This is a genomic window from Streptomyces sp. cg36 (assembly GCF_041080675.1).
In the GTDB taxonomy this organism is placed as follows: Bacteria; Actinomycetota; Actinomycetes; order Streptomycetales; family Streptomycetaceae; genus Streptomyces.
Genome location: NZ_CP163520.1, coordinates 2,213,026 through 2,326,944, shown reverse-complemented (window position 1 = coordinate 2,326,944; position 113,919 = coordinate 2,213,026). Strand labels below are relative to the sequence as shown.

The following is a 113,919-nucleotide window of genomic DNA, read 5'->3' as shown; positions in this document are numbered from 1 at the left end:
GCCGCGCCCGCGGGGCGAAGGGGGCGGTGGGCATCTGGCACGAGACGTACGTGGTCCCGGCGGGTTCGTACGAGTCGGTGTACGTGGGAATGCCGGGGTTCGGGCTGGGCCGGGCGACGGGGGTGGTGCCGGTGGGGCGGCGGGGGGAGAGGGCGGCGGAGAGGCTTGGGGGGTAGGGGGGCTTGTCCGTACCCGGGCTTCGACTGCGGCCCGGGTGGGGGCTGGCCGCGCGGTTCCCCGCGCCCCTTTCGGGCCCGGACTTTGTCTGCGGCCCGGTGGCGGCCGGTCGCGCGGTTCCCCGCGCCCCTTCTGAGCCGGGACTGTGCGTGCGGGGCGGTGGGGGCTGGCCCGTGGGGCCCGCTTTCGCCTGCGGACCGTGCTGGGCCGGTCGCGCAGTTCCCCGCGCCCCTAAAGGCTGGTGGCCGAGCTGAGTCCTCCGACTGCCCGTACCCCCTAGGGGCGCGGGGAACTGCGCGAGCAGCGGGCACGGCCTGCGGACGGCAGCGGGTTGAGGGGCGCGGGGAACTGCGCGAGGAGCGGGCACGGCCTGCGGACGGCAGCGGGTTGAGGGGCGCGGGGAACGGCGCGAGCAAGCCAGCACGGCCCGCGGGCGAGAGACGGCCCTTTGAGGGGCGCGGGGAACGGCGCGAGCAAGCCGCCACGGCCCGCAGGTGAGAAGACGGCCCTTTGAGGGGCGCGGGGAACTGCGCGACCAGCCACCGCCGGCCCGCAGGCGAAGAGCGGGCAAAACGAAGACCCACCGCTGCGGCGTTGAAGCGGTGGGCCGAAGGGGGACGCGGCGGCTAGCCGTTGCGGCGGAGGGCCTCGGAGAGCCGCGCGGCGGCATCGATGACGGCCTGGGCGTGCATCCGCCCGGGATGCCGGGTGAGCCGCTCGATCGGTCCGGAGACCGAGACGGCGGCCACCACCCGGTTGGACGGCCCCCGCACCGGCGCCGACACCGAGGCCACCCCCGGCTCGCGCTCGCCGATCGACTGGGCCCAGCCCCTCCGCCGTACACCCGACAGGGCCGTCGCCGTGAAGCGCGCACCCTGGAGCCCCCGGTGCAGCCGCTCCGGCTCCTCCCACGCCATCAGGATCTGGGCCGAGGAGCCCGCCTTCATCGTCAGGGTGGAGCCGACCGGCACGGTGTCCCGCAGTCCGGACAGCCGCTCGGCCGCCGCCACGCAGATGCGCATGTCGCCCTGGCGGCGGTAGAGCTGCGCGCTCTCGCCCGTCACGTCGCGCAGATGCGTCAGCACCGGCCCGGCGGTGGCCAGCAGGCGGTCCTCGCCGGCCGCGGCGGCGAGCTCCGCGAGCCGGGGGCCGAGGATGAACCTGCCCTGCATGTCCCTCGCCACCATCCGGTGGTGTTCCAGTGCCACGGCGAGACGGTGTGCCGTGGGTCGTGCGAGCCCGGTGGCCGCGACCAACCCCGCGAGGGTGGCCGGACCGGACTCCAGGGCGCTCAAGACGAGAGCCGCCTTGTCGAGAACGCCGACGCCGCTAGAGTTGTCCATGAAACGATACTCGCGTCTCACTCTGTGAAACGCAAGTTCAATTTTCTCCGGAACTTGCGAACCTGTACTGGCGGTCCGCACAACGGCCGCAGCCACCGTCCGGTCCCGGGGGCCCGGGCGAGCACCCGGTCTCTAGTTGGGCCGGCGACGACGCCGGCCGGAGGGAAAGCGATGGGTAGGACACTCGCGGAGAAGGTCTGGGACGACCATGTCGTCAGGCGCGCCGAGGGCGAGCCCGACCTCCTCTTCATCGATCTGCACCTGCTGCACGAGGTGACCAGCCCGCAGGCGTTCGACGGCCTGCGCCAGAACGGCCGCCAGGTGCGGCGCCTCGACCTCACCATCGCCACCGAGGACCACAACACCCCGACCCTCGACATCGACAAGCCGATCGCGGACCCGGTCTCCCGGGCCCAGCTGGAGACGCTGCGCAAGAACTGCGCCGAGTTCGGGGTGCGGCTGCACCCGCTGGGCGACGTCGAGCAGGGCGTCGTCCACGTGGTGGGACCGCAGCTGGGACTGACCCAGCCCGGCACCACCGTGGTCTGCGGCGACTCGCACACCTCCACGCACGGCGCGTTCGGCGCCCTCGCGTTCGGGATCGGCACCTCACAGGTAGAGCATGTGCTCGCCACCCAGACCCTGCCACTGGCGCCGTTCAAGACCATGGCCATCACGGTCGACGGCGAACTGCCCGAGGGCGTCACCGCCAAGGACCTGATCCTGGCCATCATCGCCAGGATCGGCACCGGCGGCGGCCAGGGCTATGTGCTGGAGTACCGGGGCGCGGCCATCGAGAAGCTCTCGATGGAGGCCCGGATGACGATCTGCAACATGTCGATCGAGGCCGGTGCCCGCGCGGGCATGATCGCCCCGGACCGCACCACCTTCGACTACCTGGAAGGCCGGGCGCACGCGCCCGAGGGCGCCGACTGGGACGCGGCGGTGGCCTACTGGGAGACCCTGAAGACGGACGAGGACGCGGTCTTCGACGCCGAGGTGGTCATCGACGCCGCCGAGCTGTCCCCGTTCGTCACCTGGGGCACCAACCCCGGTCAGGGCGCCCCGCTTTCGGCCGCCGTCCCCGACCCGGCTTCGTACGAAGACGCTTCGGAGCGCCTGGCCGCCGAAAAGGCCCTGGAGTACATGGGGTTGACCGCCGGGCAGCCGCTGCGGGACATCGCCGTCGACACCGTCTTCGTAGGTTCCTGCACCAACGGCCGCATCGAGGACCTGCGCGCGGCGGCGGCCGTCCTCGGGGGCCGCAAAGTCGCCGACGGGGTACGGATGCTGGTCGTCCCGGGCTCGGTCCGGGTCGCCCTGCAGGCCGTGGAGGAGGGCCTGGACAAGGTCTTCACCGCCGCCGGCGCCGAATGGCGCCACGCGGGCTGCTCGATGTGCCTGGGCATGAACCCGGACCAGCTGGCCCCGGGCGAGCGCTCCGCCTCCACCTCCAACCGCAACTTCGAGGGCAGGCAGGGCAAGGGCGGCCGGACCCATCTGGTGTCGCCGCAGGTCGCCGCCGCCACGGCGGTTCTCGGCCACCTGGCGTCCCCCGCCGACCTGTCCGACGCCCGTACGCCCGCTGGAGTCTGATCAGCCATGGAAGCTTTCACCACGCACACCGGCCGGGCCGTCCCGCTGCGCCGTTCCAACGTCGACACCGACCAGATCATCCCGGCCCACTGGCTGAAGAAGGTCACCCGGGACGGCTTCGAGGACGGGCTGTTCGAGGCCTGGCGCAAGGACCCCGCCTTCGTGCTGAACGAGCCCGTGCGCCAGGGGGCGTCCGTGCTGGTCGCGGGCCCCGATTTCGGTACGGGATCGTCGCGCGAACACGCGGTCTGGGCGCTGCAGAACTACGGCTTCAAAACCGTGATCTCCTCCCGGTTCGCCGATATCTTCCGGGGCAACTCGCTCAAGAACGGCCTGCTCACCGTGGTTCTCGACCAGAAAGTCGTGGACGCCCTCTGGGAGCTGACGGAACGCGACCCGAACGCCGAGATCACCGTCGACCTGCGGGACCGCCAAGTGCGCGCGGAAGGCGTCACGGCGGCCTTCGAACTCGACGAGAACGCCCGCTGGCGGCTGCTGAACGGCCTGGACGACATCAGCATCACGCTCCAGAACGAGGCCGACATCGCCGCTTACGAGACGGGCCGGCCCTCTCACAAGCCGAGCACTTCATTGGCCTGACGGCCGATAGCGCCCCGTCCGGCGGCCCTTCGGCAGTCTTTCGGCCCAACACGCCCCCTGTCTTTCGGGACAGGGGGCGTGTTGCGTTTTGAGGTGTCAGGGTGGCGTCAACTAGCCTAGTGTGCACTCCAGATGGCCGGATAGGGACTTGCGCACCCGGTGGTCATTGGGGGAGCCGGAAGCCGCCCGGATTCCCTCAGTTGCCCCCGCCGGAGGCGACAACTCGCCCCAGATGGCACAATCGGCGCATGGAACGCGACAGCCAACTCAAGCTCTACCGGGTCGTCGCGGACCAACTGAAAGAAGCGCACACAGCGGTGCGCGAACTGCAAGTCCCGGAGGGCGTACGGATGGCGCTGTCCCGGAAGCTGCTGGTGATCACAGCAGCTTCCAAACACGATCTCGCCGATGCGGCAAGGCGTCTGGAGCGGTTGATGAAGGACCTCGAAGAGGGCCGATTCCCCGAAGACGACTGAGTCGCAAGGAGTTCGGCGAAGGCCGACTTCATTGCGGCACTAGGGTGATTAGCCCGTTTCGTGTTTGATTTGCGGTATATATCTGCCTAACGTGCGAAAAGGCCAGAACAGATTCGTTCCGGCAATGTCTCCGAAGGGGAAGACGTGAACAAGGCGCAGCTCGTAGAAGCGATTGCCGACAAGGTCGGCGGCCGTCAGCAGGCCGCGGACGCCGTGGACGCGGTCCTGGACGCGATCGTCCGGGCCGTCGTCGGCGGCGACCGGGTCTCGGTCACCGGTTTCGGTTCGTTCGAGAAGGTCGACCGTCCGGCGCGTTACGCCCGCAACCCGCAGACGGGCGAGCGGGTCCGGGTCAAGAAGACCTCGGTTCCGCGCTTCCGTGCGGGTCAGGGCTTCAAGGACCTGGTCAGCGGCTCGAAGAAGCTCCCCAAGGGTGGCGAGGTCTCCGTCAAGAAGGCGCCCAAGGGCAGCCTCTCGGGTGGTACTTCCACCCGTTCGACGGTCAAGAAGGCCGCGGCCAAGAAGGCCACCGCCGCCAAGAAGGCGACGGCCAAGAAGACCACGGCCGTGAAGAAGACCACCGCGGCGAAGACCACGGCGGCCAAGAAGACCACGGCGACCGCCAAGAAGGCGGCCCCGGCCAAGAAGGCCACGGCGACCGCGAAGAAGGCGGCCCCGGCCAAGAAGGCGACCACCGCCAAGAAGGCCACGGCGAAGAAGACCGCTCCCGCGAAGAAGGCCGTCGCGAAGAAGGCTCCCGCCAAGAAGGTCACCGCGCGCAAGACCACTGCCAAGAAGACGACTGCCCGCAAGAAGTAGGCACCGCCGGACGGCACACGCGCCGGGCCGGGCTCCCCTCGGGGAGCCCGGCCCGCGGCGTGCCCGGGGTCCGGGCGGGCGTCGCGGCCCGGCCCCGGCCCCGGAAGACCGGCCTCAGAACCTCGGAGCCCCGGAGCCTGAGAGCCCCGGAGCGTCAGAACGTCTGCAGGGTCACCAGGGTGACGCGCAGGGATCCGCCCGCGCCCTCGGTCTCGATCCGGACCCGCTGGCCCACGCGCAGCAGCCGCAGCCCGCCCGCGTCGAACGCCTCGGTCCCGAAGTCCACCGGGGTCCCGTCGTCGAGCAGCACACTGCCGCTGCGGGTCTGCGGGTCGTATGTGTACGCGGTCGCCTGCATGGCGCACAGACTAAGCGCTCCACCATCGCCGCGGGGACCCGGCCGAGGGCCGCCCGCGGCCGTTCGCGCGCCCGCCCGCGCACTTCGGGGCGCCCGGCGGGGCCCCCGGGCGGCTCAGTGCCCGGGGACGGCGTCCAGATCCGCGCGGAGCGCCGCCGTGGCCGGGCCGGTCCCCAGGGTCAGCGCGGCCAGCAGATCGGCGCCGGTGTCCACGTCCCGGCGGACCGAGTCCACCCCCGCCAGCAGGATTTCGGCCGCCCCCGACGCCGAATGCGCCCTCCGCGAGGGGCCGCCGAAAGCCGGGGCCAAATCCGTACCCGGTCCGGCCGAAAGGAAAGTCGTGCCGATTCCGGCCGCATCGGCCAGAAAAGCACGGGGAAATGCGGATGCCGCCTCCAGTACGCGGCCCAATTCGGCCGGGCGCAGGGCGGGCAGATCCGCGTTGAGGGCCGCGACCGGCGCCCGGGGGCGCGTCGCGCGGACCGCGCACGCCCCGTGCGCGAGGGCGGCGTTGAGGCCCGCCCCGGGGCGGTCGGCGACGATCCGGGCACCCAGCGCGGCCAGCTCCGCGCCCGCCAGCGGATCGTCCGTGACGACCGCCACATCCCGCACGGCCGCGCAGGCCAGCGCCGCGGCCACGGTGTCCAGCGCGAACGCCAGCGCGAGGCGCGGGCGCAGCGCGGCGCCGACGGCCGCGCCGAGCCTGCTCTTGCCCCGCGCCAACGGCTTCAGCGGTACGACCAGGGACCAGTGGCCGGGTCCTGCGGTGTTCGTGGCGTCCCCCTCCGTCTCATCCGTCCCCGTCCCGGCCGGGCACCGGCTCTGGACAGGACGGGCCATATTGTCACCCGGCCGGGAGCGGTGGCGGCCGGGACCGGGGCGTACGGTGTTCTCGACAGACCGGAGGGCCGGGGCGACACTTGCTCCCTGCGTAAGGCGCGCAGAGGTCTGGCCGTGGTCTGTTCTAGAGGAAGGTGCTCCGAGTGTCCCGCCGCAGAATCGGCTTCTGGTACCGCCTTGCGGCGGTCATCGCCAAACCTCCACTGGTGGTGCTTTTCAAGCGGGACTGGCACGGAATGGAGAACATTCCGGCGGACGGCGGCTTTATCACCGCCATCAATCACAACTCGTATCTCGACATGTTCTCCTACGGGCACTTCCAGTACAACACCGGACGGGTGCCCCGATTCCTCGCCAAGGCCGCCCTCTTCAAGGCGCCCGGCGTGGGCGTACTCCTGCGCGGCACCGGCCAGATTCCCGTCTACCGCGAGTCCTCCAACGCCTTCGGCGCCTTCCGGGCCGCCGTGGAGGCGGTCGAGCGCGGTGAATGCGTGGCGTTCTACCCCGAGGGCACCCTCACCCGCGACCCCGGAATGTGGCCGATGACGGCCAAGACCGGTGTCGCGCGCGCCGCCCTCCAGACGAAGGCGCCGGTCATCCCGATCGCCCAGTGGGGCGCCAACTTGGCGATGCCGCCGTACGCCAAAGAGAAGAAGGTCCGCCTCTTCCCGCGCAAGGCCCTCCAGGTGAAGGCCGGTCCGCCGGTCGACCTGGAGCGCTTCTACGACAAGGAGCCCACCCCCGAGGTGCTGCGCGAGGCCACCGAGGCCATCATGCTGGCCATCACCCGCCAGCTGGAGGAGATCCGCGGCGAGAGCGCGCCCGCGAAGCCGTACGATCTGCGCGAGGTCCGCGCACAGGAGCGCCGCAAGGCCGCCGGGGAGGGCACCAAGTGACGCACGCCGCCACCAAGGCAGCAGTATTCGGCACCGGCTCCTGGGGTACGGCGTTCGCCATGGTCCTCGCCGACGCGGGCTGCGAGGTGACCCTGTGGGGCCGCCGCGCCGAGCTCGCCGAGGCGGTCAACACCACCCGGACCAACCCCGACTACCTGCCGGGCATCGAACTCCCGGCGGCGGTACGGGCCACCACCGACCCGGCCGAGGCCGCCGAGGGCGCCGACTTCACCGTCCTCGCGGTCCCCTCCCAGACCCTGCGCGAGAACCTCGCCGCCTGGACGCCGCTGCTGGCCCCCGACACCGTCCTCGTCTCCCTGATGAAGGGCGTCGAACTCGGCACCGCCAAGCGGATGAGCGAGGTGATCGAGGAGGTCGCCAAGGTCTGTGCCGACCGCGTCGCCGTGGTCACCGGACCCAACCTGGCCAAGGAGATCGCCCAGCGCCGGCCCGCCGCCGCCGTGGTCGCCTGCCGCGAGGAGGCCGTGGCCCAGCGCCTCCAGGCCGCCTGCCACACCCCGTACTTCCGCCCGTACACCAACACCGACGTCGTCGGCTGCGAACTGGGCGGCGCCGTCAAGAACGTCATCGGGCTGGCCGTCGGCATCGCCGACGGCATGGGCCTGGGCGACAACGCCAAGGGCTCGCTCATCACCCGGGGCCTCGCCGAGACCACCCGGCTCGGCCTCGCCATGGGCGCCGACCCGCTGACCTTCTCCGGTCTCGCGGGCCTCGGCGACCTGGTCGCCACCTGCTCCTCGCCGCTCTCGCGCAACCACACCTTCGGCACCAACCTCGGCAAGGGCATGACGCTCCAGGAGACCATCGCGGTCACCCGGCAGACCGCCGAGGGCGTCAAGTCCTGCGAGTCCGTGCTGGATCTGGCCCGCCGGCACGGTGTCGACATGCCGATCACCGAGACCGTGGTCGGCATCGTCCACGAGGGCAAGCCCCCCGTGGTCGCGCTCAAGGAGCTGATGTCGCGCAGCGCCAAGCCCGAGCGGCGCTGAATCCGCCGGATCGAACGGGTACGCTCATCGCGATATGAGCAGCGAGAACCTCCCCCAGAGCCCTGAATCGAGCACCCAGCAGCCGCGCAAGCCGCGGGTGGCCGTCGTGTTCGGCGGCCGCAGCTCCGAGCACGGCATCTCGGTCGTCACCGCCGGTGCCGTGCTGCGCGCCATCGACCGGACCAAGTACGACGTGCTGCCCATCGGCATCACGACGGACGGCCGCTGGGCGCTCACCGCCGACGAGCCCGACCGGATGGCCATCGCCGACCGCAAGGTGCCGACGGTGACCGAGCTCGCCGAGTCCGCCGAGGGCGGCGTCGTGCTCCCCGTCGACCCGGGCAGCCGCGAGGTGGTCTACACCGAGCCCGGCGCGGTCCCCAAGGCGCTGGGCGAGGTCGACGTCGTCTTCCCGGTGCTGCACGGCCCGTACGGCGAGGACGGCACCCTCCAGGGCCTGCTGGAGCTCTCCGGCATCCCCTACGTCGGCTCGGGCGTGCTCGCCTCGGCCGTCGGCCAGGACAAGGACTACATGAAGCGGGTGTTCACCTCGTTCGGGCTGCCCGTCGGCCCGTACCTGGTGGTCCGGCCGCGCGAGTGGGAGCAGGACGAGCAGGGCGCCCGCAAGCGGATCGCCGCGTTCGCGGGCGAGCACGGCTGGCCGCTGTTCATCAAGCCGGCCCGCGCGGGCTCCTCCTTCGGCATCACCAAGGTCGACTCCTTCGAGGGCCTGGACGAGGCCATCGAGGAGGCGCGGCGCCACGACCCCAAGTTCCTGGTCGAGTCGCTGCTGCGCGGCCGGGAGATCGAGTGCGGGGTCCTGGAGTTCGAGGACGGGCCGCGCGCGAGCGTGCCCGCCGAGATCCCGCCGGTGAGCGACCACGCGTTCTACGACTTCGAGGCGAAGTACATCGACTCGGCGGACGGGATCGTGCCCGCGCCGATCGGCGCCGAGGCGACCGCCGAGGTGCGCCGGCTGGCGGTGGAGGCGTTCGAGGCCGCGTCCTGCGAGGGGCTGGTCCGGGCGGACTTCTTCCTCCAGGAGAACGGCGAGTTCGTGATCAACGAGATCAACACGATGCCGGGGTTCACCCCCATCTCGATGTACCCGCGCATGTGGGAGGCGACCGGCGTCGACTACGCCGAGCTCGTCGAGTGCCTGATCGAGGCGGCCCTGCGCCGCTCCACGGGCCTGCGCTAACCCCCGGCCGTACCGCGCCCGCGGTCGGCCGCGCCCGCCCGCGGCGCCTAAAGGCTCTCCGGAACCGTCTTCTTGACGGGTCCGGAGAGCCCGGTCAGCCAGCCGATGTCCCCGGCGGGCTTGCCGCCGCCGGTGGGCATCGTCACCTCCACGTACGCCTTGCGATAGGTGGTGGTGAAGCGGAAGCCGCCCTTCAACTGCTCCAGGAGCCAGTTGACGCCGTCCACGGTCACCCCGTCCGCGTCGGGATCGCTCATCTTCTCCGGCCGGTCGATCCCGCAGCGCAGTACGATCCCGTCGTCGCCCCACCCGGCGGTCAGCTCCGACGCCGGGCTGGGATCATTCCGCTTGAGCCCGTCCAGCTTCGCCGGCAGTGCCTCGTGCAGCGCGGCGCAGTAGGCGGCGGTCTCCTTCGGGGGGCTGGGAACCGTGACCGTCGCCTTCGCGTCCGTGGAGGAGCAGCCCGCGGCGGCCAGCGTCACGAGGACGGCTGCGGGCACGAGCGGGGACCGGCGGCGCAAGGAAGTCACCGGTCAAGGGTAAGCGGGGGCTACAGATGAACCACCGGGCAGGTCAGGGTGCGGGTGATCCCGTCCACCTGCTGCACCTTGGCGACCACCATGCGGCCCAGTTCGTCGACCGTGTCCGCCTGGGCGCGCACGATCACGTCGTACGGCCCGGTGACGTCCTCGGCCTGGATCACCCCCGGGATCTTGGCGATGGTCTCGGCGACGGTCGACGCCTTGCCCACCTCGGTCTGGATGAGGATGTACGCCTGTACCACGGAACCTCCAGGGCGGCCACGAGGATCATGTCCCCTCCCTACGGCGGGGAGGCCCAAGGGGGGAAGAAAGAGACGCCACGGTATCGCGTCGCCGTGCGCCCGCGGGAGTCCCGCGCAGGCGCGGACGTCCGCATATCCGGGTGCGCGGAGCAGAAGTTGACGTATGTGTTGACGGTACCCACCGAGGTGACGGCTCGCGACCGCGAGCGCGCCGGGTCCCAAGGGGTACGAGGATGAGAGGTGGCACGGTGAGAGGCACTGTGGGCGAGTTGGGGGAGTTCGGGCTCATCAGGGAGCTGACCTCCCGGCTCACCTCGACCCCCGCGGTACGGATCGGCCCCGGCGACGACGCCGCGGTCGTGACCGCACCCGACCGCAGGGTGGTGGCGAGCACGGACGTCCTCCTGGAGGGCCGCCACTTCCGGCGCGACTGGTCGACCGCGTACGACGTGGGGCGCAAGGCCGCCGCGCAGAACTTGGCCGATATCGCCGCCATGGGCGCGGTGCCGACGGCGCTGCTGCTCGGCCTGGTCGTCCCGGCCGAGCTCCCGGCCACCTGGCCGGTCGAGCTCATGGACGGCATCCGCGACGAGTGCCAGGTCGCGGGGGCCGCCGTGGTCGGCGGCGACGTCGTGCGCGGCGACACCATCACCGTGGCGATCACCGCGCTCGGCGACCTGCGCAACCACGAGCCGGTCACCCGGGGCGGCGCCCAGCCCGGCGACGTGGTCGCGGTCACCGGCTGGCTGGGCTGGTCGGCGGCGGGCTACGCGGTGCTCTCGCGCGGCTTCCGCTCGCCGCGCGCCTTCGTGGAGGCCCACCGCCGCCCGGAGCCGCCGTACCACGCGGGCCCCGCGGCGGCCGGGCTCGGCGCCACCGCGATGACCGACGTCAGCGACGGCCTGGTCGCCGACCTCGGGCACATCGCCGAGGCCAGCAAGGTCCGCATCGACCTGCGCTCCGGCCTGATCGACATCCCCACCCAGATGAACGACATCGGCCAGGCGGTCGGCGTCGACCCGCTCCAGTGGGTGCTGACCGGGGGAGAGGACCACGCGATCGTGGCGACCTTCCCGCCGGACGTGAAGCTCCCCGCCCGCTGGAAGGTCATCGGCGAGGTGCTCAACCCCTCGGCGCTGCCCCAGGTGACCGTCGACGGCGCCCCCTGGACCGCCAAGGGCGGCTGGGACCACTTCGGGGACGCCGAGTGACGCCGCCCCGGGTCCTCACCGTCGCCGGATCCGACTCCGGCGGCGGCGCGGGCGTCCAGGCCGACCTCAAGACGATGCTGGCCCTGGGCGTCCACGGGATGAGCGTGATCACCGCGGTGACCGCGCAGAACTCGCTGGGCGTCCAGGGCGCCTGGGAGCTGCCCCCCGAGGCGGTGCGGGCCCAGTACCGCTCGGTCGTCGACGACATCGGCGTCCAGGCCGTGAAGACGGGGATGCTCTCCTCCTCCGTCTTGGTGGAGACCGTGGCGGAGCTGCTGGCGGCCACCGCCGCACCGGTCGTCGTGGACCCGGTCGGGGTCTCCAAGCACGGCGACCCGCTGCTGGCCGCCGAGGCCCTGGACGCGGTGCGCACCCGGCTGCTGCCCACCGCCACCGTGGCCACGCCCAACCTGGACGAAGTGGCGCAGCTCACGGGCGTACGGGTCGAGGACGAGGACGGGATGCGGCGGGCGGCGGCCGAAGTGCTGGCCTTCGGGCCGCGCTGGGCGCTGATCAAGGGCGGCCATCTGGCGGGCTCGGCCTCGCCGGAGGCGGTCGACCTGCTCACCGACGGCGCCGAGGAGCACTGGCTGCGGGCCCCGCGCCTGGACAACCGGCACACCCACGGCACCGGCTGCACCCTGGCCTCGGCGCTCGCCTCGGGCCTGGCCGGGGGGCTCTCCGTGCCGGCGGCGGCCCGGGCGGCCAAGGAGTACGTGACGGGGGCGATCGCGGCGGGCTTCGCCCTGGGCGCGGGCATCGGCCCGGTCGACCACGGGTGGCGCCTGAAACGGTGAGCGGGTACGGCAAAAAGCCGGTCCACCGAGGTGGACCGGCTTTTCAAGGCAACCGCAGGGGCTGCGCTACGACATGTCGGCGTTAGCGCGAGACCTTGCCGGCCTTGATGCACGAGGTGCAGACGTTGAGCCGCTTCGGCGTCCGACCGACCACGGCACGCACACGCTGGATGTTCGGGTTCCAGCGACGAGACGTACGGCGGTGCGAGTGCGAAATGTTGTTGCCGAAGCCCGGCCCCTTGCCGCAGACGTCGCAGTTGGCAGCCACGGGTCACTCCAAAGACTTCAGATGCACTTACAGTGAAATCCGGCGCACCGGATTCAGAGATCTGAAGTGGCTTGCCGGGGGAATGGCCCGACTTTCGCCGGGCAACCGAAGCAGCATACAACGGCTGCTCCTGAGATACGAAACTACCATGACCGCCGCCGCCCCCCGCCCCGGGGTCCCGCCCCGCTCCGGGTCTACCCTGCTGCTGGCCCGCAGGTCACCGGCCGCTCAAGGAGGACACCAGGTGCCGCAGAAGGACGAGTGGCCCGCAGGAACTCCGGCGGGGGCGGCGGTGGAGGAGCCCCGGCGCCTGGACGCCGTCGCCGTGCGCGCCTGGTGCTCGCTCGCCCTGGACGGCCTCGGCCTGGCCCGCGAGGAGATCGACGCGGTCAACGTCTACCCGGTCGCCGACGGGGACACCGGCACCAACCTCTATCTGACCGTCGAGTCCGCCCACCGCGCGGTGGAGGCGGTCTTCGCCGCCTACGCCGAGGTGCCGCGCACCGCCGACGTCGTGCGGGCCATGGCCCACGGCGCCCTGCTCGGCGCCCGGGGCAACTCCGGCACCATCCTGTCCCAGCTGCTGCGCGGCATGGCCGAGGTCCTCGCCGAGCGCGACGACCTCGCCGGGGCGCTGCGCCGGGCCGCCGAGTCCGCGTACGAGGCGGTCGCGCACCCCGTCGAGGGCACGGTCCTGACCGTGGCGACCGCCGCCGCCGAGGCCGCCGGGCGCAGCCGCGGCGACGCGGGCGCCGTGGCCGTCGCGGCCCACGCGGGCGCCCGGCGGGCCCTGGAGGCCACCCCCGGGCAGCTGGAGGTCCTCGGCCGGGCCGGGGTCGTGGACGCCGGCGGCTGGGGCCTGGTGACCGTCCTCGCGGCGCTGGCCCAGACGCTCTCCGGCGAGGCCCCGCCCGTACGGCACGGGGCCGCGCCCGCCCCCCGGGAGGCCGCGGGCTGCCCCGCGGACCCGGCGGAGACCGCCGGGCCCGCCTTCGAGGTGATCTACCTGCTGGAGGCCGGGGACGAGGCGGTGGCCCGGCTGCGGGCCCGGCTGGACGCCCTGGGGGACTCCCTGGTCGTCGTCGGCGGCGACGGGCTGTGGAACGTGCACGTCCACGTCGACGACGCGGGCGCGGCCGTCGAGGCGGGCGTGGAGGCCGGGCGCCCGCACCGGATCCGCATCACCCACTTCGGCGAGCCCGCCGGGCCGCGCGAGCGGGTCCAGCGGGCCGTCGTCGCCGTCGTCCCCGGCGAGGGCCTGGCCGGGCTGTGCGCGGGCGCCGGGGCCACCACCGTGCTCGCCCGCGACGGGGAGCTCCCGTCCGGCGGCGAGCTGGTCGGCGCGATCCGCCGCGCCCACGCGCGCGAGGTCGTGCTGCTGCCCAACGACCCGGAGCTGCGCCACAGCGCCGCCGCGGCCGTCGAGCAGGCGCGCGCCGAGGGCATCCGGGTCGCCCTCATCCCCACCCGGTCCGCCGTCCAGGGCCTGGCCGCGCTCGCGGTGCACGCGCCCGAGCGGCGCTTCGACGAGGACGTGGTCGCCATGACCGCGGCGGCCGGCGCCACCCGCTACGCCGAACTCGCCCTCGCCGAGCGGCAGTCCTGGACCACCGCCGGAATCTGCCAGGCCGGGGACGTGCTCGGGCTGGTCGACGGCGATGTGGCGGTGATCGGCCAGGACGTGGCCGAGACCGCCGAGGCGGTCCTGGACCGGATGCTGCGGGCGGGCGGCGAACTGGTCACCCTGGTCCTCGCCACCGGCACCCCGCCGGACCTGGCGCCGCGCCTGGAGGCGTACGTGCGCGAGACGCACCTGGCGGTCGACACGGTCGTCTACGAGGGCGGACACCAGGACGCCCTGCTGCTCATCGGGGTGGAGTAGGCGCCACGTCCGCCCGCCCGTCCCCGGGGCCTCCTGCGCGATGTCAGTGCCGTGGTGTGCAATGGACCGCGTGCCTGCGCTCGACGAACCCCTCAAGAAGCTGCTCGGCGGACCCACCGCGAAGGTGCTGGCCGACCACCTCGGCCTGCACACGGTCGGCGACCTCCTCCACCACTACCCCCGGCGGTACGAGGAGCGCGGCCAGCTGACCAGGCTGGCCGACCTGCCGCTGGACGAGGACGTGACGGTGGTCGCCCAGGTCGCCGACGCGCGCGTGCACACCTTCAACGGCGGCCGGGGCCAGCGCCTGGAGATCACCATCACCGACGGCAGCGGCCGTCTCCAGCTGGTGTTCTTCGGGCGCGGCATCCACAAGCCCCACAAGGAGCTGCTGCCCGGCAGCCGCGCCATGTTCGCGGGCAAGGTGTCGATGTTCAACCGCCGCCTCCAGCTCGCCCACCCCACGTACGCGAAGCTGGCCGCCGACGGCGCGGAGGACGGCGGGAGCGACGACGTCGTCGACTCCTGGGCGGGCGCGCTCATCCCGATCTACCCCGCCTGCAAGGGCCTGGAGTCCTGGAAGATCGCCAAGGCGGTGGACGCGGTGCTGCCCAGCGCCCGGGAGGCGCTCGACCCGCTGCCGCCCGCCCTGCGGGAGGGCCGGGGCTTCGTCCCGCTGCCCGAGGCGCTCCTGAAGGTTCACCGCCCGCACAGCAAGGACGATGTGGAGCAGGCCCGGCAGCGGCTGAAGTGGGACGAGGCGTTCGTCCTCCAAGTGGCGCTGGCCCGGCGCCGGTTCGCGGACGCGCAGCTGCCCGCGGTGGCCCGCAGGCCGGTTCCCGGCGGACTGCTCGACGCCTTCGACGCCAAGCTCCCGTTCACCCTCACCGACGGCCAGACCAAGGTCTCCGGGGAGATCTTCGCCGACCTGGCCACCGAGCACCCCATGCACCGGCTGCTCCAGGGCGAGGTCGGCTCGGGCAAGACGATGGTCGCCCTGCGCGCGATGCTCGCCGTGGTCGACTCCGGCGGCCAGGCCGCGATGCTCGCCCCCACCGAGGTCCTCGCCCAGCAGCACCACCGCTCGATCACCGAGATGATGGGCGAGCTCGCCGAGGCGGGCCTGCTCGGCGGCTCCGACCTGGGCACCAAGGTCGTGCTGCTGACCGGCTCGATGGGCGCGCCGGCCCGCCGCCAGGCACTGCTCGACCTGGTCACCGGCGAGGCCGGGATCGTGATCGGCACGCACGCGCTGATCGAGGACAAGGTGCGGTTCCACGACCTGGGCCTGGTGGTGGTCGACGAGCAGCACCGGTTCGGCGTGGAGCAGCGCGACGCCCTGCGCGGCAAGGGCAAGCAGCCCCCGCACCTGCTGGTGATGACCGCGACCCCGATTCCGCGCACGGTCGCGATGACCGTCTTCGGCGACCTGGAGACCTCGGTCCTGGACCAGCTGCCGGCCGGCCGTTCGCCGATCGCCAGCCATGTGGTCCCCGCCCAGGACAAGCCGCACTTCCTGGCCCGCGCCTGGGAGCGGGTGCGCGAGGAGGTCGCCAAGGGGCACCAAGGCTATGTGGTGTGCCCCCGGATCGGGGACGACGAGGACCAGAAGAAGGCGGCCCGGAAGAAGTCCGCCGAGGACGACGCCGAGAAGCGCCCCCCGCTCGCCGTGCTGGACCTCGCGGACGAGCTCGCCCGGGGTCCGCTCCAGGGCCTGCGCGTGGAGGTGCTGCACGGGCGGATGCAGCCCGACGACAAGGACGGCGTGATGCGCCGGTTCGCGGCCGGCGAGGCCGACGTGCTGGTGGCGACGACGGTCATCGAGGTCGGGGTGAACGTGCCGAACGCCACGGCCATGGTGATCATGGACGCGGACCGGTTCGGCGTCTCCCAGCTGCACCAGCTGCGCGGCCGGGTCGGCCGCGGCGCCGCCCCGGGCCTGTGCCTGCTGGTCACCGAGATGCCGGAGGCGAGCGCCGCCAGGGCCCGGCTGAACGCGGTGGCCGCCACCCTGGACGGCTTCGAGCTCTCCCGGATCGACCTGGAGCAGCGCCGCGAGGGCGACGTGCTGGGCCAGGCCCAGTCGGGGGTGCGCTCCTCGCTGCGGATGCTCGCGGTCATCGACGACGAGGAGGTCATCGCGGCGGCCCGCGAGGAGGCGGTGCAGGTGGTGGCCGAGGACCCGGACCTGGAGCACCTGCCCGCGCTGCGCACGGCGCTGGACGCCCTGCTGGACGAGGACCGCGAGCAGTACCTGGAAAAGGGCTGACCCGGGGCGCCGCGCACCGCCCCGGGCGGCGCGCGCGCCGGGTTCTGAGAAACTGGGGGACACCAGTGACGTACGTAGAGCGACAAGGACTCAGATGACCCGCGTGATCGCCGGCCGGGCCGGCGGACGCCGCCTGGCCGTACCGCCGGGCAACGGCACCCGCCCCACCTCCGACCGGGCGCGCGAGGGCCTCTTCTCCACCTGGGAGGCCCTGCTCGGCACCCTGGAGGGCATCCGGGTCGCGGATCTGTACGCGGGCTCGGGCGCGGTCGGCCTGGAGGCGCTCTCGCGCGGCGCCGCGCACGCGCTGCTGGTCGAGGCGGACGCCAGGGCCGTGAAGACCGTCCGCGACAATGTGCGCGTACTGGGCCTTCCGGGCGCCGAGGTGCGTAACGGGAAAGCGGAGCAGATCGCTGCGGGCCCCGCTCCGGAAACCCCCTTTGACGTGGTCTTTCTCGACCCGCCGTATGCGGTCACGGATGACGATCTTCGGGAGATCCTCCTCACACTCCGCACGGGGGGCTGGCTCGCCGACGAGTGCCTGGTCACCGTGGAGCGCAGCACCAGAGGCGGGGAATTCGGCTGGCCGCGGGGGTTCGACCCGCTGCGGGCCCGTCGCTACGGCGAGGGCACGCTTTGGTACGGTCGCGCCGCCTCTACGTGCGAAGACGCACCATGACCGGGAGCGAGGGACTTCAGTTGCGCCGCGCCGTCTGTCCGGGGTCTTTCGACCCCATCACCAATGGACACCTCGACATCATCGCCCGCGCCTCCAAGCTGTACGACGTCGTACACGTCGCGGTGATGATCAATCAGTCCAAGAAGGGCCTCTTCTCCATCGACGAGCGGATCGAGCTGATCCGCGAGGTGACGGCCGGTCTCGGCAACGTCGAGGTGGAGTCCTTCCACGGCCTGCTGGTCGACTTCTGCAAGCAGCGCGACATCCCCGCCATCGTGAAGGGGCTCCGCGCGGTCAGCGACTTCGACTACGAGCTCCAGATGGCCCAGATGAACAACGGGCTCTCGGGTGTCGAGACCCTGTTCGTGCCGACCAACCCGACCTACAGCTTCCTGTCGTCGTCGCTGGTCAAGGAGGTCGCGGCGTGGGGCGGGGACGTCTCCCACCTGCTGCCCGCCACCGTCCACGACGCGCTGGTGGCGCGGATCGCCGAGCGGCGCTGAGCTGACGGTCCGTCACCTGGTGTCGGGAGGGGCGCGACTGGCCTTACAGTCGTCCCGTCCGTCTCCCAACCAGTCGTAGAGAGTGGCGAGCCCACGGTGGACGTGCAGAAGAAGCTGGACGAGATCGTCGACGTCGTCGCCGGTGCCCGCTCCATGCCCATGTCGGCCTCGTGCGTGGTCAACCGCGCCGAGCTGCTCGCGCTCCTGGAGGAGGTGCGCGAGGCCCTGCCCGGCTCGCTCGCCCAGGCCCAGGAGCTGATCGGCGGCCGTGAGCAGCTGGTCGAGCAGGCCCGCCAGGAGGCCGAGCGGATCATCGAGTCCGCGCACGCCCAGCGCGGCACGCTGATCTCCGACACGGCCGTGGCCCGGCAGTCCCAGGACGAGGCGGACCGCATCCTCGCCGACGCCAAGCGCGAGGCCGACGAGATCCGCGCCGAGGCCGACGACTACGTCGACTCCAAGCTCGCCAACTTCGAGGTCGTCCTCACCAAGACGATCGGCTCGGTCGACCGGGGCCGCGAGAAGCTGCTCGGCCGGGGCCCCGGCCTCGACGAGCAGGGCCGCGCCGACGAGGACGCCCCCGAGTACAGCGCCGACCCGGGCACCCTGATCGCCCGCGCCGACGAGTACGTGGACGCCAAGCTCGGCGCCTTCGAGGCCGTGCTGGCCAAGACCCTGGAGGCCGTCGGCCGGGGCCGGGAGACCCTGCACGGCCGGATCGCCACCGACGAGCTGGGCGCCCACATGGCGGCCCAGGACGCGGCGGGGGCGCTCGGCGGCGGCCACACCAGCGACGCCGACTACCTGGCGGGCCTGGCCGAGCTGGCCGACCCCCAGCCGGCTCCCGCCGCCCCGGCCCCGCAGGTCCAGGTGCCCGCCCAGCAGGTCTACGACCCGTACGGCTACGGCCAGCAGGCGCCCGTCCAGCAGGACCCGTACGGCTACCAGCAGCCCCAGCAGCAGTACGCCCCGTACGGCTACGACCAGCAGCCCCAGCACGACCCCTACGGCTACGACCAGCAGGCGTACGCCCAGCACGCCCAGCAGCCCGTCCCGCCGCAGCCCGCGCACCCGCCGCAGGGCGCCCTGGACGAGACCAGCCTGTTCGACACGAGCATGATCGACCTCGAACAGCTGCGGCAGTACGAGCAGGGCCGCTAGCCGGCCGGGGCCCGGATTGGGCCAATCGCGGCCCGTCCAGTATCCTGGCTCTTCGGTCGCGCGTACGTCCGCGATCAACGCTGCCCGCGCAGCGCCGCACCCACGGCGCCGCATGGCGGCCACCCTCCACGATCCGAAAGCGGTAAGAACCCTGAGCACGCACCTCGACCACCGCAACCCCCTCGTGTTCGACACGCACGAGCTGGGCCGGCGTCCCGGTGCCCTCCAGCGGATCTCCCGCACGGTCGAGGCGCCCGCCGATCTCGGGATCGACGGCGTCGTGGGAGTGCCCCTGGGCGCGCCCGTGGAGATCGAGCTCCGCCTGGAGTCGGTCATGGAAGGGGTGCTTGTCACAGGCACCGCCCGTGCATCGGCCGAGGGTGAGTGCGTAAGGTGTCTGGAGCCGCTCGAGCTCGCGCTCGACGCGGACTTCCAGGAGCTGTTCTCGTACCCTGACGCCGACGACCGGGGCCGCAGCAAGCAGGCGGAGCCGGCCGACGACGCCGAGGACGAGGACGTCATCCCGCTCGAGGACGGACTTTTCGACCTCGAGCCCGTGCTGCGCGATGCGGTGGTGCTCGCACTGCCGATGCAGCCGGTGTGCCGGGAGACCTGCCTCGGCCTGTGTTCCACCTGTGGATTCAGGCTAGAGGACGACCCCGACCACCACCACGATGCCGTCGACATCCGTTGGGCGGCACTGCAAGGACTCGCCGGGACCATCCAGGACGGCGAGAAGGACAACATGAGCGGCACTGCCTCTGACGTGCAGCAAGCCGCCGAGAAGCAGGAGAAGTAGCCGTGGCTGTTCCGAAGCGGAAGATGTCGCGCAGCAACACGCGCCACCGCCGGTCGCAGTGGAAGGCTGCGGTCCCCACCCTGGTTACGTGTGAGCGTTGCCAGGAGCCGAAGCAGCAGCACATCGCGTGCCCGAGCTGCGGCACCTACAACAAGCGCCAGGTCCTCGAAGTCTGAGCGGCCGGTGAGAGGCTCGATGTCTGATTCGTCGAATGCCAACGCCAAGAAGGCGGGCAACAGCGACAACAACTCGGCCTCGTCCCACACGCTTCTGGAAGGGCGGCTCGGGTATCACCTTGAGTCCGCCCTTCTGGTGCGTGCGCTGACCCACCGTTCGTACGCGTACGAGAACGGCGGTCTGCCGACCAACGAGCGGCTGGAGTTCCTCGGGGACTCCGTGCTCGGCCTGGTCGTCACCGACACGCTGTACCGCACCCACCCCGACCTCCCGGAAGGCCAGCTGGCCAAGCTCCGGGCCGCGGTGGTCAACTCTCGTGCGCTGGCTCAGGTGGGCCGTGGGCTCGAACTCGGCTCCTTCATCCGGCTCGGCCGGGGCGAAGAGGGCACGGGCGGCCGGGACAAGGCGTCCATCCTCGCCGACACCCTCGAAGCGGTGATCGGCGCGGTCTATCTGGACCAGGGTCTGGAGGCGGCTTCCGAGCTCGTCCACCGGCTCTTCGACCCCCTGATCGAGAAGTCCTCGAACCTCGGGGCCGGCCTGGACTGGAAGACCAGTCTCCAGGAGCTCACCGCGGCCGAAGGTCTCGGTGTTCCCGAGTACCTGGTCTCGGAGACGGGTCCCGACCACGAGAAGACCTTCACTGCTGCCGCCCGCGTCGGTGGTGTCTCGTACGGCACCGGCACCGGCCGCAGCAAGAAGGAAGCGGAGCAGCAGGCCGCGGAGTCGGCATGGCGCGCGATCAGCGCGTCCGCCGAGGAGCGGCTGGCGAAGGCCAAGGCGGAAGCCGAGGCCGGCGTCACCGAACCCGAAGGCGGGACGCCGACCCCCGCCGCCGGGCCGGTCGCCTGAGCCTCTTCCTCGATCCCCGTCGCGCTTCGGTGCGGCGGGGATTTTTTCCCGCGCCGGGCCCCGCGCGGGATACGCTTCGGGCACCCCGTCCCGTGCCCTCCCAAGGAGTCCCGTGCCCGAACTGCCCGAGGTCGAAGTGGTGCGGCGGGGGCTTGAGCGGTGGGTTGCCGGGCGGGTCGTCGATGGTGTCGAGGTGCTGCATCCGCGTGCCGTGCGGCGGCATCCGGCGGGCGGTGACGACTTCGCCGCCCGGCTCAAGGGCCAGCGCGTCGGGGTCGCGCGCCGACGCGGCAAATATCTGTGGCTGCCGCTGGGGGACACCGGCCAGGCGGTGCTCGGGCACCTCGGGATGAGCGGGCAGCTGCTGGTGCAGCCCGGGGGCGCCCCCGACGAGAAGCACCTGCGGATCCGGGTGCGGTTCCAGGACACCGCGGCGACGGCGGGTGTCGTGGCGGGCGGGACCGAGCTGCGCTTCGTCGACCAGCGGACCTTCGGCGGCCTCTCGCTGCACGACACCACCCCCGACGGGCTGCCCGACGTCATCGCCCACATCGCGCGCGACCCGCTGGACGAACTCTTCGACGACGAGGCGTTCTTCGCCGCGCTGCGGCTGCGGCGCACCACCGTCAAGCGCGCCCTCCTCGACCAGTCGCTGATCAGCGGCGTCGGCAACATCTACGCCGACGAGGCGCTGTGGCGCGCCAAGCTGCACTACGAGCGCCCCACTTCGACCCTGACCCGCGCCAAGTCCGCCGAACTGCTCGGCCACGCCCGGGACGTGATGAACGCGGCCCTGGCGGTCGGCGGCACCAGCTTCGACAGCCTCTACGTCAATGTGAACGGGGAGTCGGGGTACTTCGACCGCTCGCTCGACGCGTACGGGCGCGAGGGCGAGCCGTGCCACCGGTGCGGGACGCCGATGCGCCGGCGCCCGTGGATGAACCGGTCGAGCTACTTCTGCCCGCGCTGTCAGCGGGCGCCGCGCGCCGCGTCGTAGCGTTCGCGCGCTTCGAGGACCGAGGGCATCCGGTCCTCCATGAGGTGGATCAGGTCCAGCAGCCGCCCGGCGATCTCATGGCCCAGCGGGGTGAGGGTGTAGTCGACGCGCGGCGGGTTGGTGGGCTGGGCCTCGCGGTGCACCAGACCGTCGCGCTCCAGCGCCTGGAGCGTCTGGGAGAGCATCTTCTCGCTCACGCCGTCGACCCGCCGCCGCAGTTCGTTGAAGCGGTGGCTCCCCTCGTGGAGCGCGCCCAGGGCGAGACCGCCCCAGCGGCCGGTGACGTGCTCCAGGGTGGCGCGCGAGGGGCATGCCTTGCTGAAGACGTCGAACGGCAGGTCCACGGGGTCCAGGGGTTCCGCGGGGTCGGCGGTGGCGGTCTCTTCCATGTTCCTCACCATACGACGAGACAGCGCTCACCAGAAGTTAGCGCTGTCTCGTGTGGGGTGGGGCCGGTCGGAACCGGGGATCCGTCAGACCTGTCAGGTCCTTCAGGCCCGCCGGGCCCGTCAGATCCGCCGGACCCGTCCGCTCAGAAGCCGAAGTCCTGCGTCCACCAGGGGCCGCCCTCGCCGAAGTGCACTCCGACGCCCAGCGTCTTGTAGTCGCAGTTCAGGATGTTCGCGCGATGGCCGGGGCTGTTCATCCACGCCTCCATCACGGCCTTGGCGTCGGCCTGGCCGCGCGCGATGTTCTCGCCGCCCAGATTGCCGATGCCCGCCTTCGCGGCCCGGTCCCAGGGGCTCTTGCCGTCCGGGTCGGTGTGGTCGAAGAAGCCGCGGGCCGCCATGTCGTCGCTGAACGCCGTGGCCAGCGCGGCCAGCGAGGCGTCCGCCTTCAGCGGTGAGCAGCCGGCCTGTGCGCGCTGCTGGTTGACCAGCGAGACGACGGTCGCCGCGGCGGCGGCCTCGGCGGTGGGCGCCTTGACCTGCTGCGGCGCGGGCACCACCGACCGCTTGGCGGGGGGCGCGGCCGGGGCCTGCGTCTTGGGCTCGGCCGGTGCGGCGGGCCCGGACTTCTCCTGGCTGGGGGTCGGCGCGGCCGACGGGGCCTTGGAGGGAGCGGCCGGGGAGGAGGGGGCGACCGAGGGGGAGTGCGGAGTGGAGGGGACGGCGCTGGGCGTCGAGGGGGCCGCGCTGGTCGGCTTCACCGCCTCGCCGCCCTGCTGGCGCAGGTCGGAGGCGCCGTCCGCCTGTACGTGCTCCTTGGCGCTGCCGCCGTTGAGCTCGAAGGTGGAGCCGCCCGGCAGCAGGCCGGAGGCTATGGCGACGGCGCCCACCGCGACCGCGGCGGAGGCGCCGAGCAGTCCGGTGCGCACGGGCACGACGGGCCGCTTGCCGCGGGGCTCGGCGGCGCGACGATGACGTCCCATCTGCGGGCCTCCCTCATGTGCAGGTGCTGTGGTTCATGTGCGTGTGCTGTGGTTCGCGGCCCCACGCGCCCGCTCGGGGCGCCGGACGCTGGTCCGAACGGGTGAGGCTCATTGCGTCGGGACTGTACGCCATGACGGGAGAGGGCGAAGTGCTCCGTGAGCTATTGGCCGGTTAGCGTGCAGCCATGAACGAAGATGTACGGATCACCGCCTGGGTGCGCGGCCGAGTACAGGGAGTGGGCTTCCGCTGGTTCACCAGGGCAAACGCTTTGGAGATCGGCGGCCTGGTCGGCTTCGCCCTCAACCTCGACGACGGCCGGGTGCAGGTCGTGGCCGAGGGTCCACGTGAGAATTGCCACCGTCTGCTGGTGTGGCTGCGCGAGGGCGACACACCCGGCCGGGTCGACGGGGTCACCGAGATCTGGGACGTGGCCCGCGGCGGCTACGACGGCTTCGCGATCCGCTAGGGGGGCGGTCGAGGGGGCGCGGGGGCGCGAGGGGTCCGTACTGGTGAGTCGGTTCGGACCCGATGCCCCTGACCTCGTAGGACTTCGTTGTTGCCAATCGCGGCCGGGCGTGCAAGGCTGCCGCTAGAAGGATGATCTCCACGCCCCCAGGGCTCCGCGGAGAGGCCCCCGCCGGACGCGTTCCGGCCGAACGGCCCCCGGATTGCCCGCCGATACGGGGCGTGATCGTGTTGACCGTCAAACTTTTTGGTGAGACGCTGGAAGCCCCGCGCACCTTAGCTGTTTGGCATGAAGAACCGCAGTCGAAGTCCAAGCACCGCGGGTGCGAATCCCTCACGACCCACACCGCTTCGGTCGGTCACTCATTGTGGAGGACCATCCATCATGGCAAAGGCGCTTCTCGGTTACGTCGGCGGTTCCGACCCGCGACTCCTCGCCGAGATGCGACGGCTCCAGCAGCGTGTCCAGGACCTTGAGTCCGAGCTCGTACGGATCCAGTCCGAGAAGGACGCGCTGTCCGCTGCCGTTGCTTCGCACCACGGCGACTCGCTGCTCGAAGGCATCGACATCGACGTACCCCAGGCGGAGCCTGCGCTCACCTGATTCTGTGCCGGACCCCCGGTGGGCGCAGAGGTGAGATCCACTCTCCCGAGATAGATATGCAAGGGACGCTTTTGGCGTCCCTTCTTTCTTGGCACTCCTGTCGGCCACCTCTTCTTCTTGTCTGATGTGCCCTGCGTGTCCAGTGGTGAAACCGCCGCGACGGCGCCTTCCCGGGGCTGGGCGGGGCCCGCAGAGTAGAGTCCGACGGCGTGCACCTCAAGGCCCTCACCCTGCGCGGTTTCAAATCATTCGCTTCCGCGACGACTCTGAAGTTCGAGCCCGGCATCACCTGTGTGGTGGGCCCCAACGGCTCGGGCAAGTCCAACGTGGTGGACGCGCTGTCCTGGGTCATGGGCGAGCAGGGCGCCAAGTCGCTGCGCGGCGGCAAGATGGAGGACGTCATCTTCGCCGGGACGACCGGCCGCCCGCCGCTGGGCCGCGCCGAGGTCTCCCTCACCATCGACAACTCCGACGGCGCCCTGCCCATCGACTACGCCGAAGTCACCATCACCCGGATCATGTTCCGGGGCGGCAGCAGCGAGTACCAGATCAACGGCGAGACCTGCCGGCTGCTCGACATCCAGGAGCTGCTCTCCGACTCCGGCATCGGGCGCGAGATGCACGTCATCGTCGGGCAGGGCCAGCTCGACTCGGTGCTGCACGCCGACCCGATGGGGCGCCGCGCCTTCATCGAGGAGGCCGCGGGCGTCCTCAAGCACCGCAAGCGCAAGGAGAAGGCGCTGCGCAAGCTCGACGCGATGAAGGCCAACCTCGCGCGCGTGCAGGACCTCACCGACGAACTGCGCCGCCAGCTCAAGCCGCTGGGACGGCAGGCCGCCGTCGCCCGCCGGGCCGCCGTCATCCAGGCCGATCTGCGCGACGCCCGGCTGCGCCTGCTCGCCGACGACCTGGTCCGGCTGCGCGAGGCGCTGAACGCCGAGATCGCGGACGAGGCGGAGCTCAAGCGCCGCAAGGACGGCGCCGAGAGCGAGCTGCGGGCCGCCCTCGCGCGCGAGGCCGCACTGGAGGAGGAGGTGCGCGCCCTGGCGCCGCGCCTGGGGAGCGCCCAGCAGACCTGGTACGAGCTGTCGCAGCTGGCCGAGCGGGTGCGCGGCACCGTCTCGCTCGCCGACGCCCGGGTCACGAGCGCCACCGCCCAGCCCCCGGAGGAGCGGCGCGGGCGCGACCCCGAGGACATGGAGCGCGAGGCCGCCCGCATCCGCGAGCAGGAGGCGGAGCTGGAGGCGGCCCGCGAGGCGGCCGAGCGGGCCCTGGAGGACACCGCCTCCCACCGCGCCGAGCTGGAGCGGGAACTCGCGCTCGAAGAGCGTCGTTTGAAGGATGTGGCCCGGGCCATCGCGGACCGGCGCGAGGGTCTGGCGCGACTGCACGGACAGGTCAACGCGGCGCGGAGCAGGGCGGGTTCGGCGCAGGCGGAGATCGACCGGCTGGCGTCGGCGCGCGACGAGGCGGGCGAGCGGGCGGCGCTGGCCCAGGAGGAGTACGAGCAGCTGAAGGCCGAGGTCGACGGCCTGGACGCGGACGACCACGAGCTCGGCGAGGCCCATGAGCGGGCCAGGCGCGAGCTCGCCGAGGCCGAGTCGGCGCTGGGCGCGGCCCGGGAGGCGGCGACGGCCGCCGAGAGGAAACGTGCCGCCGTGGCCGCCCGCCACGACGCGCTGGCGCTCGGGCTGCGCCGCAAGGACGGCACGGGCGCGCTGCTCGCCGCCCGGGACACGCTGACCGGGCTGCTCGGGCCCGCCGCCGCCCTGCTCACCGTGGTGCCCGGCCACGAGGTCGCGGTGGCGGCGGCCCTGGGAGCCGCGGCCGACGCCGTCGCGGTCTCGGGTCCCGCCACCGCCGCCGAGGCGATCCGGCTGCTGCGCAAGCAGGACGGGGGCCGGGCCGCACTGCTGGTGGGCGGGTTGCCGGGGCCGGAGGAGGAGCCGCAGCCGGTGCGGCCGGGCGGGCCCCCCGCCGCCGCAGACCTGGTGCGCGGTCCCGGTGAACTGCTGCCCGCCGTACGGCGGTTGCTGCGCGGTGTGGTGGTCGTGGGCACCCTGGAGGAGGCCGAGGAGCTGGTCTACGCGCACCCCGCGCTGACCGCCGTCACCGCCGAGGGCGATCTGCTGGGCGCGCACTTCGCGCAGGGCGGCTCCGCCGGGGCGCCGAGCCTGCTGGAGGTGCAGGCGTCCGTGGACGAGGCGGCGGCCGAGCTCGCCGACCTCGCCGTGCGCTGCGAGGAACTGGCCGCGGCCGAGCGGGCCGCGGGCGAGCTGCGCGCCGAGTGCGCCGCGCGCGGGGAGGAGCTGGGGGAGCGGCGCCGGGCGGCCGAGCGCGAGAAGTCGGCCGTCGCCCAGCAGCTGGGACGGCTCGCCGGACAGGCCCGGGGGGCCGCCGGGGAGGCCGAGCGCACGGCCGCCGCGGCGGCCCGCGCCCAGGAGGCGCTGGAGAGGGCGCTGGAGGAGGCCGAGGAGCTCACCGAGCGGCTGCTGGTGGCCGAGGAGATGCCGGTGGAGGAGGAGCCGGACACCGCGGTGCGCGACCGGCTCGCCGCCGACGGCGCCAACGCCCGCCAGACCGAGATGGAGGCCCGCCTCCAGCTGCGTACGCACGAGGAGCGGGTCAAGGGCCTGGCCGGGCGGGCCGACGCGCTCGACCGGGGCGCCCGCGCCGAGCGCGAGGCCCGCGCCCGCGCGCAGGAGCGCCGCAGCAGGCTGCGCCACGAGGCCGAGGTGGCGGCGGCCGTGGCGGCGGGCGCGCGGACCCTGCTGGCCCACGTCGAGGTGTCGGTCGTGCGGGCCGAGCGGGAGCGGGCCGCCGCCGAGGCCGCGAAGGCCGCGCGCGAGGTGGAGCTGGCGGCGGCCCGGACGGCCGGGCGCGACCTCAAGGGCGAGCTCGACAAGCTGACGGATTCGGTGCACCGGGGCGAGGTGCTCGGTGCCGAGAAGCGGATGCGGATCGAGCAGCTGGAGACGAGGGCGCTGGAGGAGCTGGGGGTGGAGCCGGCCGCTCTGGTGGCCGAGTACGGCCCGGACCAGCCGGTGCCGCCGTCCCCGGCCGCCGAGGGGGAGGAGCTGCCCGAGGACCCGGACCACCCGCGCAACCGGCCGAGGGGTTTCGACCGCGCGGATCAGGAGAAACGACTGAGGTCAGCCGAACGGGCGTACCAGCAGCTGGGAAAGGTCAACCCGCTCGCGCTGGAGGAGTTCGCGGCGCTGGAGGAGCGGCACCAGTTCCTCTCGGAGCAGCTGGAGGACCTGAAGAAGACGCGTGCCGACCTTCTTCAGGTGGTGAAGGAGGTGGACGAGCGGGTCGAGCAGGTCTTCACCGAGGCGTACCGGGACACGGCCCGGGAGTTCGAGGGCGTCTTCGCCCGGCTCTTCCCGGGCGGCGAGGGGCGGCTGATCCTGACCGACCCCTCCGACATGCTCGCCACCGGTGTGGACGTGGAGGCACGGCCGCCGGGCAAGAAGGTCAAGCGGCTCTCGCTGCTCTCGGGCGGTGAGCGGTCGCTGACGGCGGTGGCGCTGCTCGTGTCGATCTTCAAGGCGCGGCCCAGCCCCTTCTACGTGATGGACGAGGTGGAGGCGGCGCTCGACGACACCAACCTCCAGCGCCTCATCCGGATCATGCAGGAGCTCCAGGAGTCCTCGCAGCTGATCGTGATCACGCACCAGAAGCGGACGATGGAGGTCGCGGACGCGCTGTACGGCGTGTCCATGCAGGGCGACGGCGTCTCCAAGGTCATCAGCCAGCGCCTTCGCTAGTCGCCGCTAATTCATCTTCAAGACTTGAACAAGCGCGACACATACGGGTCGCTCAACTCACATCTCTCCCCCTATTGACTTCGAAACTTGAAGGCATAGTCTCTGCAACGTTGCTTTTACCTTCAAGTGGTGGGTGACCCGAAGTTGTGCGCCACTTGAAGTGCCCCCAACGCCCGGCGACGCTGCCGGGCGGCCCCAGGAGTTCACGTGACCAGCACTACGCAGCCACCGGCCTCGGGAGCCCGCGCGGCACATCCCGAGCACCTCGCCCATGTCGTGTTCATCGCGGCGGCGGCAGCGATGGGCGGCTTCCTCTTCGGTTACGACAGCGCCGTCATCAACGGTGCCGTCGAGGCCATCAGGAGCCGCTACGACATCGGCTCCGCGGCGCTCGCCCAGGTCATCGCGATCGCACTGATCGGCTGCGCCATCGGCGCCGCCACCGCGGGCCGCATCGCCGACCGCATCGGCCGCATCCGCTGCATGCAGATCGCCTCCGTGCTCTTCACCATCAGCGCCGTCGGCTCCGCGCTCCCGTTCGCCCTGTGGGACCTGGCGTTCTGGCGCATCATCGGCGGCTTCGCCATCGGCATGGCCTCGGTCATCGGCCCCGCCTACATCGCCGAGGTCGCCCCGCCCGCCTACCGCGGCCGGCTCGGCTCCTTCCAGCAGGCCGCCATCGTCATCGGCATCGCCATCTCGCAGCTCGTCAACTGGGGCATCCTCAACGCCGCCGACGGCGACCAGCGCGGAAAGCTGATGGGCCTGGAGGCGTGGCAGGTCATGCTCGGCGTGATGATCATCCCCGCCCTGCTGTACGGTCTGCTCTCCTTCGCCATCCCGGAGTCGCCCCGCTTCCTGATCTCGGCCGGCCGCGACGAGCGCGCCCGCGAGGTGCTGCGCGAGGTCGAGGGCGACCACATCGACCTGGACGCGCGCGTCGCCGAGATCGAGCACGCCATGAAGAGCGAGCACAAGTCGTCCTTCAAGGACCTGCTCGGGGGCTCGTTCTTCTTCAAGCCGATCGTCTGGATCGGCATCGGCCTCTCGGTCTTCCAGCAGTTCGTCGGCATCAACGTGGCGTTCTACTACTCCTCCACGCTGTGGCAGTCGGTCGGCGTCGACCCGACGGAGTCGTTCTTCTACTCGTTCACCACGTCGATCATCAACATCATCGGCACCGTGATCGCGATGATCTTCGTCGACCGGATCGGCCGCAAGCCGCTGGCGCTCATCGGCTCCGTCGGCATGGTCGTCGGTCTCGCGCTGGAGGCGTGGGCCTTCTCGTACGACCTGGTCGACGGCAAGCTCCCGGCCACCCAGGGCTGGGTCGCCCTGGTCGCCGCCCATGTCTTCGTGCTCTTCTTCGCCCTCTCCTGGGGCGTGGTGGTCTGGGTCTTCCTCGGTGAGATGTTCCCGAACCGGATCCGCGCGGCGGCCCTGGGCGTCGCCGCCTCCGCCCAGTGGATCGCCAACTGGGCCATCACCGCGAGCTTCCCGTCGCTGGCCGACTGGAACCTCTCCGTCACCTATGTGATCTACACGGTCTTCGCCGCCCTCTCGATCCCCTTCGTACTGAAGTACGTGAAGGAGACCAAGGGCAAGGCGTTGGAGGAGATGGGCTAAACCCCGCTGCCCCCTCTCCTCGGCACCCGTACTGCCCCGGCTCACCCATGGAGCCGGGGCAGTACGTCGTCCGTGAACAGGCGCAGGCTGCGCCAGCCCTCCTCCACCGGCATCCCGCCGCACAGCGGATGCAGCACCAGGCTCTCGGCGCCCAGCGCCGCGCACTCCTCGGGCGTCACGATCCGGTAGACGCCCTCGGCCCGCAGCTCCCCGACCGTGGTGGCCGCCGACCGCACCGCCGAGCGGATGTCCTTGGACTGCCAGGACGCGTAGGTGCGCGCCTCGTGCAGGAAGTGCTCCCCGTACAGCGCCCAGGCCCGGTCCGGGTCCTCGCTCAGATGCAGCAGGGGCGTCCGCTCGCCGGGCATCATCGTCCAGCCCTCGGTGCCGTGGGCGGCCAGCTGCTCGCGGTAGTACGCCTCCAGCTCCGGCAGGTGCGCGCTGGGGAAGAACGGCAGCCCCAGCCGCGCCGCCCGCCGCGCCGCCGCCCGGGACGAGCCGCCGACCAGCAGCAGGGGATGCGGCTGGGTGAAGGGCCGCGGGGTGACCCGCACCGTGCGGCCCTCGTACGCGAACGGCTCGCCCGTCCACGCCTTCAGCAGCGTCTCCAGGAGCCGGTCCTGGATCCGGCCGCGCCGGCCCCACTCCACGCCCGCCCGCTCGTACTCCGCGGGCCGGTAGCCGATCCCCGCGACCGTGACCAGCCGGCCGCCGCCGACGAGGTCGAGCACCGCGATGTCCTCGGCGAGCCGCAGTGGGTCGTGCAGCGGCCCGATGACCGCCGAGACGGTGACCGCGATCCGGCTCGTCGCGCCGAACACCGCGCCCGCGAAGGTGAAGGGCGAGGGCAGCCAGCCGTTCTCGGCGCCGTGGTGCTCCTCGGTCTGGATGGTGTCGACGCCGTGCGCGTCGGCGTACGCGGCCATCTCCACGGCGGCGCGGTAGCGGGCCGACAGGGCCTCGGGCGGCTCCTGCGGGGCCACCAGGTTCATGCGGACGACCGTGAACGGCATGCGAAAGTCCCCCTCCGCCGGGCTGGATCCGGTGGGATCCGGGTGGAGGGGGACGTTAGCTGACGATGCGTCAGACAGCCAGGGGCGCGGGCTCCTCGGCGGCCTCGGCCGCCCCGGCCGGGACCACGACGGCGGGCTTGGGCAGCACCGCGTACAGCAGTCCGGAGACCACGATGGTGGCGACCCAGCCCAGGCCGTACTCGCCGACCGGGTTGTTGGCGGCGAGCGGGCCGGTGAACCAGTCCGAGGTGGTGAACATCAGGCCCGCGAGCAGACCGGCCGCCCAGGCGGCGACGGCGGCGGGGGAGAAGCCGCCCTTGTACCAGTAGGCGCTGGTGGGCGTGGTGTCGAGCAGCGCCTTCGCGTCGTACTCGGTGCGTCGCAGCATGTCCGCGCCGAAGACGCCGACCCAGGCGGAGAAGGCGACGGCGAGCAGCGAGAGGAAGGCGATGAAGGAGCCCATGAAGCTCTTGGCGACCAGCATCAGCACCCCGCCGAAGGCCAGCGAGATCACCGCGTTCACCGAGACGGCCCAGTGGCGCGGGATCTTGAAGCCGAGGGTCTGCGCGGTGAAGCCCGCCGAGTACATCGACATCGAGTTGATCAGCACCATGCCGACCAGGGCGATCAGCAGGTACGGCACCGCGATCCACAGCGGCAGGATCTCGCCGAGGAAGGAGACCGGGTCGGCCGCCGAGGCCAGGTCCGGGGTGGAGACCGCCATGACCGCGCCCATCAGGACCATCGGCAGCACCACGATGCCCGCGCCGCCGACGGAGCTGGCGACCATCGCCCGGGAGGAGGCGGTGCGCGGCAGGTAGCGGGTGAAGTCCGGGGCGGACGGGATCCAGCTGACGCCGCCCGCCGCGATCAGACCGGTGCCCGCGACCATCAGCGACATCTTTCCGGCCGGGCGGTCGAAGACCTCGCTCCAGTCGGTGTTCAGCGCCAGATAGACGAGCACGAGCACGGAGAACGCGCCGAAGAGGTAGGTCGCGTACTTGTTGCACTTCTGCACGACGTTGATGCCGAGGCCCGAGATCGCGAACGTCGTCACCACGAAGAGCAGCAGCGTCACGATGATCAGGAAGGTGTTGCTCTTCACGCCGAAGACGATGTCCAGGACGGTCAGCATGGCGTAGGCGCCGGTGACCGCGTTGATCGTCTCCCAGCCCCAGCGGGCGACCCAGATCAGCGAGCCGGGCAGCAGATTGCCGCGCTGGCCGAAGACCGCGCGCGAGAGCGCCATGCCGGGCGCGCCACCGCGCTTGCCCGCGATGGATATGAGCCCGACCAGCCCGTAGCTGACGACCGGGGCGGCGATCGCGACGACGATCGCCTGCCAGAAGTTCAGCTTGTACGTCACGACCAGGCTGGCGCCCATCGTGAGCAGCAGCACACTGATGTTGGCGGCCACCCAGGTGGGGAAGAGCTCCCTGGTTCTGGCGGTGCGCTCGCTGTCGGGGACGGGCTCGAGGCCACGGGTTTCCAGTGCGCCTTCGGACTGGGAAGTGGTGCTCATGAGGTGCTTGTTGCCTCTCGCTCGACTCTGGCGGGAGTCGGTGGGGGTCATCTTCGGGGACTCTACGCGCGTTGACGCCTCCCCCTCCATCGTAACTTAATACGACGATTGCCCCATAATTCCCTTTGATCTTCATGGGAAGACACGACCGGGGCCCGCCGACGGCCCATGACTGATACTGGGGTGGTTATGGAATTCGTGATCCTTGCTGTAGTCATCGCCCTGGTCGCGGTCGGCGCGATCAGCGGGCTCGTGGTCAGCAGCCGCAAGAAGAAGCAGCTGCCGCCCCCCACCCCGTCGTCCACGCCGACCATCACTGCCCCGCCCGCCGAGCCTCAGATCGGCGAAGACGCCGCGGAGACGGCCGAGGAGCAACGCCGCACGATCGAGGAGGTCGCCCTCCCCGAGGCCCCGGCCGGCCCGGTCGTCATCGAGGAGGCGCTTCCCGAGGCTCCGCCCGCGCCGGAGATCGAGACGCCCGAGCCCACCGCGGGCCGCCTCGTACGGCTGCGCGCCCGGCTCGCCCGCTCGCAGAACTCACTGGGCAAGGGCCTGCTCACCCTGCTCTCCCGCGACAACCTCGACGAGGACACCTGGGAGGAGATCGAGGACACCCTGCTCACCGCGGACGTCGGCGTCGCCCCCACCCAGGAGCTGGTCGAGCGGCTGCGCGAGCGCGTCCGGGTGCTCGGCACCCGCACCCCCGCCGAGCTGCGCGCCCTGCTGCGCGAGGAGCTCGTCGCGATCCTCGGCCCCGAATTCGACCGCACGGTCAACACCGAGGGCGGCGAGCAGACCCCCGGCGTCGTGATGGTCGTCGGTGTGAACGGCACCGGCAAGACCACCACCACCGGCAAGCTCGCGCGCGTGCTCGTCGCCGACGGCAAGTCGGTCGTGCTCGGCGCCGCCGACACCTTCCGCGCCGCCGCCGCCGACCAGCTGCAGACCTGGGGCGAGCGCGTCGGCGCCCGCACCGTGCGCGGCCCCGAGGGCGGCGACCCGGCGTCGATCGCCTTCGACGCGGTCAAGGAAGGCATCGCCGAGGGCGCGGACGTCGTCCTCATCGACACCGCGGGCCGCCTGCACACCAAGACCGGGCTCATGGACGAGCTCGGCAAGGTCAAGCGCGTCGTGGAGAAGCACGGCCCGCTCGACGAGGTCCTGCTCGTCCTGGACGCGACCACCGGGCAGAACGGGCTGGTCCAGGCCCGGGTCTTCGCCGAGGTCGTCGACATCACCGGCATCGTGCTGACCAAGCTCGACGGCACCGCCAAGGGCGGCATCGTCATCGCCGTCCAGCGCGAGCTGGGCGTTCCCGTCAAGCTCATCGGGCTCGGCGAGGGCGCGGACGACTTGGCGCCGTTCGAGCCCGGCGCCTTCGTGGACGCGCTCATCGGCGACTGACCCGCCGCCGCCCGGCGCCGCGTGCGCACGCCGGGCGCCCGTGCGGCCGTGTACGGCGGCCCCGTACGGCAAGGAAAGTGCCCGCCTCCCCGGTGCAGTGGGAGGCGGGCACTTCCGCGTCACGGCGCCGGAGGGGCGCCGCCCGGGCGGGGCGCGCCACCCGGCGCGGGCCGCCTCACGAAGGCGCGCGGTGGCAGATGTACGCCAGCGTGCCCAGCAGCAGCCGGGCCTCCGGCGGGCGGATCGCGGTGTCCAGGGACGGCGGGCGCAGCCAGTGCACGTCCGCCGACGGGGGAGCGGGCACATGGCCGCCGGGCCCCGGGCACACCAGGTCCAGGTCCGCGTCGTCCCAGCCCATCCGGTAGAGCAGCCGGGGCAGTTCGGCCGCGGCGCCCGGCGCGACGAAGAAGTGCGTACGCCCCGCCGGGGTGCTGGAGACCGGGCCGAGCGGCAGCCCCATCCGCTCCAGCCGGACCAGCGCCCGGCGCCCGGCGGGGGCCGCCACGTCCAGTACGTCGAAGGTGCGCCCGACGGGCAGCAGCACCGCCGCCCCCGGGTACTCCGACCACGTCTTGCCGACCTCGTCCAGCGTCGCCCCGGCGGGCACCTCCGGGGCGAACTCCAGCGGATGCGCCCCCGGCCGCGGGCAGGCCGCGTCGCCGCAGGAGCACTGGCCCGACAGCTCCCGGGCGCCCGGGGCCACGTCCCAGCCCCACAGGCCGGTGTACTCGGCCACCGCGGTGACCTCCGTCGCCCGGCCGCCCGTGGCGCGGCCGCGGCGCCGCGAGCCGGGCCGGGTGTCCCGCGTACCCCGGCTGCTGCCGATCGTGAAGCCCATGCCCCCTCCAACGGATCTGACTCGACGGTGGTTACGACCGGGAGTTCCCTCTTCGCGCCCCGCCCACCCGGCGGTCGGGGTGGACACGGGGGTGGTGCGCACCGGTCCGCGCGCCCCGGCGTGCACCGTTCCATCAACTCCTGATCGACCTGTGTCAAGTGAATCGCGAGCAGCGCCAAGGGAGTTCATTCGAAGGGGTGGCGAATGGTGGCGTTTCTGGAATCGCCCTCGCGAGAGGGGTGATCGTAGGATTACTTTCGGTACACGGACCCTGGGGATCCACGCACTCGTGGGTATGCCAAAGGCAAGACGCTTTCCCGTCCGGTGGGCCAGGTCCTGGGGACAGGAGGCCCCGACTCGCGGCATTCTGATAGGGGTTCGCGTGGACAACGCACAAGGCTTGGACAGAATGGGGGCGTTCCAGTGGGCGGCAGTGGGGCTAGCGGATCGAGCGCCGGCAAGCGCCCCAACGAACAGCTGAGTTCGTGGTTCGTACGGAGCGGCTGGTCGAAGGGAGAGCTCGCGCGCCAGGTCAACCGGCGGGCGCGCCAGCTCGGCGCGCACCACATCAGCACGGACACCTCCCGGGTGCGCCGCTGGCTCGACGGCGAGATGCCGCGCGAGCCGATCCCGCGCATCCTCTCCGAGCTGTTCTCCGAGCGGTTCGGCAGCGTCGTGGCCGTGGAGGACCTCGGGCTGCGCACCGCACACCAGTCCCCGTCCGTCTCCGGGGTCGACCTGCCCTGGGCCGGACCCCAGACCGTCAGCCTGCTCAGCGAGTACTCGCGCAGCGACCTGATGCTGGCCCGGCGCGGCTTCCTGGGCACCTCCCTGATGCTGTCGGCGGGGCCCGCCCTGATCGAGCCCATGCAGCGCTGGCTGGTGCCCGCCCCGCCCAGTGAACGGATCAACGCCGAGACCGCCGCCAACGCCCGGCGCCCCTCCCGGCTCTCCAAACCCGAGCTCGACCTGCTGGAGACCACCACCGAGATGTTCCGGCAGTGGGACGCCCAGTGCGGCGGCGGACTGCGCCGCAAGGCCGTGGTCGGCCAGCTCCACGAGGTCACCGACCTCCTCCAGGAGCCGCAGCCCGAGGCCACCGCCCGCCGCCTCTTCCGGGTCGCCGCCGAACTCGCGGAACTCGCCGGCTGGATGAGCTACGACGTGGGCCTCCAGCCCACCGCGCAGAAGTACTTCGTGCTCGCCCTGCACGCCGCCAAGGAGTGCGGCGACAAACCGCTCGGCTCGTACATCCTGTCCTCGATGAGCCGCCAGATGATCCACCTCGGCCGCCCCGAGGACGCCCTGGAACTCATCCACCTCGCGCAGTACGGCAGCCGCGACTGCGCCACCCCCCGCACCCAGGCGATGCTGTATGCGATGGAGGCGCGGGCGTACGCCAACATGGGCCAGCCCAGCAAGTGCAAGCGGGCCGTGCGGATGTCGGAGGACACCTTCGGCGACGCGGGCCTGGACGGCGAGCCGGAGCCCGACTGGATCCGCTTCTTCTCCGAGGCCGAGCTCAACGGGGAGAACGCGCACTCCTTCCGCGACCTCGCCTATGTCGCCGGACGCAGCCCCACCTACGCCTCCCTGGCCGAGCCGGTCATGGAGCGGGCCGTGGAGCTCTTCGGCAAGGACGACATCCACCAGCGGTCGTACGCGCTGAACCTCATCGGCATGGCCACCGTCCACCTCCTCAAGCGCGAGCCAGAACAGTCCACGCTGCTGGCGGGGGAGGCGCTGAAGGTCGCCAAGCAGGTCCGCTCGGAGCGGGTGAACACCCGGCTGCGCAAGACCCTGGACACCGCCGTGCGGGACTTCGGGGACGTCGCCGAAGTCATCCAGTTCACCGATCTCCTCGGCCGGGAACTGCCCGAGACCGCCGAGGCCGTCTGACCCCCGAGGGCGCCGCCGCGGCGGCACACAGGACGCCGGCCGTGACGCCCACCCCGTGAACCCAGACTCGGCTCCCCCACGCCAGGTCAACCGGGGGGCGTCGCGGCCGGTCACCCGTTGGGGGCGCGGTAGCAGCCGCCCCCGGCACTGATCCGGCAGTTCATCCCGGCGTAACACGTCCGACCCACTCGTCACGACGGCGAAACATCGAGCGGCATCGGCGGAAACCGCGCTGCGTCAACCTCATGGCGCATAACGGCCCACCCCTTCGCAGCCACTCGTTCGCCCCCGCACGGGCCGCCGTACCGACGACGAGGAGACGCCGATGCCCCCAGGCATCACGCTCGCAGCTGACACGCCGCAGCTGTCCAGCGCCAACACCGGTTTCATGCTGATCTGCTCGGCGCTGGTCATGCTGATGACGCCCGGCCTCGCCTTCTTCTACGGAGGCATGGTCCGCGTCAAGAGCACCCTCAACATGCTGATGATGAGCTTCATCAGCCTCGGCATCGTCACGATCCTGTGGGTGCTGTACGGCTTCAGCCTCGCCTTCGGCGAGTCCAACGGCTTCGTCGGCTGGAGCAAGGACTACCTCGGTCTCAGCGGCATCGGCATCGTCCAGCTCTGGCCCGGCTACAGCATCCCCGTCTACGTCTTCGCCGTCTTCCAGCTGATGTTCGCGGTCATCACCCCGGCGCTGATAAGCGGCGCCCTCGCCGACCGCGTGAAGTTCAGCGCCTGGGCCCTGTTCATCACCCTCTGGGTCTCCCTCGTGTACTTCCCCGTCGCCCACTGGGTCTGGGCCTCCGACGGCTGGCTGTTCAAGAAGGGCGTCATCGACTTCGCGGGCGGCACCGCCGTCCACATCAACGCCGGAGCCGCCGCCCTCGGCGTGATCCTCGTCATCGGCAGGCGCGTCGGCTTCAAGAAGGACCCGATGCGCCCGCACAGCCTGCCGCTGGTGATGCTCGGCGCCGGGCTGCTGTGGTTCGGCTGGTTCGGCTTCAACGCCGGGTCCTGGCTCGGCAACGACGACGGCGTCGGCGCCGTCATGTTCGTCAACACCCAGGTCGCCACCGCCGCCGCCATGCTCGCCTGGCTGGGCTACGAGAAGCTGCGGCACGGCTCCTTCACCACCCTCGGCGCCGCCTCCGGCGCGGTCGCGGGCCTGGTCGCCATCACCCCCTCCGGCGGCTGCGTCAGCCCGCTCGGCGCGATCGCGGTCGGCGCGATCGCGGGCGTCCTGTGCGCCATGGCGGTCGGCCTGAAGTACCGCTTCGGCTTCGACGACTCCCTCGACGTCGTCGGCGTCCACATGGTCGGCGGCATCGCGGGCTCCCTCCTCGTCGGCCTCTTCGCCACCGGCGGCGTACAGTCCGACGCCAAGGGCCTCTTCTACGGCGGCGGCCTCGACCAGCTGGGCAAGCAGGCCATCGGCGTCGGCGCGGTCCTCGGCTACTCGCTCGTCGTCTCCGCCGTCCTCGCCCTCCTGCTCGACAAGACGATGGGGATGCGGGTCGCCGAGGACGACGAGATCTCGGGCATCGACCAGGTCGAGCACGCCGAGACGGCGTACGACTTCAGCGGCGCGGGCGGCGGCACCGTCCCGCGCACCCCGGCCCCCGCGCCGGGCCAGGCGGCGGCGCGCAACAAGAAGGTGGACGCATGAAGCTCATCACCGCGGTCGTCAAGCCGCACCGGCTCGACGAGATCAAGGAGGCCCTCCACGCCTTCGGCGTCCAGGGCCTGACCGTCACCGAGGCCAGCGGATACGGCCGCCAGCGCGGCCACACCGAGGTCTACCGGGGCGCCGAGTACACCGTCGACCTGGTCCCCAAGATCCGCATCGAGGTGCTGGTCGAGGACGAGGACGCCGAGCAGCTGATCGACGTCGTGGTCAAGGCCGCCCGCACCGGAAAGATCGGCGACGGCAAGGTGTGGAGCGTGCCGGTCGACAGCGTCGTGCGGGTGCGCACCGGCGAGGTCGGCCCCGACGCCCTCTGACCCGCCCCCGCACGACCCCCTTCCCGGTCCGCCCGACCGGGCACGGACCACTGGTACGGACAGGAGCTGCCGGGTGACGAGCACGGACGTCGGTACGCGGACGGAGGACCCGGGCCCCGGCGGCTACGCGGCGGCCCGGCTGCGCCTCCTGCACCAGGGGGCGCGGTCCGGGCCGCCGCGCCGCGCCGCCCTGGCGGCCCTCACCGACGAGTGGCTGGCCGCTCTGTTCACCGGGGCCGCCCGCACCGCCGGGGTGCGCGGCGCCGCCCTGGTCGCCGTCGGCGGCTACGGCCGCGGCGAACTCTCCCCGCGCAGCGACCTCGACCTGGTGCTGCTGCACGACGGCAGCGCGGGCACGAGCGCCGTCGCCGCCCTCGCCGACCGCCTCTGGTACCCGGTGTGGGACCTGGGCCTCGCCCTCGACCACTCCGTCCGCACCCCCGCCGAGGCCCGCCGGACCGCGGGCACCGACCTCAAGGCGCACCTCGGCCTCCTGGACGCCCGCCACCTCGCCGGCGAGCAGACGCTGACCGCCGGGCTGCGCACCGCAGTCCTCGCCGACTGGCGCGACCGGGCCCCCGCCCGCCTGCCCGAACTCGGCGAGCTGTGCCGCGAACGCGCCGAGCGGCAGGGCGAGTTGCGCTACCTCCTGGAGCCCGACCTGAAGGAGGCGCGCGGTGGACTGCGGGACGCCACCGCTCTGCGCGCGGTCGCCGCCTCCTGGCTCGCCGACGCCCCCCGCGAGGGCCTCGGCGAGGCCCGCCGCCACCTCCTGGACGTCCGGGACGCCCTGCACCTGGCCACCGGCCGCGCCACCGACCGCCTCGCCCTCCAGGAACAGGACGCCGTCGCCGCGGCCCTCGCCCTGCCGGACGCCGACGCCCTGCTGCGCCAGGTGTACGAGGCCGCGCGGACCATCGCGTACGCCGCCGACGTCACCTGGCGCGAGGTCGGCCGCGTCCTGCGGGCCCGCTCGGCCCGGCCCCGGCTGCGCGGACTGCTCGGCGGCCGGACCGCCCAGCCCGTCCGCACCCCGCTCGCCGAGGGCGTCGTCGAGCAGGACGGCGAAGTGGTGCTCGCGCTCGCCGCCCGGCCCGAACGGGACCCGGTGCTGCCGCTGCGGGCCGCCGCCGCCGCGCCCGCAGCGGACTGCCGCTCTCCCCGCACGCGGTGCGCAGACTGGCCGCGACCGCCAAGGCGCTGCCCGTGCCGTGGCCCGCCGAGGCCCGCGACGAACTGGTGACGCTGCTGGGGGCGGGCGAGTCCACCGTGCCCGTCTGGGAGGCCCTGGAGGCCGAGGGGCTCATCACCCGGCTGCTGCCCGACTGGGAGCGGGTGCGCTGCCGCCCCCAGCGCAACGCCGTCCACACCTGGACCGTCGACCGCCACCTGGTGGAGACCGCCGTCCGCGCCTCCGCCCTGACCCGCCGGGTGGGCCGCCCCGACCTGCTGCTCGTCGCCGCCCTGCTGCACGACATCGGCAAGGGCCTGCCCGGCGACCACAGCGTGGCGGGCGAGGCCGTCGCACGCGACGCGGCCACCCGCATCGGCTTCGACAAGGACGACGCCGCCGTCCTCGCCACCCTCGTCCGCCACCACCTGCTGCTGGTGGAGACGGCCACCCGGCGCGACCTCGACGACCCCGCCACCGTCCGGGCCGTCGCCGACGCCGTCGGGGCGCCCGCCACCCTGGAGCTGCTGCACGCCCTCACCGAGGCGGACGCCCTGGCCACCGGACCCGCCGCCTGGTCGTCCTGGCGCGGCTCCCTGGTGGCCGGCCTGGTCCAGCGGGCGGACGCGGTCCTCGCGGGCGCGCCCGCCGACCGCGAACCCCCGGCCGCCACCGCCGAACAGGAACGCCTCGCCATGGAGGCCCACCGCACCGCCGGACCCGTCCTCGCCCTGCGCGCCCAGAGCGACGCCCCGCCCGGCGGCGCGGGGTGCGAACCGCTCGGCGTCGAGCTCCTGATCGCCGTCCCCGACCAGCCCGGGGTGCTCCCGGCCGTCGCCGGTGTCCTGGCCGTGCACCGCCTGGCCGTGCGCACCGCCGAGCTGCGGGCCGTGGAGCTGCCCGACCGGGTCGGCGCGGACGTCCTGGTGCTCGACTGGCGGGTGGCCGCCGAGTACGGCTCGCTGCCGCAGGCGGCCCGGCTGCGCGCCGACCTGGTGCGCGCCCTCGACGGCAGCCTCGACATCCGCGCCCGGCTCGCCGAGCGCGAGGCGGCCCGCCGCCGGGGTCCCGCCGCCCCGCCGCCGCGCGTCACGGTCGCCCCGGCCGCCTCCCGGCTGGCCACCGTCATCGAGGTCCGCGCCCAGGACGCCCCGGGCCTGCTGCACCGCATCGGCCACGCCCTGGAGAGCGCCCGGGTACGGGTGCGCAGCGCCCACGTCAGCACGCTCGGGGCCAACGCGGTGGACGCGTTCTATGTGACGGACGCGTCCGGAGTGCCGCTCGCCCCGAAGGCGGCGGCCGAGGTCGCGCGGGGTGTGGAGCGGGCCCTGGCCCCCGCTTCCGCCTGATTCGTGCCGGGGGCGGGGTGGGGAATTGCCTCGCCGGGATAGTCTGGGGGGCGTTCACCCGACCGCCCTACGAGCCGAGGATCCGCGACCACCGTGTTCGACACCCTCTCCGACCGCCTCAGTGCGACATTCAAGAACCTCCGGGGCAAGGGCCGCCTGTCCGAGGCGGACATCGACGCCACGGCGCGCGAGATCCGTATCGCGCTGCTGGAGGCGGACGTCGCCCTGCCGGTGGTGCGCGCCTTCATCAAGAACGTCAAGGAGCGCGCGCTCGGTGCCGACGTCTCCAAGGCGCTGAACCCCGCCCAGCAGGTCCTCAAGATCGTCAACGAGGAGCTGGTGGCGATCCTCGGCGGCGAGACCCGCCGGCTGCGGTTCGCCAAGACCGCCCCGACCGTCATCATGCTGGCGGGTCTCCAGGGCGCCGGTAAGACCACCCTCGCCGGAAAGCTCGGCAAGTGGCTGGGGGAGCAGGGCCACTCCCCGCTCCTGGTCGCCTGTGACCTCCAGCGCCCCAACGCCGTCAACCAGCTCTCGGTCGTCGCCGAGCGCGCCGGTGTCGCGGTGTACGCGCCGGAGCCGGGCAACGGGGTGGGCGACCCGGTCAAGGTCGCGCAGGACTCCATCGAGTACGCCCGGTCGAAGCAGTACGACGTGGTCGTCGTCGACACCGCGGGCCGCCTCGGCATCGACCACGAGATGATGCAGCAGGCCGCGGACATCCGCGACGCGGTCAAGCCCGACGAGATCCTCTTCGTCGTCGACGCCATGATCGGCCAGGACGCGGTCAACACCGCCGAGGCGTTCCGCGACGGCGTCGGCTTCGACGGCGTGGTCCTCTCCAAGCTCGACGGCGACGCCCGCGGCGGTGCCGCGCTCTCCATCGCGCACGTCACCGGCAAGCAGATCATGTTCGCCTCCAACGGCGAGAAGCTGGAAGACTTCGACGCGTTCCACCCGGACCGCATGGCGTCGCGCATCCTCGACATGGGTGACCTGCTCACCCTGATCGAGCAGGCGGAGAAGACGTTCAGCCAAGAAGAGGCCGAGAAGATGGCCTCCAAGCTGGCGTCCAAGAAGGGCCAGGACTTCACGCTCGACGACTTCCTGGCGCAGATGGAGCAGGTCCGCAAGATGGGCTCCATCTCCAAGCTCCTCGGGATGCTCCCCGGCATGGGGCAGATCAAGGACCAGATCAACAACATCGACGAGCGCGACGTGGACCGCACCGCCGCGATCATCAAGTCGATGACCCCGGCCGAGCGCCAGGACCCCACCGTCATCAACGGCTCGCGCCGCGCCCGTATCGCCAAGGGCTCCGGCGTCGAGGTCAGCGCGGTCAAGAACCTCGTCGAGCGGTTCTTCGAGGCCCGCAAGATGATGTCGCGGATGGCCCAGGGCGGCGGCATGCCCGGGATGCCGGGCATGCCGGGCATGGGTGGCGGCCCGGGCCGGCAGAAGAAGCAGCAGAAGCAGGCCAAGGGCAAGCGCAAGAGCGGCAACCCGATGAAGCGCAAGGCCGAGGAGGAGGCCGCCGCCGCGCGCCGCGAGCAGGGCCCCGCGGGCCTGCCCGCCGCCGCGCAGGCCCCCGAGGACTTCGAACTGCCGGACGCGTTCAAGAAGTTCATGGGCTGACCCGCGGACGGTCTCCGTACGCCGTGTGCGCGGCGTACGGGAGGCGCTCCAGGTGTGTCGCGAAGGACCCGCGAGCCGTACCGGCCGCGGGTCCTTCCGCGTCCGCGCACCCGCCGGCATCCGCCCCCGGCCGCATCCGCCCGCGCCCAGCCGCCCCCGGCCCTGCCAGGCCGTACCCGTCCACCCCCGAACGGCCCCATCGGCCCACCCGGAATGCCCCGCTCTGTCCGCTCTCCGATAATCGCCGTACCGGCCAGAGGAGAGCAGCGTGCCCAGTCCCGTACCCCCGCGAGACCGCCCCGACCAGCCGTGGCGCTCCGAGGGCGCGCCTCCGCCGCCCCCGCCCAAGCGGAAGATGCCCGGGGGCTGGGGCGGCCTGATCCTCACCGCGCTGGTGGTCTACCTGATCACCAACCTGATCCTGTCGTTCTTCAACGAGGGCAACGAGCCCACGCTGTCGTACACCGAGTTCAGCAAGCAGGTCGCGGCCGGGAACGTGGAGAAGATCTACGCCAAGGGCGACGCGATCCAGGGCCAGCTCAAGACCTCCCAGGAGGTGCCGGGCGGCGGCGAGAAGTACACCAAGTTCACCACCCAGCGCCCCACCTTCGCCGACGACGACCTGTGGGCGCAGCTGACCAAGCAGAACGTCACGGTCACCGCCCAGCCCGTCGTCGAGCACCGCAGCTTCCTGGCCAACCTGCTGATCTCGCTCGCCCCGATGCTGCTGCTCGTCGTGCTGTGGCTGTTCATCGCCCGCCGGATGAGCGCCGGGATGGGCGGCGGCATGCTGGGCCGCAAGGCGCCGCCCAAACCCGTCGAGCTCACCGAGGACAAACGCACCACGTTCGAGGACGTCGCCGGGATCGACGAGGTCGAGGGCGAACTCAACGACGTCGTCGACTTCCTCAAGAACCCCGCCGCCTACCGCGAGATGGGCGCCCGGATGCCCGGCGGCGTGCTGCTCGCGGGCCCGCCCGGCACCGGCAAGACGCTCCTCGCGCGGGCCGTCGCGGGCGAGGCGGGCGTGCCGTTCTTCTCCGCCTCGGCGTCCGAGTTCATCGAGATGATCGTGGGCGTCGGCGCCTCCCGGGTCCGCGAACTGTTCGCCGAGGCCCGCAAGGTCGCCCCCGCCATCATCTTCATCGACGAGATCGACACCATCGGCCGGGCCCGCGGCGGCGGCGCCGGCATGGGCGGACACGACGAGCGCGAGCAGACCCTCAACCAGATCCTCACCGAGATGGACGGCTTCTCCGGCTCCGAGGGCGTCGTCGTCATCGCCGCCACCAACCGGGCCGACGTCCTGGACCCGGCGCTCACCCGGCCCGGCAGATTCGACCGGATCGTGCAGGTCAGCCCGCCCGACCGGGGTGGCCGCGAAGCCATCTTGAAGATCCACACCCGGGAGATCCCGATGGCGGGCGACGTCGACCTCGCCCAGCTGGCCCGCACCACCCCCGGCATGACCGGCGCCGAGCTCGCCAACCTCGCCAACGAGGCCGCGCTGCTCGCCGTCAAGCGCCGCCGGCGCGAGGTCACCCGCACCGACCTCTCCGACGCCCTGGAGAAGGTGCAGCTCGGCGCCGAGCGCCCGCTGGTCATGCCCGAGGAGGAGCGGCGCCGCACCGCCTACCACGAGAGCGGCCACGCCCTGCTCGGCATGCTCCAGCCGGGGGCCGACCCCGTACGCAAGATCACCATCGTGCCCCGGGGCAGGGCGCTAGGCGTGACGCTGTCCACCCCGGACGCCGACAAGTACGCGTACACCGAGGACTATCTGCGCGGGCGCATCATCGGCGCCCTCGGCGGCATGGCGGCCGAGCACGTCGTCTTCGACGTCATCACCACCGGCGCCGAGAACGACCTGGAGCAGGTCACCAACCTCGCGCGCGGGATGGTCGCCCGCTGGGGCATGAGCGAGAAGGTCGGCCCGCTGGCCGCGCTGCCCGGCGACATCCAGCAGGCGTACGGGCTGGCGGCGGCGCCCGAGACCCTGGACACCATCGCCCTGGAGATGCGCCGCATCGTGGACGAGTGCTACGCGCGCGCCTGCCAGCTGCTGCGCGACAACCGCCCCAAGCTCGACGCGCTGGCCGAGGCGCTCCTGAAGAACGAGACGCTGGAGGAGGAGGCCGCCTACGAGGCGGCGGGCATCCCCCGCCTGCGCAAGCACGAGGAGTGAACCGGCCGGGCACCGCCCGCGCCGCGGCCGTTCACGGCGTGCGCGCGATCAGATACCGGAACACGTTCGCCATCCACACCGTGCCGTCCTCGCGCAGATACGGGTGCAGGGCCTCCGTCAGCTCCTTCTCCACCTGCACCTGGTCGGTGGCCCGGGCCGCCGCGTCGAACAGGCCCGTCGACAGCAGCCCGCGCACCGCGCTCTCCAGGTCCGCGTAGCCGAACGGGCACGCCACCCGCCCCGACCCGTCGGGCCTCAGTCCCGCCCGCGCCGCCACGTCCTCCAGGTCGTCGCGACCGCTCGGCCGCCAGCGCGGCGCCTCGCTCAGCCGGCTCGCCACCCGCAGCACCGCCGAGGTGGCGCAGCGTTCCGGCGGACCCCAGCCCGCCAGCACCACCGCGCCGCCGTGCCCGGCCAGCCCCACCACCGGGCCGAGGGCCGCCGCCAGGTCCTCGTCGTCCCCCGCGGCGCAGCCGACCGGCTCCAGGGCGTACACCACGTCGTACGGCCGCGCGGACCGGCCCGCGAGCGCCTCGGGCCCGCCCTCGACGAGCAGCGCGCCACCGTCGCGGCCACCGCCCCACAGCCCCGGCGGCAGCAGCCGCTCCCGGGCCAGCGCCAGCTGCTCGGGCCGCCCGTCCAGGCCCGTCACCCGGGCGCCGCGGGCCGCCGCGAGCACCAGGGCGAGCCCGGAGCCGCAGTCCAGGCCGAGCAGCCGGGTGGCGGGTCCCACCTCCAGCCGCTCGTACACCGCTTCATGGAGCGGTACCAGCATGCGTTCCTGGATCTCCGCCCAGTCACGCGCGCGTGCACACGCACGCGCGGGCGTGGCGGAGGCCGCCAGGAACGGTTGCCGGACGAGCGTAGGTGTCATGGAAAGCGCCCCAATCCGCAGAAGAGGTCAGCCGTGCGCTGAATGACAGCCCCCGTGCACGTGCGGTCGCACTCCCCCCGTATGCCAGGGAACTCCGCATCCGCGGTCGCGTCCAGAGGGAGGGCGATTCACGTTCGGGGCCCCTGGGCCCGTACCATTCGCGCCATGGCAAAGGCACCCGTTCTCACGCCCCAGGCGGAAGACTTCCCCCGCTGGTACCAGGATCTGATCAACAAGGCCGAGCTCGCGGACAACGGTCCGGTGCGCGGCACCATGGTGATCCGGCCGTACGGCTACGGCCTGTGGGAGCGGATGCAGCAGGAGATGGACGCGCGCATCAAGGACGCGGGCGCCCAGAACGCGTACTTCCCGCTGTTCATCCCGCAGTCCTACCTGACCCGTGAGGCCGAGCACGTCGAGGGCTTCGCCCCCGAGCTCGCGGTCGTCACGCACGGCGGCGGCAAGGAGCTCGAAGAGCCCGTCGTGGTGCGCCCCACCTCCGAGACGATCATCAACGACTACTTCTCGAAGTGGGTGCAGAGCTACCGGGACCTGCCGCTGCTCATCAACCAGTGGGCCAACGTGGTCCGTTGGGAGATGCGCCCGCGCGTCTTCCTCCGTACGAGTGAGTTCCTCTGGCAGGAGGGCCACACCGCGCACGCCACCTACGAGGACGCCCGCGACTACGCGGCGCGCATCCACAAGGACGTCTACGCGGACTTCATGATCAACGTCCTGGGCATCGACGTGGTCCTCGGCCGCAAGACGCCCAAGGAGCGGTTCGCCGGCGCCATCAACACCCTCACGCTCGAAGGCATGATGGGCGACGGCAAGGCCCTCCAGATGGGCACCAGCCACGAGCTCGGCACCAACTTCGCCAAGGCGTTCAACACCCAGTACCTGTCCAAGGACAGCAAGCAGGAGCTCGTCTGGCAGACCTCCTGGGGCGTCTCCACCCGCATGGTCGGCGGTCTGATCATGTCGCACGGCGACGACAACGGCCTGCGGGTGCCGCCGCGCCTGGCCCACGTCCAGGTCGTCGTCATGGCGATCAAGGGCGACGAGGCCGTGGCCAAGGTCCGCGAGCTCGGCGACCGCCTCAAGGCGCTGGGCATCCGCGTCCAGGTCGACGACCGGGTGGACACCCCGTTCGGCCGCCGCGCGGTGGACTGGGAGCTCAAGGGCGTACCGGTGCGCATCGAGATCGGCCCGCGCGACCTGGAGGCCGGCACCGCGATGCTGGCCCGCCGCATCCCCGGCGGCAAGGAGTCCGTCTCCATCGACGCGCTCGGCGAACTGCTGCCCAAGGTCCTCGAAGAGGACCAGGCGCAGCTGCTGCGCGAGTCCCGTGAGCGCCGCGAGTCCCGCACCAGCGACGTCACCACCCTGGAGGAGGCAGCCGAGGCCGCCACCGCCGGCGGCTGGGCGCGCATCCCGTGGGCGACGCTGGGCGCCGAGGGCGAGGCCAAGCTGGCCGAGCAGGCCGTGACCGTACGGTGCCTGGTCGCCGAGGACGGGTCGGTCCCCGACGCCGACGACGCCCCCGGTACCGTCGCGATCGTCGCCCGCTCCTACTGAGCGGACGCCTGGCCAGTCCTCGTCGGCCGAAAACGCCCCTTGCGCGACGGCCGATCCCAGGAACCCCGGCGCGTGGACATCATCTACGCGCCGGGGCGTACACGCCGCTACGTACTACCTTGGTGCGAGCTGTGCGGCTTCTCCGCAGATCAGCGCACCCGCCCTCGTCCGGACGCATCAACGGCAACTGACGGGTACGTGCAAATTATTTGGGATGCCCCGGAATAGGAACACCGGGGCACTCCGGCTCGTTGTCACGACGTGAGCACGACACCACCTGTTCTCGCCGCAGAGCTGGCACAGGCGTGGGCCGACATTCAGCGGTACCACCCCGAGCTGCCCGACCTTGCCGCGCCCGAGTCCCTGATCGGAGAGTCCTCGTCCGCCTGCGGCGCCGAGCTCTCCTTCGAGCGACTGCTCCACGAAGCAGTCCACGGCATTGCCGCCGCCCGGGGTGTCCGCGACACATCCCGGGCCGGCCGCTACCACAACCGCAGATTCCTGGCCATCGCCGAGGAGCTAGGACTCGACCATCCGGAGGAGCCGCACCCCAGCAGCGGTTTCTCCCTGGTCGCCCTGAACCCGGAGGCGAGGCGCCGCTACCGGCCCACCATGGAACGGCTCCAGCGCGCGCTCAAGGCACACACCGTGGCCACCGCCGCCGACACCAAGCGCTCCTTCCGGGGCCCCGCCGCCCGGCACGGCTCCTCCGGCGGGGGAGTCCGCGTCAAGGCGGTCTGCGACTGCGGCCGCAATGTGCGCGTCGTCCCGTCCGTGCTCGCCCAGGCGCCCATCGTCTGCGGCGGCTGCGGCAAACCCTTCCGGATCCCCGAGGTCGTGGCCGCGGCGAGCTGACCCCCGGGCCGGTCGCCGCACGGGGGCGGCGCGGGCCCGGGCACGGCGCGGACACGCGGGTGCGCCGTACCGGGGGTGCCCCACGGACCCCCGGCATGCCCGGCCCCGGCATGTGGCACAATGGACAGCTGTACTCGACAGCCGCAAAGGACCCCTCTCTCCTCCGGCTGACGCGTCCATCGGGCACTCCGAGTACCGCAACCCCACGTGGCATCCCGTTGTGCCCCACCACGTCAAGACCAGGAGACACCACTCCAGTGGCAGTCAAGATCAAGCTCAAGCGCCTCGGCAAGATTCGCCAGCCGCACTACCGCATCGTCGTCGCCGACGCCCGCACCCGCCGTGACGGTCGCGCGATCGAAGAGATCGGTATCTACCACCCGACGTACAACCCGTCGCGCATCGAGGTCAACGCCGAGCGTGCGCAGTACTGGCTGTCGGTCGGCGCCCAGCCCACCGAGGCCGTGCTCGCCATCCTCAAGCTGACCGGCGACTGGCAGGCGCACAAGGGCCTCCCGGCCCCCGCGCCGCTGCTGCAGCCGGAGACGAAGGAGAGCAAGCGCCGCTCCTTCGACGAGTTCGCCAAGGCCCTCGAGGGCGACGACGCCAAGGGTGAGGCCATCACCCCCAAGGCCAAGAAGGCTGACAAGAAGGCGGACGAGGCTCCGGCCGACGCCGCCGAGTCGACCGAGGCCTGAGCATGCTCGAGGAGGCTCTTGAGCACCTCGTGAAGGGCATCGTCGACAACCCCGACGACGTGCAGGTCGCCTCGCGCAACCTGCGCCGTGGGCGCGTGCTGGAGGTCCGGGTCCACCCCGACGACCTCGGCAAGGTGATCGGCCGCAACGGCCGCACCGCCCGCGCCCTGCGGACCGTCGTGGGCGCCATCGGTGGCCGTGGCATCCGCGTCGACCTCGTCGACGTGGACCAGGTCCACTGACAAAGTTGGTCGTTTTACCGTAGATGCGCCGGCTCGGGCCGGGGAGGGCCATGCGCCCTCCCCGGCCCGCAGTCGTCTGCGGAGCCGTTTCCCCGGCCCGCGCAGCCCCGTAGGTCCCGACAGGAGAGTTGAACGACGTGCAGCTGGTAGTCGCGCGGATCGGCCGCGCCCACGGCATCAAGGGCGAGGTCACCGTCGAGGTGCGCACTGACGAGCCCGAGCTGCGGCTCTCGCCCGGCGCCGTCCTGGCCACCGACCCGGCCGCCACCGGGCCCCTCACCATCGAGACCGGCCGCGTCCACAGCGGCCGGCTGCTGCTGCGCTTCGAGGGCGTGCGCGACCGCACCTCCGCCGAGGCGCTGCGCAACACCCTCCTCATCGCCGACGTCGACCCCGACGAGCTGCCCGAGGAGGAGGACGAGTACTACGACCACCAGCTCATCGACCTCGACGTGGTCCTCGCCGACGGCACCGGGATCGGCCGGATCACCGAGATCTCGCACCTGCCGTCCCAGGACCTGTTCATCGTCGAGCGGCCCGACGGCACCGAGGTCATGATCCCCTTCGTCGAGGAGATCGTCACCGAGATCGACCTGGAGGAGCAGCGGGCCGTCATCGACCCGCCCCCCGGCCTGATCGACGACCGGGCGGTCATCGCCTCCGCCCGGGACGCGGCCGAGGACGACGCGAGCGGGACCGCCGGGGCCGACGGGTCCGAGACCGACGGGGCCCGGAACTGATGCGGCTCGACGTCGTCACGATCTTCCCCGAGTACCTGGAACCGCTGAACGTCTCCCTCGTCGGCAAGGCACGCGCGCGCGGACAGCTCGACGTCCACGTCCACGACCTGCGCGAGTGGACCCACGACCGGCACAACACGGTCGACGACACCCCCTACGGCGGCGGCCCCGGCATGGTCATGAAGACCGAGCCCTGGGGCGCCTGCCTGGACGACGCGCTGGCCGACGGCTACGAGGCCGGGGCGCACGGCCCCGTCCTGGTCGTCCCCACCCCCAGCGGACGCCCCTTCACCCAGGAACTCGCCGTCGAGCTCTCCGCCAAGCCGTGGCTGATCTTCACACCCGCGCGCTACGAGGGCATCGACCGCCGCGTCACGGACGAGTACGCCACCCGCATGCCCGTGTACGAGGTGTCCATCGGCGACTACGTCCTGGCGGGCGGGGAAGCCGCCGTCCTCGTCGTCACCGAGGCCGTCGCCCGGCTGCTGCCCGGCGTCCTCGGCAACGCCGAGTCCCACCGCGACGACTCCTTCGCCCCCGGCGCCATGGCCAACCTGCTGGAGGGCCCCGTCTACACCAAGCCCCCCGAGTGGCGCGGGCGCGGCATCCCGGACGTCCTCCTCTCCGGCCACCACGGCAAGATCGCCCGCTGGCGGCGGGACGAGGCGTTCCGGCGCACCGCCCTCAACCGGCCCGACCTGATCGAGCGCTGCGAGGCGTCCGCCTTCGACAAGAAGGACCGCGAACTGCTCTCGATCATGGGCTGGTCCCCGGAGCCGGGCGGCCGATTTTGGCGCAGGCCCCAGGACGTGGAAGAATAAGCAGCTGCTGTACGCCCGGACCAGGCCCCTGCCACAGGGGGAAGGGCACGCGTTCCCCGCACTCGCGGGAGTCGCCCCGAGGCGGTCCGGCGCGAACGGCACCCATCACATCATTTCGAACTGCCGATGACCTGTGGCATCGGCGAGGAAGCAGACACACATGTCGCACCTGCTCGACTCCGTCAACGCGGCCACGCTGCGCTCCGACGTCCCGGCCTTCCGCCCGGGTGACACCGTCAACGTGCACGTCCGCGTCATCGAGGGCAACCGCTCCCGTATCCAGCAGTTCAAGGGCGTCGTCATCCGCCGTCAGGGCTCGGGCGTCTCCGAGACCTTCACGGTCCGCAAGGTCTCCTTCTCCGTCGGCGTCGAGCGCACCTTCCCGGTGAACTCCCCGATCTTCGAGAAGATCGAGCTCGTCACCCGCGGTGACGTCCGCCGCGCCAAGCTGTACTACCTCCGTGAGCTCCGCGGCAAGGCCGCGAAGATCAAGGAGAAGCGCGACAACTGAGCCCCGGCTCACCGGCGGGCCCCGGCCCACCACCTTCGCGTACGGGTCCACAGGACGGGCGGATAGGCTCTGCCCCCGATGGACACCGAAGCACAGCACACGGAGCGCGACCTTCCCTCCACCCCTCAGCCGGGGCCGGAGCGGGGGTCGCGCTCCGCGCGTTTTCCCGCCCTCGCCACCGCCCTCGAAGGGCCCTGGCGCAAGACGGCGGCACTGTTCGCCCTCTGCCTCGTCTTCGTGCTGCTGCTCAGCCACTTCGTGCTCCAGCCCTTCCTCATCCCCAGCGGCTCCATGGAACCCACCCTCAAGGTGGGCGACCGGGTCCTCGTCAACAAGCTGGCCTACCGCTTCGGCGGCCACCCCGCCCGCGGTGACGTCGTCGTCTTCGACGGCCGGGGCTCCTTCACCGACGAACCCCCGGAGGGGAACCCGGTGGGCAGGGCCGTTCGTTCAGCGGTCGCGGCCCTGGGCCTGACGGAGCCGGCGGGGAACGTGTACGTGAAACGGATCGTCGGCGTCGGCGGCGACCGCGTCGTGTGCTGCGACAAGGGCGGGAGGGTCCAGGTGAACGGGACACCGGTGACCGAGGAGTACCTGCACCCGGGCGACGCGCCCTCGCAGGTGCCCTTCGACATCGTCGTGCCCGACGGCACCCTGTTCGTCCTGGGCGACCACCGCTCCCGCTCCAGCGACTCCCGCGACCACCTCGGCTCCCCGGGCGGCGGCATGGTCCCCGTCGACCACGTGGTGGGCCGGGTCGACTGGATCGGCTGGCCGTTCGGCCGCTGGTCCGGCGTCGACGGCTCGGGCGCCTTCGCACGCGTACCGGCACCCGGCGGCGCCCATGGGTAACCGGGGGCGCCCGCGCTCGGCCCCCCGCCCCGCCGACGAGCCCCTCCCCACCGGCACCAGACCGACGACACCGCGCCGGGTACCGGGACCACGACCGGATCCGGCCGATTCCGACGTCCGGGAGCCGGGCGGGCCGGGCTTCGGGGCCCCGGGCGGCCCCGGCCTTGGGGACCCGTCCGATTCCGGCCTCGGGGCCCCGGGCGGCCCCGGGTTCGCCGGCCCGGCCGACCCCGGCCTCCCGGCGCCGGAAGGCACCGACCTGCCGGAGCCGCCCGCCTCCGGCATCCCCGGTCCGCGCCCGGCGTCCGACTCCGCCCGGCCGCCCGGCCGCCGCGCCCAGCAGGGCCGCGCCGAGCGGCGCAAGCTCGCCCGCAAGGTCAAACGGCGCCGACGCAGGTCCGCCGTCAGGGAGATACCCCTGCTCATAGGGGTGGCGGTGCTGATCGCCCTCGTACTGAAGACCTTCCTCGTCCAGGCGTTCGTCATCCCGTCCGGCTCCATGCAGGACACCATCACCATCGGCGACCGGGTCCTGGTCGACAAGCTCACGCCCTGGTTCGGAGCCCGGCCGCACCGCGGTGACGTGGTGGTCTTCAAGGACCCCGGCGGCTGGCTCAAGGACGAGAAGAAGTCGGCAGGCGGCAGCGACCCCGTCGGCGTCAGACAGGTCAAACAGGGCCTCACCTTCATCGGACTGCTGCCGTCCGACAACGAACAGGACCTCATCAAACGCGTCATCGCCGTCGGTGGGGACACCGTCAAGTGCTGTGACGCCAACGGAAAGATCACCGTCAACGGCGTCCCCCTGGACGAGCCCTACGTCCAGCCCGGCAACCCGCCCTCGCAGATCAAGTTCGAGGTCAAGGTGCCCGAGGGCCGCCTCTTCGTGATGGGCGACCACCGCTCGAACTCGGCCGATTCCCGCTTCCACCTCGACGAGCCGTACCACGGCACGGTCTCCGAGGACGGGGTGATCGGGCGCGCCGTCGCCATCGTCTGGCCGCTGTCCCACTGGCGGCGCCTGGAGGAACCGGGCACCTTCGCCCCGGTGCCGGACGCGCCCGGCGGGTCGGCCGCCGCGCCCGGCGCTTCGCATAGGGTGTCCTCCCGGGATCCGGCAGCGGATCCCGCTGCATCGCGTGAAAAGACAGCAAACGAATCGATATCGGATGAACTGATATCGAACGAAGCGATCCGGCTCCCGAGCCCTGCGGAACTCCCGCTCGTTATGGGAGTGGTGGGCCTGCGTCTCGCACGGCGCGGGCGGTGGCACGGAGTGAGGAGTGGATGTGGGGGATTTGGCGGTCGGCGCACGATCCGGACACGACGAGCCCGAGGAGCGGCCGGAGCGGCCCGCCGAGCCGCCCGCGGCGGCCCGGGAGGCCCAGCAGGACGGCGGCGCGGGCGGGACCGCTGACGGCGGCGCCGGGGACGAGGGCGAGCCGGGCGGCGGCGCGGACCGCGACCCCGGCCCCAAGAAGCAGCGCTCCTTCTGGAAGGAGCTGCCGCTGCTCATCGGCATCGCCCTGGTCCTCGCCCTGCTGATCAAGACGTTCCTGGTGCAGGCGTTCTCGATCCCCTCGGACTCCATGCAGGACACCCTGCAGCGCGGCGACCGGGTGCTGGTCGACAAGCTGACCCCGTGGTTCGGCTCCACGCCCGAGCGCGGCGAGGTCGTCGTCTTCCACGACCCGGGCGGCTGGCTGGAGGACCAGAAGCCGGCCGAGCCCAACGCCGTGCAGAAGTTCCTCAGCTTCATCGGCCTGATGCCGTCCGCCGAGGAGAAGGACCTGATCAAGCGGGTCATCGCGACCGGCGGCGACACGGTGGAGTGCAAGAAGGGCGGCCCGGTCAAGGTCAACGGCCACGCCCTGAACGAGCCGTACATCTACCCCGGCGACAGCGCCTGCGACGACATGCCGTTCGGCCCGATCAAGGTCCCCAAGGGCCGGATCTGGGTGATGGGCGACCACCGCCAGAACTCGCTGGACTCCCGCTACCACCAGGAGCTGCCCGGCGGCGGCACCGTCTCCAACGACGAGGTGGTGGGCCGCGCGTTCACCATCGCCTGGCCGCTGAACCGCATCGACTGGCTCGGCATCCCCGGCACCTTCGACCAGAAGGGCCTCAACGCGATGGCGAACACGGGCCCGGTCGCGGCCGGACTGGCGGGCGCGGTGCCGATCGTGCTGTGGCGCCGCCGCAGGTTCGCCCGGTCCGGTGACGCGATCAACCGCACCGACCTGACCCGAGAGGGCTGACCCGGCGGGATACCGCCGGGTAGGGTGCCGTCCCAGATCGTCGACGTCTCCGGGCCGCGTGACACGCGGGGACCGGGGGAGGAGCACTGGGATGAGCGCAACAGGACAGGACGACGACGGCCACGGCCGCGGTCTCGGCAATCTGCTGTCGGGACTGGCCGTGGCCGTCGGCTGTCTCCTCTTCCTGGGCGGCTTCGCCTGGGGAGCCGTCGAGTACAAGCCGTACACGGTGCCGACCGAGTCCATGAACCCGACGGTGAAGGCGGGCGACCGGGTCCTGGCCCAGCGCATCGACGGCGCCGACGTGAAGCGCGGCGACGTGGTGATCTTCAAGGACAAGGTCTGGGGCAACGCCACGATGGTCAAGCGCGTGGTCGGCATAGGCGGCGACACCGTCAAGTGCTGCGACCAGGGCGGCAAACTCACCGTCAACGGCAAGACCGTCGAAGAACCGTATCTGCACGATGTGGCCCCCTCCACGAGCAAGTTCAGCGCCACGGTCCCCAAGGACCAGCTCTTCCTCCTCGGCGACCAGCGCAACGTCTCGCTGGACTCCCGGGTCCACCTGGAGGACGCCGCCAACGGCTCGGTGCCGCGCTCGGCCGTCAGCGCCCGCGTGGACGCCATCGCCTGGCCCCTGGACGGCATGCTGAAGCGCCCCGACGGCTTCAAGGAGTTCCCCGGCGGCATCTCGCAGCCGGGCCCGCTGAGGCTGATGGTGGGCGCGGTGATCGCCGGTGCCGTCCTGATCTTCGGCGGCGGGGTGTACGGGCCCGTGGCCGGATTCCTGGGACGCCGCCGTCGCGGCCGGGCCGACCGGGCGGGTGGGGGCGGTACGGGGACGGGTACGGGAGCGGGCGGTCGGGAGGTGTCCGTTGGCGGGCAGTGAGGGGGAGGGGCTCCTCGGCGGCCAGGGCACCGGTGCCCGGGGCGGTCAGGACATCGGCGACCAGGGTGGCCGGGGCGGCCGGGGCGGCCGGGGCGGCCGAGGCGCGGGCGGTCAGGACAGTCGGGGCGCCGGCGACCAGGACGGCCAGGACACGGGCGGCGGGCCCGGTGGGCCGCGCAGGGTCGCGCGGGTGGTGCTGCTCGACCCGCAGGACCGCATCCTGCTGATGCACGGCTTCGAACCGGACGACCCGTCCGACACCTGGTGGTTCACCCCGGGCGGCGGCCTGGAGGGCGACGAGACCCGCGCCGAGGCGGCCCTGCGCGAACTGGCCGAGGAGACCGGCATCACCGAGGTCGAACTCGGGCCGGTGCTGTGGCAGCGGATGTGCTCGTTCCCCTTCGACGGCCGCCGGTGGGATCAGGACGAGTGGTACTTCCTGGCCCGTACCACCCGCACCGATGCCGCGCCCACCGGCCTCACCGAGCTGGAACGACGCAGTACGGCCGGTCTGAGGTGGTGGACCTCCGCCGAACTGTCGGCGGCGCGTGAGACGGTGTACCCGACCAGACTCGCCGAGCTGCTGCGCACGCTGCTCGAAGAGGGTCCTCCGCGTGCGCCGGTGGTCCTGGCTCCGGAAATCGTCTAGGGGCGCCGGGGGCTGACGCACAATGGGGGGACGCACGGCTGAAGGGGAACATGCCATGAGCGCCGAGGACCTCGAAAAGTACGAGACCGAGATGGAGCTGAAGCTCTACCGGGAGTACCGCGACGTCGTCGGTCTGTTCAAATACGTGATCGAGACCGAGCGGCGTTTCTACCTCACCAATGACTACGAGATGCAGGTGCACTCGGTCCAGGGCGAGGTGTTCTTCGAGGTGTCGATGGCCGACGCCTGGGTCTGGGACATGTACAGGCCGGCCAGGTTCGTCAAGCAGGTGCGGGTCCTCACCTTCAAGGACGTGAACATCGAGGAGCTCAACAAGAGCGACCTCGAACTGCCGGGCGGCTGATCCGGCCCGGGACACCGTCCCGCGCCGCGCGCTCGCCGCGGGGCTCCCGTACGCCACGCGTTCCTTCGGGGGCGCGTGGCCTTCTCTGTATGCCCGCATCTGTGCGCCTGTGTCAGCGCCGCGTGCGGCATCACCCTCGCGAGTGACGGAGTTTTCCCCAGCCCGGGGGTTGTCCACCAAGATCCACTTCTTGGGCGGGGGTGCGTGACAGTCGGTACCGGAGGTGGTGCCGAATGTACGCACGAGGAGCACTCGGACGGTACGGCGAAGACCTGGCGGCCCGACTGCTGACAGGCGCAGGAATGACAGTGATCGCCCGCAACTGGCGGTGCGGCAGGACCGGAGAGATCGACATCGTCGCCCGCGACGGCGACGTCCTGGTGGTCTGCGAGGTGAAAACACGCCGAGCGGGCAGCTTCCAGCACCCCATGGCCGCCGTCACCCCGGACAAGGCCGCCCGGCTCAGACACCTCGCCGAACGGTGGCTCGCCGACCACGGCGGACCGCCCCCGGGCGGCGTCCGCATCGACCTGGTCGGCATCGTCCTGCCCCGCAAGGGCGCAGCCCGCACCGAGCACGCGCGGGGGGTGGCGTGAATGGGATTCGCCCGCACCTGCTCCGTCGCCCTCGTCGGCGTCGAAGGAGTCGTCGTCGAAGTCCAGGCCGACCTCGAACCCGGAGTCGCCGCCTTCACCCTCGTCGGCCTCCCCGACAAGAGCCTCAGCGAAAGCCGCGACCGCGTCAGGGCCGCCGTCGTCAACTCCGGAGCCGACTGGCCCCAGAAGAAACTCACCGTGGGCCTCAGCCCCGCCTCCGTCCCCAAAGGCGGCAGCGGCTTCGACCTCGCCGTAGCCTGCGCGGTCCTCGGCGCGGCCGAACGGATCGACCCACGAGAACTAGCCGACCTCGTCATGATCGGAGAACTGGGCCTCGACGGCCGGGTGCGGCCCGTCCGCGGCATCCTGCCCGCCGTCCTCGCCGCCGCCGAAGCCGGATACCAACAAGTCGTCGTCCCCGAACAGACCGCCGCGGAAGCCTCCCTGGTCCCCGGCGTCTCCGTCCTCGGCGTCCGCAGCCTGCGCCAGCTCATCGCCGTCCTCACCGACGCACCCGTCCCCGAGGAGGAGCCCGCCGAAGAGGGCAGGCCCGATCCCATGCTCGCCGGACTGGTCGTCCCCGGCGCCGGAGTCGGCACCGGCCTCTCCGCCGACGCCGACACCACCCCGCCCGACCTCGCCGACGTCGCCGGACAGCGCGGCGCCCGCACCGCCCTCGAAGTCGCCGCCGCCGGAGGCCACCACCTGATGCTCCACGGCCCGCCCGGCGCGGGCAAAACCATGCTGGCCGAGCGGCTCCCCGGCATCCTGCCGCCCCTCACCCGCCAGGAATCCCTCGAAGTCACCGCGATCCACTCCGTCGCCGGAATCCTGCCCCCGGGCAAACCGCTCGTCCGCAAAGCCCCCTACTGCGCCCCGCACCACTCGGCGACGATGCAGTCCCTGGTCGGCGGAGGCAACGGACTGCCGCGCCCCGGCGCCGTCTCCCTCGCCCACCGGGGCGTCCTCTTCCTCGACGAAGCCCCCGAGTTCACCGGAAAAGCCCTCGACTCCCTGCGCCAGCCCCTGGAAGCCGGCCACGTCGTCATCGCCCGCAGCGCCGGAGTCGTCCGCCTGCCCGCCCGCTTCCTCATGGTCCTCGCCGCCAACCCGTGCCCCTGCGGACGCCACACCCTCCACGGAGCGGGCTGCGAATGCGCCCCCTCCGCGATCCGCCGCTACCAGGCCCGGCTCTCCGGCCCGCTCCTCGACCGCGTCGACCTGCGCGTCGAAGCCGAACCGGTCCGCCGCGAAGACCTGCTCGCGCAAGGCGGCCGAGGGGAATCCACCGCCGTCGTCGCCGCCCGCGTCCTCGCCGCCCGCGAACGGGCCACCGCCCGGCTCCAAGGCACCCCCTGGACCACCAACAGCGAAATCCCCGGCCACGAACTGCGCACCCGCTGGCTCGCCGCCCCCGGAGCCCTCGCCGCGGCCGAACGCGACATGGAACGCGGCCTGCTCACCGCCCGAGGTCTCGACCGCGTCCTCCGCGTCGCCTGGACCGTCGCCGACCTCTGCGGCCACGACCGCCCCGACGAAAACCACATCGGCCTCGCCCTGGAACTCAGAACGGGCATCTCACGGGGCACGCCGGTACCAGTGGGAGGTGCGGGGTGAACACGGGCTTCCCGGACGGGGGGTTCTCGGCGGGCGGAGGGCTCCCGGCGGCGGAGGAGGGCTCGGCGGGCGCGGAGTTCCCGTTGAGCCCGGGGTTCCCAGAGGGTGTGGGGAGGCAGCCGGGCCCGGGGGGCGCGGAGAGGCGGCCGGGCGTGGGGGAGCCGGTGGACGAGCGGCCGGGCGGAGACTCCGGCGACCGCTCCGGCGCCGGGCATGACCCCGGTGCCGGCCCAGGAGCAGGATCCGGAGCTGGAGCTGGTCCCGGTTCAGAAACCGGATCCGGACCTGAATCCGGCTCAAGAACAGGACCCGGCTCGGAAGCAGGACTTGGCCCCGGCCCCGGCGCGAGCGTCCGCCCCCTCGACCCCGAGCGCGTGGCCCGGGCCGCCCTCACCCGGGTCATCGAGCCGGGCGACGAGCGCGCCGGCCGATGGCTGCGCATCCACGGCGCCGCGGAACTGATGCGGCTCCTCACCACCCCCGAGGACCCCGACGCACCCCTCACCGGCGTCAGCGCCGCCCGGCTCGCCGGCTACCGCAGACGCGCCGCGGCGGCAGACCCCGAACGCGACCTGGCCGCACTGGACGACCTCGGCGGACGGTTCGTCTGCCCCGGCGATCCCGAATGGCCCGGACAACTCGACGACCTCGGCGACGCCCGCCCCGTCGGACTATGGCTACGAGGCGCGGCCGACCTGCGGATATGGGCACTGCGATCCGTCGCCGTGGTCGGCGCCCGCGCCTGCACCCCCTACGGCGCCCACATGGGCGCCACCCTCGGCGCCGGGCTCGCCGAGAAAGGCTGGGTCGTGGTCTCCGGCGCAGCCGCGGGAGTCGACGGCGCCGCCCACCGCGGCACCCTCGCGGCAAGCGGCGCCACCATCGCCGTCCTCGCCAGCGGAGTCGACGTCGTCTATCCGCGCGGCCACGCCGAGTTGATCGGCCGCATCGCGCAACAGGGCCTCATCGTCAGCGAGTTGGCGCCGGGCGATCACCCCACGCCCGGCCGATTCGTCCTGCGCAACCGCGTCATCGCCGCCCTCACCCGCGGCACCGTCGTCGTCGAAGCCGAATACCGCAGCGGCTCCCTCGCCACCGCCCGCAACGCCCAACGGCTCGGCCGCCACACCATAGGCGTACCCGGCCCCGCCACCAGCGGACTCTCCGCCGGAGTGCACGAACTGCTGCGCGGTGAGGCCACCCTCGTCACCGACGCCGCGGAAATCGTCGAACTCGTTGGAGAAATGGGCGAACTCGCCCCGGTCCGACGGGGCCCCGTCCTGCCCCGCGACCTCCTCGCCCCCGCCACCACCCACGTACTCGACGCACTCCCCGGCCACGGCACCGCCCCCACCAGCGACATCGCCCGCCACGCCGGAACCAGCACCGAGCAGGCGCTGGGAAGACTGTACGAACTGCACTCCCTCGGCTTCGTCGAACGCGACGGCGACGGATGGCGGTTGGCCCCCGCCGCACGCCGACCGCGCGGCACCCGGCGAGGCGGTGCTTGACCTGGAGCATTCGGGTGAAAAGGTAAGGCCGATGACCACCGAGGGCCGCACCACAGCGCTTTCGGGGCCGACGCCCGCCGCGACGGCCCCCCACCGCACACGTGACCGGCAACCCGAACAGGGCAGCGCCGAGACGCCCACGTTCGCGCACCGCAATACGCCGGTCACGCTACGCTCACGAGAACCCCGCAGCACCAGCAGCTCCCCGCTCACGTCACAGCAGAACGGCTCAAGGCAACGCATGCCCCAGCACACCTCCGGGTCTGACCGCGCCGCAGCTCCCCCCGCTGCCCGCGCCGGTGGCACCGTGCGACCACCGGCACCCTCCTCCGTGGACGAACTGTGGCGCTCGTACAAGAACAGCGGCGACGAGCGCCTGCGCGAGCAGCTGATCCTGCACTACTCACCGCTGGTCAAATACGTCGCGGGCCGAGTGAGCGTCGGCCTGCCCCCCAACGTCGAACAGGCCGACTTCGTCTCCTCCGGAGTCTTCGGGCTCATCGACGCCATCGAGAAGTTCGACATCGAACGGGCCATCAAGTTCGAGACGTACGCCATCACCCGCATCCGCGGCGCGATGATCGACGAACTCCGCGCACTCGACTGGATCCCCCGCTCCGTACGGCAGAAGGCACGCGCCGTCGAGCGCGCCTACGCCACCCTCGAAGCCCAACTGCGCCGCACCCCCTCGGAGAACGAGGTCGCCGCCGAAATGGGCATCGCCGTCGAAGAACTGCACGCGGTATTCAGCCAGTTGTCCCTCGCCAACGTGGTCGCCCTGGAAGAGCTGCTCCACGTCGGCGGCGAGGGCGGCGACCGCCTCAGCCTCATGGACACCCTGGAGGACACCGCCGCCGACGACCCCGTCGAAGTCGCCGAAGACCGCGAACTGCGAAGACTCCTCGCCCGCGCCATCAACACCCTCCCCGAACGCGAGAAGACCGTCGTCACGCTCTACTACTACGAGGGCCTCACCCTCGCCGAGATCGGCAACGTCCTCGGGGTCACCGAGAGCCGCGTCAGCCAGATCCACACCAAGTCCGTCCTCCAGCTCCGGGCCAAACTCGCCGACGTCGGCCGCTGAGCGCACGCTCCCCGCCGAATAGCCGCCTGCCCCGCCGCGGACCCGCACCCCCGCCTTACAGTGGACCGGTGCCAAGGATTCGAGCGGCCTCAGTGGCCGAGCACCGCACGATGCAGCGCGCCGCCCTGCTGGACGCCGCCCGCACCCTGCTCTCCGAGGGCGGCACCGACGCCCTGACCTTCCCGGCCCTGGCCGAGCGCACCGGCCTCGCCCGGTCCTCCGTCTACGAGTACTTCCGCTCCCGGGCCGCCGTCGTCGAAGAACTCTGCTCCGTCGACTTCCCGCTCTGGGCGGCCGACATCGAGGCCGCGATGCAGCAGGCCGCCGGACCCGAGGCCAAGGTCGAGGCGTATGTACGCCGCCAGCTGGAGCTCGTCGGGGACCAGCGGCACCGCGCCGTCGTCGCCATCTCCGCCAGCGAGCTCGACGCCGGCGCCCGCGAGAAGATCCGCGCCGCCCACGGCGACCTCATCGCCATGATCGTCGAAGCCCTCGCCGACCTCGGCCACGCCCAGCCGCGCCTCGCCGCCATGCTGCTCCAGGGCGTGGTCGACGCCGCGGTCCGCCGCATCGAACTCGGCGCCCCCGAAGACCCCGCGGCCGTGACCCACGCGGCGGTGGGGATGGCGCTGCGGGGAGTGGTGGGCTGAGGACGCGGGGGCGGCAACCAAATCCACCTCTGGGGGCCCACCCCCTCCCCCCCGCCCCCCACCCCCTCAAGCCTTCACCCCACCCCCCACACCGGCAGCAGGCGGGCGTGACCGCTGTGCATGAGTGCCAGCGGGTTCAGATAGGTGTCGCCCCGTTTGAGCCCCCAGTGAAGGCAGCTCTGCGTACAGTGCGGCGGCGCGCCCCCAGCACCGCCCCCGGCCCCACCCCCACCAGGGCCTTCATTCGGCCCCGGCTCGGCGCCCCCACTCCCGCGCCCTCCACCACCAGCGCCTGTCCCAGCTCCCGACCCCGTATCCGCTCCCGGTCCGGACCGCGTGTCCTCCAGTACCCCCACGGTCTGCCCCGCGCGTACCCGCTCGCCCGGGGTGACGAGGGCGCGTACTGGCTCGTACGTGGTGCGCAGGGGTGGGGTGCCCGTGTTGTCGAGGGTGATCGTGAGGACGCCCCGGCCCGCGACGGGGCCGGTGAAGGTGATCCGGCCCGGGGCGACGGCCCGGATCTCCGTGCCGGGTGGGGCCGCCAGGTCGATGCCGCGGTGGCCGGGGCCGTACGGAGTCGCGGGCGGGTTCCAGCCGCGCAGGATCACCGGTGTCCCGGGGACCGGCCAGAGCCGTCCTCCGGCCCGGTAGGGCGCACCCGCCGCCGCAACGGCATCCGTATGCGCACCCCCACTCCCATCCCCGCCTCCACCCGCAGTCAGGGGCGCAAGGTCCCGCACCCCCACCGGCGTCCCCCGCAAGGGCTCGGTCAAGGGCTCGGCCAGGTGCTCGGGCAGGGGCGCGGCCAAGGCGGCCAGTGCGGCCGTCGCGGTGAGGCGGAGCAGTGTGCGGATCATGGGGGAAATGATCCCGGGGGCGGGGGATTCGCGGTGATCATGGAGTCTGGCTGTGGACAAACAGGGGGTTGTGGACAGGGCCGTCACCCGGGGCTGCGACGGTCCCGTACACTTCTTGTGGCGATCCGGGTCACCGGGTCGACTTCGCACGCCCCGCCGGTGGTCTGGACCACCGGCCGCGTCTCTCGGTCCTTCACCTGTTCACACCGGTGCGGGGCATGGCGCAGCGGGGCGTCAGGCGCGGCAGCCGACCGGCCGCCGCGATAACCGAGTACCTCAAGGAGTACGGCCATGGCCGTCGTCACGATGCGGGAGCTGCTGGAGAGCGGCGTCCACTTCGGTCACCAGACCCGTCGCTGGAACCCGAAGATGAAGCGCTTCATCTTCACCGAGCGCAACGGCATCTACATCATCGACCTGCTCCAGTCGCTGTCGTACATCGACCGCGCCTACGAGTTCGTCAAGGAGACCGTCGCGCACGGCGGCTCCATCATGTTCGTCGGCACCAAGAAGCAGGCGCAGGAGGCGATCGCCGAGCAGGCGACGCGCGTGGGCATGCCCTACGTCAACCAGCGCTGGCTCGGCGGCATGCTGACCAACTTCTCCACCGTCTACAAGCGTCTGCAGCGCCTCAAGGAGCTCGAGCAGATCGACTTCGAGGACGTGGCGGCCTCGGGTCTCACCAAGAAGGAGCTCCTGGTCCTCTCGCGCGAGAAGGCCAAGCTGGAGAAGACCCTCGGTGGTATCCGCGAGATGCAGAAGGTGCCGAGCGCCGTCTGGATCGTCGACACCAAGAAGGAGCACATCGCCGTCGGTGAGGCGCGCAAGCTCCACATCCCGGTCGTCGCGATCCTCGACACCAACTGCGACCCCGACGAGGTCGACTACAAGATCCCGGGCAACGACGACGCGATCCGCTCCGTCACCCTGCTCACCCGCGTGATCGCCGACGCCGTCGCCGAGGGCCTCATCGCCCGTTCCGGCGTCGCCACCGGTGACTCGAAGCCGGGCGAGAAGGCCGCCGGCGAGCCGCTCGCCGAGTGGGAGCGCGACCTGCTCGAGGGCGAGAAGAAGGCCGACGACGCCGAGGCCCCCGCGGCCGAGGCTCCGGTTGCCGAGGCTCCGGCCGCCGAGGCCGAGAAGCCGGCCGAGGCCGCTGCCGAGGCTCCGGCCGCGGACGCCGAGCAGGCCTGACCTTCACGGTCTTCGCTGCGGCGTGACGGCGGGGGCACAGCGTGCCCCCGCCGTCACCCCGTGGCCCCGTAGATCTTCCGTAGATCTTTCAGACTTCGAGTCAGACTTCGAGAGAGAAACAAAGACTCATGGCGAACTACACCGCCGCTGACGTCAAGAAGCTCCGCGAGCTCACCGGCGCCGGCATGATGGACTGCAAGAAGGCGCTGGACGAGGCCGACGGCAACGTCGACAAGGCCGTCGAGGCGCTGCGCATCAAGGGCCAGAAGGGCGTCGCCAAGCGCGAGGGCCGTTCCGCCGAGAACGGTGCGGTCGTCTCCCTGCTCGCCGAGGACAACACCTCCGGTGTCCTCCTCGAGCTGAAGTGCGAGACGGACTTCGTCGCCAAGGGCGACAAGTTCCAGGCCACCGCCGCCGCGCTCGCCGCGCACGTCGCCAAGGTGTCCCCGGCCGACCTGGAGGCGCTGCTCGCCTCCGAGATCGAGGCCGGCAAGACCGTCCAGGCGTACGTCGACGAGGCCAACGCCAACCTCGGCGAGAAGATCGTCCTGGACCGCTTCGCGCAGTACGCGGACGGCTTCGTCTTCGCGTACATGCACCGCACCATGCCCGACCTGCCGCCGCAGATCGGTGTGCTGGTCGAGCTGGACAAGGCCGACGCCGAGACCGCCAAGGGCATCGCGCAGCACATCGCCGCGTTCGCGCCGAAGTGGCTCTCCCGCGAGGACGTCCCGGCCGAGGTCGTCGAGACCGAGCGTCGCGTCGCCGAGGAGACCACCCGCGCCGAGGGCAAGCCCGAGGCCGCGCTGCCGAAGATCGTCGAGGGTCGTGTCAACGGCTTCTTCAAGGACGCCACGCTCCTTGGCCAGCCGTACGCGCTCGACAACAAGAAGTCGGTCCAGAAGGTTCTGGACGAGGCCGGTGTCACCCTGAAGCGCTTCACGCGCATCAAGGTCGGCATCTGAGTCCGTCCAGCGATCGACGGAAGACCCGGCTGGGACCAGCTAGGGTCTGAGGCAGTCGTCGGCCGCGCTCGCGACGGACGACCGCAGATCTGACGAGGAGGCCATTGCCGCTCAGGGACACAGCACCCACCGGCAATGGCCTTCTTCGTATGTGTACGAGGAGATCCCCATGAATCAGGGCGCGGACGCCGCCACCCAGGCTGACCACAAGCGCGACGACGGCAAGGTCACCGGTCGCTTCATGCTGAAGCTGTCCGGTGAGGCGTTCGCCGGCGGAGGGGGTCTCGGTGTGGACCCCGACGTCGTGCACGCCATCGCCCGCGAGATCGCCAATGTCGTACGGGACGGTGCGCAGATCGCCGTCGTCATCGGCGGCGGCAACTTCTTCCGCGGGGCCGAGCTCCAGCAGCGCGGCATGGACCGGGCCCGCTCCGACTACATGGGCATGCTCGGCACGGTGATGAACTGCCTCGCCCTCCAGGACTTCCTGGAGAAGGAGGGCATCGACTCCCGGGTCCAGACCGCCATCACCATGGGCCAGGTCGCGGAGCCCTACATTCCGCTGCGCGCCGTGCGCCATCTGGAGAAGGGGCGCGTCGTGATCTTCGGCGCGGGCATGGGCATGCCCTACTTCTCCACCGACACCACGGCCGCCCAGCGTGCGCTGGAGATCGACGCCGAGGCCATGCTGATGGGCAAGAACGGGGTCGACGGGGTGTACGACTCCGACCCCCGCACCAACCCGGACGCCGTGAAGTTCGACGCGCTGGAGTACGGCGAGGTCATCACCCGGGACCTGAAGGTCGCGGACATGACGGCCATCACCCTCTGCCGCGACAACAACCTCCCCATCCTGGTCTTCGAACTGCTCGCCGAGGGCAACATCGCGCGCGCGGTCAAGGGTGAGAAGATCGGCACGCTCGTGAGCGACCAGGGCACCCGGGCCTGACCGGGGGATGGACAATCCCCTGGCGGTCGGACACCGTGCAGGGAAAGACGCGGGTTACGCAGGGCCGTTGAGCACCGCACGGATCGTTCCCGGCCCACTCAAGACATGCAGGAGCAAGTGGTGATCGAAGAAATCCTCCTCGAAGCCGAGGAGAAGATGGAGAAGGCCGTCCTGGTCGCCAAGGAGGACTTCGCCGCGATTCGCACCGGCCGTGCGCACCCGGCGATGTTCAACAAGATCGTGGCGGACTACTACGGCGCGCTGACGCCGATCAACCAGCTGGCGTCGTTCTCGGTGCCGGAGCCGCGCATGGCCGTGGTGACCCCGTTCGACAAGAGCGCGCTGCGCAACATCGAGCAGGCCATCCGCGACTCGGACCTCGGCGTCAACCCGAGCAATGACGGCTCCATCATCCGGGTGAACTTCCCGGAGCTGACGGAGGAGCGCCGCCGGGACTACATCAAGGTCGCCCGGACCAAGGCCGAGGACTCCAAGGTGTCGATCCGCTCCGTGCGCCGCAAGGCGAAGGACGCCCTCGACAAGCTCGTCAAGGACAAGGAGTCCGGCGAGGACGAGGTCCGCCGTGCGGAGAAGGAGCTCGACGACACCACCGCGAAGTACGTCGCGCAGGTGGACGAGCTGCTCAAGCACAAGGAAGCAGAGCTGCTCGAGGTCTGATGAACGACTCTTCCTGGGGGGCTCCGCCGCGACCCGAACACTGGGGGCCACCCGACCAGGGGCCTTCCCAGGAGGTGCCTTCGGCGGGTGCTGCCTACGATGCGTATGACGCCCCGTCCCGGACGCAGCCGATGCCCGTCATCCCGGGCACGGACGCCGAAGACCGCGAAGAACGTGACCGGGGGGCCGCTCGGCTGAGTGGCCCCCTGTTCCGCGATGAGACGCCGCAGGAGCCCATGCCCAGCTCGGTACCACCTTCGACTCCGCAGCAGCCGCAGCGGCCCGCGCAGCCGGAGAAGAAGCGGGCGGGGCGCGACCTGCGGGCCGCGATAGGGGTCGGCGTCGGACTCGGCGCGGTCATCATGGCGTCGCTGTTCGTCGTGAAGGCCGTCTTCGTCGGCGTGATCGCGGTGGCGGTCGTCGTCGGCCTGTGGGAGCTCACCTCCCGGCTGGCGGAGCGCAAGGACATCAAGGCGCCGCTGGTGCCGCTGGCGGTGGGCGGCGCGGCCATGGTCGTCGCCGGCTACGCGCGCGGTGCCGAGGGCGCCTGGGTCGCCATGGCGCTGACCTCGCTGGCGGTGCTGGTGTGGCGGATGACGGAGAAGCCCGAGGGCTATCTCAAGGACGTCACCGCCGGTGTCTTCGCCGCGTTCTACGTGCCGTTCCTGGCCACTTTCGTCGCGATGATGCTGACCGCCGACGACGGGCCGTGGCGGGTGTTCGTCTTCCTGCTGCTGACCGTGGTCAGCGACACCGGCGCGTACGCGATCGGCTGGCGCTTCGGCAAGACGAAGCTGGCGCCGCGCATCAGCCCCGGAAAGACCCGTGAGGGCCTGGTCGGCGCGGTGACGTTCGCGATGGCGGCGGGCGCGGTGTGCATGCAGTTCCTCATCGACGACGGCCAGTGGTGGCAGGGCCTGCTGCTCGGCCTCGCGGTCGCCGCCAGCGCCACGCTGGGTGACCTCGGCGAGTCGATGATCAAGCGGGACCTGGGCATCAAGGACATGGGCACGCTGCTGCCCGGCCACGGCGGGATCATGGACCGCCTGGACTCCCTGCTGCCGACGGCGCCGGTGGTCTGGCTGCTCCTGGTCGCCTTCGTCGGCAGTTGACGGATTCGCCCGCACGTCGCTGACCTGCTGTTTCCTCGGTCGGGGGCTCGTTGTCCACAGGACGGCGAGCCCCTTTCCGTATGTCTGAGACACTGGTGGGACCATGCCGAAGCCCGGAGAACTCACTTTCGTCGCCCCCCGCGGAGCCAAGAAGCCGCCGCGGCACCTCGCCGACCTCTCGCCCGCCGAGCGCAAGGAGGCCGTCGCCGCGATCGGCGAGAAGCCGTTCCGCGCCAAGCAGCTGTCGCAGCACTACTTCGCGCGGTACGCGCACGACCCCGCGCAGTGGACGGACATCCCCGCCGCCGCGCGCGCCCGGCTCCAGGAGGAGCTGCTGCCCGACCTGATGTCGGTCGTGCGGCACATCTCGTGCGACGACGACACCACCCGCAAGACGCTGTGGCGGCTGCACGACGGGACGCTGGTCGAGTCGGTCCTGATGCGCTACCCGGACCGGGTGACCATGTGCATCTCCTCGCAGGCCGGCTGCGGCATGAACTGCCCGTTCTGCGCCACCGGCCAGGCCGGCCTGGACCGCAATCTGTCGACCGCCGAGATCGTCCACCAGATCGTCGACGGCATGCGCGCCCTGCGCGACGGCGAGGTCCCCGGCGGCCCGGCCCGGCTCTCCAACATCGTCTTCATGGGCATGGGCGAGCCGCTCGCCAACTACAAGCGGGTCGTCGGCGCCATCCGCCGTCTCACCGACCCCGAGCCCGACGGCCTGGGCCTGTCTCAGCGCGGCATCACCGTCTCCACCGTCGGCCTGGTCCCGGCCATGCTCCGGTTCGCCGACGAGGGCTTCAAGTGCCGTCTCGCCGTCTCGCTGCACGCCCCGGACGACGAGCTGCGCGACACCCTCGTGCCGGTCAACACCCGCTGGAAGGTCCGCGAGGTCCTCGACGCGGCCTGGGAGTACGCGGAGAAGTCCGGCCGCCGCATCTCCATCGAGTACGCACTGATCCGTGACATCAACGACCAGGCGTGGCGCGGTGACCTGCTGGGCCGCCTCCTCAAGGGCAAGCGCGTCCACGTCAACCTGATCCCGCTGAACCCGACGCCGGGCTCGAAGTGGACGGCCTCGCGCCCCGAGGACGAGAAGGCGTTCGTCGAGGCGATCGCCGCCCACGGCGTGCCGGTGACCGTCCGCGACACCCGTGGCCAGGAGATCGACGGAGCGTGCGGGCAGCTCGCCGCGGCCGAGAGGTAGTCTGGGCGGGCAACTCGAAAATTCCGACAGGGGAGCGCCACAGCGCTGAGAGTGCGACACCGTCAGGTCGCAGACCCTCTGAACCTTGCCCAGGTCATTCTGGGTAGGAAGTTCGGTCACCACTCAAGCTGTTGCGCCCTGCCCGCCCCCCGGCGGGCAGGGCCGCGTCTCTTCCTGGTCACTCCAGGAGGAATCACCACCATGCGCAGTACGAAGAAGCTGGCGGCCACCGCGCTGGCCGCGGCCCTCGGGGTCAGCGCGCTCGCCGCGTGCGGCGGCAAGGACGACGCCAAGACCGACGGCGGCACCAAGTCCAAGACCGTCACCCTGGTCAGCCACGACTCGTTCGCCGCCTCCGACGCGGTGCTCAAGGAGTTCACCGCGCAGACCGGCTACACCGTCAAGGTCCTCAAGAGCGGTGACGCGGGCGCGGCGCTCAACCAGGAGATCCTCACCAAGGGCTCCCCGCGCGGCGACGTGTTCTTCGGCGTCGACAACACCCTCCTCTCGCGCGCCCTCGACAACGGGATCTTCACCCCGTACGAGGCGAAGGGGCTGGCCGGGGTGCCCGCCGACGTCCAGCTCGACCGGGCCGAGCACCGGGTGACGCCCATCGACACCGGCGACATCTGCGTCAACTACGACAAGAAGTACTTCGCGGACAAGAAGCTCAGCCCGCCGCAGTCCTTCGCCGACCTGATCAAGCCCGAGTACAAGGGCCTGCTGGTCACCGAGAACGCGGCGACCTCCTCGCCCGGCCTCGGCTTCCTGCTCGCCAGCGCCGCCCAGTACGGCGACGACGGCTGGCAGGACTACTGGAAGAAGCTCAAGGACAACGGCGTCAAGGTCGTCGACGGCTGGGAGCAGGCGTACAACCAGGAGTTCTCCGGCTCGGCCGGCGGCAGGAAGGCCAAGGGCGACCGCCCGCTGGTCGTCTCCTACGCCTCCAGCCCGCCCGTGGAGGTCCTCTACGCCAAGCCGCAGCCCACCGAGGCCCCCACCGGCGTCGCCACCGGCACCTGCTTCCGCCAGACCGAGTTCGCCGGACTGCTCAAGGGCGCCAAGAACCCCGACGGCGGCAAGGCCCTCCTCGACTTCCTGATCTCCAAGAAGTTCCAGGAGGACATGCCGCTCAACATGTTCGTCGACCCCGTCCTGAAGGACGCCAAGCTGCCCGAGCTGTTCACCAAGTTCGGCGCCACCGTCAGCCAGACGCACACCGTCGCCCCGGACAAGATCGCCAAGAACCGTGAGCAGTGGGTCAAGACGTGGTCCTCGCTCGTCCTGAAGTAGGACGCGCCGCCCGCCGGAGCAGGGCGCGCGCCCACGTGGTGCGGCTCGGCCTGATGGCCCTGCCGCTCGCGTTCTTCGCGCTCTTCTTCGCCTGGCCCGTCGCCGCGATCGTCGGCCGCGGGCTGCGGCCCGACGGCGGCTGGCAGCTGGGCCGGCTCGGTGAGGTGCTCACCGAGCCGGACCTCCAGCACGTCCTGTGGTTCACCACCTGGCAGGCGCTCGCCTCCACCGCGCTCACCCTCCTGATCGCCCTGCCCGGCGCCTATGTCTTCGCGCGCCTGGACTTCCCCGGCCGCGACCTGCTGCGGGCCGTCGTCACCGTCCCCTTCGTGCTGCCCACCGTCGTCGTCGGCACCGCCTTCCTCGCCCTGGTCGGGCGCGGCGGACTCCTGGACGAACTGTGGGGAGTGCGCCTGGACACCACCGTCTGGGCGATCCTGCTGGCCCACGTCTTCTTCAACTACGCCGTCGTCGTCCGGACCGTCGGCGGCCTGTGGGCCCAGCTCGACCCCCGCCAGGAAGAGGCCGCCCGGGTGCTCGGCGCCTCCCGGCTCGCCGCCTGGCGCGCGGTCACCCTGCCCGCGCTCGGCCCCGCCGTCGCCGCCGCCGCCCTCATGGTGTTCCTCTTCACCTTCACCTCCTTCGGCGTCGTCCAGATCCTCGGCGGCCCCACCTTCTCCACCCTCGAAGTGGAGATCTACCGCCAGACCGCCCAGCTCCTGGACCTGCCGACCGCCGCCGTCCTCACCCTCGTGCAGTTCGCGGCCGTCGGCCTCATCCTCGCCGTGCACGCCCGCACGGTACGGCGGCGCGAGAGCACCCTGCGCCTCGTCGACCCCGCGCTCACCGCCCGCCGCCCGCGCGGCACGGGACAGTGGGCGCTGCTCGCCGGCGTGCTCGCGGTCGTCGCCGTACTGATCCTGCTGCCGCTCGGCGTGCTCGTCGCCCGCTCCCTGGACACCCCCGACGGCTACGGCCTCGACTACTTCCGCTCCCTCCAGTCCGCCGGAGAGGGCGGCACCTTCCTCGTGCCGCCGCTGGAAGCGGTCTGGAACTCCGTGCAGTACGCGCTGGCCGCCACCGCCATCGCCCTCGTCGTCGGCGGACTCGCCGCAGCCGCCCTCGCCCGGCGCGGCGGACGCCTGGTGCGGGGCTTCGACGCGCTGCTCATGCTGCCGCTCGGCGTCTCCGCCGTCACCGTCGGCTTCGGCTTCCTGATCACCCTCGACAAGCCGCCGCTCGACCTGCGCACCTCCTGGATCCTGGTGCCGCTCGCCCAGGCACTGGTCGGCGTGCCCTTCGTCGTACGGACCATGCTGCCGGTGCTGCGCGCGGTCGACGGGCGGCTGCGCGAGGCCGCCGCCGTGCTCGGCGCCTCCCCGCTGCGGGTCTGGCGGGAGGTGGACCTGCCGCTGGTACGGCGGGCCCTGCTCATCGCCGCCGGATTCGCCTTCGCCGTCTCCCTCGGGGAGTTCGGCGCGACCGTCTTCATCGCCCGGCCCGACCGGCCCACCCTGCCCGTCGCCGTGGCCCGCCTCCTCGGCCGGGCCGGCGACCTCAACTACGGGCAGGCGATGGCCCTCAGCACCATCCTCATGGTCGTCTGCGCGGCGGCCCTGCTCCTCCTGGAGCGCGCCCGCACCGACCGGACCGGAGAATTCTGATGCTCGAACTCGACTCGGTGACCGTACGGTTCGGGGAGCGGGCCGTGCTCGACGCGGTCGGCCTGAACGTCGCCGCCCACGAGACGGTGTGCGTGCTCGGGCCCAGCGGCAGCGGCAAGTCCACACTGCTGCGGGTGGTCGCCGGGCTCCAGGAGACCGACGGCGGACGGGTCCTGCTCGGCGGCGCCGACCAGCGCGGGGTGCCCGTGCACCGGCGCGGGGTCGGCCTGATGTTCCAGGACCACCAGCTCTTCCCGCAGCGGGACGTCGCCGGGAACGTGGCGTTCGGGCTGCGCATGCACAAGGTGGCGCGCGCCGAACAGGCCCGCCGGGTCGAGGAGCTCCTCGAACTCGTCGGGCTGCCCGGCGCCGGGCGGCGGGCCGTCGCGGCGCTGTCCGGCGGCGAACAGCAGCGCGTCGCGCTCGCCCGCGCGCTCGCGCCCTCCCCGCGGCTGCTCATGCTGGACGAGCCGCTCGGGCAGCTCGACCGTACGCTGCGGGAACGGCTCGTCGTCGAACTCCGTTCCCTCTTCGGGCAGTTGGGGACCACCGTGCTCGCCGTCACCCACGACCAGGGCGAGGCGTTCGCGCTCGCCGACCGGGTCGTCGTCATGCGGGACGGGCGCATCGCGCAGACCGGGACGCCGCTGGAGGTCTGGCAGCGGCCCGCGTCCGAGTTCGTGGCCCGCTTCCTCGGCTTCGAGAACGTGGTGGCGGCGACGGTGTCCGGGGAGGTGGCGGCCACCGAATGGGGCAAGCTGCCCGTTCCGCCCGGGTCGTCGCAGGGGGAGGCCCGGCTGCTCGTGCGGCCCGCGGGGGTACGGGTCGTGGAGGCGGGGCGGGGGCTCGCGTGCGAGGTGGTGGGGCGGACGTTCCGGGGCCACCACGTCACCCTGCGGCTGCGGCCCGGGGGCGGGGCGGTGCTGGAGGCGGAGTGCGGGTTGCGGGACGCGGTGGGGGTGGGGGAGGAGGTGGGGGTGGTGTTCCTGGCGGAGGAGACGGTCGTGCTGTCCCCCGCCCCGCCCGTTCCCTGAACCCGCCGGGGGTGTGGGGTGCGCCCGTTTCTTTTCGGCTGCGGGCCGGTGGGGGCCGTTCGCGCAGTTCCCCGCGCCCCTCATAAGGCTTCGCCCCCGTCTTTTGGCTGCGGATCGTGGGTGGGTTGCTCGCGCCGTTCCCCGCGCCCCCAGGTGGGCCCTTCGGGCCCGTCCTTCAGGGGCCGTCAGGCTGTTGGCTGGTGGGCCTTGGCCGGGGTGGGTTCCCGTGCGGGCTCGGGCTCCTCCTCCGTGCCGAACCAGGCCACCGCCACCGCCCCCGCCACGGCCAGGACGAAGCCCAGGACCGCCATCCACGCGAAACCCGCGCGGGACGCGTCGCCCAGCCACAGCACGCCGATCGCACCCGGCAGTACCGTCTCGCCCACCACCAGCGCCGCCGTCGCCCCGTTGACCGAGCCGATCTGGAGGGCGACCGTGTGCAGGTACATGCCGCCCACGCCCGCCACGAGGATCGCGTACAGCGCCGGGTCGGCCAGGAGACGGCCCAGGTCGAAGGGGTCCACGCCGTTCAGGACGCGGACGCCGACCCCGAGCGCGCCGAAGCCGAGACCCGACAGCAGGCCCGCCAGGATCGCGGCCCGCGCGCCCAGCAGCCGTACCGCCACCGCGCCGCCCGCCATCAGCACCACCGCCACCACCAGCAGCCACCAGTGCGTGGCCGGCGACGTGTGCCCGCTGCCCTCCGCGCCCGCCGCCGTCGCCAGCAGCACCAGCGCCGAGCAGACCACGGCTATGGAGCTCCACTCGGCCCGGCTCAGCCGGATGCCGAGCAGCTTGACGCTGAGCACCGCCGTGATCACCAGATTGGCGCTGATCACCGTCTGGGAGAGGAAGAGGGGAAGCAGCCGGGCGGCCAGCGCGCCGAGCCCGAACCCGACGAAGTCCAGTACGGTGCCGACCATGAACTCCCAGGTCATCGCCGCTTTCGCGGTCGACGACAGACTGGGCCCGCCATGCTGGGTACGGGCCGACGCGGCAGCCTCGCGGCGGGCGGACTTACGGGACCCGACGGCTTGCAGGACCGAGCCCGTGCCGTAACAGATCGAGGCCGCGATCGCGGTCAGTAGGCCGATCAGCACCGAAGAAGCTCCGTTCGCAGGGGTGGCGCGGGGACCCCCGCTCACCAGGGCAGACGTGCCCGGGCGCGGGAACGTTGCCTCGGTGATCCAGGCGTTATACGACGATCGCGGGCTTTTACCCCGCGAGCCGGGCCAGCTGCGCCGCCGCCTCGTCGACCGAGTCCACCAGCGCGATCCGCCCCGCCATCGGCCGGCCCTCGGCGAGCGCCCGCAGCAGCGGCCACACGGGCAGCCGCTCGGTCCAGTGCGCCCGGTCCACCAGCACCATCGGGGTGGGCTCGCCGCGCGACTCGTAGTAGTTCGGGGTGGCGTTGTCGAAGACCTCCTGCACGGTCCCGGCGGCCCCCGGCAGGAAGATCACGCCCGCCGTGGAGCGGGCCAGCAGCCCGTCCTCGCGGGTGGCGTTGGCGAAGTACTTGGCGATGTGGGCGGCGAACGCGTTCGGCGGCTCGTGCCCGTAGAACCAGGTGGGGATGCCGACCGACGGGCCGCCCCCGGGGTGGCGGCGGCGCACCTCGAACGCGGCGCGCGCCCACCGCGACACCGACGGCGTGAACGAGGGCACCTCGGCCAGCAGCTTCAGCGCGTCCTCCAGCGCGGTGTCCGCGAGCGGGGCCAGATAGGCGCCCAGGTTCGCCGCCTCCATGGCGCCCGGGCCGCCGCCGGTGGCCACCGTGAAGCCGTCGCGGGCCAGCGACCGCCCCAGCCGCGCGGCCCCCGCGTACGCGTCGGTGCCGCGGCCCATCGCGTGCCCGCCCATCACGCCCACCACCCGCGCCCCCGCGAGGTGCTCGTCGAGCGCGTCGGAGACCGAGTCGTCGTGGATCGAGCGGAGCATCGAGGCGAAAACGTCACCGTCCGACCGGGTGCGCCGGAACCAGTCGTACGAGCGGGCGTCCGGGGTGTGCTCGTAGCCGTCCTCGACGCCGTCGAAGAGCTCGTCGGGGGTGTAGAGCAGCCCCCGGTACGGGTCGAACGGCAGATCGGGGACGGGCGGGAAGACCAGCGCCCCGTCGGCCCGCACCTTGACGGTGGCCTCGGGAGTCATCCGGCAGCCCAGGAAGACCGCGCCCGCGGTGCCGGTCGCCAGCAGGGCGTCCGTACGGTCCGTCAGGTCGAGCGACTGCAGCCGGAATCCGGCGAGCGTGCCGCGCGCCACGACCTCGTCGAACTCGGGGACGGACTCGATCTCGCGGTCCCGCGCGCCCGGCACCCGCTGAAAGTCTTCACTGGCCATCCGGCCACCCTAGGGGGTGCCCTGCGGGCCCCGCGGCCGGGGCGGTGCGACGGGGACCGGGTCCGCCGGACCGGCCCCGGGCTGCCGTGCCGGGCCCGGCCGCGCGGGGTGTCAGCCCGTCAGGGGCAGCGCCGCCAGCTCGGCGATCGCCCAGGTCAGCGGGGCGAACACGGCGAGCAGTGCGGCGGCCCGCAGCGCCGCCGAGGCGCGCAGCAGCTTGGCGGGGGCGCCCAGGCGCAGCAGCGCCCCGGTCGTCTCGCCCCGGGCGTGCCGGGACTCCAGGGCCGCCGTCAGCAGCGTCGCCACCGTGCACCCCGTCACCAGGGCCGCGCCCAGCCCGGTGAGCGGGCCGAAGGGGTGCGGCCCGGCCTCGTCGCCGTACAGCGCGGCGGCGGCGACCGTGCCGGAGGCCACCGCGCACACCACGCCCAGCGGGCGCCCGATGCGGCGGGCCTCCTCCATCAGGACGCGCCCCGCGAGCAGCCGGGTGGCGCCCGGCCGGGCCAGCTGGAGCAGCCGCCCGCACAGATGGGTCAGGGCCGGGCCCGCCACCGCGAGGCCGACCGCGGTGAGTACCCAGCCGGCCAGCACCCCGGCCGGGCTGCTGTCGGGGTGGCCCGGCATCGGCAGGGCGGAGCCCGGAGTGCCCCGGCTGGTGTACGTCTCGATGGCCAGGCCCGCGGTGACCAGGCTGATTCCCCAGGGCAGCCCGCCGGGGGCGGTGGGGGGCCGCTCCGGCTCCTCGGCGGGGCGGGGCGCCTCCTTGCGGGGGCGCAGCGCGAGACCGGCCGCCGCCGACGCGGTCAGCGGCAGGACGGCGAGGAGCGTGAGGGCCGCGGCCGGCGGCACCGGGTGGCCCGCGCCCAGCAGCTCGGAGGCCGCGCCGTCGAAGGGCAGTCCGGTGATGTCGCCGCGCAGGTGCAGGTACATCAGCAGCGCCACCAGCGAGCCGAGCGTGCAGGCCACCGCCGTGGAGGCGGCGGCGATCGCGGTGAGGCGGCCGGGGCCGAGGCCCACCGCCGACAGGCCGGGCCGGGGCCGGGTGCTCGGGTCCGTACGGGCCACGGCGACCGCGAAGTGCACGGTCGCGGCCAGCGGGACCGCGCACCACAGCAGCCGCAGCGGGGAGCCGCCCGGATGCGCGGCGGCGTGGCCCAGCGTGCACAGGAGCAGGAAGCCGACCCCCGCCGAGGCCGCGGCCACCAGCAGGCGGCGCAGCAGGACCAGCGGGTGGGTGCCCCGGGCTAGACGGAGAGCGAGCACGTGGCGCGGCCCTCCGGGTCGAGGGAGCCGCCCGGCTCGGACGCGCTCACCCGGCGCCCGTCGAGCAGCCGGACCGTGCGGTCGGCGAGCGCGGCGACCTGGGCGTCGTGCGTGGCCAGGACGGTGGTGATGGCGTGCGAGCGGGCCGCGGCGGTCAGGGTGCGCAGGACCTGGGCGCCGTCGGCGCTGTGCAGGGTGGCGGTCGGCTCGTCGGCGAAGAGCACGGCGGGGGCGGTGACCAGGGCCCGGGCGATCGCGACGCGCTGGCGCTGGGCCTGGAGCAGGGCGTGCGGGCGCTTGCGGGCGCAGGCCCCGATGTCGAGCCGCTCCAGCCACTCCAGGGCGGCCTTCTTGGCGGGCCGGTGGGCGATGCCGCGCAGCAGCAGCGGCAGGGCCGCGTTCTCCCAGGCGTTGAGCTCGGGCACCAGGGTGGGCTGCGGGTCGATCCAGCCGAACCGGTCGCGGCGCAGCCGCTCGCGGGCGAGCGCGCCGAGGGTGTGCACGGGCGCGCTGTTGAACCACACCTCGCCCTGGTCGGGGACCAGTTGGCCGGACAGGGCGCGCAGCAGCGTCGTCTTGCCGCTGCCGCGCGGCCCGGCGACGGCCAGGATCTCGCCCTCCCGGATCTCCAGGGACACCCCGGTCAGGGCGGGCGAGCCGCCGTGGGCGTGGTGCAGGGAACGTCCCCAGAGCACATCGTTGTCCGGCGGGGCCACCATGGCGTACACCTCGGTTCAGATCAGATTTCCTGCTCCCCCGTACGGGGGAACGAAGGCAGGGCCGATCGGTCACTGGGCACGGTAAGGAGTGGCGCCGGGGGTGTCGGGACAGCACGCGGCCCGGCCGCCCCCAATCTCACTCGGATGGGTGCGGCCGGGCCGGATCGTACGGTCCTACAGCTTGGTCCACGCCTCGGTGAGGACGGACCGCAGGACGCCCTCGATCTCGTCGAAGGTCTTCTGGTCGGAGATCAGCGGCGGGGCGAGCTGGACGACCGGGTCGCCGCGGTCGTCGGCCCGGCAGTACAGGCCGTTCTCGAAGAGCGCCTTGGAGAGGAAGCCGTACAGGACGCGCTCGGTCTCCTCCTCGTTGAAGGACTCCTTGGTGTTCTTGTCCTTGACCAGCTCGATGCCGTAGAAGAAGCCGTTGCCGCGGACGTCGCCGACGATCGGCAGGTCGTGGAGCTTCTTGAGGGTGTCGAAGAAGGCGCCCTCGTTGTCGAGCACGTGCTGGTTGAGGCCCTCGCGCTCGAAGATGTCGAGGTTGGCCAGGCCCACGGCGGCGGAGACCGGGTGGCCGCCGAAGGTGTAGCCGTGCAGGAAGGTGTTGTCGCCCTTGTAGAACGGCTCGGCGATCTTGTCGGAGACGATGCAGGCGCCGATGGGGGAGTAGCCCGAGGTCATGCCCTTGGCGCAGGTGATCATGTCCGGTACGTAGCCGAACTTGTCGCAGGCGAACATCGTGCCCAGGCGGCCGAAGGCGCAGATGACCTCGTCGGAGACGAGCAGCACGTCGTACTTGTCGCAGATCTCGCGCACCCGCTGGAAGTAGCCGGGCGGCGGCGGGAAGCAGCCGCCGGCGTTCTGCACGGGCTCCAGGAAGACCGCGGCGACCGTGTCGGGGCCCTCGAAGAGGATCTCCTGCTCGATCTGGTCGGCGGCCCAGCGGCCGAACGCCTCGGGGTCGTCGCCGTGGATCGGGGCGCGGTAGATGTTGGTGTTCGGCACCTTGTGCGCGCCGGGGACCAGCGGCTCGAAGGGGGCCTTGAGCGCGGGCAGACCGGTGATGGACAGGGCGCCCTGCGGGGTGCCGTGGTAGGCGACCGCACGCGAGATGACCTTGTACTTCGTGTGGTTGCCGGTGAGCTTGTGGTACTGCTTCGCCAGCTTCCAGGCGGTCTCGACGGCCTCGCCGCCGCCGGTGGTGAAGAAGACCTTGTTGAGGTCGCCCGGCGCGTAGTGCGCGAGGCGCTCGGCGAGCTCGACGGCCTTGGGGTGGGCGTAGGACCACACCGGGAAGAAGGCCAGCTCCTGCGCCTGCTTGTAGGCGGTCTCGGCGAGCTCGTGACGGCCGTGGCCGGCGTTGACGACGAACAGGCCGGAGAGACCGTCGAGGTACTTCTTGCCCTTGTCGTCGTAGATGTAGGTGCCCTCGCCCCGCACGATGGTGGGAACGGGCGCGTTCTCGTACGACGACATGCGGGTGAAGTGCATCCACAGGTGGTCGTAGGCGGTCTGGCTCAGGTCCTTGCTCACGGCTATCGGGTTCCCCACATATAGGTCTGCTTCTTCAACTTGAGGTAGACGAAGCTCTCGGTGGAGCGCACGCCGGGGAGGGCGCGGATCCGCTTGTTGATGACGTCCAGCAGGTGGTCGTCGTCCTCGCAGACGACCTCCACCATGAGGTCGAAGGAGCCCGCGGTCATCACCACGTACTCGCACTCGGCCATGGCCGTCAGGGCGTCGGCGACCGGGTCGAGGTCGCCCTCGACGTTGATCCCGACCATCGCCTGGCGCCGGAACCCCACGGTGAGGGGGTCGGTGACGGCGACGATCTGCATCACGCCCTGGTCCAGGAGTTTCTGCACGCGCTGGCGCACGGCCGCTTCCGACAGGCCCACGGCCTTGCCGATCGCGGCGTACGGGCGGCGCCCGTCCTCCTGGAGCTGCTCGATGATCGCCAGGGACACGGCATCGATCGACGGGGACGATCCGTTTCCGGTCCTGGGGTCTGCGCTTCGACTGGCCACGAAGCCACTGTGCACCCGACTCGTCTGTCTCGCAACCCCAAAGCGATGAAATTCGTTGTTCGACGGTCGCGGAAGCACTGAATCCGAAGTTGCCGGGCGGCGGGTCTGTCGAAAGCGACACTTCACCGACTAAGGTGGGCGTCTCACCCATCGGACATCGGACCGGGAGGCCAGCGAAGTGACCACCGAACTGCGTCGTTTGCGCAACTACATCGACGGAGAGTTCCGGGACGCAGCCGACGGGCGGACCATCGAGGTGGTCAACCCGGCCACGGGCGAGGCGTACGCCACCTCCCCCCTCTCCGGCCAGGCGGACGTCGACGCCGCCATGGCCGCCGCCGCCGCGGCCTTCCCGGCCTGGCGCGACACCACCCCCGCCGAGCGCCAGAAGGTCCTGCTGAAGATCGCGGACGCCTTCGAGGAGCGCGCCGAGGAGCTCATCGCGGCCGAGTCGGAGAACACCGGCAAGCCGCTCGCGCTGACCGCCAGCGAAGAGGTCCCGCCGATGGTGGACCAGATCCGCTTCTTCGCCGGCGCCGCCCGCCTGCTGGAGGGCCGCTCGGCCGGTGAGTACATGGAGGGCATGACGTCGATCGTGCGCCGTGAGCCGGTCGGCGTCTGCGCGCAGGTCGCGCCGTGGAACTACCCGATGATGATGGCCGTGTGGAAGTTCGCCCCGGCGCTCGCCGCGGGCAACACCGTCGTCCTCAAGCCCTCGGACACCACCCCCGCCTCCACCGTGCTGATCGCCGAGATCATCGGCGCGATCGTCCCCAAGGGCGTCTTCAACGTCATCTGCGGCGACCGCGACACCGGCCGCGCGATGGTCGAGCACCCCACCCCGGCGATGGCCTCCATCACCGGTTCCGTACGGGCGGGCATGCAGGTCGCCGAGTCGGCGGCCAAGGACGTCAAGCGCGTCCACCTGGAGCTCGGCGGCAAGGCCCCCGTCGTCGTCTTCGAGGACGCCGACCTCGCCAAGGCCGTCGAGGACATCGCGGTCGCGGGCTACTTCAACGCCGGCCAGGACTGCACGGCCGCCACCCGCGTCCTGGTCCACGAGTCGATCCACGACGAGTTCGTCACCGCGCTCGCCAAGGCCGCCGCCGACACCAAGACCGGGCAGCCGGACGACGAGGACGTGCTGTACGGCCCGCTCAACAACGCCAACCAGCTCGCGCAGGTCACCGGCTTCATCGACCGCCTCCCCGCGCACGCCAAGGTCGAGGCGGGCGGCCACCGCGTGGGCGAGAAGGGCTACTTCTACGCCCCGACCGTCGTCTCCGGCCTCAAGCAGGACGACGAGATCATCCAGAACGAGGTCTTCGGCCCGGTCATCACCGTCCAGTCCTTCACGGACGAGAAGCAGGCCCTGGAGTTCGCCAACGGCGTCGAGTACGCGCTGGCCTCCTCGGTCTGGACGAAGGACCACGCCCGCGCCATGCGCATGTCCAAGTACCTGGACTTCGGCTGCGTCTGGATCAACACCCACATCCCGCTGGTCGCGGAGATGCCGCACGGCGGCTTCAAGAAGTCCGGCTACGGCAAGGACCTCTCGGCGTACGGCTTCGAGGACTACACGCGCATCAAGCACGTGATGACGTCGTACGAGGGCTGAGCTGCCGCGTACGCGAGCGGATCGGCTCCGTGCGCGAGTTGATCGTCCCTGTACGAGGTTGATCCGCTCCGTGCGGGGGTGATCCGTTCGGTACCGGGCGGATCCGCCCGGTACGACCGCCGACTTGTGGTGCGGCGCCCCGCGGGGGTGCCGCACCACAGGTGTGTCCGGGGGCGGGGCCGGTGCCGGACCCGTGACCGGGGCCCGGACCGGGATGGGGGCCGGGGCCGTCGCCGGCCGGCAGCGGTCGACAGGTTGTCGGCCCTGCGGGGTGCGGCTGTACGCAGCGTCCATTGCCCCGTACACCGGCGCCCCGGCATCCTTCCGGGGTGCGAGCGACCCCCTTGAACCCCCTCTCCCGCCGCCACCTGCTGCGCGCGCTCGGCGGCGGCGCCGCCGCTGCCGCGCTGGCGGGCTGCGGAGTGCCCGCGGCCTACGTCGCCCCCGGTGAGCGCGGTGCGCCCGACCACTCGGCCACCGACCGCCGGCTCACCTTCGCCAACTGGCCGCTCTACATCGACACCGACGAGCACGACAAGTCGAAGCGGCCCACCCTGGCGGCGTTCACCAAGAGCACCGGGATCTCCGTGGACTACACCGAGGAGATCAACGACAACGACGAGTTCTTCGGGAAGATCAGCCCGGCCCTGATGAACCATCAGGCCACCGGCCGGGACATCGTCGTCATCAGCGACTGGATGGCGGCCCGGTTCGTCCGGCTCGGCTGGGTGCAGGAGATGGACCGCGCCCACCAGCCGAACGTGGCCAAGTACCTGGACCCGCAGCTCACTTCGCCCGCCTTCGACAAGGGGCGGCTGCACAGCGTGCCCTGGCAGTCCGGGATCACCGGCATCGCGTACAACCGCAAGAAGCTCGGCCGCGAGATCAAGCACACCAGCGACCTGTGGGACCCGCGCCTCGCGGGCAAGGTGACGCTGCTGTCCGGGCTCGACGAGTCGTTCTCGCTGCTGATGCAGGGCAACGGCGTCGACGTGACGCGCTGGACCGCCGACGACTTCCACCGCATGTGCGACCAGATCGAGAAGCAGGTGCGCAAGAAGCAGATCCGCCGCTTCACCGGCAACGACTACATCAAGGACCTCTCCACCGGAGACGTGCTGGCCTGCCAGGCGTACTCGGGCGACGTGATCCAGCTCCAGGCCGACAACCCCGACATCGAGTTCGTGGTGCCCGAGGAGGGCGCCGAGCTGTGGGCCGAGTCGATGATGATCCCCAACCTGGCCCGCCACAAGGCCAACGCGGAGGCGCTGATCGACTACTACTACGACCCGCACGTGGCGGCCGAGCTGGCGTTCTGGGTCAACTACGTCTGCCCCGTCCCCGCCGCCCGCGAGATCCTGGCCGCCTCCAAGGACAAGGACAAGGCCGAACTCGCCGAGGACCCCCTGGTCTTCCCCGACGCCGACATGCGCCGCCGCCTCGCCATCGCCCGCGACATCACCTCGGAGGAACGGGTGGGGTTCGCCAAGCGGTGGAACGCGATCGTGGGGCTGTGATCGCGGGGGTGTAGGGGAGAAGGAGGACAGCCGTCAGCTGATGTCTGTCAGTTGTCAGCTGTCAGCCGTCAGCTGGCAATCGTCAGCCGTCAGTCCTTCCCCCGCCTCCCGCACCCTCCGACAGCACCGTCCTCAGTGCGTCCACCCGGTTCGTCGTCACCGAGTCGGCTCCCGTTGCGATCAGGCGGCGCATCGTGCGCTTGGTGTCCGCCGTCCAGACCGACACCAGCATTCCGTCCCGGTGCACCCGGTCGGCCAGTTCCGTACTCAGGAGGCCGAAGCGGTAGTTGAGCCAGCGCGGCTTCACCGCCGCGATCAGCTCCGGGCGCGGCGGGGCCAGGGTCGTCCAGGTCAGGGCGATCTCGGCGGACGGGTCGGCGGCGCGCACCTTCAGCATGGACGCCGGGCCCGCGCAGTAGTACACGCGCCCGCCCGCCCCGCACTCCTGAACCGTGCCCACCACCGCGCGTACCGTCTCCTCGGTCGCGCCCGGCAGGTCGATCATCAACCGGTGGGCGCCCGCCGCCATCAGGGCCGCGCGCAGGGTCGGCACCCCGCCGCGCGTCAGCTCGCGCACGTCCTCGTGGAGGAGCGACGACAGCGGCCGGTCGTGCCCCCACAGCCGCTTCAGCGTCTCGTCGTGGAGCAGCACGGGGACGCCGTCGCGCGTCAGCCGTACGTCGATCTCGACCGCGTCCGCGCCATGCTCCAGGGCCGAGTGGATCGACGCCAGCGTGTTCTCGCGGACGCGGTACGGGTCGCCGCGGTGGGCCACGGCAGTCACGGTACGCATGGGCCCATTGTTCCCGCGGGCTAGCGGGCCAGCCACTGCTCGGTGTACGCGTCGATCTCCCCGGCGAGCCGCGTCTTGCCGGCCGGGTCGAGGAAGGACGCCTCCACCGCGTTCCTGGCGAGGGCCGCCACGCCGCGCTCGTCCAGCTCCAGGAGCCGGGCGGCCACCGCGTACTCGTTGTTGAGGTCGGTGCCGAACATCGGCGGGTCGTCGCTGTTGACCGTCACCAGCACACCCGCCTGGACCATCTCGCGGATCGGGTGCCGCTCGATGTCGGCGACGACCCGGGTCGCCAGGTTGGAGGTCGGGCAGACCTCCAGGGCAATGCGGTGGTCGGCCAGGTACTTGAGGAGGTCCGGGTCCTGGGTGGCGCTGGTGCCGTGGCCGATGCGCTCGGCGCGCAGGTCGTTGAGCGCGTCCCAGATCGACTGGGGGCCGGTGGACTCGCCCGAGTGCGGCACCGAGCGCAGGCCCGCCGCGATCGCCCGGTCGAAGTACGGCTTGAACTGCGGACGCGGCACACCGATCTCCGGGCCGCCCAGGCCGAAGGAGACCAGGCCCTCGGGGCGGAGGCGGTCGGTGGTGGCCAGCCGGACGGTCTCCGCGGCGGACTCCAGACCGGCCTCGCCGGGGATGTCGAAGCACCAGCGCAGGACCGTGCCCAGCTCCTTCTCGGCCGCCTTGCGGGCGTCCTCGATCGCGTCCATGAAGGCGCGCTCGTCGATGCCGCGGCGGGTGGAGGAGAAGGGGGTGATGGTCAGCTCGGCGTAACGGATGTTCTGCCGGGCCATGTCGCGGGCGACCTCGTAGGTGAGCAGCCGCACGTCCTCGGGGGTGCGGATCAGGTCCACGACCGAGAGGTAGACGTCCACGAAGTGCGCGAAGTCGGTGAACGTGAAGTAGTCCGCGAGGGCCTCGGGATCCGTGGGGACCTTCGAGTCCGGGTGGTGGGCGGCCAGCTCGGCGACGATACGGGGGGAGGCGGAGCCGACGTGGTGCACGTGGAGCTCTGCCTTGGGCAGGCCCGCGATGAACGGGTGCAGGTCGGTCATGGGTTCCTCCGCGGGCTGTCGTCTGCCGTCCGGCGCCTGTCGGCCGCCGTTCGGGGATCATGTTAGGCCGGGAGACCGGGTCCGTGCCGGGGCGGGGTGGCCCCCCGGGCGCCGCGTCCGGCGAGAGCCTTAGCATGTCGGAACCAGGATGGGGAGGCCCATGTCAGACAACCACGATCAGCCGTCTCGGGGGTCCGAGCCCGTGGACCCGTGGGCGCCGCCGGAGCGGAAGGTGCCGCTGGAGAAGCCCTCCGTGCACGATCAGCCGACGGTTGCGGCGATGCCGGGGGCGGAGTCCGCGGAAACGGTTCAGCCCGGTGGGGCGGTTCCGCCGCCGGGCGGGGCGGGGCCGGCCGGGCCGACCGGGCCGACCGGTGCGGGCTTCACCGATGTCGGGGCCGCGGGCACCGGCGGGTGGGGCGGGGCCGTGCCGCCCCCGCCGGCCGCGCCGGGCGGGCCCGCGCCCGGTCAGGCCGCCCCGGGCGGCTACGGGTACCCCGCGTACCCCGGCTACCCGGGTTACGGGTACGGGCACCCCGGCTGGACCGGGATGGGCGCGCCCCTCAACGGGTTCGGCACGACCGCGCTGGTCCTCGGGATCATCTCCGTCGTCCTCTTCTGCCTCTGGGGGCTCGGGATCATCCTCGGGATCCTCGCCCTGATCTTCGGCTTCCTCGGCCGGGGGCGGGCGAAGCGGGGCGAGGCGACGAACGGGGGGCAGGCGCTGGCCGGGATCATCCTCGGGGTGGTGGGGATCGTGGTGAGCGGGGCGTTCCTGGGGCTCATGCTGTGGGCTGTCACGCATGACGACGGGGACGGTGGGTCGTCGTCGGTGGATGATCCGTTCGCGACGATGCTGGTGGTGCGGGGGGAGGGGTCCCCCACCCCGCCCCTTCCCTAAACCCTCCTGGGGTGGGTGGGGGATGAGGCGGAGAGTTTTCTTTCCGGGGGCTCCGCCCCCGGACCCCGAGCGGGGCCTGCGGCCCCTGCACCCCACCCGGGGCTCCGCCCCTGGACCCCGCTGAGCTGTCCGTGGGTCGTGGGGCGCACCCGGGGCTCCGCCCCGGCCCCCAGCGGGGCCTGCGCCCCCTGCACCCCGCTGGGGCTCCGCACCCGAACCCCGCTGGGGCTCCGGCCCCGTTAGGGGCGCGGGGAACTGCGCGATCAGCCCCCACCGGCCCGCAGGTGACCGCCCCCCGTATGCCCCGCACGGGCTTCCGGGCCAGCCCCAACCCCCTAGGGGCGCGGGGAACTGCGCGCCCAGCCCCCACCGGCCCGCAGGGACTTCTGCTTCGGCCTCAACCCCCAGGGGCCCCCACCGGCCCGCAGGTGACCGGCGCCCTAACCCCGCACCTTCTCCCGTGCCTCCATCAACCCGAACCCCAGCAGGTTCAGGCCCCGCCACCGGCTCGGGTCGTTCGCGGCCGGGGTGTCCGCCGCCAGGCCGATGCCCCAGATGCGGTCCAGGGGGCTCGCCTCCACCAGGACCCGGGTGCCGGTGGTGAGGAGGTAGGCGCGCAGGGACTCGTCCTGGGAGAACTTGTGGACGCTGCCCGCGACCACGATCCCGTACCGCTCCCGCTCCCAGACCGTCTCGTCGAAGCCCCGCACCAGCCGCCCCGCCTTCTTCGCCTCGGCGGGGGTGCGGGCGGTGAGGGCGGCCCGTTCGGCCTCGGGGTCGGCGAAGAGGCGGGCCTTGGCGGCCATCATCCAGTGCTCCGCCGTCGCGTACTCCACGCCGTCCACCGTGAACGGCGAGGGCCACCACTGGCTCAAACAGCTCGGTCCGAGCGTCCCGTCACGACGGGGCGCGTGACCCCAGAAGTGCAAGAACTTGATCTGTTCACCATCCTTGACCTGCGCGATCAAATTGTCGATCTTCTCCATACACGCGAGTCTGGCATCCGCCACTGACACTCCGTACGGGTATTTACGGCCTGACCCGACACATGGTCGACAGATTCCGTCGCGTAACCAAAAGGCAACAACGGAATCACTTGTTGGTCAGATGTCGCTCTGTCAGGATCGGCAGTCAAATCGAGCTGGAGCTACGGAGACCGTGAGCGAGATGGGCAACAGCAACAGCAGTCGTTTCCCGGCGCAGGACCGTTTCGAAGGCGGCGCCCAGTACATCGGCGGGCGGGTGCGGCCCGGCACTTCCGGGCGCAAGCAGGACGTCGTCGACCCCGCAACGGGCCGGAGCGCGTACAGCTACGAGCTGGCCGGTACGGCCGACGTGGACGCGGCCGTCGCCGCCGCCAAGGACGCCTTCCCCGGCTGGGCGGGCGCCACCCCCGCCGAACGCTCCGACGCCCTGCACCGCTTCGCCGGGGTGCTGGCCGAGCGCGCCGAGGAGTTCGCCCGCGCCGAGTCCCTGCAGTGCGGCAAGCCGCTCAAGCTCAGCCGGGAGTTCGACGTCCCGGGGACCGTGGACAACACCGCCTTCTTCGCCGGTGCCGCCCGCCATCTGCAGGGCCAGTCGGCCGGGGAGTACTCGGGCGACCACACCTCGTACGTACGCCGTGAGGCCATCGGCGTCGTCGGCTCCATCGCCCCCTGGAACTACCCGCTCCAGATGGCCGCCTGGAAGGTGCTCCCGGCGATCGCGGCGGGCAACACCATCGTGCTCAAGCCCGCCGAGATCACCCCGCTCACCTCGCTCCTGTTCGCCGAGGCCGCCACCGCCGCCGGGATCCCGGACGGGGTCGTCAACATCGTCTCCGGCGCTGGGCGGGACGCCGGTGAGCACCTGGTCGGGCACCCGGACGTCGTCATGACGTCCTTCACCGGGTCCACCGCCGTCGGCAAGCGCGTCGCCGAGATCGCCACCGGCACCGTCAAGCGGCTGCATCTGGAGCTCGGCGGCAAGGCGCCCTTCGTCGTCTTCGACGACGCGGACCTGACCGCCGCCGTCCACGGCGCGGTCGCCGGCGCCCTGATCAACTCGGGCCAGGACTGCACCGCCGCCACGCGCGCGTACGTACAGCGTCCGCTCTACGACGCCTTCGTCGCGGGGGTGGCCGATCTGATGGCGACCGTCCGCGTCGGCGACCCGTTCGACCCGGCCACCGACCTCGGGCCGCTGATCAGCCACGGCCACCGCGACCGGGTCGCCGGCTTCGTCGAGCGGGCCCGCTCCTACGCCCGGATCGTCACCGGCGGCCGGGCGCCGCAGAGCGACGGCGCCTTCTACCCGCCGACGCTGATCGCGGACGCGCCGCAGGACAGCGAGGTCGTCCAGGCCGAGATCTTCGGGCCGGTGCTCGTCGTCCTGCCCTTCGACTCCGACGACGAGGGCATCCGGCTCGCCAACGACACCCCGTACGGACTGGCGGCCTCCGCCTGGAGCCGGGACGTCTACCGTGCGGGACGGGCCACCCGGGAGATCAAGGCCGGGTGCGTCTGGGTCAACGACCACATTCCGATCATCAGCGAGATGCCGCACGGCGGCTACAAGGCGAGTGGCTTCGGAAAGGACATGTCGGCGTATTCCTTCGAGGAATACACACAGGTCAAGCATGTGATGTACGACAACACCGCGGTCGCCGCGAAGGACTGGCACCGCACGATCTTCGGGGACCGGTAAAGCATCCGACCAGCGGCGCCGCCGCGCGGTGGCCGTCCGACCAGCGGTCGCCGCCTCCATCCGAAAGGCACACAGCGCATGGAGCAGTACGAGCCGGACCGCCTGTCCGGGCCCCAGCTGGCCGCCATCGAGCGCACCCTCACCAGCGGCCGGGGCGCCCTGACCCGGCGCTCGCTGATGCGGGCCACCGGGTTCGGCGCGCTCGCGGTCGGCGGGCTGGCCGGGCTGACCGGCTGCGGCATCCCGGCCGCGAAGCGGGAGGGCGGCGAGGCCCCGGCGTCCCACGACCACTCGGCCCAGGAGAAGGTGATCAACTTCTCCAACTGGACCGAGTACATGGACGTCAGCGACGACAAGAAGCACCGGCCGACGCTGGAGGCGTTCACCCGCCGGACCGGCATCCAGGTCAAGTACACCGAGGACATCAACGACAACGTCGAGTTCTTCGGCAAGATCAAGCCGCAGCTGGCGGCCGGTCAGGACATCGGCCGCGACCTGATCGTGCTCACCGACTGGCTGGCCGGGCGGCTCATCCGGCTCGGCTGGGCGCAGAAACTGGACGCGGCCAAGCTGCCGCACGCCTTCGCCAACCTCTCCGCGCCCTTCCGCACCCCCGACTGGGACCCGGGCCGCGCCTACTCCTACCCGTGGACCGGCATCCCGGCCGTCATCGCGTACAACGCCAAGGCGACCGGCGGCAGGACCGTCGACTCGGTGACCCAGCTGCTCGACGACCCCACCCTCAAGGGCCGCGTCGGCTTCCTCACCGAGATGCGCGACACCGTCGGGATGACCCTGCTCGACATGGGCAAGGACCCGGCGAACTTCACCGACGCCGACTACGACGCGGCCATCGGACGGCTCCAGAAGGGCGTCGACAAGAAGCAGATCCGGCGCTTCACCGGCAACGACTACACCGGCGACCTGGACAAGGGCGACCTCGCCGCCTGTGTGGCCTGGGGCGGCGACATCACCCAGCTGCGCTCCGACAACCCGGACATCAAGTACGCGATCCCGGCCGCCGGATACATGCTCTCCAGCGACAACCTGCTGGTCCCCGCGCGGGCCCGGCACCAGGCCAACGCCGAGCGGCTGATCGACTACTACTACGAGCCGCCGGTCGCCGCGAAGCTCGCCGCGTACATCAACTACGTCTGCCCGGTCGACGGCGTGCGCGACGAGCTCACCCGGATCGATCCGAAGCTGGCCGAGAACACGCTGATCCTGCCCGACCGGGCCATGGCCGCCAAGGCGCACTCCTTCCGCTCGCTCAGCAGCGAGGAGGAGACGAAGTACGAGGAGAAGTTCGCCAAGCTCATCGGCGCCTGACCGCGCCCCGGCCCGTGCCCGGGACGCCCGCCCCGCCCGGGGTGCCCGCCCCGCCCCCACACCTCCCCCTCATCCCCTCTCCACCCCTGGGATCGCAACCCATGACTGACGACAAGAACGACGGCGGCGACGTCCGCCTCACCGGGATCAGCAAGACGTACGGCTCCTTCACCGCAGTCCATCCGCTCGAACTGACCGTCCCGCAGGGCTCCTTCTTCGCCCTGCTCGGCGCCTCCGGCTGCGGCAAGACCACCACCCTGCGCATGATCGCCGGACTGGAGGACCCCAGCACCGGGACCGTCTTCCTCGGCGACAAGGACGTCACCGACCTGCCGCCCTACAAGCGGCCGGTGAACACCGTCTTCCAGTCGTACGCCCTCTTCCCGCACCTGAGCGTCTCCGAGAACGTCGCCTTCGGGCTGCGCCGCCGGGGCATCAAGTCGGTGAAGAAGCAGGTCGACGACATGCTGGAGCTCGTCCAGCTCGGCGACTTCGCGGGCCGCAAGCCGCACCAGCTCTCCGGCGGCCAGCAGCAGCGCGTGGCGGTCGCCCGCGCCCTGATCAACCACCCGCAGGTGCTCCTCCTCGACGAGCCGCTCGGCGCCCTCGACCTCAAGCTGCGCCGCCAGATGCAGCTGGAGCTCAAGCGCATCCAGACCGAGGTCGGCATCACCTTCATCCACGTCACCCACGACCAGGAGGAGGCCATGACCATGGCCGACACGGTCGCGGTGATGAACGGCGGCCGGGTCGAGCAGCTCGGCGCCCCCGCCGACCTCTACGAGAACCCGCGGACCACGTTCGTGGCGAACTTCCTGGGCACCTCCAACCTCATCGAGGCCGAGGTCGTCGAGAAGAGCGGCGAGGACGTCCGGGTCACCGCGGGCGGCGTCAAGCTGCGGCTGCCCGGCGGGCGATGTCCGGCCCCGCCGCCGGCGGCGGGAAGATCCTGGTCGGCGTGCGCCCGGAGAAGATCTCCCTCGCCCACCGCGACGACGAGGGCTCGATAGCGGACGGCCGCAACCGCGTCCCCGGCCGCATCGTCGACTCCTCCTTCATCGGCGTCTCCACCCAGTACGTCATCGACTCCCCGGCCGGCCAGGGGCTCGCGGTGTACGAGCAGAACATCGAGCGCGACACCCGGCTGGTGCCGGGCGCCGAGGTCGTCCTGCACTGGAACCCGGCGCACACCTTCGGCCTCGACGCGGCGCAGGCGATCGACGCGGGCGTGGAGAAGGTCGAGGACGCCGCGTGAGCGCCCTGACCGAGGCGCCCCCGGCCGCCGACCTCCCCGTGCACAAGGTGCCCGTGCGCAAGCGGCTGGTGCCCTACTGGCTGCTGCTGCCCGGCATCCTGTGGCTGGTCGTCTTCTTCGCGCTGCCGATGGTCTACCAGGCGTCGACCTCGGTGCAGACCGGCTCCCTGGAGAAGGGCTTCCAGGTCACCTGGCACTTCCAGACGTACTGGGACGCCTTCAAGGAGTACTACCCGCAGTTCGTGCGCTCGCTGCTGTACGCGGGCACCGCGACCCTGCTGTGCCTGCTGCTCGGCTATCCGCTGGCGTATCTGATCGCCTTCAAGGCGGGCCGCTGGCGCAATGTGATCCTGGTGCTGGTCATCGCGCCGTTCTTCACCAGCTTCCTGATCCGCACCCTCGCCTGGAAGACGATCCTGGCGGACGGCGGGCCGGTGGTGCACGCGCTCAACTCGCTGCACGTGCTCGACGTGACGAGCTGGCTGGGCTGGACCGAGGGCAACCGGGTGCTGGCCACGCCGATGGCCGTGGTCTGCGGCCTCACCTACAACTTCCTGCCGTTCATGATCCTGCCGCTCTACACCTCGCTGGAGCGGATCGACCCGCGGCTGCACGAGGCCGCCGGCGACCTGTACGCGACCCCCGCGACCACCTTCCGCAAGGTGACCTTCCCGCTCTCCATGCCGGGTGTCGTCTCGGGCACGCTGCTCACCTTCATCCCGGCCAGCGGTGACTACGTCAACGCCGAACTGCTCGGCTCCACCGACCAGAAGATGGTCGGCAACGTCATCCAGTCGCAGTTCCTGCGGGTCCTCGACTATCCGACGGCCGCCGCCCTCTCCTTCATCCTGATGGCGATCGTGCTGGTCATGGTCACCGTCTACATCCGCCGAGCCGGGACGGAGGACCTGGTCTGATGCGCTGGCTCCGACGCAACGTCATCGTGATCGCGGGGCTCGCGACCCTCGCGTACCTGATCCTGCCCAACGTCGTGGTGATGGTGTTCTCGTTCAACAAGCCGAACGGGCGCTTCAACTACTCCTGGCAGCGGTTCTCCACCGACGCCTGGAAGGACCCGTGCGGGGTCGCCGACATGTGCGGCTCGCTCTCGCTCTCGCTCCAGATCGCCGCCTGGGCGACGGTCGGCGCGACCGTCCTCGGCACGATGATCGCCTTCGCGCTGGTGCGCTACCGGTTCCGGGCGCGCGGCGCGATCAACTCGCTGATCTTCCTGCCGATGGCGATGCCCGAGGTCGTCATGGCCGCCTCGCTGCTGACCCTCTTCCTCAACCTGGGCGCGCAGCTGGGCTTCTGGACCATCCTCATCGCCCACATCATGTTCTGCCTCAGCTTCGTGGTGACGGCCGTCAAGGCGCGGGTGATGTCGATGGACCCGAGGCTCGAAGAGGCGGCGCGCGATCTGTACGCGGGACCGGTCCAGACGTTCGTGCGGGTCACCCTGCCGATCGCGGCCCCCGGAATCGTCGCGGGCGCGCTGCTCGCCTTCGCGCTCTCCTTCGACGACTTCATCATCACCAACTTCAACGCGGGCTCCACCGTGACGTTCCCCATGTTCGTCTGGGGATCCGCGCAGCGGGGCACGCCCGTTCAGATCAATGTCATCGGTACGGCGATGTTCGCCATCGCCGTGGTGGTGGTAGTGGCCGGCCAGCTCATCGCGAACCGGCGCAGCAACAGTGCAAAAGCCTGAGCATTAACGACCGAACCCTTCGAGGGAGTTGGAAGTCATGGCCGTCACCCGAGCCATGCGCAGTGCGGCAGCCCATTCACTGACGGACGCCCAGCCCGTCCCCTTCTGGCTGGAGGACCCGGGCAGGCCCGGCGCCCACCCCGCGCTCGCGGGCGACGAGAGGTGCGATCTGCTCGTCGTCGGCGGCGGATACAGCGGACTGTGGACCGCGCTCCTGGCCAAGGAGCGCGATCCCGGCCGCGATGTGGTCCTCATCGAGGGCAAGGAGGCCGGCTGGGCTGCCTCGGGCCGCAACGGCGGCTTCTGCGCCGCCTCCCTCACCCACGGCCTGGGCAACGGTCTGGCCCGCTGGCCGGACGAGCTGCCCCGGCTTGAGCGGCTCGGCACGGAGAACCTCGACGCCATCGAGGCGGCCGTCGCCCGCTACGGGCTGGACTGCGACTTCGAGCGCACCGGCGAGATCGACGTGGCCACCGAGCCGCACCAGCTCGACGAGCTGCACGAGATGTACGAGGAGGCGACCGCGCTCGGCCTGGACGGCCTCGACCTGCTCGACCAGGACGCCATGCGGGCCGAGGTGGACTCCCCGACCTTCCTCGGCGGCCTCTGGGACCGGCGCGGAGTGGCGATGCTGCACCCCGCCAAGCTCGCCTGGGGCCTCAAGCGCGCCTGTCTGGAAGTCGGCGTACGGATCTACGAACACACCCCCGGCCTCGATCTGGTCTCGGCCGGTCCCGGCATGGTGGTGCGCACCCCGTACGGGCGGATCCGGGCCCGCCGGGTGGCGCTCGGCACCAATGTGTTCCCGTCCCTGGTCAGGCGGGTGCGCGCGTACACCGTCCCGGTGTACGACTACGCGCTGATGACCGAGCCGCTCGACGCCGCCCAGCTGGCCTCGGTGGGCTGGAAGAACCGGCCGGGCCTCGGCGACTCGGCCAACCAGTTCCACTACTTCCGGATCACCGCGGACAACCGCATCCTGTGGGGCGGCTACGACGCGATCTACAAGTACGGCGGGAAGGTGCGGGCCGAGTACGACGACCGCCCGGCCACCTACCTCAAGCTCGCCGAGCACTTCTTCCACTGCTTCCCACAGCTGGAAGGATTGCGTTTCAGCCATGCCTGGGGCGGGGCCATCGACACCTGCTCGCGGTTCTCGGCGTTCTTCGGCACGGCCCACGGCGGCAAGGTCGCCTACGCGGCCGGGTACACCGGTCTCGGCGTGGGGGCGTCCCGCTTCGGCGCGGACGTGATGCTCGACCTGCTGGCGGGGGAGCGCACCGAACGCACCGAGTTGGAGATGGTCCGCAAGAAGCCGCTGCCGTTCCCGCCGGAGCCGGTGGCCTGGGCGGGGATCGGCATCACCAAGTGGGCGCTGGCCCGCGCCGACGCCAACGGCGGGCGGCGCAATCTGTGGCTGAAGGCGATGGACCGGGCCGGTCTCGGTTTCGACAGCTGACCGACGGCGGTACAGGTACCGGTACTCGTCTGTGCACCCGTACCGGTACCCGTACCCGCCGGGAGACGGCACCGGCGCCGGGTCCGCCCGGTGCCGGTATGCCGATCATTTTTGCTCCGGCCTCGCGCCGGGGGCGCACAACCGGCGATCATGGTGTGACCCGCTTCACTACCGACAAGTAGCGAAACCCGCGTCATAGCCGCCCGCCACCCCGCTCTCGATCCGTGAACGCACATGGCGACTCACGGAAGGAAGACCGGGTGATGAACGGCTCGGGTGCGAAAACAGCGGTGGAATGGCTGGCGTCGGTGGCGCCCGATCCCGATGCGTGCCGGTGGGAGTGGGAGCGCAACCCCCTCGGGGTGGCTCTCCTCCCGGCCGGCCGGCGCTGGGACGTGCTGATCCTGCCGGGCGAGCTGGGGCACCCCACGCTCGATGTGCTGCTGCGGCTGGTGGAAAGGCCGGGGCCCGTGCTCGCCGACTTCGGCGACGCGCGCCTCGGCTTTTTCGTGCCCCCCGGCACGGCCGCGCGCTGGCTCGGCACCGGGGTGCGGGGGGCGGGCCAGGGCACCTGGATCGTGGTGCCCTACCCCGGGCGGATCAGCGGCGGGGTGCGCTGGCTGGTGCCGCCCGACGGCTCCGGCACCCTGACCGATCCGGCGCTCCTCGAACTGGCGATGCACGAGGCGGCGGCCCGGCTCGCGGGGGAGGAGCGGGACTGACGGCCCGCACCGGCGGTGCTGCCAGAGGTCTTGACAACCTGATTGGTCTGGACCACATTGTGGCGGGCTCGGCCTCGCCATCCCCCCATGCGCCGGAGGACGTTGTGGACCGCACCAGACGCTTTTCCCGACCGCCCGGACCCCTCTCCCCACCCCCCAGACTCCTCGCCGCGCTCATAGCCGGCGTGGTCGCGGCGGGCGGGCTGGTCGCGTCCGCGCAGACCGCGCACGCCGCCGACACCGAACTCGCCCGCAACGGCGGCTTCGAGGCCGGCCTCGACGGCTGGAGCTGTACGGCGGGCAGCGGCACGGCGGTCTCCTCGCCCGTGCACGGCGGCGCCAAGGCGCTCCAGGCCACCCCGGCCGGCGGCGACAACGCCCAGTGCGCCCAGAGCGTCACGGTCCAGCCCAACTCCACGTACACCCTCAGCTCCTGGGTGCGCGGCAGCTACGTCTACCTCGGCGCGTCCGGCACCGGCACCACCGACGTCAGCACCTGGACCCAGTCCGCCCCGTCCTGGCAGCAGCTGACCACCACGTTCAAGACCGGCGCGAGCACCACCTCGGTGACCATCTACACCCACGGCTGGTACGGCACCGGCGCCTACTACGCCGACGACGTGAGCCTGCTCGGCCCCGGCGGCGACCCGGTGCAGCTCCCGGCCGTCCCCACCGGCCTGACCGCGGGCTCCGCCACCTCCTCCAGCATCACCCTGAACTGGGCCGCCTCCTCGGGCGCCACCGGCTACCGCGTCTACCAGGGCGGCACCCAGGTCGCCACCACCAGCGGGACCTCGGCCACGGTGACGGGGCTGGCCGCCTCCACCGCGTACACCTTCCAGGTCAGCGCCACCAACACGGCCGGGGAGTCCGCCAAGTCGGCCGCCGTCACCGCCTCCACCACCAGCGGCGGCGGCAACCCGGGCGGCGGCGGGCTGCCCGCCCACGCGCTGGTCGGCTATCTGCACGCCAGCTTCGCCAACGGCTCCGGCTACACGCGGATGGCCGACGTGCCCGACTCCTGGGACGTCATCGACCTGGCCTTCGGCGAGCCGACCTCGGTGACCTCCGGCGACATCCGCTTCACCCCGTGCCCGGTGAGCGAGTGCCCCGGGGTGGAGTCGACGGCCGACTTCAAGGCCGCCATCAAGGCCAAACAGGCCGCGGGCAAGAAGGTCCTGATCTCCATCGGCGGCCAGAACGGGCAGGTCCAGCTCACCACCACGGCGGCCCGCGACACCTTCGTCGCCTCCGTCTCGAAGATCATCGACGAGTACGGACTCGACGGCCTGGACGTCGACTTCGAGGGCCACTCGCTCTCGCTGAACACCGGCGACACGGACTTCCGCAACCCGACCACCCCGGTCGTGGTCAACCTGATCAGCGCGCTCAAGACGCTCAAGGCCAAGTACGGCGCGAAGTTCGTGCTGACGATGGCCCCGGAGACCTTCTTCGTCCAGATGGGGTACCAGTACTACGGCTCGGGCCCCTGGGGCGGCCAGGACCCGCGCTGCGGCGCCTACCTCCCGGTGATCCACGCCCTGCGCGACGACCTGACGCTGCTGCACGTCCAGGACTACAACTCCGGCTCCATCATGGGCCTGGACAACCAGTACCACTCGATGGGCGGCGCGGACTTCCACATCGCCATGACCGACATGCTGCTCACCGGCTTCCCGGTGGCGGGCGACAGCAGCCGGATGTTCCCGGCGCTCCGGCCCGACCAGGTCGCCATCGGCCTGCCGGCCTCCACCAACGCGGGCAACGGCTACACCGCGCCCGCCGAGGTCACCAAGGCGCTGAACTGCCTCACCAAGAACGCCGACTGCGGCTCGTACCGGACCCACGGGAGCTGGCCGGGGCTGCGCGGTCTGATGACCTGGTCCGTCAACTGGGACCGGTTCAACGGCGGGGAGTTCGCGCGGAACTTCGACGCATACCCGTGGAGCTGAGCACCAGCAGCACCCCGCACAGGCAGCCGCTCGCCAGCACGTCCAGGGGCCAGTGGTAGCCGTGCAGCACCAGACCGATGCCCGTCGCCGCGGTGAGGACGCCCGCGGCGGCGGGCATCAACCAGCTCCGGCGCGGGGCGGTCCACCGGGCGAGCAGCAGGGCCGCGCCGCCGTACGCCACCATCGCGGTGGCGGTGTGGCCGGACGGGTAGTAGCCGGTGGCGGAGGTGAGCGGGCCCGCGCGGTCGGTCCACATCTTCAGCGGGACGACTAGCGCCGGGACCGCGGCCATGGTGAGCGCCGTGATCAGCGCGTCGAGCCGGGCGCCGCGCCACACCGCGTACCCCAGCGCGAGCGCCAGCACCGGCAGGGCGACGGGCATGGAACCCAGGTCGGCCAGCACCTCGGCCAGGCCCTGGGGGCCGCGGCCCGCGAGATGGCGGTCGACGCGCTCGTCCAGGCGGCGCAGCGGCCCGTCGGCGACGACCTGCCAGGTGATGAGGGCGAAGAGGACCGCGAGGGCGGCACAGAGGAAAGCCGGCCACCCCGGAACAGGGGGGGAGGTTCCGGGGTGGCCGCCTGGACCGGTGGACCGTGCGCCCCGGGGGGTGTGGGGCGGACGGCCGTCCGATCGGTGAGGAGTTCCGGAGCCGAAGGCTCCAGCGGTGCGCGCCAGGGCACGCCCAGAACGAGGCTGGAGATGCGCCGCCCTGGAGCCGCCCGCAGTCCCCTGCGGGCGAGGTGTTTCTCTCATCTGCAGAAACCGTACGGCAGTGAGCGGGGGGACCGACAGCCGCAACGCCATAGCGCCATCGGCCCCCCACACGTTCTTCACAGGCCGGACCCGGCCGGTGATCAGAGCGCGGAGAACGCCTGCTCGATGATGTCGAGACCCTCGTTGAGCAGGTCCTCACCGATGACCAGCGGCGGCAGGAAGCGCAGCACGTTGCCGTAGGTGCCGCAGGTCAGGACCAGCAGACCCTCGGCGTGGCACGCCTTGGCGAGCGCCGCGGCGGCAGCCGCGTGCGGCTCCTTGGTGGCGCGGTCCTGGACCAGCTCGATGGCGATCATGGCGCCGCGGCCACGGATGTCGCCGATGATGTCGAACTTCTCGGCCATGGCGGCCAGGCGGCCCTTCATGACCTCCTCGATGCGCTTGGCCTTGCCGTTGAGGTCGAGCTCCTTCATGGTCTCGATCGCGCCGAGCGCACCCGCGCAGGCCACCGGGTTGCCGCCGTAGGTGCCGCCCAGGCCGCCCGCGTGCGCGGCGTCCATGATCTCGGCGCGGCCCGTCACGGCGGAGAGCGGCAGACCGCCCGCGATGCCCTTGGCGGTGGTGATCAGGTCCGGGACGATGCCCTCGTCCTCACAGGCGAACCACTGGCCGGTGCGGCAGAAGCCGGACTGGATCTCGTCGGCGACGAAGACGATCCCGTTGTCCTTGGCGAACTGCGCGATCGCGGGCAGGAAGCCCTTGGCGGGCTCGATGAAGCCGCCCTCGCCGAGCACCGGCTCGATGATGATCGCGGCGACGTTGTCGGCGCCGATCTGCTTGTTGATCACGTCGATGGCCTGGGCCGAAGCCTCGGCGCCGGCGTTCTCCTGACCGGTCGGCCAGCGGTAGCCGTAGGCGACCGGGACGCGGTAGACCTCGGGCGCGAACGGGCCGAAGCCGTTCTTGTACGGCATGTTCTTGGCGGTCAGCGCCATCGTCAGGTTGGTGCGGCCGTGGTAGCCGTGGTCGAAGACGACGACGGCCTGGCGCTTGGTGTACGCACGGGCGATCTTGACGGCGTTCTCGACGGCCTCGGCGCCCGAGTTGAACAGCGCGGACTTCTTGGCGTGGTCGCCCGGGGTCAGCTCGGCCAGCGCCTCGGCGACCTCGACGTAACCCTCGTACGGGGTGACCATGAAGCAGGTGTGGGTGAAGTCCGCCAGCTGCGCGGAGGCGCGGCGCACGACGGCCTCGGCGGAGGCGCCGACCGAGGTCACGGCGATGCCGGAGCCGAAGTCGATCAGACGGTTGCCGTCGACGTCCTCGATGATGCCGCCGCCCGCGCGCGCGGTGAAGACGGGCAGCGTGGAGCCCACGCCGGCGGCGACCGCGGCGAGCCGGCGGGCCTGCAGCTCCTGCGACTTCGGGCCGGGAATCGCGGTGACGATGCGGCGCTCCTGCGGAATCGCGCTCATGAGGGGCTCCCTGGAAGTGATCGGGGGGTGTTTTCGGACGCTTCTTGGCTTTCTTCGCAGGCTAGGGGGCGACGGACGACGGGGGCATGCGCCGTTGGGGAGTGGTGCGGGCGTGTCGTTGTCCGCGACGGACATAGCGGGGTGCGGACACCGGGTATGGACGAGGGGGGCGGACACGGGGGGCGGGCCGCGCCCGGCCTCCGTGCTGCCGCGGGTGCCCGCCCCGCCGGGCACCGCGCCACGGCCGCGCGCGCCAAAGGGGCGCGGGAACCGCACCGCACCGGGCAACTCCGCTTAGATTTACGCCTGAACTGGTTACGGACCTGGCTGTCAGGGGGCAAGGGGCCGATGGACACCGAAGGCACGCACGACGCACGGGGCACCGAGGCACGGCCGGTGCCGCGCCCGGCCGGGCCACCGCCCGTCCCGGCGCAGCCGCCCGCGCTCCCGCCCCGCCCGGCCGGGCCCCCCGCCGCCCGCCCCGCGCTCGCCGAGTGGCTGCGCACCCCGCGCGCCGCGGCCGAGCCGGGCCTGTGGCGGTACGGGTACCGGCCGCGCCCCGAGGACGGCGCGCCCCGGGTGCCCGACCGGCAGCTGCTCAGCGGCGCCCTGATCGCGCTGCTCGGCGCGGTCCTGGTCTGGTCGCTGTGGCGCAACGGCTACGTGCCGCACCGGATGGTCCCGCTCGAACTGTTCACGCCGTCCGACTGGTGGGGGATCCACCGCAGGCCCCCGGCGGCCCTGACCGCGCTGGCCGTCTACAACAGCCTGGTCGCCGTCGCGGTGATCTACGTCTTCGGCCACTTCGGCAACTGGCGCGAGGTCTTCCGCCGCTACGCCGTCGACCACCCGCAGCCCGCCCGCGCGGTGCGCACCGCCGCCGTCGCCGCGGTCCTGGCCTGGCTGCTGCTGCAGGCCGACGACGTGCTGCCGTTCTACTCGCTGGCCTTCGGCCTGGTGCCGCACTCGTGGATCTTCCACGACGACCCGGTCGCCACCAAGGACGCCACCGACACCCTGACCACCGTCTACCACCTGACGGCCGTCGCCGCCGTGCTGTGGGTGTGCGGCCGGGCGGGCGACTGGCTCGGCCTGCTGCGCGCGCGCGGCGTGCGCACCCCCGGCGCCCGCCCGGCCGGGCCCGCCCCCGGCGCCGAGAGCCCGGCGGACTGGCCCGAGCTGCGCGCCGCCGGACAGCACGCGGCGGCCGACCGGCTCGCCCTGGACGCCGAGAGCGGCCGGATGAACGACGTGGACTGCGCCCGCATCCGGCGCGCCTGGGACTCCGTCCTCGCCGACCCGGCCCGCCTCGCCGCGTTCACGGACGCGGTGCGGCGCGAGGGGGCGGGCGCCTGCGCGCACCCCTCGGGCGACCGCGACCTGCCGGCCCGGGCCGCCACCCACGACCTGCTCACCGCCCAGGTGCGGCTCGGCCGGTTCGTCGAGCGCGAGCACGGTCCGGCCGGACGCCGGGGCGCGGGCGCGGCCGTCGACCCCGCGGCGCTCGGCACCTCGCTGCTGGCGCTCGGCCCCCCCGGCGCGGGCAAGACCCGCCATCTGGTGCGGCCCGTGGTCGAGTCGCTCGCCCTCCAGGCGCTCGCCGGACAGGCCGCCGTGGTCGCGGTGGGCGCGGCGGGCACACCGCTGGGCGCGGACGAGGCGTACGACGTGATCGTGCGGCCCGGCGACCCGCTCTCCGAGTACGACCTCGACCTGTACGGCGGGACCGACGACCCCGACGAGGCCGCCGCCCTGCTCGCCGAGGCGTGCGCCGGGGACCTGCCCGACGCCGACGTCCGGCGGGCCACGACCGCGCTGGCCCAGCTCCTGGGCCCGTACCGGGCGGCGTACGGCACCTTCCCGGCGGTGCCCCGGCTGCGCGAGCTGCTCGACGGCTCCGGCGACGCCCTGGCCACCCTCCGCGCCGACCTGGACCGCGCGGCCCACCCGGCCCTCAGCCGCGAGCTGGACGCCCGGGCCCGCCAGGCCGACGTCCCGGGCGATCCCGGGCTGCTCCTCGCCGACCGGCTCGCCTGTCTGGACCGGCCCGCCTTCGCCGCGTTCTTCGACACCACCGGGCACGGCCGCCCGTTCACGCTGCGCGCCCTGGAACACCCGGTGCGGGTCCGGGTCGACCTGCCCGAGCGGGCCCACCCGGAGGCGGCCCGGCTGCTGAACCGGCTGCTGCTGGCCCAGTTCACCACCAGCGCCCTCGCCCGCCGGGACCGCTCGCTCTTCGCCTGTCTCGTCCTGGACGACGCGGGCCAGGCCGTCACCGCCGGTTCGGTGCGGGGCGTACAGCGGCTGCGGCAGGCCAACGCGGGCGTGGTGCTCGCCCTGCGGGGCCTGGGCGAGGTGCCCGAACGGCTGCACACCTCCCTCCTCGGCGCGGTCGGCTGCCACATGGCGTTCAGCGGGATCACCACCTGGGACGGCCGGCTGCTCTCCCAGCTGTGGGGCACCGAGTGGATCGAGACCACCGAGGTCGCCAAGCACGCGGTCTTCGCCGACCAGCCGGTCACCCGGGCCCTGCACGCCCTGCGCAAGCTCGCCACGGGCAAGCCGGTCACCCGGGACGCGGTCACCGTCCGCGAGGTCGAGCGGGAGCGCTGGTCCGCGTCCCAGCTCGCCCACCAGCTGCCCGCCGGACACGCCGTCCTCTCGCTCTCCGACACCGCGGGGCAGCACGCCCCGCCGCTCCTGGTGGACCTGCGCGGCTGAGGCGGGGTCGCGGGCGCCCCGCGACCCCGCCGTTCTGGCAGAATCGGGGTGCGCCCTTCATACGGGACGGCGCACTCCGCAGCTCCCCCCGAAGGTCGTCGAAGGTCCCCATGCCGCCCACCCTCGCCTCCCTCGTCCAGCACTCGGCGCTCAAGCTCACCGTGCGCGCGGGCGGGGAGCGGCTGGCCACGCCGGTGCGCTGGGCGCACGTGAGCGAGCTCGCCGACCCCGTCCCGTACCTGGAGGGCGGCGAGCTCCTGCTGACCACCGCGATGACGCTGGACGCCGGGGACCCCGCGACCATGCGCCGCTATGTGCGCAGGCTCATCGGCGCCGGGGTCGTCGGGCTCGGCTTCGGGGTCGGCGTCAACTACGACACCGTGCCGGACGCGCTGCTGGAGGCGGCCCGCGCGGAGGGCTTCCCGCTCCTGGAAGTGCCGCGCCGCACCCCGTTCCTGGCGATCTCCAAGGCCGTCTCGGCGGCCATCGCGGCCGACCAGTACCGGGCGGTGACGGCCGGGTTCGAGGCCCAGCGCGAGCTCACCCGGGCGGCCCTCGCCGAGGGCCCGGGCGAACTGCTGGCCCGGCTCGCCGCCCATGTGGACGGCTGGGCCGCGCTGTACGACACGGCGGGCGCGGTCGTCGCGGTGCGGCCCGAGTGGGCGGGGAAGCGCGCCGCCCGGCTCACCGCCGACGTGGCCCGGCTGCGCGACCGGCCCGCCCCGGCCAGCGCCGTGGTGGGCGGGCGCGAGGACAGCTCCGACGACCGGGTCGAGCTCCAGTCGCTCGGCACCGGGCGCCGGGCGCGCGGGGCGCTCGCGGTCGGCACGGGCGCGCCGCTGGGCACGGCCGAGCGGTACGCGGTGCACTCGGCGGTCGCGCTCCTCACCCTGACCACCGAACGCTCGCGCGCCCTCCAGCAGGCCGAGCAGCGGCTGGGCGCGGCCGTGCTGCGGATGCTGCTCTCCGGGCAGCAGGACCACGCCCGCGCCGTCGCCGGCGATCTGTACGGCGGGCTGCTGGACGCCCCGTTCCGGCTGGTCATCGCCGAACCCGTGGGGGAGTCCGCCGACCCCGGCGTCCTCGCCGAGGCGATGGAGACCGCGGCGGCCCGCGCCGGGGAGGCGGTCCTGGTGGTGCCGGAGGCCGGGCGGCTCGTGGTGCTGGCGGCCGACGGCGGCGAGGCGGTGGCCGCCTGCGCCGCCTTCGAGCCGGAGGAGGGCGGCGAGCTGGTGACCGGCCTCTCGGCCCCGGCCGGGCCGATCGCCGCGGCGGCGGCCTACCGCCAGGCGGAACAGGCGCTCTCGGTGGCCCGGCGGCGCGGGCGCCCCCTGGTGGAGCACGAGGAGCTGGTGGCGGGCTCGCTGGTGCCGCTGCTCGCCGACGACGCGGTACGGGCGTTCGCGGACGGGATGCTGCGGGCGCTGTACGAGCACGACGCGACCGGGCGGGGCGATCTGGTGGCCTCGCTGCGGGCGTGGCTCTCGCGCCACGGCCAGTGGGACGCGGCGGCGGCGGACCTGGGCGTCCACCGGCACACCCTGCGCTACCGGATGCGCCGGGTGGAGGAGATCCTGGGCCGCTCCCTGGACGACCCGGACGTCCGGATGGAGCTGTGGCTGGCGCTGAAGGCGACGGGGACGCCGGAGGCGTGATCCCCGCCCCGCCCCACCCCTTCCCGTGACTCTCCGCGGGGCGCCGTCCGGCCGCGGCCCGCGGTGGGACGCCCGCGCCCCCGACCCGCCAGGGACCCGCCCGCCAAAAGGGTGCGCCCGGGCGGCCCACCACTCCACCCCGGACAAACCCCTGCGGCCCCGCCCCGGCCTACGGTGGGAAGGACAAGCAAGACCCATCTACCTCGGAAGGGCCGGGATTCGACATGACTTCCACCCACGCCTTCTGGCTCGCCGGCCGCCAGGCCACCGGTGCGGACAGCTTCGACGTCACCTCCCCCTGGGACGGCCGGCTGGTCGGCAAGGTGAGCGTCCCGACCGAGGACCAGGTCGAGGAGGCCGTCGCCGCCGCGCACGCCGTGGTCGAGGAGTTCGCCGCGACCCCCGCGCACGTACGCGCCGCCGCCCTGGACCACGTCTCCAAGCGCCTCACCGAGCGCACCGAGGAGATCGCCCAGCTCATCTCCGCCGAGAACGGCAAGCCCATCAAGTGGGCCCGCGGCGAGGTCGGCCGTGCCGTCTCCGTCTTCCGCTTCGCGGCCGAGGAGGCCCGGCGGTTCAACGGCGGCGAGGCCCAGCGCCTGGACACCGACGGCGGCGGCGTGGGCCGGCTCGCCCTGACCCGCCGCTTCCCCAAGGGCGTCGTCCTCGGCATCGCGCCGTTCAACTTCCCGCTGAACCTGTGCGCCCACAAGGTCGCCCCGGCCATCGCGGTGGGCGCGCCGATCATCCTCAAGCCCGCCCCGGCCACCCCGCTCTCGGGTCTCGTCCTGGGCGAGCTGCTGGCCGAGACCGAGCTGCCCGCGGGCTCCTGGAGCATCCTGCCGGTCGCCAACGAGAAGATGCCGGCCCTGGTGCAGGACGACCGCCTGCCGGTCATCTCCTTCACCGGCTCCGACAAGGTCGGCTACGCGATCATGGACTCGGTGCCGCGCAAGCACTGCACCCTGGAGCTCGGCGGCAACGGCGCGGCCGTCGTCCTCGCCGACTTCGCCTCCGAGGAGGACCTGGACTGGGCGGCGACCCGCATCGCCACCTTCTCCAACTACCAGGGCGGCCAGTCCTGCATCTCCGTGCAGCGCGTGATCGCCGACGCCGCCGTCTACGACCGGCTGCTGCCGAAGATCGTCGCGGCGGTCGGCGCGCAGGTCACCGGCGACCCGTCGGACGCCTCCACCGACGTCGGCCCGCTGGTCAGCGAGGACGCCGCCAAGCGCGTGGAGTCCTGGGTCGACGAGGCCGTCGCGGCCGGCGCCGAGCTGCTCGCGGGCGGCAAGCGCGACGGCGCCGCCTACGCGCCGACCGTCCTCACCGAGGTCCCGGCCGACACCACGCTGGCCCGCGAGGAGGTCTTCGGGCCGGTCCTCACCGTGCAGAAGGTGTCCGGCGAGGCCGAGGCGTTCGCGGCCGTCAACTCCTCCAAGTACGGCCTCCAGGCGGGCGTCTTCACGCACGACCTGCAGACCGCGTTCCGCGCCCACCGCGCCCTGGAGGTCGGCGGCGTGATCGTCGGCGACGTCCCCTCGTACCGCGCCGACCAGATGCCGTACGGCGGCGCCAAGGCGTCCGGCGTCGGCCGCGAGGGCGTGCGCTACGCGATGGACGACTACACCTACGAGCGCGTGCTGGTCCTGACCGGCCTCGCCCTCTAGGACGTACGCACAGGACGGCCGGAGCCCGGGGACGGGGTCCGGCCGTTTCGTGTGGGAGGGGTGGCTGGCCCGCCCGGAATCGGGTACATACGGACGAGTAGCACTGTCCGGTAACGGGGTGCGTGCGCGCCCCGCACACGTCGCGGCGAGGAGAACCCCTCATGACCGCACCACACGGCACACCGAAGGTCTCCGAGCGCGAAGCGCGCCGGGTCGCCGAAGCCGCGCGCGAGCAGGACTGGCGCAAACCGAGCTTCGCGAAGGAACTCTTCCTCGGCCGCTTCCGGCTCGACCTCATCCACCCGCACCCGCTGCCCGCCCACGACGACGTGGAGCGCGGCGAGGCGTTCCTCGCCAAGCTGCGGGACTTCTGCGAGACGAAGATCGACGGCGCCCTCATCGAGCGCGAGTCGAGGATCCCCGACGAGGTGATCAACGGGCTCAAGGAGCTCGGCGCGCTCGGGATGAAGATCGACACCAAGTACGGCGGGCTCGGCCTCACCCAGGTGTACTACAACAAGGCGCTGGCCCTGGCCGGTTCCGCCAGCCCCGCGATCGGCGCGCTGCTCTCGGCCCACCAGTCGATCGGCGTGCCCCAGCCGCTGAAGCTCTTCGGCACCCAGGAGCAGCGGGACGCCTTCCTGCCGCGCTGTGCCCGCACCGACATCTCCGCCTTCCTGCTCACCGAGCCGGACGTGGGCTCCGACCCGGCCCGCCTCGCCACCTCGGCGGTCCCGGACGGCGACGACGCCTATGTGCTGGACGGCGTGAAGCTGTGGACCACCAACGGCGTCGTCGCGGACCTGCTGGTCGTGATGGCCCGGGTGCCGAAGTCCGAGGGGCACAAGGGCGGCATCACGGCGTTCGTGGTGGAGGCCGACTCGCCGGGCGTCACCGTGGAGAACCGCAACGCCTTCATGGGCCTGCGCGGCCTGGAGAACGGCGTGACCCGCTTCCACCGGGTGCGGGTGCCCGCCGCGCACCGGATCGGCCCCGAGGGCGCCGGGCTGAAGATCGCCCTGACCACGCTGAACACCGGCCGCCTCTCGCTGCCCGCGATGTGCGTCGGCGCGGGCAAGTGGTGTCTGAAGATCGCCCGCGAGTGGTCGGCGGCGCGCGAGCAGTGGGGCAAGCCGATCGCCCAGCACGAGGCCGTGGGCTCCAAGATCTCCTTCATCGCGGCCACCACCTTCGCCCTGGAGGCGGTCCTCGACCTGTCCTCGCAGATGGCCGACGAGGACCGCAACGACATCCGCATCGAGGCGGCGCTGGCCAAGCTCTACGGCTCCGAAATGGCCTGGCTGATGGCCGACGAGCTGGTCCAGATCCGCGGCGGACGCGGCTTCGAGACCGCCGACTCGCTGGCCGCCCGCGGCGAGCGGGCCGTACCCGCCGAGCAGATGCTGCGCGACCTGCGCATCAACCGGATCTTCGAGGGCTCCACCGAGATCATGCACCTGCTGATCGCCCGCGAGGCCGTCGACGCGCACCTGTCGGTGGCGGGCGATCTGATCGACCCCGACAAGAAGCTCCCCGACAAGGCCAGGGCGGGCGCCGGCGCCGCCGCCTTCTACGCCCGCTGGCTGCCCAGACTGCTCTCCGGGCCGGGCCAACTCCCCAACTCCTACAGCGAGTTCGGCGAACTGGCCCAGCACATCCGGTACGTGGAGCGGTCCGCCCGCAAGCTGGCCCGCTCCACCTTCTACGCCATGTCCCGCTGGCAGGGCCGGATGGAGACCAAGCAGGGCTTCCTCGGCCGGATCGTGGACATCGGCGCCGAACTCTTCGCGATGAGCGCCGCCTGCGTACGGGCGGAGCTGCTGAGCACCGGCGGAGAGCACGGCAAGGAGGCGTACCAGCTGGCCGACGTCTTCTGCCGGCAGGCCAGGATCCGGGTCGACGAACTCTTCGACCGGCTCTGGGCCAACACCGACGACCTGGACCGCAAGGTCGTCACCGGGGTCCTCGCGGGCGCCTACACCTGGCTGGAAGAGGGCGTCGTCGACCCCTCGGGCGAGGGCCCGTGGATCGCGGACGCCACCCCGGGACCGGCCAAGGGCGAGAACGTCCACCGCCCGATCCGCTGAATCCGCCCGGCAGTTGGGACACCGCGGGCCCCGGACCCCCGGTGTCCCGCCGGGCCCCCGGGGCCGCCGCGCGGACGCGGGGGCGGGGAGTGCTGTCCCGGCACACAGCCGATGAGGCAACAATGGGGGGATGAGCGACAGCCCAGCCCCCCTCGCCGACCCGCACCTCGCCTTCGATCCCGCCGAAGGCCGCCGGGACATCGTCGTCCTCGGCGCCACCGGGTCCATCGGCACCCAGGCCATCGACCTGGTGCTGCGCAACCCCGACCGCTTCCGCGTCACCGCGCTCGCCGCGTCCGGCGGACGGGTCGGGCTCCTGGCCGAGCAGGCGCGACGGCTGCGGGTCCGCACGGTCGCGGTCGCCCGGCCGGACGCGGTGCCCGCGCTGCGCGAGGCGCTGACCGCGCAGTACGGCGCCGAGCCGCTGCCCGAGATCCTCGCCGGCCCCGACGCGGCCACCGAGCTCGCCGCCTCCGCGTGCCACACCGTGCTCAACGGCATCACCGGCTCCATCGGCCTGGCGCCCACGCTGGCCGCCCTCTCGGCGGGCCGCACGCTGGCGCTCGCCAACAAGGAGTCGCTGATCGTCGGCGGCCCCCTGGTGAAGGCGCTGGCCGCGCCCGGCCAGATCATCCCGGTCGACTCCGAGCACGCCGCCCTCTTCCAGGCGCTCGCCGCCGGCACCCGCGCCGACGTCCGCAAGCTGGTGGTCACCGCCTCCGGCGGCCCCTTCCGCGGCCGTACGCGCGCGGAGCTGGCCGACGTCACCCGCGAGGACGCCCTCGCCCACCCGACCTGGGCGATGGGCCCGGTCATCACGGTGAACTCGGCGACGCTGGTCAACAAGGGCCTCGAAGTCATCGAGGCGCACCTGCTCTACGACATCCCCTTCGACCGCATCGAGGTCGTCGTGCACCCCCAGTCGTACGTGCACTCCATGGTCGAGTTCACCGACGGCTCCACCCTCGCCCAGGCCACCCCGCCCGACATGCGCGGCCCGATCGCCATCGGCATCGGCTGGCCCGAGCGGGTGCCGGACGCGGCCCCGGCCTTCGACTGGACCAAGGCGTCGAGCTGGGAGTTCTTCCCGCTGGACACCGAGGCGTTCCCGTCGGTGGGACTCGCCCGGCACGTGGGGGAGCTGGGGTACACGGCTCCGGCGGTGTTCAATGCCGCGAACGAGGAGTGCGTGGACGCGTTCCTGGCGGGACGGCTGCCCTTCAACGGAATCATGGATACGGTCACAGAGGTCGTCGCCGAGCACGGCACCCCCGCCGAGGGAACCTCCCTCACGGTCTCGGACGTCCTGGAAGCGGAGACCTGGGCACGGGCCCGGGCCCGTGAACTCGCGGTGAAGGCGACAGCGGAGGCGCGCGCATGACGATTTTGATGACGGTCCTCGGCATAGTCGTCTTCGTGATCGGCCTGCTCGTCTCGATCGCGTGGCACGAGCTGGGCCACCTCTCCACCGCCAAGATGTTCGGCATCCGGGTGCCCCAGTACATGGTGGGCTTCGGCCCGACCATCTGGTCGCGGAAGAAGGGCGACACCGAGTACGGCATCAAGGCCGTCCCGCTCGGCGGATACATCCGCATGATCGGCATGTTCCCGCCCGGGGAGGACGGCCGGATCACCGCGCGGTCCACCTCGCCCTGGCGCGGGATGATCGAGGACGCCCGCTCGGCGGCCTTCGAGGAGCTCCAGCCGGGCGACGAGACGCGGCTCTTCTACACGCGCAAGCCGTGGAAGCGCGTGATCGTGATGTTCGCCGGGCCGTTCATGAACCTGATCCTCGCCGTGGCGATCTTCTTCGGCGTGATGATGACGTTCGGCGTGAACACCCAGACCACCCAGGTGGGCAAGGTGTCCGACTGCGTGATCTCGCAGAAGGAGCAGCGCGACAGCTGCAGGGCGTCGGACCCGGTCGCCCCCGCCAAGCAGGCCGGGCTGAAGGCCGGTGACAAGATCGTCGCGTTCAACGGCGACAAGGTCGGCGACTGGTCGGCGCTGCAGAAGCACATCCGCGACACCATCGGCCCGGCCACCATCACCGTCGAGCGCGACGGCAGGCCGGTCGACCTGCACGCGAACCTGATCAAGAACGACGTCGCGAAGATCGACGGGTCCGGGAACTACACCTCCGGCACCACCTCGGCAGGCTTCCTCGGCTTCAGCCCCGCCACCGGCATCGTCCAGCAGTCCTTCGGCCAGTCCGTGGACCGCATGGGCGACATGATGCGCTCGGGCGTGAAGTCGCTGGTCGCGATCCCCTCCAAGGTCCCCGACCTGTGGAACGCGGCCTTCAACGGCGAGGAGCGCAAGGCCGACTCCCCGATGGGCGTCGTCGGCGCGGCCCGGGTCGGCGGCGAGGTGTTCACCCTGGACATCCCGCCGGAGAACCAGATCGCGATGATGCTGTTCCTGGTCGCGGGCTTCAACCTCTCCCTGTTCCTCTTCAACATGCTCCCGCTGCTGCCGCTGGACGGCGGGCACATCGCGGGCGCGCTGTGGGAGTCGCTGCGACGCGCGGTCGCCCGGGTCTTCAAGCGCCCCGACCCGGGTCCCTTCGACGTGGCGAAGCTGATGCCGGTCGCCTATGTGGTCGCCGGGATCTTCATCTGCTTCACCCTGCTCGTGCTGGTCGCGGACGTGGTGAACCCGGTCAAGATCTCCTAGCGGTCGTACGTGAGTGTGGGGCGGCCCGGGCGCATGGAGCGTCCGGGCCGCCCCTTCGAATGAACTCTCGGGGCGCGGTGTGCCCGGGCCCCTCGCGGTGACGTAACCTCGAAGGCTGGAGCCCGCCGATCTCGGGACCTTGATCCACACCTTGGGGTTGCACAGCAGATGACTGCGATTTCACTGGGAATGCCGTCCGTACCGACCCGGCTGGCCGAACGTCGCAAGAGCCGGCAGATCCAGGTCGGGTCCGTAGCGGTCGGCGGTGACGCCCCCGTTTCGGTGCAGTCGATGACGACGACGCGTACGTCGGACATTGGTGCGACGTTGCAGCAGATCGCGGAGTTGACGGCGTCGGGTTGTCAGATCGTGCGGGTGGCGTGTCCGACGCAGGATGATGCGGATGCGTTGGCGACGATTGCGAAGAAGTCGCAGATTCCGGTGATCGCGGATATTCATTTCCAGCCGAAGTATGTGTTCGCGGCGATTGATGCCGGGTGTGCGGCGGTGCGGGTGAATCCGGGGAACATCAAGCAGTTCGACGACAAGGTGAAGGAGATCGCGCGGGCGGCGAAGGACGCGGGGACTCCGATCCGTATCGGGGTGAACGCGGGTTCGCTGGATGCGCGGCTGCTGAGGAAGTACGGGAGGGCGACGCCGGAGGCGCTGGTGGAGTCGGCGCTGTGGGAGGCGTCGCTGTTCGAGGAGCATGGTTTCCGGGACATCAAGATCTCGGTGAAGCACAACGATCCGGTGGTGATGGTCGAGGCGTACCGTCAGCTGGCGGCGCGGTGTGACTATCCGTTGCATCTGGGGGTGACGGAGGCGGGTCCGGCGTTTCAGGGGACGGTCAAGTCGGCGGTGGCGTTCGGGGCGCTGCTGAGTCAGGGGATCGGTGACACGATCCGGGTTTCCCTGTCGGCGCCGCCGGCGGAGGAGATCAAGGTGGGGATCCAGATCCTGGAGTCGTTGAATCTGCGGCAGCGGCGTCTGGAGATCGTGTCGTGTCCGTCGTGCGGGCGTGCGCAGGTGGATGTGTACAAGCTGGCGGAGGAGGTCACGGCGGGTCTGGAGGGTATGGAGGTGCCTTTGCGGGTCGCGGTGATGGGGTGTGTGGTGAATGGTCCGGGTGAGGCGCGTGAGGCCGATCTGGGTGTGGCGTCGGGGAACGGCAAGGGGCAGATCTTCGTGAAGGGCGAGGTCATCAAGACAGTGCCCGAGTCGAAGATCGTGGAGACGCTGATCGAGGAGGCGATGAAGATCGCCGAGCAGATGGAGAAGGACGGCGTCACCTCCGGCGAGCCGCAGGTGTCCGTGGCGGGTTGATCCCCCGCCCCGCCCCGCCCCTTCCCGAAACGAGGGGTGTCGTTCGTCTGCGGACCGTGGATGGCTGGTCGCGCAGGTCCCCGCGCCCCTGCCGGGGCGCCCCGCAGGCGAACACCGGGCAAGCCGCGCCGCCGCCCCGCCGGGTACAGTGCGGAGATCAGCAGACCGTATGGTGAGGCCCCACGTGTTGACGCAGACCACCACCCGGGTCCTCGAACCCGGTGACCTCGGCGCGGCGCTCGCCGTCCTGGACAGCGATCCGGTCGCCAACGCCTTCGTGGCCTCCCGCGTGCAGGTCGCCGGGCTCGACCCCTGGCGCCTGGGCGGCGAGATGTGGGGCTGGTACACCGACGGACGGCTGCGCTCGCTCTGCTACTCCGGCGCCAACCTCGTACCGATCTGCGCCACCCCCGAAGCGGTCCGCTCCTTCGCCGACCGGGCCCGCCGCACCGGCCGCCGCTGCTCCTCCATCGTCGGCCCCGCCGAGGCGACCGGGCTGCTCTGGAAGCTGCTGGAACCGCACTGGGGCCCCGCCCGCGAGGTCCGCTCCCACCAGCCGCTGATGGTCACCGAGCGGATGCCCGACGACGTCGTGCCCGACCCCTACGTACGCCGGATCCGCAAGGACGAGATGGACGTGATCATGCCCGCGTGCGTGGCCATGTTCACCGAGGAGGTCGGCGTCTCGCCGATGGCGGGCGACGGCGGGCTCCTCTACCAGGCCCGGGTGGCCGAGCTCGTGGGCTCCGGCCGCTCCTTCGCCCGCATCCAGGACGGCAAGGTCGTCTTCAAGGCCGAGATCGGCGCCGCCACCGCGCGCGCCTGCCAGATCCAGGGCGTCTGGGTCGCCCCCGAACACCGCGGCAAGGGCCTGTCGGCGGGCGGCATGGCCGCCGTGCTGCGCTACGCGCTCGCCGATGTGTCCCCGGTGGTCAGCCTGTACGTGAACGACTTCAACACCGCGGCCCGCGCCTGCTACCAGCGGGTCGGCTTCCGGGAGACCGGGGCGTTCATGAGCGTCCTCTTCTGACACTCTCGCCCGGCGCATCTGACAGTAGGGTGCGGACCATGGCACCTTCCTTTGGAGCCGGTCCCCGGACCCCCGAGGTCACGGTCGGACCGCTCGACCTCGCCGCCCGCGTCGACGAGGCGTTGGCCGTGCAGGCCGTCGCCTTCGGCCTCAGCGCGGACGAGGTCGGCGTGCGCCGCCACATCGTGCTGCGCCACCTCGGCTGCCGCGGCGCGCGCGCCCTGGGCGCCACCACTCCCGACGGGACCCTCGTCGGCTTCGTCTACGGGATGCCCAACGACCGTACGCACTGGTGGTCCACGGTCGTCGAACCGTATCTGCGCCACAACGGCACCGACGCCTGGCTGGACGACTCGTTCGTGATCACCGAACTCCACGTCCACCCCTCCCACCAGGCCCGGGGCGTGGGCCGCGAGCTCATCACCCGGATCACCGACAGCGCGGCCGAACCGAAGTCGATCCTGTCCGCCATCGACACCGAGAGCCCGGCGCGCGCGCTCTACCGGGCGCTGGGCTACGGGGACCTCGCCGAGCAGGTGCACTTCCCGAGCGCCCCGCGGCCGTACGCGGTGATGGGGGCGCCCCTGCCGCTGCGGCGCTGACCGGCCGCCCGGCCCGCACCGGCGCCGCGAAACCGATTACCGTGCGCACGCCGGGCGCGGATAACCTCCTGACACCACCCGTGTACGCAACAGGAGAGAACCCATGGCAGCCGCCCAGGTCCAGCGCATGTCCCGTCTGATGGTCAAGACACTGCGCGACGACCCGGCGGACGCGGAGACGCTCAGCCACAAGCTGCTGGTGCGCGCCGGATACGTGCGGCGCAACGCGGCCGGCATCTGGACCTGGCTGCCGCTCGGCAAGAAGGTCCTGGACAACATCTCGAACATCGTCCGCGAGGAGATGGACGCCATCGGCGCCCAGGAGGTGCTGCTGCCCGCGCTGCTGCCCAAGGAGGCGTACGAGGCGAGCGGGCGCTGGGACGAGTACGGCGACCTGCTGTTCCGCCTCAAGGACCGCAAGGGCGCGGACTACCTCCTCGGGCCCACCCACGAGGAGATCTTCACCCAGACCGTCAAGGACCAGTGCACGTCCTACAAGGACCTGCCGGTGATGCTCTACCAGATCCAGACCAAGTACCGCGACGAGGCCCGGCCCCGCTCGGGCGTGCTGCGCGGGCGCGAGTTCCAGATGAAGGACTCGTACTCCTTCGACACCACCGACGAGGGCCTGGCCGAGTCCTACGCGCTGCACCGCGAGGCGTACCGCAAGATCTTCGCGCGGCTGGGCCTCGACTACCGGATCGTCTCGGCGGTCTCCGGGGCGATGGGCGGCTCGGCCTCCGAGGAGTTCCTGGCCCCGGCCGCCGCGGGCGAGGACACCTTCGTGGACTGCCCGTCGTGCGAGTACGCGGCGAACACCGAGGCCGTGACCTTCGCGGCCACCGCCGTCGACGCGGCCGGGACCGGCCCGGTGGAGGAGCTGGACACCCCGGACACCCCCACGATCGAGTCGCTGGCCGCCCTGCTCGGCGTGCCCGCCTCCGCCACCCTGAAGAACCTGCTGGTCAAGGTGGACGGCGAGATCGTGGCGGTCGGCGTGCCGGGCGACCGCGAGGTGGACCTCGGCAAGCTGGGCGAGCACCTGGCGCCCGCCGTGGTCGAGCTGGTGACGGCCGAGGACTTCGCCGACCGGCCCGACCTCGTACGGGGTTACGTCGGCCCGCAGGGCCTGGACGAGGTCCGCTACATCGCCGACCCCCGGGTGGCGCCCGGGACCGCGTGGGTGACCGGCGCCAACAAGGCCGACACGCACGCGCGCAACGTCGTCTGCGGCCGGGACTTCGAGGTCGACGACCACCTCGACGTGGTCGTCGTCGAGGAGGGCGACCCGTGCCCCGCGTGCGGCGCGGGCCTCAAGCTCGACCGGGCGATCGAGATCGGGCACATCTTCCAGCTGGGGCGGAAGTACGCGGACACCTTCCAGCTCGACGTGCTGGGCCAGCAGGGCAAGCCGGTGCGGGTCACCATGGGCTCGTACGGGATCGGCATCTCGCGGGCCGTCGCCGCGCTCGCCGAGCAGACCGCCGACGGGCAGGGGCTGTGCTGGCCCGCCGAGGTCGCACCGGCGGACGTCCACGTGGTGGCGGCGGGCAAGGCGCTCCAGACGGAGGTGGCGCTCGACGTGGCCGCGCGTCTCGCCGAGGCGGGGCTGCGGGTGCTGGTCGACGACCGGGCCGGGGTGTCGCCCGGGGTCAAGTTCACGGACGCGGAGCTGCTGGGCGTGCCGAAGATTCTGGTGGTCGGGCGGCGGGCCGGTGAGGGTGTGGTCGAGCTGAAGGAGCGGCGTACGGGGGAGCGGGAGGAACTCGCGCTGGAGGAGGCGGTGTCCCGCCTGCGGGGCTGACCCCGGACGCGGGGCCCCGGCCCCGCACCCCGGCCCCGTCCCCCCGGGTTCGCCCGCGGGCCGGTGCGGGGCTGGCGAAGGGGTGCTGTTCGTCTGCGGGCCGGTGCGGGGCTGGCGAAGGGGTGCTGTTCGTCTGCGGGCCGGTGCGGGGCTGGTCGCGCAGTTCCCCGCGCCCCTTGGGGGGCCGTCGTTTGTCTGCGGGCTGTGGTCGCTTCTCGCGCCGTTCCTCGCGCCCCTTGGGGGCCCTCGTTTGTCTGCGGGCTGTGGTCGCTTCTCGTGCCGTTCCTCGCGCCCCTTGGAAGCGTCCCCCGGGGCGTCCAGGGGATGGCCGCGCAGCGGCATCTTCAGGGGCGCGGGGAACCGCGCGGCCAGCCCCCACCGGCCCACGGGTGGTCCCTGGGCCGGGTTTACAGCCAGCCCGCGAACTCCAGCAGCAGTTCGGCCTCCTGGGTGCGGCCCGCCGTGCGGGCGCGGAGGCCGGACTCGACCGCGCGGAACAGGGTCCAGCCGTGCA

101 protein-coding genes, 2 pseudogenes and 1 riboswitch (2 of these 104 cut by a window edge) are annotated in these 113,919 nt (G+C 72.1%); of the genes and pseudogenes, 78 read left to right on the top strand and 25 right to left on the bottom strand.

Going from position 1 to position 113,919, the window contains the following annotated elements:
- Positions 1–176 carry the final stretch of a DUF4188 domain-containing protein gene (locus AB5J87_RS10210; protein WP_369376061.1) on the top strand. 307 nt of this gene lie to the left of the window's left edge, so 176 of the gene's 483 nt are visible here — the last part of the coding sequence; its start codon lies beyond the left edge, outside the window; it ends in the stop codon at positions 174–176.
- Between the two features lie 627 nt (positions 177–803).
- Here AB5J87_RS10210 and ndgR read toward each other — a convergent pair.
- On the bottom strand, positions 804–1,520 hold the full coding sequence (gene ndgR / locus AB5J87_RS10205; RefSeq protein ID WP_005311436.1) for an IclR family transcriptional regulator NdgR: 717 nt from the start codon (positions 1,518–1,520) through the stop codon (positions 804–806).
- 171 nt (positions 1,521–1,691) lie between these two features.
- On the opposite strand from ndgR, the gene leuC reads away from it, so the two are divergent.
- The 4 genes from leuC to AB5J87_RS10185 all read left to right on the top strand — a co-directional run bounded on the left by leuC (position 1,692) and on the right by AB5J87_RS10185 (position 5,011).
- The gene (gene leuC, locus AB5J87_RS10200; RefSeq protein WP_369376060.1) at positions 1,692–3,116 is read left to right on the top strand and encodes a 3-isopropylmalate dehydratase large subunit; all 1,425 of its coding nucleotides are present in this window, start codon (positions 1,692–1,694) and stop codon (positions 3,114–3,116) included.
- A gap of 6 nt (positions 3,117–3,122) precedes the next feature.
- Complete coding sequence (gene leuD, locus AB5J87_RS10195) at positions 3,123–3,716, top strand: 3-isopropylmalate dehydratase small subunit (protein WP_369376059.1); 594 nt, start codon at positions 3,123–3,125, stop codon at positions 3,714–3,716.
- A 248-nt stretch (positions 3,717–3,964) separates the two neighbouring features.
- On the top strand, positions 3,965–4,192 hold the full coding sequence (locus tag AB5J87_RS10190) for a hypothetical protein (RefSeq protein WP_369376058.1): 228 nt from the start codon (positions 3,965–3,967) through the stop codon (positions 4,190–4,192).
- A 144-nt stretch (positions 4,193–4,336) separates the two neighbouring features.
- Positions 4,337–5,011, top strand: a complete 675-nt coding sequence (locus AB5J87_RS10185; protein ID WP_369376057.1) for an HU family DNA-binding protein — start codon at positions 4,337–4,339, stop codon at positions 5,009–5,011.
- 154 nt (positions 5,012–5,165) lie between these two features.
- Here the strand turns inward: AB5J87_RS10185 and AB5J87_RS10180 are convergent, their stop codons facing one another.
- Positions 5,166–5,369: a hypothetical protein gene (locus AB5J87_RS10180; RefSeq protein WP_369376056.1), complete on the bottom strand. Its 204-nt coding sequence runs from the start codon at positions 5,367–5,369 to the stop codon at positions 5,166–5,168.
- Between the two features lie 114 nt (positions 5,370–5,483).
- Positions 5,484–6,209: a 2-phospho-L-lactate guanylyltransferase gene (gene cofC / locus AB5J87_RS10175; RefSeq protein WP_369376055.1), complete on the bottom strand. Its 726-nt coding sequence runs from the start codon at positions 6,207–6,209 to the stop codon at positions 5,484–5,486.
- A gap of 143 nt (positions 6,210–6,352) precedes the next feature.
- Between cofC and AB5J87_RS10170 the strand changes: the two genes are divergently transcribed.
- From AB5J87_RS10170 to AB5J87_RS10160, 3 genes are read left to right on the top strand one after another with little or no spacing between them, the layout of a single operon-like run.
- Positions 6,353–7,105, top strand: a complete 753-nt coding sequence (locus tag AB5J87_RS10170) for a lysophospholipid acyltransferase family protein (protein ID WP_369376054.1) — start codon at positions 6,353–6,355, stop codon at positions 7,103–7,105.
- Complete coding sequence (locus AB5J87_RS10165; protein WP_369376053.1) at positions 7,102–8,115, top strand: NAD(P)H-dependent glycerol-3-phosphate dehydrogenase; 1,014 nt, start codon at positions 7,102–7,104, stop codon at positions 8,113–8,115. The genes AB5J87_RS10170 and AB5J87_RS10165 overlap by 4 nt, the downstream gene beginning before the upstream one ends.
- A gap of 34 nt (positions 8,116–8,149) precedes the next feature.
- Entirely contained in the window at positions 8,150–9,316 is a 1,167-nt protein-coding gene (locus AB5J87_RS10160; RefSeq protein ID WP_369376052.1) for a D-alanine--D-alanine ligase family protein, read from the top strand.
- A 47-nt stretch (positions 9,317–9,363) separates the two neighbouring features.
- On the opposite strand, the gene AB5J87_RS10155 is transcribed toward AB5J87_RS10160, so the two are convergent.
- Together AB5J87_RS10155 and AB5J87_RS10150 are read right to left on the bottom strand one after the other, a co-directional pair.
- The gene (locus tag AB5J87_RS10155) at positions 9,364–9,846 is read right to left on the bottom strand and encodes a DUF3515 domain-containing protein (RefSeq protein ID WP_369376051.1); all 483 of its coding nucleotides are present in this window, start codon (positions 9,844–9,846) and stop codon (positions 9,364–9,366) included.
- A gap of 20 nt (positions 9,847–9,866) precedes the next feature.
- Positions 9,867–10,100 (bottom strand): Lrp/AsnC family transcriptional regulator, encoded by a 234-nt coding sequence (locus AB5J87_RS10150; protein ID WP_064070330.1) that lies wholly within the window; start codon positions 10,098–10,100, stop codon positions 9,867–9,869.
- A 248-nt stretch (positions 10,101–10,348) separates the two neighbouring features.
- Here AB5J87_RS10150 and AB5J87_RS10145 point away from each other — a divergent pair, with 248 nt between their 5' ends.
- Both AB5J87_RS10145 and thiD read left to right on the top strand, forming a co-directional pair.
- Entirely contained in the window at positions 10,349–11,311 is a 963-nt protein-coding gene (locus tag AB5J87_RS10145; RefSeq protein WP_369376050.1) for a thiamine-phosphate kinase, read from the top strand.
- Complete coding sequence (gene thiD, locus AB5J87_RS10140) at positions 11,308–12,108, top strand: bifunctional hydroxymethylpyrimidine kinase/phosphomethylpyrimidine kinase (protein ID WP_369376049.1); 801 nt, start codon at positions 11,308–11,310, stop codon at positions 12,106–12,108. The genes AB5J87_RS10145 and thiD overlap by 4 nt, the downstream gene beginning before the upstream one ends.
- Before the next feature lie 82 nt (positions 12,109–12,190).
- On the opposite strand, the gene rpmB is transcribed toward thiD, so the two are convergent.
- Complete coding sequence (gene rpmB, locus AB5J87_RS10135) at positions 12,191–12,376, bottom strand: 50S ribosomal protein L28 (protein ID WP_003957616.1); 186 nt, start codon at positions 12,374–12,376, stop codon at positions 12,191–12,193.
- Between the two features lie 292 nt (positions 12,377–12,668).
- On the opposite strand from rpmB, the gene AB5J87_RS10130 reads away from it, so the two are divergent.
- From AB5J87_RS10130 to mutM, 9 genes are all read left to right on the top strand, one after another.
- Entirely contained in the window at positions 12,669–14,258 is a 1,590-nt protein-coding gene (locus AB5J87_RS10130) for a DAK2 domain-containing protein (protein WP_369383455.1), read from the top strand.
- Between the two features lie 61 nt (positions 14,259–14,319).
- Positions 14,320–16,527: an ATP-dependent DNA helicase RecG gene (recG, locus tag AB5J87_RS10125; RefSeq protein ID WP_369376048.1), complete on the top strand. Its 2,208-nt coding sequence runs from the start codon at positions 14,320–14,322 to the stop codon at positions 16,525–16,527.
- A 94-nt stretch (positions 16,528–16,621) separates the two neighbouring features.
- Positions 16,622–17,206, top strand: a complete 585-nt coding sequence (rsmD, locus tag AB5J87_RS10120) for a 16S rRNA (guanine(966)-N(2))-methyltransferase RsmD (protein WP_369376047.1) — start codon at positions 16,622–16,624, stop codon at positions 17,204–17,206.
- Positions 17,207–17,226: 20 nt separating this feature from the next.
- On the top strand, positions 17,227–17,709 hold the full coding sequence (gene coaD, locus AB5J87_RS10115; protein ID WP_369383454.1) for a pantetheine-phosphate adenylyltransferase: 483 nt from the start codon (positions 17,227–17,229) through the stop codon (positions 17,707–17,709).
- 96 nt (positions 17,710–17,805) lie between these two features.
- Positions 17,806–18,870: a DivIVA domain-containing protein gene (locus tag AB5J87_RS10110; protein WP_369376046.1), complete on the top strand. Its 1,065-nt coding sequence runs from the start codon at positions 17,806–17,808 to the stop codon at positions 18,868–18,870.
- A 112-nt stretch (positions 18,871–18,982) separates the two neighbouring features.
- Entirely contained in the window at positions 18,983–19,669 is a 687-nt protein-coding gene (locus tag AB5J87_RS10105) for a DUF177 domain-containing protein (RefSeq protein ID WP_369376045.1), read from the top strand.
- Positions 19,670–19,671: 2 nt separating this feature from the next.
- Entirely contained in the window at positions 19,672–19,845 is a 174-nt protein-coding gene (gene rpmF, locus AB5J87_RS10100; RefSeq protein ID WP_101390332.1) for a 50S ribosomal protein L32, read from the top strand.
- A 19-nt stretch (positions 19,846–19,864) separates the two neighbouring features.
- Entirely contained in the window at positions 19,865–20,698 is an 834-nt protein-coding gene (gene rnc, locus AB5J87_RS10095) for a ribonuclease III (RefSeq protein ID WP_369376044.1), read from the top strand.
- 112 nt (positions 20,699–20,810) lie between these two features.
- A complete protein-coding gene (mutM, locus tag AB5J87_RS10090) occupies positions 20,811–21,695 on the top strand; it encodes a bifunctional DNA-formamidopyrimidine glycosylase/DNA-(apurinic or apyrimidinic site) lyase (protein WP_369376043.1) in 885 nt (294 codons plus the stop codon).
- On the opposite strand, the gene AB5J87_RS10085 is transcribed toward mutM, so the two are convergent.
- Together AB5J87_RS10085 and AB5J87_RS10080 are read right to left on the bottom strand one after the other, a co-directional pair.
- The gene (locus tag AB5J87_RS10085) at positions 21,668–22,084 is read right to left on the bottom strand and encodes a winged helix-turn-helix transcriptional regulator (RefSeq protein ID WP_369376042.1); all 417 of its coding nucleotides are present in this window, start codon (positions 22,082–22,084) and stop codon (positions 21,668–21,670) included. The two genes, mutM and AB5J87_RS10085, sit on opposite strands and share 28 nt — an antisense overlap.
- Before the next feature lie 143 nt (positions 22,085–22,227).
- Positions 22,228–23,067 (bottom strand): CAP domain-containing protein, encoded by an 840-nt coding sequence (locus AB5J87_RS10080; protein WP_369376041.1) that lies wholly within the window; start codon positions 23,065–23,067, stop codon positions 22,228–22,230.
- 185 nt (positions 23,068–23,252) lie between these two features.
- Here AB5J87_RS10080 and AB5J87_RS10075 point away from each other — a divergent pair, with 185 nt between their 5' ends.
- The 4 genes from AB5J87_RS10075 to AB5J87_RS10060 all read left to right on the top strand — a co-directional run bounded on the left by AB5J87_RS10075 (position 23,253) and on the right by AB5J87_RS10060 (position 29,533).
- Positions 23,253–23,534, top strand: coding sequence for an acylphosphatase (locus tag AB5J87_RS10075; protein WP_369376040.1), 282 nt, complete (start codon positions 23,253–23,255; stop codon positions 23,532–23,534).
- A 384-nt stretch (positions 23,535–23,918) separates the two neighbouring features.
- Positions 23,919–24,137 carry a hypothetical protein gene (locus tag AB5J87_RS10070; RefSeq protein ID WP_188275291.1) on the top strand — a complete coding sequence of 73 codons (219 nt, stop codon included), beginning with the start codon at positions 23,919–23,921 and terminating at the stop codon, positions 24,135–24,137.
- 209 nt (positions 24,138–24,346) lie between these two features.
- On the top strand, positions 24,347–27,907 hold the full coding sequence (smc, locus tag AB5J87_RS10065; RefSeq protein WP_369376039.1) for a chromosome segregation protein SMC: 3,561 nt from the start codon (positions 24,347–24,349) through the stop codon (positions 27,905–27,907).
- Positions 27,908–28,114: 207 nt separating this feature from the next.
- Complete coding sequence (locus tag AB5J87_RS10060) at positions 28,115–29,533, top strand: sugar porter family MFS transporter (RefSeq protein WP_369376038.1); 1,419 nt, start codon at positions 28,115–28,117, stop codon at positions 29,531–29,533.
- A gap of 41 nt (positions 29,534–29,574) precedes the next feature.
- On the opposite strand, the gene AB5J87_RS10055 is transcribed toward AB5J87_RS10060, so the two are convergent.
- The gene (locus tag AB5J87_RS10055; protein ID WP_369376037.1) at positions 29,575–30,546 is read right to left on the bottom strand and encodes an LLM class flavin-dependent oxidoreductase; all 972 of its coding nucleotides are present in this window, start codon (positions 30,544–30,546) and stop codon (positions 29,575–29,577) included.
- 70 nt (positions 30,547–30,616) lie between these two features.
- Positions 30,617–32,068 carry a cytosine permease gene (locus AB5J87_RS10050; protein WP_369376036.1) on the bottom strand — a complete coding sequence of 484 codons (1,452 nt, stop codon included), beginning with the start codon at positions 32,066–32,068 and terminating at the stop codon, positions 30,617–30,619.
- A 189-nt stretch (positions 32,069–32,257) separates the two neighbouring features.
- Between AB5J87_RS10050 and ftsY the strand changes: the two genes are divergently transcribed.
- Positions 32,258–33,472 carry a signal recognition particle-docking protein FtsY gene (ftsY, locus tag AB5J87_RS10045; RefSeq protein ID WP_369376035.1) on the top strand — a complete coding sequence of 405 codons (1,215 nt, stop codon included), beginning with the start codon at positions 32,258–32,260 and terminating at the stop codon, positions 33,470–33,472.
- Positions 33,473–33,647: 175 nt separating this feature from the next.
- Here ftsY and AB5J87_RS10040 read toward each other — a convergent pair whose 3' ends face one another.
- The gene (locus AB5J87_RS10040; protein WP_369376034.1) at positions 33,648–34,310 is read right to left on the bottom strand and encodes a bifunctional DNA primase/polymerase; all 663 of its coding nucleotides are present in this window, start codon (positions 34,308–34,310) and stop codon (positions 33,648–33,650) included.
- 423 nt (positions 34,311–34,733) lie between these two features.
- Between AB5J87_RS10040 and AB5J87_RS10035 the strand changes: the two genes are divergently transcribed.
- The 6 genes and pseudogenes from AB5J87_RS10035 to ftsH all read left to right on the top strand — a co-directional run bounded on the left by AB5J87_RS10035 (position 34,734) and on the right by ftsH (position 44,553).
- The gene (locus tag AB5J87_RS10035) at positions 34,734–36,209 is read left to right on the top strand and encodes a hypothetical protein (RefSeq protein ID WP_369376033.1); all 1,476 of its coding nucleotides are present in this window, start codon (positions 34,734–34,736) and stop codon (positions 36,207–36,209) included.
- A 325-nt stretch (positions 36,210–36,534) separates the two neighbouring features.
- Positions 36,535–37,878 carry an ammonium transporter gene (locus AB5J87_RS10030; protein WP_369376032.1) on the top strand — a complete coding sequence of 448 codons (1,344 nt, stop codon included), beginning with the start codon at positions 36,535–36,537 and terminating at the stop codon, positions 37,876–37,878.
- Entirely contained in the window at positions 37,875–38,213 is a 339-nt protein-coding gene (locus AB5J87_RS10025) for a P-II family nitrogen regulator (protein ID WP_369376031.1), read from the top strand. Before AB5J87_RS10030 ends, AB5J87_RS10025 begins: the two co-directional genes overlap by 4 nt.
- 73 nt (positions 38,214–38,286) lie before the next feature.
- A pseudogene (locus AB5J87_RS10020) lies at positions 38,287–40,733 on the top strand ([protein-PII] uridylyltransferase).
- Between the two features lie 93 nt (positions 40,734–40,826).
- Positions 40,827–42,368, top strand: coding sequence for a signal recognition particle protein (gene ffh, locus AB5J87_RS10015; RefSeq protein WP_369376030.1), 1,542 nt, complete (start codon positions 40,827–40,829; stop codon positions 42,366–42,368).
- 268 nt (positions 42,369–42,636) lie between these two features.
- Positions 42,637–44,553: an ATP-dependent zinc metalloprotease FtsH gene (ftsH, locus tag AB5J87_RS10010; protein WP_369376029.1), complete on the top strand. Its 1,917-nt coding sequence runs from the start codon at positions 42,637–42,639 to the stop codon at positions 44,551–44,553.
- A gap of 31 nt (positions 44,554–44,584) precedes the next feature.
- Here the strand turns inward: ftsH and AB5J87_RS10005 are convergent, their stop codons facing one another.
- Positions 44,585–45,427: a class I SAM-dependent methyltransferase gene (locus AB5J87_RS10005; protein ID WP_369376028.1), complete on the bottom strand. Its 843-nt coding sequence runs from the start codon at positions 45,425–45,427 to the stop codon at positions 44,585–44,587.
- Positions 45,428–45,592: 165 nt separating this feature from the next.
- On the opposite strand from AB5J87_RS10005, the gene proS reads away from it, so the two are divergent.
- The 18 genes from proS to AB5J87_RS09915 all read left to right on the top strand — a co-directional run bounded on the left by proS (position 45,593) and on the right by AB5J87_RS09915 (position 61,345).
- Positions 45,593–47,005: a proline--tRNA ligase gene (gene proS / locus AB5J87_RS10000; RefSeq protein ID WP_369376027.1), complete on the top strand. Its 1,413-nt coding sequence runs from the start codon at positions 45,593–45,595 to the stop codon at positions 47,003–47,005.
- Between the two features lie 261 nt (positions 47,006–47,266).
- The gene (locus tag AB5J87_RS09995) at positions 47,267–47,860 is read left to right on the top strand and encodes a hypothetical protein (protein WP_067164754.1); all 594 of its coding nucleotides are present in this window, start codon (positions 47,267–47,269) and stop codon (positions 47,858–47,860) included.
- A 257-nt stretch (positions 47,861–48,117) separates the two neighbouring features.
- A complete protein-coding gene (gene rpsP, locus AB5J87_RS09990; protein ID WP_369376026.1) occupies positions 48,118–48,558 on the top strand; it encodes a 30S ribosomal protein S16 in 441 nt (146 codons plus the stop codon).
- 2 nt (positions 48,559–48,560) lie between these two features.
- Positions 48,561–48,800, top strand: coding sequence for an RNA-binding protein (locus AB5J87_RS09985; protein ID WP_018850017.1), 240 nt, complete (start codon positions 48,561–48,563; stop codon positions 48,798–48,800).
- A gap of 137 nt (positions 48,801–48,937) precedes the next feature.
- Positions 48,938–49,540: a ribosome maturation factor RimM gene (rimM, locus tag AB5J87_RS09980; RefSeq protein WP_369376025.1), complete on the top strand. Its 603-nt coding sequence runs from the start codon at positions 48,938–48,940 to the stop codon at positions 49,538–49,540.
- Entirely contained in the window at positions 49,540–50,361 is an 822-nt protein-coding gene (gene trmD / locus AB5J87_RS09975) for a tRNA (guanosine(37)-N1)-methyltransferase TrmD (protein WP_369376024.1), read from the top strand. Before rimM ends, trmD begins: the two co-directional genes overlap by 1 nt.
- A gap of 160 nt (positions 50,362–50,521) precedes the next feature.
- Complete coding sequence (rplS, locus tag AB5J87_RS09970; protein WP_188275308.1) at positions 50,522–50,872, top strand: 50S ribosomal protein L19; 351 nt, start codon at positions 50,522–50,524, stop codon at positions 50,870–50,872.
- Between the two features lie 78 nt (positions 50,873–50,950).
- Complete coding sequence (gene lepB, locus AB5J87_RS09965) at positions 50,951–51,724, top strand: signal peptidase I (protein ID WP_369376023.1); 774 nt, start codon at positions 50,951–50,953, stop codon at positions 51,722–51,724.
- A complete protein-coding gene (gene lepB / locus AB5J87_RS09960; protein WP_369376022.1) occupies positions 51,717–53,141 on the top strand; it encodes a signal peptidase I in 1,425 nt (474 codons plus the stop codon). Before lepB (AB5J87_RS09965) ends, lepB (AB5J87_RS09960) begins: the two co-directional genes overlap by 8 nt.
- On the top strand, positions 53,023–53,985 hold the full coding sequence (gene lepB, locus AB5J87_RS09955; RefSeq protein WP_369383453.1) for a signal peptidase I: 963 nt from the start codon (positions 53,023–53,025) through the stop codon (positions 53,983–53,985). Before lepB (AB5J87_RS09960) ends, lepB (AB5J87_RS09955) begins: the two co-directional genes overlap by 119 nt.
- Before the next feature lie 91 nt (positions 53,986–54,076).
- Positions 54,077–54,874, top strand: a complete 798-nt coding sequence (gene lepB / locus AB5J87_RS09950; protein ID WP_369376021.1) for a signal peptidase I — start codon at positions 54,077–54,079, stop codon at positions 54,872–54,874.
- 52 nt (positions 54,875–54,926) lie between these two features.
- Positions 54,927–55,523, top strand: a complete 597-nt coding sequence (locus tag AB5J87_RS09945) for an NUDIX hydrolase (protein ID WP_369383452.1) — start codon at positions 54,927–54,929, stop codon at positions 55,521–55,523.
- Between the two features lie 55 nt (positions 55,524–55,578).
- Entirely contained in the window at positions 55,579–55,887 is a 309-nt protein-coding gene (locus AB5J87_RS09940) for a DUF2469 domain-containing protein (RefSeq protein ID WP_003965949.1), read from the top strand.
- A 233-nt stretch (positions 55,888–56,120) separates the two neighbouring features.
- The gene (locus AB5J87_RS09935) at positions 56,121–56,483 is read left to right on the top strand and encodes a YraN family protein (protein ID WP_369376020.1); all 363 of its coding nucleotides are present in this window, start codon (positions 56,121–56,123) and stop codon (positions 56,481–56,483) included.
- Positions 56,484–58,100: a YifB family Mg chelatase-like AAA ATPase gene (locus tag AB5J87_RS09930; RefSeq protein ID WP_369376019.1), complete on the top strand. Its 1,617-nt coding sequence runs from the start codon at positions 56,484–56,486 to the stop codon at positions 58,098–58,100.
- Positions 58,101–58,474: 374 nt separating this feature from the next.
- Positions 58,475–59,611 (top strand): DNA-processing protein DprA, encoded by a 1,137-nt coding sequence (gene dprA, locus AB5J87_RS09925; RefSeq protein WP_369376018.1) that lies wholly within the window; start codon positions 58,475–58,477, stop codon positions 59,609–59,611.
- A 241-nt stretch (positions 59,612–59,852) separates the two neighbouring features.
- Positions 59,853–60,695, top strand: a complete 843-nt coding sequence (gene whiG / locus AB5J87_RS09920; RefSeq protein ID WP_369376017.1) for an RNA polymerase sigma factor WhiG — start codon at positions 59,853–59,855, stop codon at positions 60,693–60,695.
- A 92-nt stretch (positions 60,696–60,787) separates the two neighbouring features.
- Positions 60,788–61,345 carry a TetR/AcrR family transcriptional regulator gene (locus tag AB5J87_RS09915; protein WP_369383451.1) on the top strand — a complete coding sequence of 186 codons (558 nt, stop codon included), beginning with the start codon at positions 60,788–60,790 and terminating at the stop codon, positions 61,343–61,345.
- A gap of 74 nt (positions 61,346–61,419) precedes the next feature.
- Here AB5J87_RS09915 and AB5J87_RS09910 read toward each other — a convergent pair whose 3' ends face one another.
- Positions 61,420–62,067, bottom strand: a complete 648-nt coding sequence (locus AB5J87_RS09910; protein ID WP_369383450.1) for a murein hydrolase activator EnvC — start codon at positions 62,065–62,067, stop codon at positions 61,420–61,422.
- 426 nt (positions 62,068–62,493) lie between these two features.
- Here AB5J87_RS09910 and rpsB point away from each other — a divergent pair, with 426 nt between their 5' ends.
- The 9 genes from rpsB to AB5J87_RS09865 all read left to right on the top strand — a co-directional run bounded on the left by rpsB (position 62,494) and on the right by AB5J87_RS09865 (position 72,301).
- Complete coding sequence (rpsB, locus tag AB5J87_RS09905) at positions 62,494–63,396, top strand: 30S ribosomal protein S2 (RefSeq protein ID WP_369376016.1); 903 nt, start codon at positions 62,494–62,496, stop codon at positions 63,394–63,396.
- Positions 63,397–63,524: 128 nt separating this feature from the next.
- On the top strand, positions 63,525–64,361 hold the full coding sequence (tsf, locus tag AB5J87_RS09900) for a translation elongation factor Ts (protein ID WP_369376015.1): 837 nt from the start codon (positions 63,525–63,527) through the stop codon (positions 64,359–64,361).
- Positions 64,362–64,530: 169 nt separating this feature from the next.
- A complete protein-coding gene (gene pyrH, locus AB5J87_RS09895; protein ID WP_369376014.1) occupies positions 64,531–65,310 on the top strand; it encodes a UMP kinase in 780 nt (259 codons plus the stop codon).
- A gap of 120 nt (positions 65,311–65,430) precedes the next feature.
- Positions 65,431–65,988, top strand: a complete 558-nt coding sequence (gene frr, locus AB5J87_RS09890) for a ribosome recycling factor (protein ID WP_369383449.1) — start codon at positions 65,431–65,433, stop codon at positions 65,986–65,988.
- Complete coding sequence (locus AB5J87_RS09885) at positions 65,988–67,100, top strand: phosphatidate cytidylyltransferase (protein WP_369376013.1); 1,113 nt, start codon at positions 65,988–65,990, stop codon at positions 67,098–67,100. The genes frr and AB5J87_RS09885 overlap by 1 nt, the downstream gene beginning before the upstream one ends.
- A gap of 103 nt (positions 67,101–67,203) precedes the next feature.
- On the top strand, positions 67,204–68,310 hold the full coding sequence (gene rlmN, locus AB5J87_RS09880) for a 23S rRNA (adenine(2503)-C(2))-methyltransferase RlmN (RefSeq protein ID WP_369376012.1): 1,107 nt from the start codon (positions 67,204–67,206) through the stop codon (positions 68,308–68,310).
- 18 nt (positions 68,311–68,328) lie between these two features.
- Positions 68,329–68,438, top strand: a riboswitch (TPP riboswitch).
- 73 nt (positions 68,439–68,511) lie between these two features.
- Positions 68,512–69,603, top strand: coding sequence for a thiamine ABC transporter substrate binding subunit (locus AB5J87_RS09875; RefSeq protein ID WP_369376011.1), 1,092 nt, complete (start codon positions 68,512–68,514; stop codon positions 69,601–69,603).
- 53 nt (positions 69,604–69,656) lie between these two features.
- The gene (locus AB5J87_RS09870; RefSeq protein WP_369383448.1) at positions 69,657–71,267 is read left to right on the top strand and encodes an ABC transporter permease; all 1,611 of its coding nucleotides are present in this window, start codon (positions 69,657–69,659) and stop codon (positions 71,265–71,267) included.
- Entirely contained in the window at positions 71,267–72,301 is a 1,035-nt protein-coding gene (locus AB5J87_RS09865) for an ABC transporter ATP-binding protein (protein ID WP_369376010.1), read from the top strand. Before AB5J87_RS09870 ends, AB5J87_RS09865 begins: the two co-directional genes overlap by 1 nt.
- Positions 72,302–72,486: 185 nt before the next feature.
- Here AB5J87_RS09865 and AB5J87_RS09860 read toward each other — a convergent pair whose 3' ends face one another.
- The 6 genes from AB5J87_RS09860 to AB5J87_RS09835 all read right to left on the bottom strand — a co-directional run bounded on the left by AB5J87_RS09860 (position 72,487) and on the right by AB5J87_RS09835 (position 78,650).
- Positions 72,487–73,401: a hypothetical protein gene (locus tag AB5J87_RS09860; protein ID WP_369376009.1), complete on the bottom strand. Its 915-nt coding sequence runs from the start codon at positions 73,399–73,401 to the stop codon at positions 72,487–72,489.
- A 115-nt stretch (positions 73,402–73,516) separates the two neighbouring features.
- Entirely contained in the window at positions 73,517–74,638 is a 1,122-nt protein-coding gene (locus tag AB5J87_RS09855; protein WP_369376008.1) for an LOG family protein, read from the bottom strand.
- A 111-nt stretch (positions 74,639–74,749) separates the two neighbouring features.
- Positions 74,750–75,901 carry a hypothetical protein gene (locus AB5J87_RS09850; protein WP_369376007.1) on the bottom strand — a complete coding sequence of 384 codons (1,152 nt, stop codon included), beginning with the start codon at positions 75,899–75,901 and terminating at the stop codon, positions 74,750–74,752.
- A complete protein-coding gene (locus AB5J87_RS09845; RefSeq protein WP_369376006.1) occupies positions 75,883–76,620 on the bottom strand; it encodes an ABC transporter ATP-binding protein in 738 nt (245 codons plus the stop codon). Before AB5J87_RS09845 ends, AB5J87_RS09850 begins: the two co-directional genes overlap by 19 nt.
- 174 nt (positions 76,621–76,794) lie before the next feature.
- A complete protein-coding gene (locus AB5J87_RS09840; RefSeq protein WP_369376005.1) occupies positions 76,795–78,174 on the bottom strand; it encodes an aspartate aminotransferase family protein in 1,380 nt (459 codons plus the stop codon).
- Positions 78,159–78,650 (bottom strand): Lrp/AsnC family transcriptional regulator, encoded by a 492-nt coding sequence (locus tag AB5J87_RS09835; protein WP_188275329.1) that lies wholly within the window; start codon positions 78,648–78,650, stop codon positions 78,159–78,161. The genes AB5J87_RS09840 and AB5J87_RS09835 overlap by 16 nt, the downstream gene beginning before the upstream one ends.
- A 178-nt stretch (positions 78,651–78,828) precedes the next feature.
- Here AB5J87_RS09835 and AB5J87_RS09830 point away from each other — a divergent pair, with 178 nt between their 5' ends.
- The gene (locus AB5J87_RS09830) at positions 78,829–80,268 is read left to right on the top strand and encodes a gamma-aminobutyraldehyde dehydrogenase (protein WP_369376004.1); all 1,440 of its coding nucleotides are present in this window, start codon (positions 78,829–78,831) and stop codon (positions 80,266–80,268) included.
- A gap of 329 nt (positions 80,269–80,597) precedes the next feature.
- On the top strand, positions 80,598–81,785 hold the full coding sequence (locus tag AB5J87_RS09825; protein WP_369376003.1) for a spermidine/putrescine ABC transporter substrate-binding protein: 1,188 nt from the start codon (positions 80,598–80,600) through the stop codon (positions 81,783–81,785).
- Between the two features lie 82 nt (positions 81,786–81,867).
- On the opposite strand, the gene AB5J87_RS09820 is transcribed toward AB5J87_RS09825, so the two are convergent.
- Together AB5J87_RS09820 and AB5J87_RS09815 are read right to left on the bottom strand one after the other, a co-directional pair.
- Positions 81,868–82,578, bottom strand: a complete 711-nt coding sequence (locus AB5J87_RS09820) for a glycerophosphodiester phosphodiesterase (RefSeq protein ID WP_369376002.1) — start codon at positions 82,576–82,578, stop codon at positions 81,868–81,870.
- A 20-nt stretch (positions 82,579–82,598) separates the two neighbouring features.
- Complete coding sequence (locus AB5J87_RS09815; protein ID WP_369376001.1) at positions 82,599–83,630, bottom strand: adenosine deaminase; 1,032 nt, start codon at positions 83,628–83,630, stop codon at positions 82,599–82,601.
- A gap of 427 nt (positions 83,631–84,057) precedes the next feature.
- On the opposite strand from AB5J87_RS09815, the gene AB5J87_RS09810 reads away from it, so the two are divergent.
- On the top strand, positions 84,058–84,531 hold the full coding sequence (locus AB5J87_RS09810; RefSeq protein ID WP_369376000.1) for a DUF4190 domain-containing protein: 474 nt from the start codon (positions 84,058–84,060) through the stop codon (positions 84,529–84,531).
- 440 nt (positions 84,532–84,971) lie between these two features.
- On the opposite strand, the gene AB5J87_RS09805 is transcribed toward AB5J87_RS09810, so the two are convergent.
- Positions 84,972–85,517, bottom strand: coding sequence for an NADAR family protein (locus tag AB5J87_RS09805; protein ID WP_369375999.1), 546 nt, complete (start codon positions 85,515–85,517; stop codon positions 84,972–84,974).
- 181 nt (positions 85,518–85,698) lie between these two features.
- Here AB5J87_RS09805 and AB5J87_RS09800 point away from each other — a divergent pair, with 181 nt between their 5' ends.
- The 8 genes and pseudogenes from AB5J87_RS09800 to AB5J87_RS09765 all read left to right on the top strand — a co-directional run bounded on the left by AB5J87_RS09800 (position 85,699) and on the right by AB5J87_RS09765 (position 95,644).
- Positions 85,699–87,216 carry a gamma-aminobutyraldehyde dehydrogenase gene (locus AB5J87_RS09800; protein ID WP_369383447.1) on the top strand — a complete coding sequence of 506 codons (1,518 nt, stop codon included), beginning with the start codon at positions 85,699–85,701 and terminating at the stop codon, positions 87,214–87,216.
- 78 nt (positions 87,217–87,294) lie between these two features.
- On the top strand, positions 87,295–88,545 hold the full coding sequence (locus AB5J87_RS09795; RefSeq protein ID WP_369375998.1) for a PotD/PotF family extracellular solute-binding protein: 1,251 nt from the start codon (positions 87,295–87,297) through the stop codon (positions 88,543–88,545).
- 101 nt (positions 88,546–88,646) lie between these two features.
- A pseudogene (locus AB5J87_RS09790) lies at positions 88,647–89,800 on the top strand (ABC transporter ATP-binding protein).
- Positions 89,797–90,717, top strand: coding sequence for an ABC transporter permease (locus AB5J87_RS09785; RefSeq protein WP_369375997.1), 921 nt, complete (start codon positions 89,797–89,799; stop codon positions 90,715–90,717). Before AB5J87_RS09790 ends, AB5J87_RS09785 begins: the two are co-directional and overlap by 4 nt.
- On the top strand, positions 90,717–91,511 hold the full coding sequence (locus tag AB5J87_RS09780; RefSeq protein ID WP_369375996.1) for an ABC transporter permease: 795 nt from the start codon (positions 90,717–90,719) through the stop codon (positions 91,509–91,511). Before AB5J87_RS09785 ends, AB5J87_RS09780 begins: the two co-directional genes overlap by 1 nt.
- A gap of 37 nt (positions 91,512–91,548) precedes the next feature.
- Positions 91,549–92,970, top strand: a complete 1,422-nt coding sequence (locus tag AB5J87_RS09775; RefSeq protein ID WP_369375995.1) for an NAD(P)/FAD-dependent oxidoreductase — start codon at positions 91,549–91,551, stop codon at positions 92,968–92,970.
- 263 nt (positions 92,971–93,233) lie between these two features.
- Entirely contained in the window at positions 93,234–93,692 is a 459-nt protein-coding gene (locus AB5J87_RS09770; RefSeq protein ID WP_369375994.1) for a hypothetical protein, read from the top strand.
- 104 nt (positions 93,693–93,796) lie between these two features.
- Positions 93,797–95,644 carry a chitinase gene (locus AB5J87_RS09765; RefSeq protein WP_369375993.1) on the top strand — a complete coding sequence of 616 codons (1,848 nt, stop codon included), beginning with the start codon at positions 93,797–93,799 and terminating at the stop codon, positions 95,642–95,644.
- Here the strand turns inward: AB5J87_RS09765 and AB5J87_RS09760 are convergent.
- Entirely contained in the window at positions 95,595–96,398 is an 804-nt protein-coding gene (locus AB5J87_RS09760; RefSeq protein WP_369375992.1) for a phosphatase PAP2 family protein, read from the bottom strand. The genes AB5J87_RS09765 and AB5J87_RS09760 overlap by 50 nt on opposite strands.
- 101 nt (positions 96,399–96,499) lie before the next feature.
- Positions 96,500–97,834 (bottom strand): 4-aminobutyrate--2-oxoglutarate transaminase, encoded by a 1,335-nt coding sequence (gabT, locus tag AB5J87_RS09755; protein ID WP_369375991.1) that lies wholly within the window; start codon positions 97,832–97,834, stop codon positions 96,500–96,502.
- 348 nt (positions 97,835–98,182) lie between these two features.
- On the opposite strand from gabT, the gene AB5J87_RS09750 reads away from it, so the two are divergent.
- The 10 genes from AB5J87_RS09750 to AB5J87_RS09705 all read left to right on the top strand — a co-directional run bounded on the left by AB5J87_RS09750 (position 98,183) and on the right by AB5J87_RS09705 (position 113,405).
- Positions 98,183–100,555 carry an ATP/GTP-binding protein gene (locus tag AB5J87_RS09750; RefSeq protein WP_369375990.1) on the top strand — a complete coding sequence of 791 codons (2,373 nt, stop codon included), beginning with the start codon at positions 98,183–98,185 and terminating at the stop codon, positions 100,553–100,555.
- 110 nt (positions 100,556–100,665) lie between these two features.
- Entirely contained in the window at positions 100,666–102,210 is a 1,545-nt protein-coding gene (locus tag AB5J87_RS09745) for a PucR family transcriptional regulator (RefSeq protein WP_369375989.1), read from the top strand.
- Between the two features lie 224 nt (positions 102,211–102,434).
- On the top strand, positions 102,435–103,880 hold the full coding sequence (locus AB5J87_RS09740) for an aldehyde dehydrogenase family protein (protein ID WP_369375988.1): 1,446 nt from the start codon (positions 102,435–102,437) through the stop codon (positions 103,878–103,880).
- A 161-nt stretch (positions 103,881–104,041) separates the two neighbouring features.
- Complete coding sequence (locus tag AB5J87_RS09735) at positions 104,042–105,967, top strand: acyl-CoA dehydrogenase family protein (protein ID WP_369375987.1); 1,926 nt, start codon at positions 104,042–104,044, stop codon at positions 105,965–105,967.
- A gap of 130 nt (positions 105,968–106,097) precedes the next feature.
- A complete protein-coding gene (gene dxr, locus AB5J87_RS09730; RefSeq protein WP_369375986.1) occupies positions 106,098–107,348 on the top strand; it encodes a 1-deoxy-D-xylulose-5-phosphate reductoisomerase in 1,251 nt (416 codons plus the stop codon).
- Positions 107,345–108,643 (top strand): RIP metalloprotease, encoded by a 1,299-nt coding sequence (locus tag AB5J87_RS09725; protein WP_369375985.1) that lies wholly within the window; start codon positions 107,345–107,347, stop codon positions 108,641–108,643. The genes dxr and AB5J87_RS09725 overlap by 4 nt, the downstream gene beginning before the upstream one ends.
- A 168-nt stretch (positions 108,644–108,811) precedes the next feature.
- Positions 108,812–109,969: a flavodoxin-dependent (E)-4-hydroxy-3-methylbut-2-enyl-diphosphate synthase gene (gene ispG / locus AB5J87_RS09720; RefSeq protein ID WP_369375984.1), complete on the top strand. Its 1,158-nt coding sequence runs from the start codon at positions 108,812–108,814 to the stop codon at positions 109,967–109,969.
- 169 nt (positions 109,970–110,138) lie between these two features.
- Positions 110,139–110,999 (top strand): GNAT family N-acetyltransferase, encoded by an 861-nt coding sequence (locus AB5J87_RS09715; RefSeq protein ID WP_369375983.1) that lies wholly within the window; start codon positions 110,139–110,141, stop codon positions 110,997–110,999.
- Between the two features lie 38 nt (positions 111,000–111,037).
- On the top strand, positions 111,038–111,601 hold the full coding sequence (locus AB5J87_RS09710; RefSeq protein ID WP_369375982.1) for a GNAT family N-acetyltransferase: 564 nt from the start codon (positions 111,038–111,040) through the stop codon (positions 111,599–111,601).
- 103 nt (positions 111,602–111,704) lie between these two features.
- Positions 111,705–113,405, top strand: coding sequence for a proline--tRNA ligase (locus AB5J87_RS09705; protein ID WP_369375981.1), 1,701 nt, complete (start codon positions 111,705–111,707; stop codon positions 113,403–113,405).
- Positions 113,406–113,812: 407 nt separating this feature from the next.
- On the opposite strand, the gene AB5J87_RS09700 is transcribed toward AB5J87_RS09705, so the two are convergent.
- Positions 113,813–113,919: the 3' end of an aminoglycoside phosphotransferase family protein gene (locus AB5J87_RS09700; RefSeq protein WP_369375980.1), read on the bottom strand. 796 nt of this gene lie beyond the right edge of the window; 107 of the gene's 903 nt are visible here — the last part of the coding sequence; the start codon falls outside the window, past its right edge; it ends in the stop codon at positions 113,813–113,815.

Coding starts and splice junctions, on each gene's coding strand:
- ndgR (WP_005311436.1), bottom strand. CDS start 1,520: ATGGACAACTCTAGCGGCGTCGGCGTTCTCGACAAGGCGGCTCTCGTC.
- leuC (WP_369376060.1), top strand. CDS start 1,692: ATGGGTAGGACACTCGCGGAGAAGGTCTGGGACGACCATGTCGTCAGG.
- leuD (WP_369376059.1), top strand. CDS start 3,123: ATGGAAGCTTTCACCACGCACACCGGCCGGGCCGTCCCGCTGCGCCGT.
- AB5J87_RS10190 (WP_369376058.1), top strand. CDS start 3,965: ATGGAACGCGACAGCCAACTCAAGCTCTACCGGGTCGTCGCGGACCAA.
- AB5J87_RS10180 (WP_369376056.1), bottom strand. CDS start 5,369: ATGCAGGCGACCGCGTACACATACGACCCGCAGACCCGCAGCGGCAGT.
- cofC (WP_369376055.1), bottom strand. CDS start 6,209: ATGGCCCGTCCTGTCCAGAGCCGGTGCCCGGCCGGGACGGGGACGGAT.
- AB5J87_RS10160 (WP_369376052.1), top strand. CDS start 8,150: ATGAGCAGCGAGAACCTCCCCCAGAGCCCTGAATCGAGCACCCAGCAG.
- recG (WP_369376048.1), top strand. CDS start 14,320: ATGGACCGCGTGCCTGCGCTCGACGAACCCCTCAAGAAGCTGCTCGGC.
- rsmD (WP_369376047.1), top strand. CDS start 16,622: ATGACCCGCGTGATCGCCGGCCGGGCCGGCGGACGCCGCCTGGCCGTA.
- AB5J87_RS10105 (WP_369376045.1), top strand. CDS start 18,983: ATGGCGGCCACCCTCCACGATCCGAAAGCGGTAAGAACCCTGAGCACG.
- rnc (WP_369376044.1), top strand. CDS start 19,865: ATGTCTGATTCGTCGAATGCCAACGCCAAGAAGGCGGGCAACAGCGAC.
- AB5J87_RS10085 (WP_369376042.1), bottom strand. CDS start 22,084: ATGGAAGAGACCGCCACCGCCGACCCCGCGGAACCCCTGGACCCCGTG.
- AB5J87_RS10080 (WP_369376041.1), bottom strand. CDS start 23,067: ATGGGACGTCATCGTCGCGCCGCCGAGCCCCGCGGCAAGCGGCCCGTC.
- AB5J87_RS10075 (WP_369376040.1), top strand. CDS start 23,253: ATGAACGAAGATGTACGGATCACCGCCTGGGTGCGCGGCCGAGTACAG.
- AB5J87_RS10070 (WP_188275291.1), top strand. CDS start 23,919: ATGGCAAAGGCGCTTCTCGGTTACGTCGGCGGTTCCGACCCGCGACTC.
- AB5J87_RS10055 (WP_369376037.1), bottom strand. CDS start 30,546: ATGCCGTTCACGGTCGTCCGCATGAACCTGGTGGCCCCGCAGGAGCCG.
- AB5J87_RS10050 (WP_369376036.1), bottom strand. CDS start 32,068: ATGAGCACCACTTCCCAGTCCGAAGGCGCACTGGAAACCCGTGGCCTC.
- ftsY (WP_369376035.1), top strand. CDS start 32,258: ATGGAATTCGTGATCCTTGCTGTAGTCATCGCCCTGGTCGCGGTCGGC.
- AB5J87_RS10040 (WP_369376034.1), bottom strand. CDS start 34,310: ATGGGCTTCACGATCGGCAGCAGCCGGGGTACGCGGGACACCCGGCCC.
- AB5J87_RS10030 (WP_369376032.1), top strand. CDS start 36,535: ATGCCCCCAGGCATCACGCTCGCAGCTGACACGCCGCAGCTGTCCAGC.
- AB5J87_RS10025 (WP_369376031.1), top strand. CDS start 37,875: ATGAAGCTCATCACCGCGGTCGTCAAGCCGCACCGGCTCGACGAGATC.
- AB5J87_RS10005 (WP_369376028.1), bottom strand. CDS start 45,427: ATGACACCTACGCTCGTCCGGCAACCGTTCCTGGCGGCCTCCGCCACG.
- proS (WP_369376027.1), top strand. CDS start 45,593: ATGGCAAAGGCACCCGTTCTCACGCCCCAGGCGGAAGACTTCCCCCGC.
- AB5J87_RS09985 (WP_018850017.1), top strand. CDS start 48,561: ATGCTCGAGGAGGCTCTTGAGCACCTCGTGAAGGGCATCGTCGACAAC.
- trmD (WP_369376024.1), top strand. CDS start 49,540: ATGCGGCTCGACGTCGTCACGATCTTCCCCGAGTACCTGGAACCGCTG.
- rplS (WP_188275308.1), top strand. CDS start 50,522: ATGTCGCACCTGCTCGACTCCGTCAACGCGGCCACGCTGCGCTCCGAC.
- lepB (WP_369376023.1), top strand. CDS start 50,951: ATGGACACCGAAGCACAGCACACGGAGCGCGACCTTCCCTCCACCCCT.
- lepB (WP_369376022.1), top strand. CDS start 51,717: ATGGGTAACCGGGGGCGCCCGCGCTCGGCCCCCCGCCCCGCCGACGAG.
- lepB (WP_369376021.1), top strand. CDS start 54,077: ATGAGCGCAACAGGACAGGACGACGACGGCCACGGCCGCGGTCTCGGC.
- AB5J87_RS09940 (WP_003965949.1), top strand. CDS start 55,579: ATGAGCGCCGAGGACCTCGAAAAGTACGAGACCGAGATGGAGCTGAAG.
- AB5J87_RS09935 (WP_369376020.1), top strand. CDS start 56,121: ATGTACGCACGAGGAGCACTCGGACGGTACGGCGAAGACCTGGCGGCC.
- AB5J87_RS09930 (WP_369376019.1), top strand. CDS start 56,484: ATGGGATTCGCCCGCACCTGCTCCGTCGCCCTCGTCGGCGTCGAAGGA.
- whiG (WP_369376017.1), top strand. CDS start 59,853: ATGCCCCAGCACACCTCCGGGTCTGACCGCGCCGCAGCTCCCCCCGCT.
- rpsB (WP_369376016.1), top strand. CDS start 62,494: ATGGCCGTCGTCACGATGCGGGAGCTGCTGGAGAGCGGCGTCCACTTC.
- tsf (WP_369376015.1), top strand. CDS start 63,525: ATGGCGAACTACACCGCCGCTGACGTCAAGAAGCTCCGCGAGCTCACC.
- pyrH (WP_369376014.1), top strand. CDS start 64,531: ATGAATCAGGGCGCGGACGCCGCCACCCAGGCTGACCACAAGCGCGAC.
- AB5J87_RS09885 (WP_369376013.1), top strand. CDS start 65,988: ATGAACGACTCTTCCTGGGGGGCTCCGCCGCGACCCGAACACTGGGGG.
- rlmN (WP_369376012.1), top strand. CDS start 67,204: ATGCCGAAGCCCGGAGAACTCACTTTCGTCGCCCCCCGCGGAGCCAAG.
- AB5J87_RS09875 (WP_369376011.1), top strand. CDS start 68,512: ATGCGCAGTACGAAGAAGCTGGCGGCCACCGCGCTGGCCGCGGCCCTC.
- AB5J87_RS09870 (WP_369383448.1), top strand. CDS start 69,657: ATGGCCCTGCCGCTCGCGTTCTTCGCGCTCTTCTTCGCCTGGCCCGTC.
- AB5J87_RS09865 (WP_369376010.1), top strand. CDS start 71,267: ATGCTCGAACTCGACTCGGTGACCGTACGGTTCGGGGAGCGGGCCGTG.
- AB5J87_RS09855 (WP_369376008.1), bottom strand. CDS start 74,638: ATGGCCAGTGAAGACTTTCAGCGGGTGCCGGGCGCGCGGGACCGCGAG.
- AB5J87_RS09845 (WP_369376006.1), bottom strand. CDS start 76,620: ATGGTGGCCCCGCCGGACAACGATGTGCTCTGGGGACGTTCCCTGCAC.
- AB5J87_RS09820 (WP_369376002.1), bottom strand. CDS start 82,578: ATGCGTACCGTGACTGCCGTGGCCCACCGCGGCGACCCGTACCGCGTC.
- AB5J87_RS09815 (WP_369376001.1), bottom strand. CDS start 83,630: ATGACCGACCTGCACCCGTTCATCGCGGGCCTGCCCAAGGCAGAGCTC.
- AB5J87_RS09805 (WP_369375999.1), bottom strand. CDS start 85,517: ATGGAGAAGATCGACAATTTGATCGCGCAGGTCAAGGATGGTGAACAG.
- AB5J87_RS09800 (WP_369383447.1), top strand. CDS start 85,699: ATGGGCAACAGCAACAGCAGTCGTTTCCCGGCGCAGGACCGTTTCGAA.
- AB5J87_RS09795 (WP_369375998.1), top strand. CDS start 87,295: ATGGAGCAGTACGAGCCGGACCGCCTGTCCGGGCCCCAGCTGGCCGCC.
- AB5J87_RS09780 (WP_369375996.1), top strand. CDS start 90,717: ATGCGCTGGCTCCGACGCAACGTCATCGTGATCGCGGGGCTCGCGACC.
- AB5J87_RS09775 (WP_369375995.1), top strand. CDS start 91,549: ATGGCCGTCACCCGAGCCATGCGCAGTGCGGCAGCCCATTCACTGACG.
- AB5J87_RS09770 (WP_369375994.1), top strand. CDS start 93,234: ATGAACGGCTCGGGTGCGAAAACAGCGGTGGAATGGCTGGCGTCGGTG.
- AB5J87_RS09760 (WP_369375992.1), bottom strand. CDS start 96,398: ATGAGAGAAACACCTCGCCCGCAGGGGACTGCGGGCGGCTCCAGGGCG.
- gabT (WP_369375991.1), bottom strand. CDS start 97,834: ATGAGCGCGATTCCGCAGGAGCGCCGCATCGTCACCGCGATTCCCGGC.
- AB5J87_RS09750 (WP_369375990.1), top strand. CDS start 98,183: ATGGACACCGAAGGCACGCACGACGCACGGGGCACCGAGGCACGGCCG.
- AB5J87_RS09745 (WP_369375989.1), top strand. CDS start 100,666: ATGCCGCCCACCCTCGCCTCCCTCGTCCAGCACTCGGCGCTCAAGCTC.
- AB5J87_RS09740 (WP_369375988.1), top strand. CDS start 102,435: ATGACTTCCACCCACGCCTTCTGGCTCGCCGGCCGCCAGGCCACCGGT.
- AB5J87_RS09735 (WP_369375987.1), top strand. CDS start 104,042: ATGACCGCACCACACGGCACACCGAAGGTCTCCGAGCGCGAAGCGCGC.
- dxr (WP_369375986.1), top strand. CDS start 106,098: ATGAGCGACAGCCCAGCCCCCCTCGCCGACCCGCACCTCGCCTTCGAT.
- AB5J87_RS09725 (WP_369375985.1), top strand. CDS start 107,345: ATGACGATTTTGATGACGGTCCTCGGCATAGTCGTCTTCGTGATCGGC.
- ispG (WP_369375984.1), top strand. CDS start 108,812: ATGACTGCGATTTCACTGGGAATGCCGTCCGTACCGACCCGGCTGGCC.
- AB5J87_RS09715 (WP_369375983.1), top strand. CDS start 110,139: ATGGTGAGGCCCCACGTGTTGACGCAGACCACCACCCGGGTCCTCGAA.
- AB5J87_RS09710 (WP_369375982.1), top strand. CDS start 111,038: ATGGCACCTTCCTTTGGAGCCGGTCCCCGGACCCCCGAGGTCACGGTC.
- AB5J87_RS09705 (WP_369375981.1), top strand. CDS start 111,705: ATGGCAGCCGCCCAGGTCCAGCGCATGTCCCGTCTGATGGTCAAGACA.